Source organism: Lactiplantibacillus sp. B652 (genome assembly GCF_023806745.1).
Classification (GTDB): domain Bacteria; phylum Bacillota; class Bacilli; order Lactobacillales; family Lactobacillaceae; genus Lactiplantibacillus; species Lactiplantibacillus pentosus.
The window spans coordinates 1-115343 of record NZ_JAMSKY010000003.1 but is presented as its reverse complement, the minus strand read 5'-3'; the positions used below and the strand labels follow the sequence as shown (position 1 = coordinate 115343).

Below are 115343 nucleotides of genomic sequence, written 5' to 3'. Positions count from 1 at the left end.
GCCCCGTTAAAATGCATAAACGACGAATAACTGACAAATGGTCGGAAATTTGCTATGATAGGCGGTAATCGAAAGGAATGATTTTATGGGTTTAAAAGTACAACGTCAAGATAACCTTGATAAACTATTTGACAAGTTTGCCATTGGGCCTGACGATAAGGATAAACTCACCACGAAGGCCGTTCAGGATACAATCGACGAACATGCCAAACGAAAACAATCAAAGGCAACTGACAAAAAGGATGCCGACAAATAATGGCACGACAAAAAAGCGATGGACGCCTGTCCATCGCTTTTTTGTTTGCATCATTATCGCTTTAGCAAATTTTAGTACCGATTGTTTGCATCTTTTCACGCCGTTCCGCTTCGGTTTCTGGTGAAACGTCGCGCCAATCAACAACGGCCAAGGCACCGTCTAACATCCCACTGTCGTCTTTCAATGCCAGCGCATTGTGCCAGCGAGAAATATTCAACCCATTACCGAGATAGGCTTCATCGGCTGGCGCAACGTGCATCACGTAACCCGCATTATTTTCGAGCGGTGTGGTGTAATCTGGATCAGCATCCTTAAGAATGACTAATTGAAATTTATTACCAATGGCACAGCTGCCACCTAGACTGGAATATTTATTTGAACCGTCATCAGTTGTTAGAATAACTTGACTCCCTGCTGGGATCTTATCAGCTAAATAGGCTTGAGCATCGTCTTTGATATTGATTTTCATGTTAAGCATCCTTTCCTGAAAAAGCAATTAAGTTGTGCACAACTCTTTTTACAATTATTAATTTACCGCATTTCCACGGCAATTGCAATTAATAGACTCTCAAAATTCAAAAATAGTCGTTGCGGGTAACCTGCATTTGCAGATTATCGACAACGACTATTCTTGCTGTTAGCCTAACATATTAGGTTAACGACACTATTTTGATTGTATTTTACTTATTTAACCGGCTTACCACTAGGATACTTGTCGTTTAATTTTTGAATGTTTTGCTGAGCAACTTCTTCAAATGGAATATCAGCCCATTCAGCAACTTGTGATAAGTACCATAACACGTCGCCCATTTGCTTGGTTAGTTGGTCCTTACTCAAGGATTCACCGTGAAACGTATATTTTTTGACGAGATCCACCACTTGGCCGGTCTCAGAAGCCAAGCCCAATGATAAATTCGTCAAAACCTGTTCATTCCCATACAGCGTCCGGTTTGCCAACGCTTGATAGTCATTAAATTCCAAGTTAGTTGCCTCCTACAGTATGTGCTTCAATCCATTGCCAGACCGCGTCCTTGCCTTCTTTAGTCTTCGCTGAAAAGGCAATAAAATCATCTTCCGGTTGAAAATTGAGCGTTTTTTTAATTAAACTCTCTTGCTTGTTCCACTTGCCACGTGGAATTTTATCGCTTTTGGTGGCAACCACCAATAATGGCATCTCATAGTAACGCATCCACTCATACATGGCCACGTCATCCTTGGTTGGCGCATGCCGAGCATCAACCAAAATAACCACGCCACGAAGCGTATCACGGGTCGTCAAATAGGTCTCAATCATTTGGCCCCATTTTTCACGTTCCTTCTTAGACACCTTTGCATAGCCGTAACCAGGAACATCGACAAAATAGAGCTGATCCTCAACCTTATAAAAATTCAACGTCTGTGTTTTACCAGGTTGACTAGACGTCCGCGCATAGCTATTGCGATTGATCAATACATTAATTAGAGAGGACTTCCCAACATTTGATCGTCCAGCTAGGCCGATTTCGGGGAAACCCGTAGTGGGATATTGACTAGGCGCCACCGCGCTCATGACAAGTTCAACGTTATGCACTTCCATCGAATTAACTCCTTCTGCAACTCGTTATTGCACCCATTTTACCATAAATACGATCATCAGCAGACTACTACGCTCACATCGCCGAAAACAGCACTCAGGACCGCCGATGAAGACTCACCGCGGTCCTGAGCGTTACTTATTAGCGTTGTGGCTCTCAAACACGTCTAGGACGCTTTTTGGTCTGCCAATACTAATTCTGGTTCTGCATGATCAGCAACCGTTTCGCGGGTAATGATCACTTTCTTAACATCTTCACGACTAGGAATATCGTACATAATATCCCGCATCGTATCTTCAATAATCGAACGAAGGCCACGTGCACCCGTATTACGAGCCAGGGCCTCTTGTGCAATTGCTCGGAGCGCATCATCATTGAAGTCCAGTTCAGCACCATCAAGCGCGATCAAGCGTTGGTACTGCTTAACTAGTGCGTTCTTCGGTTCCGTCAAGATACGAACTAAGTCATCTTCCGTCAACCGTTCAAGCGCCGTTAAAATTGGCAACCGGCCGATAAATTCAGGAATCAACCCAAATTGTAATAAGTCTTCAGGGACAACTTGTTGCATCAAGCTCTTAGAATCATCCAAGACGGCATTCTTACCATCAGTGTCAGTACCAAAGCCAATCGTCTTATCGCCTAAACGCCGCTTAACGATATCTTCGATGCCATCAAACGCGCCCCCGACGATAAAGAGAATATTGGTGGTGTCGATTTGAATAAATTCTTGTTGTGGATGCTTACGACCACCCTGCGGCGGCACATTGGCAATCGTGCCTTCCAAAATCTTCAGCAACGCTTGTTGAACCCCTTCACCGGAAACGTCCCGAGTGATGGAAACATTTTCGCTCTTCTTGGCAATCTTATCGATTTCATCGATATAGATAATACCTTTTTCCGCGCGTTCAACGTCGTAGTCAGCATTTTGCAATAGCTTCAGTAAAATGTTTTCGACGTCTTCACCAACATAGCCGGCTTCCGTCAAGGTCGTGGCATCTGCAATTGCAAATGGGACATCCAAGATACGGGCTAAACTTTGGGCTAAGAAGGTCTTCCCAGAACCAGTCGGACCAACCAAACTAATATTACTCTTTTGTAATTCAGGACCATCCTCGGTCTCTTCATCATCACTATCAGCCATGGCTTTCACACGCTTGTAATGATTGTAAACCGCAACGGAAAGTGTCCGCTTCGCTTCATTCTGACCGATCACATATTGGTCCAACTCGTCAACGATTTGTTTTGGCGTTGGAATATCTGTTAATTCATGGGTTTGTTCTTCACTAAACTCTTCATCGATAATTTCTTTACATAAATCGATACATTCATTACAGATATAAACGCCGGGGCCAGCCACGATCTTTTTAACTTGATCTTGTGATTTACCACAAAACGAGCAGTTCACAGGGCCGTTTGTCTCGGTATTTTCAAACATTCATTCTCACCTCATCGATGTATTTACATGGATTAATCATAACAGAAAAGCCAAGCTAAAACCAGCTTAGGCACTGTCTTCTACGTCCACTACTATAACATGGACGAACCTATTCCCGAAATTATTTGTTCAAGATTGCCTTCCCTACTGCCTAACCGTCACACATGGGATCCAGTTACTATCACTTAATTAGGCGCATTGGCATTTAACCACGCTATGTAAAAAGACCCTGGAAGCAAAACCTTCCAAGGCCTTCTGACTGATTGCGTTCAAAGAAAATTAGTCCTTGTCGCTATCGTCTTTCTTGTCATCTTTTTTGTCGTCTGCTTTGGCATTTTGCTTTGCAGAATCAGCAATCAAGTCAACAGCTTGGCGAATGGCGATGTCATGTGACAACATGTCATCAGTTAATGCGCCACGAACTGCGCTTTCTTCCATGTTGTATTGACTAGCTAAGTCCTTAACTTCGGCAGCAATTTCATCTTGAGATGGTTTGATGTTTTCAGCTTCAACGACGGCTTCTAAGACCAAGTTAGTCTTAACCCGACGTTCTGCGTCAGCAGCAAATTGCTTGTGCAAGTCGTCTTCAGTCGTACCAGTCAACTTGTAGTAAGTCTTAGGATCGATACCTTGTTGTTGCATGTTTGCTAAATATTGATCCATTTGACGATGAATGTCGTCTTCCTTCATTGCATCAGGAATGGCTTCGATTTCAGCATTGTCAACAGCTTGGTTCAAAGCTTCGTCTTCAATGGCATCATGAGCAGCAGATTCTTTTTGTTCCTTAAGTTCATCCTTGATCTTAGCCTTTAATTCTTCAAGTGTGTCAACGTCATCGTCAACATCCTTGGCAAATTCATCATCTAATTCAGGGAGTTCCTTAGTCTTAACTTCGTGAACCGTTACTTTGAAGGTTGCTTCTTTGTCTTGCAAGTCTTCAGCTTGGTAATCCTTAGGGAAGGTTACCTTAACTTCAGTTTCGTCGCCGGCCTTAACACCAACTAATTGGTCTTCGAAGCCAGGGATGAATGAGTTAGAACCTAATTCAAGTGAGTAGTTTTCTGACTCGCCACCTTCAAATGGTTCGCCATCAACGAAACCTTTGAAGTCAATAACGACAGTATCACCCTTAGCAGCTGGTTGGTCTTCTTTCAAGACTAATTCAGCTTGCTTTTCGCGACGTGATTCTAATTCAGCGTCAACGTCCTTAGCGTAAACCCGCGTGTTTTGACGCGTTACACTAAGTTCCTTGTATTGACCAAGCTTAACTTCTGGCTTAACCGTAACAACGGCTTTCAGAACCCAAGGCTTGCCCTTTTCCATGCTGTCAACATCGATTTGAGGTTGGTCAACTGGTTCAATTTCAGTATCTTTGATTGCTTCTTCATATGCCTCTGGGAGCACGATATTTAAAGCATCTTGATAAAGTGCTTCTTCACCGTACATTTGGTTGAAGATTTGACGTGGAACCTTACCCTTACGGAAACCAGGAACGTTTAAGTTCTTTTTAGTCCGTTGGAAGGCTTTGTCAATACCTTCTTTAATTTTGTCAGCACCAATTTCGAATGTTAATTCGCCTTGGTTGCCTTCTTTCTTTTCCCACTTTGCAGCCATTGTATTCCCTCCGAAACATTATAATTTCTACAATTCAAGTCAATTGCATACTTGTTAAGTTTAACCTATCGTTGCCGTAAAGTAAACCGAATTGGTTAAAAAAGCGCGTAAGCACGCCCGTTATTATAGATTTCCTTAAAAAAAGCGACTCGGAAGAAGACTTCCAAGTCGCTTAGATCAATCAATGAAAATCAGTTAGAGATTAGTCATCAATTTCTGAAACAACACCGGCACCGACAGTATGACCACCTTCACGAACCGTGAACTTGGTACCCTTTTCGATGGCAGCTGGTTGAATCAATTCAACAGTGAACGTTACGTTGTCACCAGGCATAACCATTTCAACACCGTCTGGCAATTCAATAACACCAGTGATATCAGTGGTGTGGAAGTAGAATTGTGGACGATAGTTTGAGAAGAATGGCGTATGACGGCCACCTTCTTCTTTGCTCAAGATATAAACTTCACCCTTGAACTTCTTGTGGGTTTGGATCGAACCTGGCTTAGCCAAAACTTGGCCACGAACAACTTGTTCACGGTTAACACCACGTAATAACGCACCAACGTTGTCACCGGCTTCACCTAAGTCAAGCGTCTTACGGAACATTTCAAGACCCGTAACAGTTGACTTAAGAACGTCTTCGTGTAAACCAACGATTTCAACTTCATCGCCGACTTTAACAGTCCCACGATCGATACGACCAGAAGCAACAGTCCCACGACCAGTGATTGAGAAGACGTCTTCAACAGGCATCAAGAAAGGCTTTTCAGTATCACGAACTGGAGTTGGGATGTATTCATCAACAACATCCATTAAGTGCATGATAACCTTTTCTTGTTCTGGGTCGCCTTCAAGTGCTTTAAGCGCTGAACCACGGACAACAGGAATATCGTCACCAGGGAAATCGTATTCTGAAAGTAATTCACGTACTTCCATTTCAACCAAGTCAACTAATTCGTCATCGTCAACAAGATCAGTCTTGTTTAAGAAAACAACGATATAGTCAACACCAACTTGGCGAGCCAAGAGGATGTGTTCACGCGTTTGTGGCATAGGACCATCAGTTGCGGCAACAACTAAGATCGCACCGTCCATTTGAGCGGCACCAGTGATCATGTTCTTAACGTAGTCAGCATGTCCTGGGGCATCGATATGGGCGTAGTGACGCTTTTCAGTTTCGTATTCAACGTGGGCGGTGTTGATAGTAATACCACGTTCACGTTCTTCCGGAGCAGCATCGATAGAAGCAAAGTCTTGTTCTTTAGCCAAGCCCTTTTCTGCTAATACCTTAGTGATTGCAGCGGTCAAAGTAGTCTTCCCATGGTCAACGTGGCCAATAGTACCAATGTTTACATGGGGTTTTGTTCTTTCATAATGTTCTTTTGCCATTAATGAAACCTCCTGTGATTTTCGCAAGAATAATGCCAAGACAAAAGAGTCTCAACAATTCTTTAGTTAGTATTATACTACATCCTAGTGAAAAGGCCAAATTACGCACCCATCACTGAGAATCCTTAAATATTATATATAGCCTAATCTGATTTGTAAACAGATATTATTCAAAAAATTGAATTTTTGTTAGTTAATTCTTATTAAGCATGATTATTGTTGTAAATCAAGACTAAATTGCTGAATTTTCTGCTGAATTTTCATCATTTTTTCTTGTTCTTCCGATAAGTTGGTCGTCTCCTGACCAGTTTGCTGTGCAATTAAGACGGCCACCCAGTCCGCTGGATCAGTAATTGCCAATTCTGGACGCGGATATAAGTACATTAACTGCAATTGTAAAAGTTCTCGTAAATTTTCATATAAAAAGACATCCTGGTCAGCAAGCTGAATTTTAAGCAGCTGTTTCGTCGCTAAACTGATTTCATCGGCGCCCACTTCAGTCAACTCGGCCGGGCAAAGTGTCAGTTGACGATCATCCAGTAACCATTGCATCTGCACCGGTGTGTTCACCTGCAGTTCATGTAAGGTATAGAGTACCTCTGAACGTGTCAAAGGATGCAAAAACGGATCCACCAGTAAAAATTTGGCCGCGGTCAAATAACGTTGCATGGTCAGATGACGTGCCGCCTGTAAATCGGCTACCTGTGCCTGAACCGGCTGATCAGACAAGTGATAAAAATGTCGCATCGTGGTTGTCAACGTGGACTGCAAATGTGCCTCAGCGTCATTTTCAGCGGCTGAGAGCGTGGTTAATGCCGCCTGGGTCCAATCACTCTTCCCGCGTGCAACAATCACGATTCGCGCTGAGATAAACTCATGATTAGCAATTAGCGCGCGTAAATACACGGATGCCGCCTCATCGGAAGCCAGATATTGGCCTTCGAATTCACTCGCGTAATTGCGCGCGGTGACATACTGCTGGTCGGCAACCAACGCTCGCACTAGCTGAAAATTATTGGCGGCCGATTGTTCATCTTGATAAATTTGTTCCCATAAATTAGCTGCTTGATTCCAGTCTTTTTCGGCCACTGCTTGTTCAGCAGCTGTTTGACGCTCTGCTGGGGTCATCTGAACATGCTCCTCTCTTAAAAAAATCCGCAAATAAATCAAAATAAAAGTCTAAAGTAAAAAGTCGGAAATTTCTTCCGACTTTTTACGCTGATTAAGCTTCCGGTTGGCGTTCAGCCGGCTTGTTTGATTTTGACTTTTTGCTTCGACGGTGGTGCTGATTGACTTCCATGATAACTGGTAAAATGACCGGGTGACGTTTTGTCTGATCCCACAAGTAGTGGTTCAACTTTTCGCGAACCGCTTGTTTCAAGTGGCCCCAATCAAATTCCTTGTTATCAAGATTTTCTTGGACCGTCGTCCGTACCAATTCGGCGCTTTCCTGCATCAAATCTTTGCTAGTCTTGACGTAGACGAAGCCCCGTGAGGTAATCTTAGGTGTCGAAATAATCTTTTTCTTCTTACGATCAATTGTGACCACTGCCACAAAGATACCATCTTCGGATAAGATTTTCCGATCACGTAACACGATATTACCAATGTCACCGACGCCAATACCATCAATCATGGTGTCTCCAACTTCAATCGAGCCAGCTAAATGCATGGTGTCACCATCATAACGTAATTGGTCACCCTTGGCAGCAATTAAGACGTGGTCATCAGGAATTCCGACTTCACGCGCAAAACTTGCGTGCGCATCTAGCAGCCGATATTCACCCTGAATTGGAATAAAGTATTGTGGCTTCATCATGTTGATCATCAATTGCAAGTCACGCTTAGCAGCATGGCCCGATGAGTTCATTTCATCCGCAATTGCTTTGACGTCTGCGTCAGCGCGATAAATCATATCACGAGTTTTGGCAACGACTGTTTCCATTGAATGGGAAGGTGTCGTCGTAATGAAGACCAGGTCACCCTTTTCAATGTTGACCTTACCCTCTTGCTTGTTCGCCATCCGCTGTAAAGCTTTGATGGGTTCACCCATGCGGCCAGTCTGCAAGATAACGACCTGTTCAGGCTTCAACTTGTCGATGGCCTTTAACGGCACAACGACATCTTCAGGCATGTGCAGCTTGCCTAAGTCAATGGCCGTCTTGACGATGCTTTCAACATCACCAGGCATTAAGGCTACTTTACGGTCGGACTTAGCTGCCGCATCAAGCACTTGTTGAATCCGTAAGATATTTGAAGCGACCGATGCCACAATGATTCGACCAGGATGATATTTGAAGGTTTCCAAGACGTAGGCCGCAATCTCACGCTCACTCACGGGTTGTTCGTAGTTTTCAGCGTTGGCTGAATCACTGAGTAATGCCAAGACACCCTTTGAACCGATTTCGGCTAAGCGCGCAAAGTCGGTTTGGTAGTCACCGGCAGCCGTTGGATCAAACTTAAAGTCACCTGTGTAGACAATTTCACCGGCACTCGTTTGTAGTACGATTCCCATGGAGTCTGGAATTGAATGGGTCGTCCGGAAAAATGAGACGGTGACCGTACCAAAGTCAATTTCCGTCTTCTCATTAACAACGTGAAAATCGTTAAACTTCTTAGCTTGTGGGTCCTTCTGCAACTGAATTTTAGCCAATTCAATGGTTAGTTCTGAACCGAAAACTGGCACGTTAAATTCATTTAAAAAGTATGGTAAAGCACCGATTGCATCCGCATGGCCGTGCGTTAAGAACACACCAACGATTCGATCAGCATTCTCCCGCAAATAACTGAAATCTGGAATAACGATATCGATTCCGAGCAATTCATTTTCCGGGTATTTCAGCCCACAGTCCAAGATATAGATATCACCGTCGACTTCGACAGCATACATGTTTTTGCCGTTTTCACGGACCCCACCAAAGGGGGTAATTTGAATTTTTGAACTCAATTATTTCACCTTGATTCTTCTATATATTTAATGTTTTAAATAACTGAGTTGTTTGCTCAGCACTTAATGGTAAGATTGGTAGCCGCGGATCACCGACTGGCTGGCCTAAATGGTTCAGTGCAGCCTTAACTGGTGACGGCGATGGTGCGCTAAACAACGCACTCATCTTTGGTGTCAAGTCACGTTGATACTTCGCAGCTGTCGCAATATCACCCTGTTCGATGGCAGTAAACATTGCGGTCATTTCGTCACCGTAAATATGACTGGCCACGGAAATCACACCGGCACCACCAATTTCCTTAGCTGCTAGGCTTTGAGAATCTTCACCAGTGTAGACTAGAAAATCAGCTGGTGCGTTTTCAACGATTGCGCCAAATTCTTCCATTGATGCACACTGCTTGATCCCAATGATATTTGGGTTTTGAGCCAACGTTAAAACGGTTGAAACTTCCATCTTAACAATCACGCGGCCAGGAATATTGTAAATAATCACTGGCAAGCCACCCTGTTCAGCGACGGCCGTAAAGTGTGCAATCATTCCAGCTTGGTCAGGTTTATTATAGTAAGGAACCACTACTAATGCGGCATCGATACCGTCAATTTGGCTGACCTTCTTGGTGAAGGCAATCGTCGCAGCAGTACTGTTAGAACCAGTCCCGGCCACGATTGGCACCCGGCCGTCCACGATTTTAGCGGCTTTTTTAAGTAAGGTTAACTTCTCATCTTCAGTCAACGTTGGGGCTTCACCAGTGGTACCGCCTACTAGGATACCCTGCGTCCCATGCGCCAATAAATGTTCAATCAAGCTTGCCAACCGCTTTTCGTCTAGTTGTTGGTGATCATCGAAGGGGGTCACCATTGCGGTCATCAAGTCAACGTTTGCAAAGTTCATGATCTAAAAACTCCTCTATTAAAATTTACAAGTACCCAATGTACCTGTTCCGATTAAGTAACTCTTTTCAGTTTACCACATTTTAAAGTAAAGCAATAGTTAGACCATTCGATTGGGGCTCAGCGCCCTGGTTGTTGATGAAAATATAGCCCCCAAAGCCCCAGTGCAATGACCTGCAAGCTGGCTGTCACGAGAAAAATCGGCTGATATCCCCACTGATTAGCAACTAGCACGGCCAGCCCAGGACCAACCACATTACCACAAGCCTGTGCTGATTGATTGAGACTAAAAACCCGACCAAACGCAACTTGTGGCACCCGTTCGACCGTCATCACTTGCAAGGCAGGTAATAACGCCGCATCCGCAATTCCTAAGATCAAGCGCAGGATAATCAATTGGCCAACTTGCTGTACCAGACTCGTCAGAATTAGATCACTGATAGCGAGCCCGAGAAATATGAGGAGACATCGCCCCGCACCGAGCCGGTCAATCAATCGACCAATTCGGCCGGCCATTAAAATCGTCGCCACCCCGGGTGCAGCCGCGACGAGCCCCGTCAACAGGACAATCGTGTGCGACGACGCTTGTGGCGCTAACTGCATTACAAACAAACTCAAAATGGGCGTTACCGCATTCGTGGTCGCCTGAACAACTAAGAGTGAGGTTAAGAGCGCCATGATAAACACCCCACCAATTTGCTTCAAGATCGGTCGTAGTGGTGCCAAAGCCTGCCGACTAACGGGTGTCACGTCTTCCTGAACGCCCCACAACGTCATGACAAAAACCATCGCCATCAAGCCACTCGTAACGATGAAGGCTCCGCGGTAACCAACCGTATTCGCAAGCACACTCCCGAGAAGCGGACCCATTAGTGTGCCACTAATACTTCCCGTCACTAACTTGCTCAGCCACTGTCCCCGACGCTCCGCTGGTGCTGTTAATGAAATCAGTGCGTTGGCATTATTAATATATCCCGAAAAAGCACCCTGCGCCGCACGCAAGATAAGCAGAATCGTCACGTTGGGGGCTAAACCCACGCCCAGAATCGTCAACGTCATCATGCCAGAAGCGCGCAAACACATTAATTTACGGCCCTTCTGATCAGCCAGTCGACCCCATAACGGTGCCACAAGTGCTTTACAAGCATACGTGACTGCGAAGGCGGCCGCACCAAGTAAATTTAACTGCGTCGTGGAATAATGTCCCAGCGTTTGAATATAAAGCACAATAAAGGGCAAGGTCATCGCGTTACCTAAATCTGTAATCAGACTGCCAAACCATAGAATCCTAAAATTGCGGGTCAATGTTGTCGTCGCTTGCATAAAATCTCCTCAATCATCCGTTTTAATAGTTTTCAGTATAGCGAACGGTTGTTTGAGTTTGATAAAGTTTATGTATCGTTTTTGTAATGGTACAAAAAAAGAACCACCCGAAGGCAGCTCTTCTAAATTCAATATTAACGACGAAGACCAAGACTTTGGATTAAGTCACGGTAACGGTTAACGTCTTCTTTACGAAGGTAAGCTAACAAGTTACGACGATGACCGATTTTCTTCATCAACCCACGTTGTGAATGAAAATCCTTCTTGTGAACACGTAAATGTTCGTTTAATTCGTTGATGTCTTCTGTTAAAACTGCAACTTGGACTTCAACTGAACCAGTATCGCCTTCGTGACGGGCATACTTGTTAATAAGTTCCGTCTTCTTTTCGCGTGAAATTGCCATGTGTTTCAACCACCTTTCCAATAATTGCCCTAAACTGAGTAAATCGTTGGTGGTGCGCGATAAACTAAGTAAAGGGTTGCTTAACACTTGGTATAGTCTAGCAAACTCCCCATTAAAATGCAAGTCTAGTGACAAGCGAAGTTCAACGTCATGTGATCAAATTGGTCGTAACCCTGCAGATCAACAACGTATAAATCAGCATGGTAGCCGAATACACCATCTGAGACCGTCCGGCATTCAATCCGCGGCTACTAGCCTTTTTCATCCTGATTGACCTGCCCTAACTCGCGGTTGAAACGTGTATCAAGATAAATTACTTTACACATAACGGTTGCAATCAAGCCGGGGCTTATGTATAATAGCATTTGTTGAAAAAATGATGGAGGTGAATCTGATGCCAATTATCAAATCCGCTATTGAACGCGTGAAAACAAACAATAAAGCAAACGCCCGTAACACCGCCCAAATGAGTGCGATGCGGACTGCTGTTAAGAAATTTGAAGCTGCTAAGACTGCCGGTGCCGACAATGTCGACGAACTTTACGTCGCAGCTGCTAGCGCTGTTGACAAGGCTGCTTCTAAAGGTCTTATCAAGCGCAACAAAGCTGCCCGTGACAAGTCACGGATGGCCGCACGTTACGCAAAATAAGCTAATTTAACGCCTGAGCCTTGCGATGGCGTTTTTTTATATAAAAAATTAATGAACGATCTAAAAAACATCTGAACCGTGGGCCTCCTTGCCCTGGTTCAGATGTTTTTTAGATTAACCGTAATTTAGATGGTGACGTATTCATTATTGACCCTAATAAGCCCCCGACCGTGCTCGTGTTGCCGTTCGCCGCTCGTTCACGAACTGCACCATGAATAATTCGAACAGCAATTCGGGATCACGTTGCGTCGTTTTCATTTGTTCTTCAGTTTGCAGTAATCCTAAGTAAGCGGCGCGTAAAGCTGCTTGATCAAAATGGCGCACCGTTTGCATCGCTAACTTGACGCGGTACGGGTGGACTTTTAACGTGCTGGCCAAACTGCCCTGGCTGTAACCCGCCTGCGCCATGATCTTAACTTGTAGCAATAATCGAAATTGGCCTAACAGAATCGCATTGATCTTTAAGGGGGCTTCTTGAGCCGCAACCAATTCGTGGTACAGCTCTACTGCTGGCTGCGTGCGATAACGTAAGACGTCATTAACAAGGTCAAACACATTCTGTGTCAGCGATTTAGTCACTAACGCTTGTACTGCCGCCAAATCAATCTGCTGAGACTGAGCGGCGTAAATCATTAACTTCGGTAGTTGACCCATAATCAGTCCTAACTGCCCATCCGTTCGATTGACCAATTCTTGCAACGCATCCGCATCGATACGAATCTTCTTCTCATCCAAAGCTGCCTGGACGTAGCGCTGGGTCTCCGCCTCCGACACCTGATTGATTTCAATCATCGTTGCTTGTTTTTTGAGCGTTTTGACGAGCTTTTTACGCGCATCTAACTTCTCGTAAGGGGCCATTAACACTAGAATCGTGCTTGGCTCCGGTTGTTCAAGATAGTGCTGTAACGAGTCCAAATCGTGATCGACCTTGGTCTTTTTATTTTCACCCGTCAAAAAATACGGATGGTTGATAAAGACCAGCCGGCGCTCACCAAAAAATGACGCTGACATCGCATCATCGAGTGCGACTGCGACCGGTGTGGTCTCCATATCATAGCTGCCGACGTTCATCGTTTGTTCTTCAGTCGGAATTTGCTGCGTCAACGCCTGTTTGAGTTGATCCGCTAAATAGTCGACGGTTCCTAAAATCACATAAATCGGTGCAAGTTCACCGTTGCGAATCGTTTTTAACGCTTGCTGTGCGTTGATAGCGATTACCTTCCTTCAAAAATGTTTGCCACTGTCCCTGCCGATGATTAAAAAATCGATAAGTAATCATGCCTTGCAGGGCCGTGGAATACGTTTCAATGCGTAAATTGGCTAAAGTCGTCAGTGTTTCTTGATTGGGATGACCGTACCGATTATGGCGGCCAACCGAAAGAATCCCTTGTCGCACCCCGAGCTGTTGCAACGCTTCAGGGTCCGACGCCGTTTTACTGCCGTGATGTCCTAATTTTAACACATCCACCCGTAATTGCGGATAGCGGGCAGCGATTGCCCGTTCTCCAGCTCGGTCCAGGTCACCCGTAAACATAAAACGGCGCTGACCAAAGACACCCGTGAGCACCAACGAATCTTCATTTTCGGCCCGGCCTGGTCGAAACGGATGAACGGCTGTCAATCCGTCCGCAAACGTCTGCCCAGCCAGCGCTTCCATCACAATTGGTGGCTGTTTCGCCGGCTGCAATAATTTTTGAAACTTATCTAAATGTGCCATTCCAGCTGGTACCACGACTCGTTTAACTGGCATCAAGCGTAGTAATTCACCCAGATCACCGATATGATCAACGTCTTTATGCGACAAATATACCGTATCCAAATGCGTAATTCCCAGTCGATGCAAATAATTAACGGTAATGGTCTCGACTCGAGCCTTAGGTGTCAAGCCATCATCTTGCCAGTGGGGCTTGGAAAAATGCAGCCGGCCGCCGGTATCAATCAGACTCACTTGTCGGTTAAACGGCTGCCGAATCAGGATTGAATCACCCTGCCCGACGTCGATGAACTGCACGGCGCCATGCAACGGGAATCGCATGCTGAGGATAAAACACCCGTATGCCAACACTAATAATCGCCGGTACCGGCGCGTCGGCGTCCGCAACAACCACAAACTCAGCAAACTGAGTCCCCACGGCCAGATGGCATTCGGCTGGCCCAACACGAGTAATCCTGGCCAGTGACTGACCCAGTCCAGCCACGTTTGAAAGTTGACTAATAGCCATTCACAACTGCTAGTGATTCCCGGAACCTGCGTGCCAAAAATCGCCCCAATCATGGTTACAGGAAATAACAACCAGCTAAAGAGTGGCGCGACGATTAAATTGACCGCTAACGACAACGCATGCCACTGAGCAGTCGCGACTAACAAGACCGGCAAGCTGATCACTTGAATCCACACCGCCAACTTCCAAGATGGCATGCTCGGCATCAAAATCAATAGCAGGGCCAAACCATAACTCAATTGGCCCCCTAATTGACTCAAGACTAATGGATTATGAATCAATCCAATCATCAACGCTAGACTCCAACCGCGCAACGCACCACTCGTTCGGTGCGTCACGAGCTCCCAAACAATTGGCAAGGCTGCGGTAATGACAGCGCGTTGTAGACTATCGGCGCCACCACCCAAGATTAGATAAGCCGGCAATAATCCTAATAGCCAATAGTCCGTCGCTTGCCTGCTTAAATGCAGCCGGATCAGTCCCCATTTTAAGAAGCTAATCAGTAAGATCACGTGCATCCCAGAGAGACTGAAAAGGTGCAGTAAGCCTAATTGTTGGACTGCCCCCATCGTCGATTGAAAATCAGCTGGCCGCAATCCAACCAACAAAGAACTCGCATAACGGGCCAACATCGGTGGTAATTGCTGACAACGTTGTGCAAAAGCCCAACGCCACTGATGTAAGCGGTCAACAATTCCCAACCACCCGGTACGCGGCGCTGCTTGAATCTGAAACACCTGCGTGAGCGTCAGTTGTTGGGCAATCCCCTGACTGCGATAATACATGGGAGCATCAAATTGACCGGGATTGGTCGGTGGATCAATGGGTGCCAGCGTCCCCTGAGCGTGCCATACCATTCGTCTGGTTACCCGTTGTAACCACTGCTTATCATGGGCGGATTTTAACTGGCCTCTGACTAACACGCGTCCAACCGAACCGTTAGCCACCAGTTGGTACTGACCACCCCGAATCGAGATCGCATCTGGTTGGACGGTTAACTCAGCCTGCATTGACTGACTCGGCAGCGCCGCTAAATGTTCAAAACGGTGATTTTGCCAGCTAAACCAACCGGCAAAGCCCACCACACATACCAACGTTACCATCAGTGTATGCCGCTCGCGCAAACACCAGACCCGAAAGAGCCACAGTCCGAGCAACACTGCGGCAATCGGTTGTTGGCTTACTAACCAACTACTAAGTAGACCGCAACTAATTGCGGCGAAAAATAACGGGCGCACTTAGTCACGATTAAGTAAAATCTGGTTAAGATTCAATTTGTCTAAGTCCGATTGGTCGAACTTGACCTGTTGAAGTGCCACGTGTTTCCGTTCAATCAGTGACATGGCATAATCGTCGTTGTGATAATTACGTAAATAATGAATTTTGGTGATACCAGCCTGCAGCAGCATCTTGGTGCATTGCAAGCACGGAAAATCCGTGACGTAGATTTCAGCACCATCCGTTGCAGCGCCAAACTTCGCACATTGCAGAATAGCGTTCATTTCCGCATGAATCGTCCGCACACAGTGACCATCAACTAAATAGCAGCCCTCATCGATACAGTGCACATCGCCCGAAACTGAGCCGTTGTAACCACCCGCGATAATCCGCTTATCCCGGACGATGGTTGCACCGACCGATAGGCGTTCACAGGTACTCCGGCTAGACAGGAGCACCGCTTGCATCATAAAATATTGATCCCATGGAATTCGTTGATCTTTCATCATCTTATGCCTCGCTTTCAATGACAGTAGTATAACAAATTGTCCGCTTCGAAACTAGACGGTCAGTTGGTCTTTGTATTTTGCGACCGTCTTCTCCCCAAAACCACTTACATTTTTCAAATCATCGACAGATTTAAAATTACCATGCTGTTGCCGATAAGCAATAATCTTTTCGGCCTTTTTCTGACCGACCCCACTCAGCTTTTGAAACGCTGCAACATCGGCCGTGTTCAAATTGACCTTCTCACTCGAACCTGCACTAGTACTTGCTGGTGAGCCGCCCCCAGCAGTGGTCGTCGCAGGTGTCGGACTCGGTGTTGCCGTTGCAATTGCGGGCAACTGTTCACCCTTAGCTGGCACGTAGACCACTTGTTGATCCGTCACCTTTGCCGCCAAATTGACCTGTTGTTGGTCCGCTTGGGGTTGCATCCCCTGTGCGAGTTGAATCACGTCGGCCACCCGCATACTGCTGGTGACCTGATAAAGCCCGGGTTTGTTAACCGCACCTTTCACGTCGACAAAGCCGGGCGCTGAGCTGGTCGTCGCGGGATTGACTGCCGCTCCTGATGCGCCTGTCGCTACCGAAGACGCACCAGCGGCTCTCCCGTGACTACTCTGGCTGCCACTCATCATTGTCGGATCAGCCCCACTAGCGCCCGCAGTCGGATCAAACACATTGGTCGCAACGGCGGCCTCTGGTTGACGATGCTGACTCAGCACTAAACCAGTTAGTAGAATCAGAACCGCGGCGCTCACAATCGCAAGAACGCGCCAGTGATTTTTTGCAAATTGAATCCAAGTTGTCATTCACTCTCACCCCTTCAACGAATAATTACGTCAAACGAGGCGTGAATCCACGAAAAAAGTTTGGGTTTCACCCCAAACTTTTCAGTAACTAATTCAATTATTTTGAATGGGTTTGTAAGTAATGTACTGCCTGCTTGAACGACGTGACTGGCACAACTTTCATGTTGGGCGCATACTTTTTCGCGGTGGCTTTCGCCAATTGATAATTGGTCTTGCCCTGCTCTTCAACAGCTAAGAGCGCTTTGGTCGGTTTGACGTACGGTGCAAAGAAAATTGTCGCACCCGCCCGTTTGGCCGCAATCACCTTTTTATCGATGCCGCCGATTTCACCGACCTGACCATTTTGATCGATCGTACCAGTCCCAGCGATTTTTTGACCATGCCGTAAATTCTGATTGGTTAATTGCTGATAAATCTGCAAACTAAACATCAGGCCTGCGGATGGACCACCAATTTGGCCAGGATCGACTTTGACCGGAATCTTGGTGGTGACCTTGACATTATCAGTCAGCGTAATCCCGATTCCGGCCCGGTGCGTACTCAGCTTAACCAAGGGTGCTGTCGCCTGTTTGGTCTTGCCATTGCGGCGATAGCTAATCGTCACACGATGACCAACGCCCTGCTTACTAATATAGCGTTGATAGGCGCTCGCCGTATTGAAATGGTGACCATCGACCTTGGTGATCGTATCACCGACCTTCAACTGGTGCTTAAACTTCGAATTCGACTGAATATCTAACACATAAATGCCTTGATAGGTCGTTCGATAGCTCCGGTGTGCCGCTGAATAGGCTGTGGCAATTGCTTCATTGATTGCACTACGCATGTAGAACTTCTGAACTCGGTTATAAGTCGCATCGTCTTGACCACCCGTCATGTCTTCGGCACTAACGACGTCATAGTGTGGATTCAACTGTGCATACAGCCACAAAGCCGGTGTTGCCGGGGCTTCTGCGACCGACGTCAACATGAATTTACCACGCCGTTTGTCAGGATGGTGCTTGACCGTCACAAATGATTTTAAATTGTCCGCGCTCCCGGGACCCTCGATGTAATATGGCAGTGGCAGTAAGAAAAACACCAGTAGTACCACCACAATTAAAACGAGGCCCCAGTACCGTTTCCATAATCGTTGTACCGTCTTCATTGATCACTCTTCCCTAAACGTTGCTGCAACTTCTGAGCGACCGCCGTTGGGACGTATTTAGAAACATCCGCCCCCATCTTAGCCACTTCCTTGATTAAACTCGAGGAAAAATAAGCGTACGGTGGGCGGGCAATCAAGCAAATCGTTTCAATCGAATCATTCAACGACTTGTTCATCCAGGCGATATCACGTTCATAGCCAAAGTCCTGTTCATTACGTAGTCCTCGAACCAGGACTGTCGCGTGGACGCTGGTCATGAAATCAACCGTTAAACCGGTTGCAGCCTGCACCTCCACGTTCGGCAAATCGCTGACTTCCGCACTGATCATGGCAACCTTTTCGGCCATCGTAAATAAGGGTTGTTTGCTGGTATTGACCATCACCGCAACGATTAAATGATCGACAAACCGACTCGCGCGCTGAATCATATCCAGATGTCCCCGGGTAATGGGATCAAAGCTTCCGGGAAAAACTGCTGTCACCATAACTAGACTTCCTCCGTTACTTTTTGATAAATGGTAATGACTGTAATGCCGTAATCCTGTTGCCGAACCAAGGCAAAGCCAGGCAAATCTGCGGGCAAATTGGCATTCGTATCAGTCTCACACACGATGTGGCAACCCGGATTCAACAAGCCCAGGGCCGCACAGCGTTGAATGTCCTTGACAATTTGTTGCTGAGCGTACGGCGGGTCTAAAAATACCCAGTCAAAACGCTCATTTTGTGCAGCTAGTCGGTCTAGAACCCGCTGAGCATCACCTTTAATGACTTCAAAGCGGTCTGGGGCCTTAGTCACCGCAATATTATCCTTGATCGTTTTAATGGCCTGATACTGGCGGTCAATCAAAACGGCGCGGTCGACACCACGCGAGACTGCCTCGATACTCAGCCCACCACTGCCGGCAAATAAATCTAGTGATTGGCCACCATCGAAGTACGGGCCAATAATATTAAACACCGCTTCTTTGACTTTATCCGTGGTCGGTCGCGTCTGCATTCCAGGAACCGCCTTTAAGCGCCGGCCACCAAAGTCACCTGCTACAATTCGCATCTCTTTTTCACCAACTTAATCTTCTTCATCATCATCGTCGTCAGGTGCACCGGTCGTCGTTGGCTTGAAAAAGCCCTGATCCACCCGTTCACCAAAGTTCATGGCAACGTCCGGCCGGTACGACGGTTCTACCTTGCGGACAAAATTTAATTTTTTAATTTTCGTCGTGGCTGCCGGAATTTGATGTTCATCCATGTACAACACGACGTAATGTTGCTTACGTGATTGATATTGAATCAATCCAAAACGCTTCAGTTGACGCACCTGCTTCATCGAATAAAGATACACGATCAACGAACGACGCGGCTTAACTGTAAAATCCATCGAACCTCACCTCTTCTACATAAATTACTGTTACGCGTTGTGTTAGTTATTATTTAGCACTGAAGATAATCAAAACGTGCCAGTTAGTGGATTCCTGTTCGTCAGCCAGTGATCGTCTTAATCCGACTTCCGGGGCTGGCTGACAATTGCTGGAACGTAAGCCGACATCGATTTGAACTCACGCAGAAAACCACTGCGCAATTTCAAATACGAGTCTTATTCTAAGCCGGAAGCAGCCCACTTCCGACTAAGAATAATTTGGCTACTGAGCATTGTCAGCCAACCCCTACAGTCGGGAAGCCACTCGAATGGCGGATGAACGGCCACCTAACTTGGTGCAATTGCCCCATAGCTATTTAGTTACGGTACCTTCAAGCAAACTTTGAATCAGCATTACACTGATTTGTCGCATCTAAATGTTGGTAAGATGGCAGGAATTCAGTCGATTGCGTTGCCTTTCACTTAGCATAAAGACTTTGTCATCTCAGGCGAGTAGACGAAACCTATACAACCTTTAGTAAAGCTGAAAGTTTGCAGAATCGAAATACAGTAAGATAGCGTAGAAACTTGTCAGTCTCACAGTGGAATGCCAACATGGCGTGTATCAAACATCAACGACCGGTTCATTTAAAGTTGGGGTCCGCAAATGTCCGCCTTTCGAATAGGATCCCGGCTGGAAGGTATTCTGGGCAAGGCCCAGTGGTGAAATTTCACTTAGCAAGCGTCTTGTGCTTGGTTAGTGAAAGACCAGTATTTAAGACGTGATTTGTCGGCTTAAATCTGTGTCCACCACGTTCCGGCCATTGCCCAGAATGCCTGTAAGCCGGAGTAGGACGCAACCATAAAACAGGTTTACGCTAACTTGCCGTGTTTTCAGCGATCCTTAGCTGGCGGTTTTGAACTTCATAAATGGCACGTTTTGATTATGATTCATGACAAATTAACTCGCACAATGCGTAATACTGTTGTTTAAATGTTAGGCTAGATTCTGGATTTCGTCAACTAACTTCTGAATTCCCGGCCTAACCTGTTTCTAACGTCTAAACCTAAAAATCATCAACAGCCATAGCCATTGATGATTTTGAGTCTGTACTGTTTGCACGAAATGGATCAATCGTAATCCACTTGCGCCTAATACCAATTACTGTGGTGCAATTTCCAATAACAAGTCATCCGTCTGAATAACGTCGCCCGCACTGACATAGATGTGTTCGATCAGACCATCTTCAGGCGCTTGAATCGTCGTTTCCATCTTCATCGCTTCAGTAACCAGTAGAGGTTCGCCCTTCTTAACGGACTGGCCCTTCTTGACAAGCAGCTTCAATACGGAGCCGCTCATGGTTGCCCCAACTTCATTTTCATTAGTTGGTTCCGCCTTGCGCGTGCTGGTTGACGATTGATGAACCGAATTATCCTTGATCATAATTTCTTGGTTTTGCCCATTAATGCTAAAGTACAAGGTTCGTACCCCATCCACGTCTGGATCACTGATTTGGTTGAGTTTGACGATCATCGTCTTACCCTTCGCCAATTCAATATTGACCGTTTCACCTAAACGCATGCCTTGGAAGAAGGTCGGCGTGTCTAACAGTGAGACGTGCCCGTAACGTTTGTGGCTCGCATCATAATCCATGAAGACTTTCGGATACAGAATGTAACTCAAGACTTCTTGATGGTTGGCCTCGTGACCGAGCTTAGCTGACAATTCTGTCTTGACTGCCTCAAAATCAGCTGGTTTGGCCAAACTACCTGGGCGAACCGTTAATGCCGGATGCCCCTTCAAGATGATCTGTTGCAATTTCTTTGGAAAACCACCGACTGGTTGGCCGAGATTACCAGCAAAGAAATTAATCACTGATTCAGGGAAGTCGAGCTTGTCACCATGATCGTAGATGTCTTCTGGCGTTAAGTGATTTTCCATCATAAATAGTGCCATATCGCCGACCACTTTAGAACTTGGCGTCACCTTGATGATATCGCCAAACATGTCATTGACCGTCGCATACATCGCCTTGACTTCTTCCCAACGGTCGCCGAGGCCCATTGCCTTAGCTTGTTGTTGCAAGTTAGAATACTGACCACCAGGCATCTGCGTTTGGTAAATGTCGGTTTGTGGCCCAGTCATTCCATTTGAGAAGTCTTGGTAGTATGGCCGTACGCCTTGCCAGTAACGGTTAATTGCTTCAACGTTATTAATATCGATATCTGGTTGCCGGTCATTATGGGCTAACGCATAGTAAAGCGTACTCATCGAAGGTTGACTGGTCGTGCCAGACAAAGCGCTGGCGGCAACATCAACCACGTCGACACCAGCATCCACAGCGCGGGCATAGGTAAAGATACCGTTCCCGGTCGTATCGTGCGTGTGTAAATGCACTGGAATCGTTAGGGCATCCTTCAAGGTTGACACTAACTCATAAGCGGCTTCTGGCTTCAAGACACCCGCCATATCTTTAATGGCAATGATGTCAGCACCCGTCGATTGTAAGTCTAACGCTAATTGCCGGTAGTAAGCCAAGTCATACTTTTGCCGGTTCGGATCCATAATGTCACCAGTATAACAAATGGTGGCTTCTGCAATTTTACCGGTTTCTTTGACCGCCTGAATACTCTTTTCCATCTGTGGAATCCAGTTCAAACTATCAAAAATCCGGAAAACATCGATACCACTCTTGGCCGCTTCCAAAATAAATTCACGAATAACGTTATCCGGATAATTTTGGTAACCAACCGCGTTAGACCCCCGGAACAACATCTGGAACAAGGTCCGTGGCATGGCTTGGCGTAGCTCTTTGAGACGATTCCATGGATTTTCATTTAAGAATCGGTATGCCACGTCAAAGGTTGCACCGCCCCACATTTCATATGAGAACAATTGTGGCATCGCTTTTTGTGACGCCGCAGCAACGGCCAACATGTCCTTGGTCCGCATTCGGGTCGCAAACAGGCTTTGGTGAGCATCGCGCATCGTCGTATCTGTCAGCAAGACCTGTTTCTGATCAAGCAACCAGCTCTGTAAACCACTAACGCCTTTCGAATCTAACACATCTTTAGCCGTCACAATATCGGGTGCAATCGGCTCAAAGTCATCCTGAAATTCGACGTCTGGGTAATACTTCTTGGAATGTTGTGCCACGTCAGCAAAACCGTTGACCGTCACGTTCCCGATGTACTTCAACATCTTATCTTCACGTTGCGTGTCATCTGGGAACTTGAACAGTGACGGTGTTTGATCAATAAACCGGGTCCCCGCTTCGCCCGCTTGGAACGTTGGATCATCAATCACATTGAGCATGAATGGAATGTTAGTCTTCACGCCTCGAATATCAAATTCGACCAGCACCCGCCGCATTTTGTGAACGGCAGCCTTAAAGGTACGCGCTGCCACACAAGCCTTAACCAATAAAGAGTCAAAGTATGGCGTCACGATTGCGCCCGAATAGGTATTACCAGCATCCAAACGAACGCCGTTACCACCTGGTGACCGGTACGTTTCGATTCGGCCGGTATCTGGCATAAAGTCGTTCGCCGGGTCTTCGGTCGTGATACGGCACTGAATGGCGGCGCCTTTATAAGTCAACTCATCTTGGTGTGGTAACCGTAAGTCTTTAAACAAATCGCCACCCATCGCAATTTTCAACTGCGCGTGCACAATGTCGATTTCGGTAATCATTTCAGTCACAGTATGTTCCACTTGAACCCGTGGATTGACTTCCATGAAGTAGAACTGGACGCCTTCCACCAAAAATTCTACGGTGGCGGCGTTTAAATAGTGGACGCTCTTCATCAAGTCGACTGCCGCATTACAAATTTTTTGCCGCAATTCCATTGGCAGCGCAACGGCTGGTGCGAATTCAATCACCTTTTGATTACGCCGTTGCACAGAGCAATCACGTTCGAACAGGTGCATCACATTACCGTGGGCATCCGCTAAAATCTGAACTTCGATGTGCTTGGGATTAGCAATGAATTTTTCCAAATAAATTTCATCATCGCCAAAGGACTGCATTGCTTCAGAACGTGCCCGGTCAAAGGCTTCTTGTAGTTCAGAAGCTTCATGGACGATTCGCATCCCGCGACCGCCACCACCCATGGCAGCTTTGATCATAATTGGATAACCGTATTGTTGCGTGAATTGGAGTGCTTCGTTCAAGCTCGTTACCGGGTGCAAGGTACTAGGAATCGTCTGTACACCCACGTCCCGTGCCACCCGTTTGGCTGTAATCTTATCTCCAAACATCTCTAGGTGTTCCGGCTTAGGCCCAACAAAAATCATGCCTTCTTCGGCAATACGCCGAGCAAAGATGGCATTTTCAGCTAGAAAACCGTAGCCTGGATGAATTGCATCAACGTGATTTTCTTTGGCAATTCGAATAATATCTTCGATGTCTAAATAGGCGGCAATGGGCGCCTTGCCTTCACCAACCAGATAAGCTTCGTCAGCTTTGAAACGGTGAACGGAGAACTCGTCTTCTTTGGCGTAAATTGCGACAGTCTGCAAGCCTAATTCATGACAAGCACGAATGACTCGCGTTGCGATTTCGCCACGGTTAGCAATTAATACTTTCTTCACCAAAATCCCTCATTTCCAAATAATATCCTAATTAATCAGCTTGTCGAACGGTATTAGCCCGTTCAATTTTTTCAAGGGCACTAATATTTAAAACTAATCCTAGTGACAACGTCAGCACCATCATACTGGAACCACCATAACTCATGAACGGGAACGTGACCCCGGTAATCGGAATCAACCCAACGATCCCACCTACGTTAATAAACGCTTGAATCGTCAGGTAGGCAGCCACCCCGTAACAGACCAACGCATTGAAAGCGTGATGCGACCGGACGCCAATATAGATGATTCGCATGACGATCACTAACAGTAAGCCCATCACGATTAAGATCCCAATCAAGCCAAGTTCTTCAGCCGTGATCGACATGATAAAATCGGTGTTCGGTTCAGGTAAATAACCGCGCTTTTGCAAACTATTCCCAATACCGACCCCCGTTAAGCCCCCATTAGAAATCGCATAATAGGAATTTACCAGTTGAGTCCCGGCACCTGAAGCGGTCTTGAACGGATTCAAGAAACCCAGGAATCGCCGTAATTGGTAGGAGTTCGCAAAGGCACTCTGCGGTAAGCGACTGACGATGGGCACGAGGATCCATTCAAAGGCCCCGACAGCACCCAGAAAAGCCCCGACCCCGATCAAGTACGAAATCCCACTCGCAAATAAAATCACCGCTGCAATCGCCAAGTTGATGGTCGCCCCACCTAAATCGGGTTGGACAAAAATCAGCAACAGCATGGCTAACAACATCACCAACTGTGGGCCTAATTCACGAAACCGGGCCACGCCTAAAACGTCTTCACGCTGAGCAATGATGGCGGCTAAGTAAATGATTAAATAAAACTTACAAAATTCAGCCGGTTGAATCGAAACTGGCCCCAAAATAATCCAGCCAGCCGCCCCATTGATCGATTTACCGACCAATCGGAGCCCGACTAACACAACTAACATGGCGAACCCTAGAATCCCAAGCCATTTGGTCTTCTTAAAGTAGTCAATCTTTAAGTTCATACAAAATAAGGTGATGATTAACCCCAAGACGACCCAGATCAGTTGCTTAATTAAATAACCGGTGGGTGTCGAGCCGTTTTGTGCGGCCACGTATGAACTCGATGAATAAACCATGACAACGCCGATCCCGCTAAGAATCAAATACGGGATAAACAGCACATAGTCCATATAGTGTAACTTTTTCCACATGAGCTTAAATCCCACCCTAATTAATCTAACAGTCCGATGATATTCCCCACGATTGCTCGAACTGCTTGCTTGCAACAATTATAGCATAAGTCAGTTTTAACACAGTAATTTCACAGATTAATTTGCTGTTTTTTAACCAAGTTACGCTTAACCGCTTACAAACAGGGCATTCACGAATTACGATTACTTGGCGTACTGTTCGTCTGCCGGTATCCTTCCTATTCCGACTTCCGGGGCCGGCTGACAATTGCTGGAACGTAAGCCGACATCGATTTGAACTCACGCAGAAACCCACTGCGTAATTTCAAATACGAGTCTTATTCTAAGCCGGAAGAAGACCACTTCCAGCTAAGAATAACTTGGCTACTGAGCATTGTCAGCCGGCCCCTCCAGTCGGGAAGCCGCTCGAATGGCCGATGAACAGCCACCTAACTTGGTGCGATTGACTCCTGAATATTAGGAGACAGGTCCTTCGAGCAAACTTTAAATCGATATTGATGATGCTTTATGGCATTTTAACACTGGGAAGATTCTGACTGGTCCAGTAAAGTTACTTGTCCGAGGGTTGAAACATGGGTAAGGAAGTTTAGCGATTGTTAGAAACCAGTCTGACTGTTGAGTATCAAAATTTCTTTGTACCAAGAAACCAACGACTAATTCAACAAAAAGTTGGGGCCGTAAATGTCTACCTTTCGAATACTGCCCCGGCTGGCAGGTATTCTGGACAAGGCCCAGTGGTGAAATTTCACTTAGCAAGCGTCTTGTGCTTGGTTAGTGAAAGACCAGTATTTAAGACGTGGTTTGTCGGCTTAAATCTGCGTCCACAACTGCAGGTCTACGCAAAACTCGCTCCATTTTCCAGCGGTCCTCAGCTGGCCGCTTTTGGCTTTAAGAACCGGCACTTTTCAATCATAATTCAGGATAAATACTGACGGGCACAACGGGTGGTCCAAAACTATTACTGACATCACCTAAAAAACCACCTTCAGCACAGCAGCCAAAAGTGGTTAATAATCAATTCGATTTAAAGCAAACATGGTCAATCATCAGCTGTCGACTTCGCTTCATCTGCCGCGATGGCTTGGGCTAATTTGCGGTGATACCAATCAGCCACTCGCCGCACATTGATGACAGCGCGTTCGAACGAAAAACTGCTTAGTAATAGTAAACAGGGTAAGTATTGGATCAGGTAACGACTCCGACCACCTTCAAAAGCCAGTAGGAAAAGAAATCCACCAATCAGTGATAACCGCAATAATTGCGTTAGCTGCCGGCGCGGCCCAGTTCCAATGGCAATAATGACTAGCAATGTGATCCACCACAACTGGGCGACGTAACGGAAATCCGCGATGTGACGGCCATAGAGATAGATAAAGTTTTTGAGCCAATTACTAAAGCCACGGTTACTTGGTTTTTGATTCTCGCGGAAGAAGTTTCCTTCCTTGAGCCAACCAAACGTTCCATCGGCCGTGTTGTTGCGCTGCTTCTTGATTAGAAAGGACACATATCCCATCGGCCCTAATTGCTTCAGGCGCCGTGTGAGCATCCGAATTGAATAATCTGTTTTCTGTTGCTCAGTGGGTAGAACCGCCATCTGAATCGCTTGTTTTTCACTGTAGCCACCACTGCCGTAGACCCCCATCGCCATGAAATGAATCGCTGGAATGGCACGGGATTTATCGAGTCTGATATACGTCTGGTCTTGAATCGCACGGTTAGTGTAATGATAAGTGAAACCTGCACTTTCGACCATTAGGATCAGCATGGCGACGACGATAAAGACGCGCGGCCCCTTGAGTGGACCATGCCGATGTAATGCACCCAATCCTTCGATAATCACAATGGCAATCACGGGAATAATCGAAGAGGGTTTCATGAAATACGTCAAAGTGACGCTGATTCCGAAACCGACCGCCGCAATCAATCGTGGTAACGGTGACCAGTCAGTCTGCCGCATCACAAAATAGCAGCATAAATAAAATGAAACCAGTGGTAATCCCCATGCATCGGTGTACGGCATGATGATACTTGGAAAGACGGCTAACCAGGCAGCGTGCAAATACAACGCGATGCCTAGCGCTTGTCGCCGAACGACCCACACACTGACCAGATTGAAAATGGCGGATAAATCGACAAACAACAACGTCAAATAATCAAAAAATTGCCACGAAGTCTGCCCTGTCACTTCTGACAGCCAATGCATCAATAACATGATTGGCATGTTATTTTGGTTGAGACTATAATAGGCCGTCACCCCGACTTCTTGGACGTGTTTGGCGCTAGTCGCTGCATAGTGCAACATGCCGGCATCAAAACCACTGACGGGATGAACAAACGTGACGAAGATAATTTGTCCAATCACTACTAACGCGAGTAGTCCACTTGCTGTCCAGAGCTGGCGGGTCACGAAGACCGTCACGAACCAACGGTGGATTCGCGGATAAGTGGCGTTTAAAATAACCACCGCCACGATTGCAATGATCAAACTAGTCGTTAGCATCGTTGTACTGGTCCCAAACGTCGCATTGTCGCCCAGAATGATATTGGGTGACGTCACCGCAAATACTAACGTCAAGCCAAATAAGATCCACCAAATCACGCTGATCGTCGTGTGACTAAACCGATAAAAGTAATTTTTCATGCAACATCACCCCCATTTCAATCTTCGTTAAATGTCGTCCCCGGCCAGTTACGACACGAGACGCCGTTACTTTTCTTTGCGGCGCTGCCGATAATAATCGCGAACCGTTTGCCAATCATCACGTAAAACCGCGATGAGTTGGTGCCACTCTTCAGAAAAACCTCGCATCCGCCAAGTAGCATGGGTCGTCATCGCATTGATAACGCCGACCAAACGGATCCAGCCGGTCAAAAACATGTATATGGGCAGCGTCAAAGTCAACCACCATAGACGTGAGTAAAAACGTCGTTCAGCCGGATACGGCTTCAAAAGAATCCCCACGCTGATAAAGTTAATCACACCTACCAGCACGTATAGCCCATAGATGAGTAGGTAGGACAAGCCCACGACCAGCGTTGAATAACCAAACGCAATCAAGACAAGTGTCGCAAACGTCCAAATCATCCGTGGAAACGTAAACGTATGGTCAATCATGATCCGCCGTACCAGAAAATCCTTGAAAAAGCCTCTGAGACTCGCCGTTTGTGCCATGTAGTTTTGAGCCACTTCCAGTTCACCACGTTGCCGCGCTGACGTTGGGTATAGAGTTCCGCAAAGCCGGAAATTGGTTCCACGTAGAAAATGGCATTCGCACAAATCACGACTTTTTTGCCCAAACGAGTCCGAATCTGAAACGTCATATCGGTGTCCTCACCAATCGTGTCGGTATCATACAGAAAAGTTTCCATCAAAACTTCCCGCCGAAACGCCGAAAACGCCCCGGACATCGTAAATAATTGGTCGCGAAAAGATTCAATCGTCCGGCCAGATAAGAAGGCCTGCGCGTACTCGTAATACTCATTTTTAGCTAGCAGTCGGTGCCACCATCCGGACACTTGCTGCACGAGTTGGCGCTGAGGCAGTACGGCGCCTGTCATTGCCGCGATACTGTTGTCACTCTCAAAACGTAAGACCATATTTTTTACCGCGTTTGGTTCCAGCAGGCCGTCACTATCAATATTAATTACATAACTCCCAATACTCTCATAAATCGCCGCGTTCAGTGCCCGTGCCTTCCCCTTATCCGTATTAACATAGCGTAAAAATAGGTTAGGAAAGGCATCTTGGGCCCGTGCATACGCACCAAAACTATCGTCAGTACTCTGATTATTCGCCAAAATAATCTGCATCGCCTGTTTCGGATACGTCTGCCGATCAATCGAACGAATACAATCAAATAAAGTGTCCTCAGAATTATAAACCGGAACAATAATGGTCACCCAGGGCCATTTTTGCGGTGCTTTAAGTTTCGGCATCCGGCGCTGACGATGCATCAATTTAGCAGTCGAAACGATTGACGGGATGATTTCGACGACGATGGGAATCAATGCCCACGTAATCCAAAATCCCATCCTGGTCAACGCCAAGTTTAGCCAATACATCACCGTAAACGATCCCTCCAATCAGCAACCTGTTGATACAATCCTCGTGCCAGTTGTGAATACGTGAAGACGTTGTAATACAGTACGATCACCAACACGTAAAAAATCAAGCGGCCAATCACCGAATGTGCTAGGAAAAAGGCTTCACCGCCGCCAAAATGGACGATTGTAATCACCACATTTAAACGAAGCACGTTAATCAGGTAAATATAAAGCAGTCCAAATACGCCATAAAAGACCTTTTCACGTCGCTGGTAAGCCGGATAAAAGACCACCAACGAAACGAAAGCACACGTTTCAATGATGCCAGAGCACTCATAATCGATCGACATAATAACTGGATTACCAACGTTATTGATATAAACCAGTCCCATTTTGAACATAATCTGACCCCAATTAGTCAGCTCTGTAAAAAGGGCCACGCCGTGAATTACCGCGTGCGTAAAGAACCAGACCCAGTACGGGCGACTAATCGCCGTTAGAATAAAAAAGAGCCCGGCGCTTCCCACAATAAAGTAGAAAGCTGATAGCCGAGCTCTTTTGAGCACTGACAGTCCATATAACCATATTACTATTCCTAGGAGAATCTTAAGATTCATCGTATATCAGTCCTATTAATTCACTTCTCGACCACGATACAACGCTAATGGTCGGCAGTTTCACTCGTGTCAGTAAACTCATTTGTTATGAACGCCTTATTTTTGAATCTTCGGCGTATCAGTTGGCTTGAGCTGATGCCGTTTACGGAGCTTGAAATAGCCCCAGGCGACGATGACGACGCCAACACCAGAAATCAAGTAAGGGCCAGTTGAACCACCAGCCACCGTTACTTTCTTATCACCAATATTCGGATTATACATCGTAATCGTTTGGCCAGTCATTGTCGATAAGTTAAACTTACTCAAATCAACTTTGAATTCAGCAATGGAATGCGAGCCGTCTTGAGCCACGTAGCCATTGCCAACGGTGCCGTACTGGCTACCTTCGTTCCATTTGCCACCTGTGAAGGAAACGGCCTTGACCGCCCCATCAGATTGCGAACTTGGCATATCACCAGACCAAACGTAGTAATTTTGACCACTAATATCAAAATTATAATCGCCATACCCTGGTACCTGTCCGTATTTCATTTTAACGTACACGTACACGTATTTACCATCGCTGACCATGGCGGTATAGCCATTATAGCCTTCTGTCAAACTGACATTTTTCCAATCATTAAACTTGCCATCGATCGTGATGTTCAAATTATCGTTATCATTATTGGCATCATTGTTAGTCGTGGACGACGCCTTGGACGCTGACTCCGACTTATCACTGACGACACCGTTGGAACTGACCGCTGCCGAACTGCTAGTGGTGCTCGTGCTGCTCGTTGCGGTGCTACTCGAAGTAGAACCGCTTGCCGTACTTGAACTTGAGGCAGCACTCGATGAACTAGCTGATGACGTACTCGTCGAATCAGTGATGGTCCCCGCAGTCGTTGTGGCACTGTCAGAACCAATATTCGGGTTCGCCATGGTAATTTCCTTGCCGCTGGCCGTCGACGTTAGCCCTAACTTGGTCAAATCAACTTGAAACTCGGCATAATTATGGTGACCATCATTCGTGACATAACCAGTACCGACCGTCCCATACTGGGTACCATCGTTCCACTTGCCCCCAGTCAGCGTGAATGATTTGACACTTCCCGAACTAACTGAACTTGGGATATTACTTGACCAAACGTAGTAAGTCTTACCATCGATTTTGAAATTATAGTCCCCATAACCCGGGACTTGACCATTCTTCATCTTGACGTACACATCGACGTACTTACCCTGACTGGCCAACGCGGTATAACCGTTATAGCCTTCTGTCAAATTGGCACTATCCCAATCACTCATCTTTCCATCGATGGTCACGCTGGTACTCGCTTTGGCGTTCACCGACTGATTGACAACGGCACCCCCAGTCACACCAAGTGCCAACATGCCGAGAATTATCAATTTATTAATCTTTTTCATCCGGTCACACCTCCAAAGCACTGATTAGGTTCATCATCAATCCTAGTAATGATGACCTACAAACAGGTTTCATTCTATAAACCAATATTATACTCTCAATAACAAATAATCAATCATTTATTTCCATGTAAACGAACATAATCAAGGGACAGCGGCTTGTTGACGGTCACCCAAAAAACACCTAGACCAATTGATAGCCCCATCCGAATTCTCTAACTGCACTTGACAAGGCGCCTAAATCACCCACGCTAGTCCGAGTAGTCCCGCTTACAGCTGAACCCACATGACATGTTGAGCCGAAAAAAACACGCTCCCCGGTTTGGAGAGCGTGTTAGTTAGCTGAAAATTACTTATTCATTTTCCGCTTCTTGGCTTCTTTTTCACGTGAGTTCGTGTTCAAGATACGTTTCCGTAAACGAACGTGTTCTGGCGTGATTTCGCAGAATTCGTCGCTGTTCAAGAATTCAAGTGATTCTTCCAACGTTAAATGAGTTGGCGTCTTGATTGTCGCCGTCAAGTCCTTGTTAGAAGAACGCACGTTGGTCATGTTCTTACCCTTGGTAATGTTAACCGAAATATCATTTTCACGGCTATTTTGACCAACGATCATCCCTTCATAAACTTCAGTACCTGGGTCAACAAAAATCGTTCCCCGGTCTTCAATCCCCATCGTTGCATACGTCGTCGTCTTACCTTGGTTGATTGAAACTAAGGCACCATTCCGACGACCTGGGTTCCAGTTAGGAATAACTGGCAAGTATTCAGAGAAGGTATGGTTCATGATCCCATATCCACGCGTCAATGAAAGGAATTCAGTGGAGTAACCGATCAAGCCCCGTGAAGGTGCTAAGAAGGTCAACCGAGTCTGGTTGTTACCAGTACTTTCCATGTTCTTCATTTCAGCTTTACGCTTCGATAAGGTATCGATAATTGAACCAGTGTATTCGTCTGGCGTATCGATTTGAACAGATTCAAATGGTTCGCAACGTTTGCCATCGATTTCGCGATAGATAACTTCTGGACGGGAAGCTTGTAATTCATAACCTTCACGCCGTAACGTTTCAATTAAGATTGACAAATGCAATTCACCACGACCTGAAACGACCCATGAACCGGGTTCGTCAGTGTCGTCGACCCGTAACGAAACATCAGTTTCAAGTTCGGCCTTTAACCGCATTTCAAGTTGACGCGCCGTCACAAACTTCCCTTCCTTACCAGCAAATGGTGAGGAGTTGGTTCCGAAAGTCATTTGTAAAGTTGGTTCATCAATCCGCAAGATCGGTAAAGCTTCAGGGTTTGCTGAATCAGCAACCGTTTCACCAACGTTGATGTCTTCCATCCCAGAAACTGCAACTAAGTCACCGGCATGGGCTTCGTCGATTTCCAACCGTTGTAATCCGAAGAACCCGAATAACTTAGTGACCCGGAAGTTCTTCTTACTACCGTCGAGCTTCATAACTGAAACGCTGTCGCCGACTTTGATCGTCCCACGGAAGACCCGACCAATTCCGACACGACCAACATAATCGTTGTAGTCCAATAGGGCCACTTGGAATTGTAATGGTTCGTCAGAGTTATCGATTGGTGATGGAATCGTCTTGATGATGGTATCAAAGATTGGTTTCATCGTGTGTTCCTGCTTAGCAGGATCTGATTCGTAACTAGAAGTCCCGTTCAAGGCTGAAACATAAACTACTGGGAAGTCTAATTGTGATTCGTCCGCGCCAAGTTCGATGAAGAGGTCAAGCACTTCGTCAACCACTTCTTCAGGACGGGCACCAGGACGGTCGATTTTGTTAATCACTACGATTGGTGTTAAGTGTTGTTCCAAAGCTTTCTTCAACACAAACCGAGTTTGGGGCATCGTTCCTTCAAACGCATCAACGACGAGTAACACCCCGTCAACCATGCGCATGATACGTTCAACTTCACCACCGAAGTCGGCATGTCCTGGGGTATCCAGGATGTTGATTTGCTTGTCGCCGTAACGTACGGCCGTGTTTTTCGAAAGGATCGTGATACCGCGTTCCTTTTCAATGGCATTAGTGTCCATCGCCCGATCATCAATCTGGACGTGTTCGTCAAGGGTATCCGATTGTTTAAGCATTTCGTTAACCAACGTCGTTTTACCGTGGTCAACGTGGGCAATAATGGCAATGTTGCGGATATCATCTCTAAATTTCAAAATTGATCTTCCTTTCATCCTTCAAAATTCTCACTATCCTCGATAGCAGAAATCTTACATATATTAATACAATCTGCCGTTACTATCAAGTCATGACTGCAACCTGAATCGGTCGTAACGGCGCTTTCAGTGGTTTTCATCCATTGACATAAAAAAACTGTGACATATGGGTCACAGTCCCACTACTTACTAGACGATTGCCAAAATTGAACGTTGTGCACGTTTTGTCGCTATCAGTACAGCACCCGATGATAACATATCAACCGGACTGCCGTCAAGAGTTGTGACCACCAAGCCCAGCGTTTCCGCTAGTACGCGACCAGCTGCAAAATCCCATGGTCGCAAGTATGAAAGATAGGCAATCAATTCCCCTGCCAGCACTTGACTGATTTGAATACCGGCACTACCCATGATGCGTGGCCCTAAGGAAGCAGCCACGACTGCTTGCATGTTAAACCGGTCTTGAATGAGCAGTGGTGCACTGGCACCAAATAGGCCATCTGCTAGGTCGGCATCAGCTGGCGACTTCATCGGCTCACCGTTCAGTGTCACACCGAGCTGCGGACCGCCAGCATAGAGTTTATTGGCCATCACATCGTAAATATAGCCCAAGGTTGGCTCACCATCAACATAGAACCCAACCATCATCGCAAAATGATTGCGTTGATGGACAAAATTCATCGTGCCATCAATGGGATCCACGATCCAGACGTGCCCGGCCATGCTAGTGACTCGGTCGCCAGTACCCTCTTCGGCCAAAATATGAGCTGTGGGATCTAGTTGACGAATTTGGCTGATCAAAAAATCTTCGTTACTATGATCAACATTGGTCACTAAATCTCGTCGGCTGGTTTTTTCCGCCACCGTTAACTTGTTCCCCATCTTAGCCAAGACCTGCTCACGTGCCGTTCGCATCACCGTCTGCATGGCATCATTCAACTGTTTCACAACATTCGTTTGCACATTGGTCACCTAGTCTCGGTATTGAAATCGTTGCTTATTGGTTGCTCGTGCGGCTTGCATCGTTTGATAGATCCGATAACCTGAAGCGGCTTCATAATCACGTGAAAGTCGCTTTTCTTCAGATTTCGCCGGAACGACCGTCTTGAAATCATCATACGCCGCTAATAACTCCGCCGTTGCAATCGAGCTTTCATTTGCCGCTTCAATTGCCTGGTAGAAAGTCGTCACCTTGATGATATCAGCCGTCGTCCACGTTTCATCAAGCGGATATTGATAATTATCACTGTGCTTTGGCATCTTCATCCAACTCCCCTGCCGTGACCCGGGCTAGCTCTTCACGAACCTGTCCCGCAATCTCAGCATATTCTTTTTGCTCCTCATCAGACAAGACCATATCTGCCATCCGTTTAAGGCCATTGGCACTAATCAGCACGGGTGAGGACAGTCCAACCAGCTGGTCATCATCGCCACTCGCTTGAATATTAGTCACCGTCCCAATGAAGGGCGTCTGCGCATAAAACGCGTTGAGTATCTGTACTAATGCTAACACACTCAGGGTCTGATTAGTAATCATCGTCGCGTCATCGATTTGATCAGTCGCAGCCGTCATCTCATCCATCCCAAAACTAATATCTTGGTTGGCCAAGTAGGTCATCACTGGCGCCGGACCGATATACGAGCGGCTCCAAGAAATCAAGTGGGCAGCTGCAGTTCCAACAACAAACGCCCGGACATCAGCCGGCCCAACACTCAATTGTTGCCGAAGAAGCTGTTCCAACAAGCGACTCTGTGGCAAGGTACCAACACCAATGACTTTGGAGTAGTCAATGCCACTAAACTTGGCAGCGAGTACACTTAATACGGCGTCATTACTACCTGCCAACACAATTTTACCGTTAAAACCGGCACCCATTGCATCGTTAACAAACGACCGGAATAATGGCAAGGTCGCCTTTAAATCACCACTAGCATCACCATCGGCAGCCAGTGGCACTAAATTTCCAATAATTAAACTATCGGCTTGTGAATAGTCTGGTTTGAGCTGTGCATCTAAAGCAAACTGACGACAAGTCAAACTAGCCGTGATGAGCGCCTGATAACGTGGCGCTTCATCCGCTTGCGTCGCGACAACCAACTTAATTGGTAAATCCTTAGCAATCGCAACCAAGATCAATTGTTGTACGAACTCGAATAATCCCCGAATAATAACTGTATTGATCATTTTAATCCCTCCAACCTTCGCTAATAATTGTACCTGAGCTGTCAACGAATTCAAGTAAATGTTAACAAAAAGCTTACCATTTTGTAACATTAACGCTAGCCCAATCCGAGTTCAGGTCACATTCCCCGCTCGCTGCCGACCTACCACAGTGTAGACCATTTACTGATAAAAGTTTGGCCCGGATATCTAATAATTACGCAAAATCTTCCCAATAACGCGTGACTCATTTCACTTAATGACGCATTGTACTTCTTGATTTGTCATGAATAATGATTAAAACGTGCCAATTGTTTGGCTTACTGTTCGTCAGCCGATGCGCGTCTTAGTCCGACTTCCGGGGCCGGCTCGAATGGCAGATGAACGACCACCTACTTTGGTGCAATTGACCACTGAATGATAGGAGACAGATCCTTCGAGCAAACTTTTGATCGATATTCGATGATACTTTATGGCACTTTAATACTGAGAAGGTTACCGAATATGATTCACAAAATCCACGACCGCTAGTCTTGAATTTAGTCGATAAAATTGCTTTCGTTTATAGTTTCTGACTTTGCCATCTCAAACGGCCAAAGAAAATTCTGACAATTTCAGTGAAACTGCTGGTTAGAAGTTCTAAAGCATGGGTCAAAATGGTCAGCTATTGTTTAAAACCAGCCTTACAGTTGACTATCAAAATGACCGTGGGTTAAGAACCAACGACTAATTCAATAAAAAGTTGAGTCCGCAAATGTCCGCCTTTCGAATAGTGTCCCGGCTGGAAGGCATTCGGGGCAAGGCCAAGTGGTGAAATTTCACTTAGCAAGCGTTTTTGGCTTGGTTAGTGAAAGACCAGTATTTAAGACGTGGGTTGTCGGCTTAAATCTGCGTCCACCACGTTCCGGCCATTGCCCCGAATGCCTGGAAGCCGGCGTAGGAAGCATCTACCACAGAGAGTTTACGGTAACTCGCACTGTTTCCAGCGGGTCTCAGCTGGCTGCATTTGAACTCAGAAAATAGCACGTTTTAATCATCATTCACACCAAATTGGCCAACGCAATACGAGCTTAATCGAATTATTCACTGTTCACGCATGGGTCATCCGGTTGATGGATCTCCCATTTTATCACGATTTAGTCTGCAACACCTGCCAGGTTGTTCTGACGATAGTGTTCAACCGCGACTAATGCTATGTAAAACAAAAGTTTGAGGCTTGCACCTCAAACTTTCAGTCATTATTTAGATATGCGTTGGGTAACCCATCGCTTCATCCGCGGCTTCTTGGACAACTTCACCTAAGGTTGGGTGTGGATGAATCGTCAAAGCAAGGTCTTCAACGTTCATACCACCATTGACCGCAACACTCAGTTCAGAAATCAAGTCACTTGCACCAGGACCGGCAATTTGAGCGCCGACGATGGTTCCTTCATCCTTGGTACTTACCAAGCGGAAGAACCCATCCATCGAGTTCAACGAGATGGCCCGACCATTCCCAGCAAATGGGAATTTCGACGTTTTGACTTGTAAGCCAGCTGCTTCAGCATCCGCCTTCGTCATTCCGACCGTTGCCAATTCAGGATCTGTAAAGCAGACCGCTGGAATCGAAACGTAGTCATTGGCTGTCTTCTTGCCGCTAATGGCACCGGCAGCGACTTTTGCTTCTGCAAAGGCCTTGTGTGCTAAGGCAGCACCAGCAACGATGTCACCAATGGCATAAATGTCTTCAGCAGCAGTCCGGCCTTGTTCGTCGACTTCGATCAAGCCCCGTTTTGTGAGCTTAACATCCGTGTATTCTAAGCCCATGTCATCGGTATTTGGCCGCCGACCAACGGTAACCATCACGTAATCAGCGTGAATCTCAGTTTCCTTACCGTCGACAGCGTACGTCACCGTTACACCGCTATCATCTTGTTCAGAGTTCTTAGCCATCGCATTAGTGATGACGTCGACCCCTTTCTTCTTAAAGCTGTTCAAGACAAGCTTAACCATATCCTTTTCGAAGTTTGGCAAGATTTGTGGGGTTCCTTCAAGAATCTTCACATGGGCACCAAGGTTGGCATAGGCACCGGCTAATTCAGAGCCAATGTAACCCCCACCGATAACAACTAATTCTTTTGGTACTTCTGGTAAGTTCAAACCGCCAGTAGAATCGACTACTCGACCACTGAATTTAAGCCCAGGAATTTCAACTGGGCGTGAACCCGTTGCAATAATCAAATGTTTAAACTTGTACGTTTGTCCAGTATGGTCACCATTCATGACCCGCAACGTATGGTTATCGTGCATGTAAGCTTCACCACGGACAACTTCTACTTTGTGCTTTTTAAGCAACATTTCGACCCCACCGGTTAGACGGTCCACCACTTGATGGTCCTTCCAATCCTGAGTGACCTTGAAGTCCAAGATTGGGTCTTGGATGTTCTTGATTCCAAAAATCTTACTATCCTTAGCTTCTTGGAACCGATGTCCAGCGCTGATCAAAGCCTTTGATGGAATACAGCCAACGTTAAGGCAGACACCACCGATATATTCCTTTTCAACCACGGTGACTTTTTGGCCGAGTTCCGCGGCCCGAATCGCAGCGACGTAACCCCCAGGGCCTGCGCCGATGATCATTGTATCGCGTTCTTCAGCAAAATCTCCTACAACCATTCTGACCTCATCCTTCCATCAAAAGTAATTCTGGATCATGTAGCAATTGTTTCAATAAGTTCATGGCCCGTTGTGCAGTCGCCCCATCAATCAAACGGTGGTCAAAACTGAGTGACAACTTTTGCATCTTACCAACCACGATTTCACCGTCGTCATTGACGTATGGTTCTTTACCAATCCGGCCGACCCCGAGGATCGCAACTTCTGGTTGGTTGATAACTGGCGTGAACCAGCCGCCACCAATTGACCCAATATTACTGATCGTAATCGAACCACCGCTCATTTCGTTGGCCTTCAACTTACCGTCGTATGCTTTTTGCGTATTGTCGGTAATTTCCTTGGCAATTGCAAAGAGTCCTTTGCCTTCAGCATGCTTGATATTTGGTACTAACAAGCCACGGTCGGTGTCGGTCGCAATCCCAATGTTGAAGTAGTGCTTGTAAACGATTTCCTTATTAGCATCGTCAATTGATGCATTCAATTCTGGGAATTGTTGCAGCACTGCAACTAAGGCTTTAACGAAGTATGGCAAGAAGGTCAAATGAATATCGCGATCTAACGCAATTTGCTTGTACTTCTTCCGATGAGCCATCAAGGCACTCACTTCGACTTCATCAAATAAGGTAACATGTGGCGCCGTATGCTTACTGTTGACCATCGCTTTAGAAATTGCTTTCCGAATTGGGGTCATCTTTTCGCGAGTTTCTAATTCTGGTGTATCTGAAACGTACGGTTTAACTGGCGTTGGTGCTGGTGCTGCTGATTCTGCGGGTGCAGTTTCGGCAGGAGCCGCTGCTGGCTTAGCACCAGTAGCCGTTGGTGCGCCAGTGTAATTATCAATATCTTGCTTCGTGATTTGACCGTGAGCACCAGTTGGGGTCACTAAGGTAATATCAATATCTTTATCACGCGCATATTGACGAACAGATGGCATTGCCAAGACCCGTTTGTTAGGATCTCCAGCAGCCGGGGTGCCAGTTGGTTGCGCTGGTGCTGCTGATTCAGCAGGGGCCGAACTAGTGTCTGCAGCAGGGGCAGCTTCAGCCGCTGCTGGTTCATCCGCTTTAGCAGCGGGTGCCGCATCGCCAGAACCGTCATCGATTGTTACGATAACGTCACCAATCTTGGCAGTTTCACCTTCTGGAACTAAAATATCGATCACTTTACCACTCACTGGAGAAGGTAATTCCTCCACTGATTTATCATTTTGAATTTCAACTAGAGAATCGTCTTCTTTGACTTCATCACCAGGTTTTACGAGCCATGATGCAATTTCGCCTTCTTCAAGGCCTTCACCAAGCTCTGGTAATTTAAACTCGTAAGCCATTGGATAACTTCCTTTCCTGACAGTCTCAGGTGACTGTTTTTCGATGTCACGTCTTGCTTAGTAGTTCAAGATTTCGCGGGTCTTTGCTTCAATTTCGTCTTCAGCAGGTAGCCAATCGTCTTCAGCTAACCCGAATGGATAAACCGTATCAGGAGCGTAAACACGGCCGACTGGCGCACTCAAGTATAAGGCGCCCTTTTCAGCAATCAGCGAAGCAACGTTGGCTGCGATCCCAGCTTGACGTTGTGCTTCTTGAATAGCAACAGCGCGACCCGTCTTTTGAACGGATTTTAGAATTGTTTCTTCATCTAAAGGAGACAAAGTCCGTAAGTCGACCACTTCAACTGAAATGCCTTCTTTTTCAAGCTTTTCAGCAACCTTGAGTGATTGATTAACTTGAGCACTGTAAGCAATTAAGGAAATGTCCGTTCCTTCACGAACAACATTAGCTTTATCTAACGGTACTGTGTAGGCTTCATCAGGAATATCCGCCTTCATTGACCGGTATAACTTCAAGTTTTCCAAGAAGAAGACGGGGTCATTGTTACGGATCGATGAAATCAATAAGCCCTTGGCATCATATGGATTAGATGGTGTGACCACCCGTAATCCAGGGATTTGAGCCAGGTAGCCTTCCAATGAATCCGCATGCATTTCTGGGGTGTGCGTCCCACCACCATATGGTGAACGGATGGTGATTGGCATGTGCCGAGTGCCGCCAGTCCGGAAACGTTCCCGTGACATCTGGCCGGCAATTGAATCTAAGGTTTCAAAAATGAACCCAAGGAATTGAATTTCAGGAATTGGCCGGAATCCTTCTAAGGCTAGCCCAATTGATAAGCCGCCAATACCAGATTCTGCTAAAGGAGTATCGAAAACCCGATCTTCGCCGAATTCGGCTTGGAGGCCATCGGTTGCCCGGAAAACCCCACCGTTTTTACCAACATCTTCACCAAAAACCAAGGTCTTTTCGTCCGACCCGAGTTCTAATCGAAGTGCATCGGTGATCGCTTGGATATACGTTTTCTTTGACATGTTACTTCGACTCCTTTGCTTGGAATTCCGTAATTTGTTGTTGAATGTTTTGTGGTTGTTCTTCAAAGACATTCCCCAAGAATTCGGTCATTTTTTGCTTTGGTGCTTCATCCGCTTGTTTTACAGCGGCTTTAATATCTTCTTTAACTTGTTCAACGTATTCGTTTTCTTGATCTTCAGACCAAACACCTTGATCAGTCAGATACTTGCGGTAACGAATCAATGGATCATTATCGAACCATGGTTGTTCTTCATCCTTAGTCCGGTAACGCTTAGGATCATCACCCGCGTTAGTATGTGGTCCGAAACGATAAGTCAAGGTTTCGATCATCACTGGGCCATTGCCGGCAGCGGCGTATTCACGTGCTGCTTTGGTGACTTCGTAAACTGCCAAGAAGTCCATCCCATCAACTTGAACACTCGGGATACCCGCAGCAACTGCTTTTTGTGCCAAGGTCTTGGCAGCAGTTTGTTTGCGACGTGGCACTGAAATCGCGTAACCGTTATTTTGAACAATGAACACTGCAGGTGCTTGGAAGGCGCCGGCAAAGTTCATGCCTTCATAGAAGTCCCCTTGCGACGTCCCACCATCACCGGTGTAAGTGTAGGCAACTTTGTCTTCCGTACCATTCTTCTTGATACCAAGCGCAACCCCAGCAGCTTGAACATACTGAGCACCAATGATGATCTGTGGTGGCATCGCATGGAAATCTTCTGGATATTCGTTGCCAAGTACGTGACCCCGTGACCATAAGAAGGCTTTGTATACGGGGAGCCCGTGTTGAATCAACTGTGGGATATCACGATAGGCTGGCATTAACACGTCAGTCTTCTTCATCGCAGAATTGCTACCCATTTCACTGGCTTCTTGACCTTCCGTTGGTGCATAGAAACCCAACCGGCCTTGCCGTGTCAAAGCATTCGAACGTTGGTGTAACGTCCGTTCCCATAACATTAGTTTAAAGAATTCAACAAGTTGCTCGTTTGAATATTTAGAGACAATTTCTGGTTTGATTACTTTAGCTTGACCATCCATCACCTGCACGGGTTCAAAGTCTTTCCCAAGTGCATCCCGGATCGCACCAAAATCAACAATTGGTTTTTCGTTGTCCATAAATGACACATCCCTTTCATGAACGTACGAACGAGCACGATATGCCGCGTTCGTAATCGTTTTCATAATTACAAGTCTAATTTACCATTGCATTTCATCTTTTGCAAGCCCTTCCAAAGAGCGTGGAACCGGCTTTTTTTTGCAAGATGATTGTGAACTATTTAATTTGTTAGTTTTTTTGTTTTCATTTTTTTCATAGGTGACGCTACTTTTTAATTGTCGTGTATGCTAAACTAAATACTAAGTGTAAATTGCGCGATCTTAATTTTGGAGGTAATTGAAATTGATTAAAATGCGCGACATTATCCGCGAAGGTAATCACACGTTACGCGCGGAAGCAAAACCCGTTAAATTCCCATTAAGTGAAGCTGACCAAAAGTTGGCGCGCGACATGATGGAATACTTAGAAAACAGCCAAGACCCTGAATTGGCCAAAAAATATGGTCTACGTGCCGGTGTTGGTTTAGCTGCGCCGCAAGTTGACGTCTCTGAACAAATGGCGGCAGTGCTTGTTCCTAGTGAAAACGAAGATGACGAACCAGTCTTCAAGGACGTCATCATCAACCCTGTCATCATTAGCCATTCAGTTCAACCCGGGGCGTTAACTGAGGGTGAAGGCTGCTTATCCGTTGACCGGGATATCTCCGGCTACGTGATTCGCCACGACCGGATCACACTTCGTTACTATAATATGGCCGGTGAGCAGAAGAAAATTCGCCTGAAGAACTATCCGGCAATCGTCTGCCAGCACGAAATCGACCATTTGCATGGGATTTTATTCTACGACCACATCAATGAAGCAAACCCCTTTGCAGCTGACGATGACTTAGTACTCATTTCTTAATGAGTGTGTTAAAAAAGCAGTCCTGAGTGTGATCAGGACTGCTTTTTTGCTGTACTCGGATCTAATCGGCGTAGATCCTCTAAATATTCTAATGTCGCTTCATTCATTAAATACGCAATGTCCAAGTGCAATTGACCACTGCGCAGCCAGGCATCAGTAACCCGTAACGCTGGCCCAGCATTTTGAAACGCCACCACTTGATTGTTCTTAGCATAAACTTGTAATTGATTGTTAAACAACCGACGAACTTCTGGCAAATCGGCGGCAACCATCCCTGGTGCATCCAGTACGTACTCGAATGCCATCACGCCCCGGCCCCAGACATCTGCGACCGGTGTCGAATGGATTGCACCAGCCACCTCCTGCACAGTCATCGTATTTGCCAGCACCTTAAAAGCCGCTGCCATGGCCTGATCCGCGACGCGTTGACCACCTCGTCTGATTTTCAAAGCTGCACGTTTCAAGACTTGGCGGCGCAAGACTTCATAAACAATCACTGCAATCAGCACGCCACCAATAATTGTTAGCCACGTTTGCATCCCGACACCTCGATTCTTTTTTTGTATATTCGTTCACAATTTTAGGAATTTTCAATCTTTTTGCTTATGTTTAGCATAGCATGTTTCATAAAAAAATTTTCTTTTTGTCACTTCAATTTTGTAGAAAGTTAACATTGTATACACCCATCTGAAATTATGCTAAAATGTAAGATAATTGTTGTGTTTACACAACCTGGTGTACGGATCAAACTTTTATTTTTGCTATCTATTCAGATCACTTCGCATCTGAATAAATCTTGTTTATATTAAGGAGTTTTACGAATGATTTACAAAGTCTACTACCAAGAAACCAAAGAACGGAACCCACAACGGGAAACGACCAAATCTTTGTATCTCGAAGCTGAGACCGAAGTTCAGGCGCGGACCTTAGTGGAAGATAATACGGATCACAATATCGAATTTATCGAACCGTTAGAAGGTAACTTCTTGGATTACGAACAAAAAAATCCAGAGTATCACCTAACGGAGTTCAATAAATGAAACGTTTAAACGTCAAAAATAACGAAACCGCTGTTTTTGCAGTCGGCGGTTTAGGAGAAATTGGGAAAAATACTTATGGTATCCAATTTCAAGACGAGATTATTCTGATCGATGCCGGTATCAAATTCCCAGAAGACGAACTTCTCGGAATTGATTACGTCATTCCAGATTATTCTTATCTAGTTGCAAATCAGCAAAAAATAAAAGCTTTAGTGATTACGCACGGTCATGAAGATCACATTGGTGGGATTCCCTTCCTATTAAAGCAGATCAACGTGCCAATCTATGCCGGCCCCCTAGCCTTGGCCTTAATCAAGGGTAAACTAGAGGAACACGGGTTATTAAAGACAACGGAGCTCCATGAAATCAATGAGGACACGGTGCTTAAATTCCGCAAGACGCGGGTCTCGTTCTTCAGAACCACCCACTCAATTCCGGATACTTTGGGGATTGCAGTTCAAACCCCACCTGGCACGATTGTGGAAACTGGTGACTACAAGTTCGACTTAACACCAATCACCAACCAGCCACCGAACCTTCAAAAGATGGCTCATCTTGGCGAACGCGGTGTTCTGGCGTTAATGTCAGACAGTACCAACGCTGAACGGCCAATCTGGACGAAGTCTGAACGCTGGGTGGCGCAATCTATTCGGCACATTTTTGAACAAGTCGAAGGACGCATTATTTTCGCCACTTTTGCTTCTAACATCTCACGGATTCAGGAAGCAGCCCAAGTTGCCCTAGAACATCACCGTAAGATTGCAGTCTTTGGGCGTAGTATGGAAGCCGCCATCGTCAATGGTCGTGAGCTGGGCTATCTTGATATTCCGGATGACGCGATGGTCGATGCCAACGACTTGCGTTCCCTGCCAGCCAATAAAGTCATGATTTTGTGTACTGGCTCTCAAGGTGAACCGATGGCTGCCCTCTCACGGATTGCTAACGGGACCCACCGGCAGATTTCAATCGAACCTGGTGACACCGTTATCTTCTCCAGTTCGCCAATTCCTGGTAACACGCTCAGCGTTAACCACGTGATCAACGAACTTGAAGAAGCCGGGGCCAATGTTATCCATGGTAAAGTGAATAATATTCACACCTCTGGTCATGGTGGTCAGGAAGAACAAAAACTAATGTTGCGGTTGATGAAACCTAAATTCTTCATGCCAATTCATGGTGAATACCGGATGTTGAAGATTCACACGGAACTAGCCGAACAGTGTGGTGTCCCGCTAGATCACAGTTTCATTCTCGAAAACGGTGACGTGCTCGCCTTCACCAAAGACTCCGCACGGGTTGCGGGTCACTTTGGCGCTGGTGACGTTTATGTGGACGGGTCTGGGATTGGCGATATCGGCAACGTTGTTTTACGTGACCGTCAAGTCCTCTCTGAAGAAGGGCTAGTCGTGGTCGTTGCAACGATTAACTTAAAGAAGAAAGAGATCCAAGCTGGTCCAGATATTCTATCACGCGGGTTCGTTTATATGCGCGAATCTGGTGATTTGATCAACGAAGCTCGGCGGCACGTTTTCCGCACGATTAGACGGAAGATGAAGTCGGATAAAGCGACTGAAGCGACTATCCGGAATGCCATTATTGATGACTTACAAAGTTTCTTATTTGATAAGACTGAACGTCACCCAATGATTCTACCGATGTTGATTATGAACTAACTACTTGCCGGAACGATCCTGTTCCGGCTTTTTATGGTGTAAGACTGATACGAGGTGTAACTTTGATTGCTGAATACTACATTATTATTAATGAACTCGCTGGTTCCGGCCATGGAAAACAAGTTTGGGAAACCATCAAACCCATTCTGGAGCAACGCCAAATTCATTTTGAATACCGGATTTCTGAATATGCTGGCCATACGATCCGACTCGCAGCGGAATACGTCAAAACGATTCAGCGTCGACCGAACATCACCCCGGTCATTTTAGTTGTCGGTGGCGATGGCACCCTCAACGAAGCACTGAATGGTATCATGCAAGTCCCACAACAAGACCCGATTCCAATCGCCTACATTCCAGGTGGCTCTGGAAATGATTTTGCACGGGGCCTGGGCATGGCCACTGATCCTGAAATTGCCTTAGCACAAGTGCTCAATAACATGCGTCCACGGACATTAAATGTCGGCTACTATCATGAAACGCTCAAAAATGAGCATCGCTACTTTGTAAACAATGTTGGTCTGGGCTTCGACGCGCAAATCGTCGACGATACGAACCGTAGTAAGCAGAAAGGCCGTTTGGGACGCTGGTCCTATCTCAGCAATATGTTGACTGCCTACTCCCAACAGGAGGGCTTCCCGCTCACCGTGCACGTCAATCGGAAGCGTGACTATTATCGACACGCTTTTCTCTGCACCGTGTCCAATATCCCCTATTTCGGTGGTGGCGTCAAAATTCTTCCCCAGGCGAATCTACACGACGACCAACTAGAATTAATCGTCGTTGAAGAACCACACTGGTGGACAATTGTTTGGCTATTCCTGCTACTACTCTTAGGAGGCCGCCACTTAAATTCACGCTTTGTTCACCACTACCGCAATGCCGACTTGCACTTAGGCGTAAATTCCGTCGAAATCGGCCAAATGGATGGACAAATCATCGGCAACCGTAACTATGATTTGTATTTCTCGACCCACCCTTATCCGTTCTGGATTGATACGAGTATTCACGATCATCATTAGCTACAACACATTTTTTTAAAGAACAGCCCCCAATTCGACCTTGAATTGGAGGCTGTTCTTTATTTGAACCATGTTTAATACTCATTCCTGTGCATCTATCCACGTTGTACAGGTTTAATTGTCATGACTTATGATTAAAACGTGCCAATCCTTAAAGTCAAAAGCAGCCAGCTAAGACCCGCTGGAAATAGTGCGAGTTAGCGTAAACCTGCTGTTTGAGGGACGTCGTACGCCGGCTTCCAGGCATTCTGGGCAATGGCCGGAACGTGGTGGACACAGATTTAAGCCGACAACCCACGTCTTAAATACTGGTCTTTCACTAACCAAGCACAAAACGCTTGCTAAGTGAAATTTCACCACTTGGCCTTGCCCAGAATACCTTCCAGCCGGGATGGTATTCGAAAGGCAGACATTTGCGGACTTAATTTTCAATGAATTGGTCGTTGATTCTTAGTAAATAGTACTTTGGCACTAAACTGTAAGTCTAGTTTCTGATGAAAGCTGTCATACTCGTATTCGATTGCCGGAGACAACAGCTATACTGAACATTGTCAGTATTTTCGCTAATTGCCTGCGATAACAAAGTCTCAAATCATAAACAGAGATAATTTTATCGACTAATTTAAAGATTCGTTGCCATTGAAATTAGTGAATAACATTCAGGAAATTTTCGCAGTACTCAGATGCCATAAAGCATCATCGATGTCGAATACAAGCTAGCCTGATCGTACAGACACTTAGATATTCAGTGGTCAATTGTACCCAGATAGGTGGCCGTTCATCCGCCATTCGAGCGGCTTCCCGACTGGCCGGCCCGCCGGACAATGCTCAGTAGCCAAATTATTCTTAGTCGGAAGTGTCTTTCTTCCGGCTTAGAATAAGACTCGTATTTGAAATTGCGCAGTGGGTTTCTGCGTGAGTTCAAATCGACGGCTACGCTCCAGCAATTGTCAGCCAGCCCTGGAGGTCGGAATTGGACGCGCATCGGCTGACGAACAGCAATCCAAACAATTGGCACGCTTTAATCATAATTTATGACAATTTGATGCCCACAATAAATGTCAAAATGATACGTTCCCACCCTGTGATATCCGCTGCATTATTGGCGTTGCTCCTTAGACAATGATGTCGCGATATCATTGTCTAAGAACAGAATCGGTTCGCTAAAACCAATCAAAAAGACTGGCTAACGGGACAACCCCATTTAACCAGTCCAAATTTCAGTTTAGTCTTCAGAAGCGTTAATTGCCTCTAGTAGCATATCCAGCTGTTCGCATTTGCGAGATAAGTGACCAACACGTTCCTTTAAATGCGGGTAAATCGTGACAACCCGTGAGCGATCCTGCTGCCGCGCAGCTAACGCCTTTAAATGATCAAGTTCCGTATTAGCTTCTTGATATTCTTCAAGAATTTCAAAACGATTACTCACTGATAACACTTCCTTAGAACAAATTTATCCATCAAATTTTTAATCCTAAAAAAACGACAAGATTAATATACCACAATTGTTAGTAAGTTTAAATCATGAAATCAAAAAAATAATCCGGAGCACTCAGTCAACCAAGTGTCCGGATTATTCGTATTTAATAACTTATTTAACCGTTCCGGCGAAACTTGGCATGAAGTACGAACTGATCGTTTGAACTTGCACGTTTTCACCTTCAGTTGGCGCCGCCACGTATTGGTTGTTACCAATATAGATGGCATCGTGATAAGTGGCACCACGACTTCCCCAGAAGAGGATATCGCCAGGTTGCGCATCGGCTACGGAATGAGTCGTCACGTATGATTCTTGAGCAACCGTACTATGTGGCAACGTAATCCCAGCTGCGTGTTGGTAAACATAGGAAACTAATCCAGAACAATCCATACCTGAGAGACTTGCGCCACCCCAAACATAAGGAATGTTAGCACTAGCCAGCTTCAAGGCTAAACCAGTCACAGAACCAGTTGCTAAATCGCTTGAAGTAGTGGTTGAAGTACTACTGCTGGTGTTGGTCGTGGTTGCCGTGCTACTGCTTGCACTACTCGTGGCAGCTGATGAACTACTCTGACTCGTAGTGCTTGATGAAGTTGCAGCTGATGAGCTTTCACTAGCCGCACTAGTCGTTGAACTTGCAGTTGCTTGACTGGTCGTACTTGAACTAGTGGCAGCGCTAGTGATTGCTGCAGCATTGTATGCTGTTGAGCTAGCAGCACTACTACTACTACTGGTCGAGCTCGTTGCACTTTGGCTACTTGCAGTTGAACTAGCAGCTGATGAAGAACTCTGGCTGGCAGTTGACGAGCTTTGGCTGGCAGCTGAAGTGCTTGAAGACGTGCTCTGACTAGTTGTTGATGAGCTAGTAGCAGCACTTGATGCACTCGCACTGGTTGCAGTGGTCGTGTCAGTGTCAACACTGGCACTCGTCGCAACCGCCTTTAAAGTAGCCGTGGCAGTCGTAGACGTTGATGAGCTTGATGCACTCGTTGCGCTAGTCGAACTAGCATCACTGGCAGTATCCTGACTTACTGTCGTGCTGCTGGCACTGGTAGCTGAACTGGAAGCAGCGCTGGCTGTTGAACTTGAGCTAGCAGCGCTGCTGGCCGTCGTCGTGGACGTCGTTGCAGCAGCCGTCGCAGTTTTAGCGGTCGTCTTGGTCGTTGCTCCTGGTACTTGTAGCTTCTGACCAACCAAAATTAAATTACCAGAGAGGTTATTCAATTGTTGGAGGGCATGGACGGAAGTATTGTACTTGTCAGCTAGCGCCCAGAGACTATCACCTGCTTTAACGGTATATGTACCCTTAGTTGCGGTTTTAGTCGTCGCTGACTTAGTTGTCGCTTTTGACCCACTAATCTGTAAATTCTGACCCACATAGATTAAATCAATGTTGGAATCAGACCGAGTAATCGAATTCAATTTTTCAATACTTTGCACGGAAACGCCGTGCTTTTGAGCGAGGCTCCACACCGTGTCATTGGCCTTGACGGTGACTGAAGCAGCATTGGCAGCTTGGCCTGTAGCAAGCAATAAACCAACGGCACCAACCGTACCGGCTAGGACCTTGCCCGTTGTATGTGCTTGTGACATTTAATTCACTCCTTAGATTTCAAATGTTATCGTAACAAAAACGCCTGACAGCATAAGATTAATAAAATCTTAATTTGCTTTTACAAATCATAATTTTATTGTAGCACAATTTGAGAAAATACAAACTAGAATCACTCACTTTTTTACAAAACAATCCGGTTATTTTGAAAAATAGTTGTCAATGCCAACGTGAGCTTAACAATTGACATCGCCGCGTTTATGTGGATAAACATAAAGTTAGTTTTGATACTCACAAGCAATCATTTGCTTCAGTCAACCGCCCCAGTCAGATCATTAATGACCAATAAAAAAACGTTAACGCATCAAGACGTTAACGTTCGTTGAATTTTAAGATTAAATGCGTGGGTCAAATAATCGATCGACTGGTTGTTGCTCATGAATCAATCTAATTGCATCACCCAATAATGGACCAACAGATAACTGAACCAACTTATCAAACTGCTTCGACTCTGGAATCTGAATTGTATCCGTGACGATGACCTTTTCTAGCTTAGAAGCCTGCAGTTTCTGTACAGCATCTTGTGAGAAGATTGCATGGGTCGCACAGCCATAGACAGTCGCTGCACCGGCCTGCGATAAGGCATCCGCTGAAACGTCGAACCGCGTCCCAGTATCGATCATGTCATCGATCACGATGGCAATGCGGCCTTTGACATCACCGATAATACTATTTGGCACGATTTCATCATCATCTGGATGCCGATTATCAATGATTGCAATTGGCGCACCGAGCAGTTCAGCCATCTTCCGCGCACGGGAAACACCGGCATGGTCCGGAGAAACCACGACCAAATTATCCGTGATCCCCCGATCCTTAAAGTAGCTTGCCAGCAACGGTGCCGCGTATAAATGATCAACTGGAATATCGAAGAAGCCTTGAATTTGTGCAGCGTGTAAGTCGACTGTGATAACCCGACTGGCACGGTCCTTTTCCAACAACGTCGCAATTAACTTCGCAGTAATCGGTTCCCGCGACCGGGCTTTGCGGTCTTGACGCGAATACCCATAGTACGGAATGACGACATTAATTTGACTGGCACTCGCACGACGCAAGGCATCAATCATAATCAACAATTCCAGAATCGTATCATTGACTGGTTCTGAGATTGACTGAACAACGAAGACCTCCGCACCACGGATACTTTCTTCGATATTAATCTGAATTTCACCATCACTAAAGCGCTTAACAGAACTTTTACCGAGTGGAATTCCCACCCGCTGCGCAATTTTTTTAGCCAGCGGTAAATTGGAATTCAGGGCAAACAGTTTTAGTTTGGCATAAGATTCGTCTGTTGACATAGTGACCTCCATAAAAGTTGTTTGATGATTTGCTACTTTGATTATAGCAGTTACCCGCCCGAAAAACTGCTAGGAAAGCATATTTTTGACTGAAACAGCACAACTTTGGGCGACGGACCAGTTCGAAATTATTAAGCAAAGACTTTTTGAAAATAATTCTCTAAATATGCCACAATACCGTCCCTACCGAAATTTGTCTATAACAATCAACCACTAATTAGTTGCTTGTGGCATGAAATCTGTTGGCTTAATGCCAGCCATACCAATCATCGGGTCAATCTGCCGACTTAACACGAGCGTAGGCGTTAATACCGTGGGGCCCTGGGTAGGCTGCGCTGCCGTACTAGCCCCGGATTCACCATCATCTGCCGCCATCTCAACCGATTGGGCTGAAGTCACATCATCATCGTTTTCCGACTTGGCTTGAGTTGGTTCACCTTCTGTGGTGGTCTCAGAATCACCAGCCGCTGCTTCCACATCAGTTGCAGGTTCAGCCGACGCTTCCGGTTCATCCGCTTCGTCACTCGTTTCTATTCCCCAAACTTGACGGAGTCGTTTCGTTAAAGTTGTTTGGCGATTGACTGATTCATTTGTGACGCTACGTTCGAAGGATTGAATATCCCCAAGCAAAATCAGCATCTGTTCCGCACGCGTCACGGCCGTATAGAGTAAATTGCGTTGCAGCATTCTGGAAAATTGTGGCACCATCGGCAGAATCACCATTTTGAACTGACTCCCTTGTGACTTGTGAATCGACATACTATAAGCCAGAGTCAATCTATTCCAGTCGCTTCGTTGATAAGTCACTTCGTTTTGGTCAAACGCAATCGTGATTTGGTCCTTTTTGGACTCATTATGCGGATCACCAGCCAAGTCAATCCCCACGATCCGACCGATATCGCCATTAAAGACGTTATCTTCCGGTGAGTTGACCAGGTGTAAGACCTTATCACCAACTCGGTAGTCTTGGCCATTATAAGTCAGGTGCTTCTGCCGTGCAGATTTGAGCGGGTTAAAAATGTTTTGTACAGTCGTGTTGAGTTGGTCGATACCCGCCGTTCCACGATACATCGGCGCTAGAATCTGAACATCATCTGCACTAAACCCCTTCGCCTTGGCCTTACCGACCACCTGTTCAATAATGTGGTTAACTTGATAAGCGTTACAGCTAATAAACGAACGGTCTGGCTGATTAACGGTGAAATCAGCAGGTAACTGACCATCCTTAATGGCGTGTGCCAACGGAATAATGCTGGAATCATTGCCTTGTCGATAAATGGTCGTTAGCTCGATCTGCGGCAATTCACTAAACTGTAGTAAGTCATGGAAGACTTGCCCGGCCCCAACTGATGGCAATTGATCCTTATCACCAACGAAAATCACTTGCATCTCACTCGGAATCGACGTCAGCAACTGCTGAAAGAGCACCGTATCCACCATCGACATTTCATCAATGATCAGTAAGCCACCCTGAAGTTCCTTGCTAGGTTCTTCTGGGCCATCTTCACGACCAGTCAATCCTAATAGGCGGTGAATCGTACTGGCAGGCAACCCGGTAGTTTCTGCCATCCGTTTGGCAGCTCGACCAGTTGGCGCCGCTAACGAAATCGGAAATGGTTCATCTTTATACTGGTTAACATCGAGCACCACGTCATGCAGTTCAGCGTATAGCGCAACCAAGCCACGAATGATAGTCGTCTTTCCAGTCCCGGGGCCCCCGGTCAGTAAAAAGACGTGCGACGTGATGGCCGCTTTCAACGCTGCTGTTTGGGAGGCATCATAGGTGATGTTGCTAGCACAACTGACGTGCTGGATGGCACTTTCGACAGCTTTGTCTGTCAACGGGTGCTCATCTTCCTCGTCCAGTAACCGTTTCAGTTGTTCGGCGACCCGCCACTCCGCTTCATAGAGCCCTCGCAGATAAATTCGGTTCTCATCGCCAACAATCTTATTCTCCTTGGCTAAAACAACGAGTTGGTCGGCTAACTTATCCGGATCGATCCGCACATGCCGAGCATTCTCCAGCAACTGTAAGGTTTGATTCAAAAGTGGCTTAGCAGTCGTATAAGTATCGCCGTTCGCCACGCACAACTCATCGATTTCAGTGAGCAGCGCTGCTTTTAAGCGTTCATCCGCTTGCGGGTCGATATTGAGTTGAGCGGCAATCTGGTCGGCCTTCTTAAAACCAACCCCCTTGATATCTTCGACCAAGCAGTATGGATTCTCTTGAATTCGCGCGAGCGTGTCGCCTTGATAACGCGCATAAATGGCAGCAGCCAGGCGACTCCCAAAACCATACGCATTGAGGCCAATAATCGTCTGCTCGAGCCCATTATTGACCGTCAACGTATCGACTAAGGTCGCCTGGACGCCGGCGCGTAATCCAATCGGCTTGAGCACCTTGGGATCGGCCAAAATCTTATCGATCGCATCTTCACCCAACGTATCCACGATGCGCTCCGCCGTGCGTTTACCCAAGCCAGGAAAATCATTACCTGACAAATAAGCAATTAAGCCGCTGCGCGTTGTCGGCGTCTCATTTTGATAATTATCGGCCTGGAATTGGACGCCATACTTGGGATGGGTCACAGTCCGGCCAGTAAACCGATAAGTGGTCTCTTCCTGAATATCGGCAAAATTTCCAGTGACCACGATTTCATCTTCCGACCAATCGATGTTTTGCTCGGTCACTTTAACTAACAAAACTTTGTAGAAACTATCAGAACTACTAAAAAAAGTGGCAGCAACCTTGCCGACCACAAAATGGCTGACAGGGTTACGACCGACATCATCGGAAAATAAATTTGCTTGTTCGTCCGTCACGAAAAATCCTCCTTATTCATTAGACTGTTTATGTTCTGACTGACTCGCCAACATTTTTTCAATATCTGAGAGTTGTTGCTGATGGGCTTTAAAGTAAGCGGCATCTAGCTTTTCTGCTTTCTCAAACCACTTGGCATAGGGTTGACCCAGCACCATCGCAGTCAAGCCGATGTTAAACGCGGCTTTTCCAGATTGCGGATCAATTTTAAACGCCTGATGGTAATATTCCGACGCTTGCTGATTATTGCCTAATGCAAGTAAAATATCTGCTACTAACAAGTTGGTATCGGCTTGCTTGGGCTGAGCCTCCTGAGCAGTGATTGCCCAGACCAGGGCGTGTTGATAATCACGTTTGGCCATTAGCGCCTGACCGCTCATCATATACGCATCCGTCTTCAACTTAGGATCCGTGATTTGCTGATAAAATGGCAACGCTTTGTCGTACATCTCAGCTTGATAGTAGACGTTACCCAGCGCGTAGCGGAATAAATCACCAGCTGGTTGTTGCGATTCAAACTTGCCGAGAGCTTTCATTGCCAGTGCTTCGGCCTGCTCGTAATCTTTTCCGGCCGTCAGTAAGACCGTCAAATCATAATACGCGTGATAATCTTCTGGTCGGGCATCGATTTTGCCCACTAATTCATGAACTAACGCCTGTTGGGCCGCCTTATCTGGCCGCGTCTGCTTTGCCATACACACTCACATTCCTTTCATCATCAAATGGTATCCGTCGCATCTGGACGCCGTGATAAGTACGACGTATCATTCCAGTCTAATAATTTATAATGCCGGCCACGATCACGGGTCTCCAAAATAGTCGTCGACGTATTCGACAAGCCACCCCGTTGACGCAACGTTGCTAGGGATGCACCCAGCAATGAGTTCACTAGCGCATTCAATGCCGCCCCATGACTGACGATCAAGACGTTATCTTCACGACGCGGATTAGCCTGAACAATCTGGGTGATGGCAGGCGTCATCCGCTTCAATAACTGTTGAAAGCTCTCCCCTTGAATCGCCGTTGGATCGTATTGATCCGGATGATTGCGAAATGCATCAAACTCGGCTGGATATGTCGCTTCCACCGCAGTAAAAGCCATCCCTTCCATCTTACCCAAGTTGAATTCACGTAAGCGGCTCAGGACCGTTAACGGTAACTCTGGTTGATTCAAGTCATGGCGCAACGTCATCGCCGTGTCTCGCGCCCGTTTCAACGGACTCACGTATAAGTGACTAAAATGAATATCCTGCAATGCTGCGGCTAACTCATGAATTTCTTGATAACTCGCTGGCAACAACGGTGAATCTCCTTGTGACCCTTGGTAGCGGCCTTCAAGATTCCACTCAGTTTTGCCATGGCGAATAAATAATAATTTTGTCAATTGCTTACTTCCTCGTATTGATAACCTATATATTTCGCCGATTGGTCCGCGCGGCAACCGCTAATTATCAGACAACTAGCGACGGTTTACTGGCCCCAAATCGTGTTCTGATCGACTACCAGTACCACAGATGCCTGCTGGACAAACGACGACTACTTTATCCATTATGACAGTTTTCAGCTTGCTTTTCAAAATCTGTTCACCTATTTTGTCAATTTCCAATTAACTTAATAAAAATAAAATTATGTCAACTAGAACTAGTGACTTCCGGTCTGCTAACAAACCACCGATAGCTAATAAAAAAGAGTAGCCTGTCATCAAACAAGCTACCCTAAAATTCATGGTGCTGGAACCACTGCCAACGTCCAGGTAATGGTACTCTGATACTGTCCGGCTGAAGCTAACGGCGTTGCGGGTAAGGTCAAACTGCTTGGCGTTACATCAAAGGTTTGACTTTGACGTCCCGACTGGGTATAGACCGTCTGAGCAGTTCCATCCGCCACTAAACTTTGTGCCAGCTGGCCGTTCGTCGCCTTCAACTCAACTTGCGCGGTTCGAATGGCGGCACCACCAGTCGTCGCAAACGGGCTGAGACTCGCAAGTAACTGCCAATCCCCACCCACGGTTCGGTGATCGACAACGGCCAATTGCTGGTCGTTATTACCATCATATGCCACATTGGTTGCAACGGACTGCTTGGCCAAAGCTAAGGTCGTCTCACGCGCAAGCGTATTCAGTGTGACCGTTCCAAAATTCAAATTAGGCACCGCCATCAGCGCTAACTGCCCACCAGACTTGACCGTTAAGCGGGCCGCATTAGTGGTGACCGTCTGCGGTTTGCCATTGACTGGATAACTCAAGCTCGCATAGTACGCCGTGCCATCATCATCTGCGTTCGTTGGCGTTTTAACCGTGTAACTCGTATCCGTCACATTCAAGGCAGTGGCTTTGCCGTTTTTGACACGATACCAATTGGCAACCGTCACGCCCTCTGGTAACGCTGGCAAAGTAAACGTCGCTGGCGTGCCTTCAGTAACGGTCACGTCTTGTAGCGCGCCAACTTGAATCTGAACACTGTCGCTTAAGCCATTAGAGGTACCCGTAATCGTGACTAAGCCATGATCATCGGCCAGCCCTGAGTTATCTTTGGCAACATCTGCAGCGGTGACATTGCCGTAGTCATCCACAGAAGCTAAGGTTGGATCACTACTCTTCCACGTGACGGGGTCCGTCGCAGTTTCTGGTGTCAGCGCGGCGTGAACCATTGTCTCGTCTGAATTATTCAGCCACTGCTCATCGCTACTGACCTTGATACCAGTCGTTGCCACTCGTGACGGGGTTACCGTCACCTTTGCAATTTTCGACCAATAATCCGGAAAGGCCCCAACACCTGAGAAATCGTATTGGACTTGAAAATAAACTGGCGTCGTTGCCGTCACTTCGGGCGCGTTGTACGTATAGGTTCGACTGTTCGCGCCGACTTTTTGATAGGTCTGACCACCGTCAGTCGATTGCCACCAAACGTATTTCCGACCACTGAGTAGACTAGTTGCGGCTTCTAACGCACTACGTTGTGCGCGAACAGACAGTGTCACTGACTGACCACCAATGACATTACTATCGATGGGTTGTTGCGTAAAACCACCGGAAAGGTTCAAACCAACAATTGAAGTTGGCCGCGAAGTAGGTGGTTGCGGTGCCGTTTTGGCCGCTTCAACGACAGGAGTAAAATACCAGCAGACGAGTATGACGCTAAGTGTGAACCATACCCACCTAACCCATTTTTTCATCACGCCTCACTCCTTACGTGAACGCCGTTGACCGAACCAGTATGCCGCCATCAGCAAGGCTAACAGTCCGACTAGCGCTAAACTCCCCCATAACCACCAGTTCACTTTGTGCGGACCGACCAGTCGATGATTATGCTGACTGGCTCGTTGCGCAGTCAGGGTGAAGTTATGACTGAAGTTCCATACTCGCGTCCCGCTGGTTAAGTGCAGCTTCAATTGATAGTTACCAGCTGCTAACCGGTCAGATCCGAGCGCCACGTGGTAGTTAAACCAGCTATTTGGCGCCATTGAACCTGATTTCAGTCGTTGGGTTGCGACTGTCTTACGAGTTGCTCGGTCAATCACACGTGCTTGAATCGTCAACTGACCAAAAAGCGTTGGCGCCAGATTGCGCAGTTTGGCAAATAGAACTGGTTGACCATTGTCCGTTGTGACTTTAACTTGATCAAGCACCAGTTGGACGGGAATCGTTTCCTGTGGCTGACACCAGAGTGCAACCGCCGTCACTTCTGCGTAACGATTTTTCAAGACAAACCCTTGATCATTCGTTGGTTTAGTGGCACTGGCAGTTGGGTTGGTAACAAATAAGCCACCTAACACTTCACCTTTAAACCCATTTTTCGGAATCGTTACGGTGAAACCGACTGTCTTGGCCTGATGCGCAGCGAGCTGCACGGTGGCCCCAGCTGAAGTCATGTCCTTAAACGTGGTGGTTGCCGATGGATCTTGCCGATTTGACGGCACATACGCAACACTACCAGCATCCGAAGTCGTGGCATTCACCGGCGTCACTTCAAGGGTAATTGCCGATTTACTGGGATTGCTAACGGATACTTTCAGCTCCCGCGTACTTCCCGGCGTTACTTTTAAATTAAAATACCCGGCTTGTTTATCGAGCTGGTCTTTGGGCAGTAGAGGTGTCAACACAAAACCTGACGCGGGAGTGCTCGTCGCTGCATGGATTGGTTGCATTCCCAAGAGACCACCAAGCATTAACGCCAGCACTAACACCCACCACTGACTGATTTTTTTAAACCACATATCAACACCTCCCACGACTCATTGACTCATGTGACCTGTTAAGAAAGCACTAACTGACTACGAAGCGGCTTTTGGTGCAGCGGCAGCGGCTGGCGCATTTTGTAACGTCCAGTAAAGTGTTGCGGAATACGTCCCGGCCGAAACGTTGCTTTGCTTTGCAACTTGTAAGTTACTACTGGTGGCTGTTGTGGCGGTGTTGTCACCTTCACCAGTAGCAGCACTGGCGCTCCATAACGTTGCTGGGCTTGCGACCCAACCATTCGTGACCGTCGATTGACTCAAACTCAGTGCGGACGGTGCTGACGTATCCGTATTGTCGACCGTCCCCTTTGTCATATTCAAATTCAGAGTCGCCGTATCAATGGTTGCGGCGCCGGCACTGAATGGTCCCATTCCGACCGTCAAACTCCAACCAGCATGGTTACCACGATAATCGCTGATATTCAGATTGCCACGCCCATTACCATCGTACCCGGCACCACCTGAAGTGTTACCACTGGTTGCGTTCAAGGTCGTCGGACCCGAGGCAATGTTCTTGACGTTAGTTGAACCGAGTGCGATATTTGGCACGGCATTCAACGTTAATTCACCAGGCATTACTGTAAATTGGGCGTTAGATAACGCTTCAGCATTGCCAGTACTATCCGCAACGTAACCGGTGGAAACGGTCGTTAAGTTGCCATCCGCCGTTCCAGGTCCAGCAGCAAAGGCCGCCAGTGGCATTAACGCCAGTGATAGTAGGGTGACCCCACTACTAAGACCGGTCATCACTTTAAAAGTTCGCATGTTACTTCCTCCATTTCTCTCTTGACCAAATTGAATTGTTGTATCATTTTACTAATGACTTTATGATTACGCTTTCACCGTCCTCTTCCCCTGACGCCATCATCAGTTTAGCATGTACAAGCAACGAAAGAGTTGGTGAAATCTTGATTCATTAAGTTTCCGTATCAACAACTTTTCCGTCCTACCGCATGCTCGCGCAAGTTCTAAACGGGTTCCACGACAAAAAAGTCCGTCAAGGCAGAATTGTCTCGACGAACTTAACTTGATTAATTCAATTATTTTTTTAACGCGTCATCCAGCGCATTAACGCTCTTGATGGAACCGACAACGGTAATCACGTCATGCAACGCCATCATGTCCGTTGGCTTCGGCGAAACGTTGATTTCCTTACCATGCTTGATGGCAATCACGGTCAAACCGAATCGTTGCCGAATATTCAGGTCGATCAAATTTTGATTAACAAAGTTTGGATCAGTAATTTCAATTGCCGCCAGCGTGTACTCATCACTTAAATCAATGAAATTGAGAATGTGATTCGACAACAGTTTACGGACCACACTCTGGCCCATGTCACGCTCTGGGAAGATGACCTGATCGGCACCGACCCGTTCGAGCACCCGGCCTTGGTCGCTAGTCTCGGCCTTGGCAATCACTTTTTTGGCCCCCTGCTCCTTACTTAGCATCGTCGTTAGGATACTGGCTTCCATATTATTACCGATTCCGATAATGACGTAATCAAACGATTCCACGTTCAAGTCGCGCAATACTTCTTCATCACGGGTATCCGCAATCATGGTCTGTGTCGCAACATCCATCAATTCGTTGACCGGCTCTTCCTTAATATCCACGGCTAACACATCCTGATGTTCAGCCACCAGTGTCCGGACAACTGCTTCACCAAAGCGTCCGAGTCCAAACACCGCAAAACTTTTTCTCATGTCGTCCTCCTTATCATTTCACCATTCACGTTACCCAATTAAGATGTTTTCAGCCGGGTAACGAATCACGTTGACTCTGGCCTGACGTTTCGAAAGGGCGTACAACGACGTGAAAATTCCGACCCGCCCAATAAACATCAGCATCATAATGATAATTTTACCAATCACACTCAGGTTCGGCGTTAGTCCTAAGCTCAATCCAACCGTCCCAAAGGCGGACAAGGCTTCAAAGAGCACGTACTCGAGCCCAAAGCCCTTCGGAATACATTCCGTCTGCGTTAGAATCAAGGTTGCGACCGTTAGTACGACACTGGCCAGAAAAATCAACATCAGTGCCCGGCTAATATTCTCCTGACTAAAGCGGCGATGACTAAATTCCACATCTTCACGCCCCCGTAGCTGGGCAATACTTTGAAACATCAACACGCCAAATGTCGTCGTTTTGATTCCGCCAGCCGTTGAACCGGGTGTTCCACCGACAAACATCAAGATCATGATGACAAATAAACTCCCTGCCTGCAGTCCCTGCGTCGGCATCGTAATCAGTCCCGCCGTTCGCGGTGTCACACTCAAAAACAGGGTATTGATCGTGCGGTTAAACCACGACGTCCCCGCTGGCAGCAGTTTTAAATCCCGTTCCGTCACGAGTAGCACCGCAAACCCAATCACGAACAAACTAATGGTCGTTAGCAACGTCAACTTTGAATTCAACGTCAACCGTTTACGGACGTGGAATAACAACAAGTCACGCCAGACTAAGAAGCCCAGTCCACCGGCAATAATCAAAATCATCGTCACAATCAGCACGTAAGGGTCGTTGCGAAAACTTTGTAGGCTGTTCCCAAAGACATCGAAACCGGCGTTACAAAATGACATCACGGCATGATACATCGCCGTATATAAGCCATGCCGCCAGCCAAATCGGGGCACGAAATCTATGGCCAGAAGTCCGAGCCCACCGAGTTGAAACAGCAGCGACAAACCGACGACATATTTCATCACACTCTTGGTATCACTGAGACTTTCCAAGTTAAGTGACGCTTTGACCATCAGTTGAGTGGACAACCCAATTTGACGGCGCATGATATTAAAAAGCAATACAGCAAACGTCATATAACCGAGGGCGCCGATTTCTGATAGGGCTAAAATCACTAATTGACCAAAAGTGCTCCAATGTGCGGCAGTATTGACGACCGTCAACCCGGTAATACAGGTCGCGGAAGCTGCCGTGAACACCACATCGATCAATGACGTGTGCACACCAGCTGGCGTCGCCCATGGCAAACTTAATAACCCCGTTCCAATCATAATTAAAATGATGAATCCCGCCACCATCTTCTTAGAAAGGGTATCAAAAAGTCTTAGATGTGCTAATTTCTTCATACTAACTAACTTCTCCTTCACGATTCCAGCAGCAACACTGAAACCTCACTCCATTTAGCTTAATCAACCCCAGTCAGAATTGCAACCCGCAGTTTTTAATTCGTGAACACCTAATAGACCACTCGTTATGTTAGTTGATTTGTGTCATGAATCATGATTAAATCATGACAATTCTTAAGTTCAAAAGCAGCCAGCTGAGACCCGCTGGAAACAAAGCGAGTTACCGTAAACTTGCAGCGAATCTACGTCCTATGCCGGCTTACAGGTATTTCTGACAACGCTGGAACGCGATGGACACAGATTTAAGCCGACAACCCGCGTCTTAAATACTGGTCCTCCACGTTCTATGCAACATTGCCGAAATGTGCTCGGGTCAGACTGGGACTTCCGGTTAGCTACGCCAGAACGCCAAGCGGGAATGCGCCGCTTAACGCTCTAGCTAGGCTAATCCTCAGTCCCAACCCGTCTGAACCTCACACTCTAGAAGCCGCTGAGCATTGTCAGAAACACCTTCCAGCCTGGATTCCATTCGAAAGGCGGACATTTGCGGACTCAACTTTAGAACGACTGGTCATTGATTCGTAATAAACGGTACGTCTGTGATCTAACTGTCAGATTTGTTTTGATTTAAATTACTTCATGCCTCATTTATCTATCGTTTGGCTCGTCTCTATGGAAGTGGCCAAATTGCTAGCTCTTACAAGTGGAGTTTCCGAGTCAGATTGATATGAATCACCACCTCAATGTCTAGGAATCGTTGGTCCTGACTCACAGTTTGCCTGAAGGACCAGGCATCTAATGTTAAGTGGTCAATTGTACCAAGATAGGTGACCGTTCATCCGCCATTCGAGCGGGTTCCCGACTGTAGGGGCTGGCTGACAATGCTCAGTAGCCAAATTATTCTCAGCTTGAAGTGGGCTTCTTCCGGCTTAGAATAAGACTCGTATTTGAAATTGCGCAGTGGTCTTCTGCGTGAGTTCAAATCGATGTCGGCTTACGTTCCAGCAATTGTCAGCCGGCCCCGGAAGTCGGACTAGGGTGCGCATCGGCTGACGGACAGAACACCCATCTACACTTTTTAATCATCTTCTATGCTAAGGAATAACCAGCACAACGCGTAAAAAAGCCCATTAGTAAGCACTGGGCTAACTAATGGGCTTCAACTGAACAGATGATTGCTGTTAGACGTACTGTAAGACGCGCTCTTCATTATAAGCAGCGTCAATCATACCAGAGCCAAGGCACTCTTCGCCGTTATAGAAGACGACTGCCTGACCAGGGGTAATTGCGCGTACGGGTTCGTCAAACGTTACCGTAACTTCCGTGTGGTCGTCATTGAAATGCACCGTCACACCGGAGTCTTTTTGACGGTAACGGAACTTGGCCGTCACGTGGAAGTCGTTGCCGAGGTCTTCGTCAGTGACGAAGTGCAAGTCGGACGCCTTCAAGTGAGTCGCATATAGGTGTGGATTGTGGTAACCCTTGCCGACGTAGAGAATGTTCTGCTTGAGGTCCTTACCAATCACGAACCATGGCTCGTTATCCTCACCATCGCCACCAATACCGAGTCCCCGACGCTGACCGATCGTATAGTACATCAAACCGGCATGCTCGCCTTTGACTTGACCATCAAACGTCATCATCTTACCGGGAGTCGCTGGTAAGTAATGGCCCAAGAATTCCTTGAAGTTCTTCTCACCGATGAAGCAGATACCAACGGAATCCTTCTTCTTAGCTGTTGCCAAACCAGCGTTTAGCGCTAGCTTCCGTACATCCGGCTTAATCATCTCGCCAAGTGGGAACATGACCTTTTGTAAGGTCTTGGAATCCAACTGGCTCAAGAAATAAGTTTGGTCCTTATTGCTATCAACGCCCCGTAATAAGTGCATCGTGCCATCTTCGTCATGCTGCAAACGCGCGTAGTGGCCGGTTGCGATGTAGTCCGCACCTAAATCCATGGCGTAATCTAGAAACGCCTTAAACTTAATTTCCTTGTTGCAAATGACATCAGGGTTAGGCGTGCGGCCCTTTTTGTATTCATCTAAGAAATACGTGAAGACCCGGTCCCAATATTCCTTCTCAAAGTTGATTGAGTAGTAAGGAATTCCAATTTTGTCAGCAACTTTTGCCACATCTTTATAGTCCTCGGTCGCGGTACAGACACCATTTTCATCCGTATCGTCCCAATTCTTCATAAAGACGCCCACCACGTCATAGCCTTGCTGCTTTAAGAGCAGTGCCACAACGGATGAATCAACACCACCACTCATGCCGACAACGACACGCGTGTTACTGTGATCAGTCATACTTTTCACCATCATTTCCAAAAGATTCTGGAGAATCCACGATTTGAAGGTCGTACAAGTCCAGTAAGTACCATTATAACAAAGAAAACGCCGGCTGCAAGCCAGGCGTTTCATTAATTAGCCCTCAGTGAGGACGTCCCGCTCAATAAAGTTGGCGAGAATATAGCGTAATTGTTCAACGGCTTCCGGATGCGCGTCATTTTTAAAAATATTGACGCGTTGAACGCCGTTACCGGTGACCGTTGTCATTTTAAAACCGGTTAAATCGGCATTGACCGTCACCTTTAATTTAAAGGCTGCTTGGTATGGCGATGTCGGATCCAATGACCGTCCAAAACTGAACGCACCTGACCGTCCCTTCACGAAGCCCAGGTCTAGCAACGTGTATTTCTTAACCGTTGCACTTAAGGTATAGGATGTCGTATCACCATCTAATTGAACCGTTTTTGTATAAGCCATTTGATGGGCCCCCTATTTCTTTAATAATCGTTGGGTCGTCTTCGTCAATACATCGATAAACTGGTCTAAGTCAGCCTTCGTCGTATAGCGCCCAAAACTAAGGCGAATTGATTCCGTGACCCGTGGAGAATCTTCACCAAACATTGCAATCAAGACGTGGGAAGGTTCCAGACTACCCGCGGTACATGCGGACCCACCGGATACGGCCACACCACCCAAATCTAAGTTCGTTTGCATCGTATACGTTGAAATCCCTTTGATCCAGAGATTCAACACGTGCTGCAAATTGTTCTCTCCGAGTGAACCGTTGACTTCAAAATCAACCCCGTTGGCCGTCAATTGGTCCACAACATACTGCTTGAAGTCCCGATATTTAGCTTGTCGGTGTGCTTTTTCTTCAGTCGTCAATTCTTGAACCGCCGTCGCAAAACCAGCGATTGCTGGCACGTTTTCGGTCCCAGCACGACGCTTATCTTCCTGCTCGCCACCTTTGACGAAGCTTGGAAAGTTAACGCCATTACGTTTATATAAGAAGCCGAGAAACTTAGGGCCGTTGATCTTATGCGCTGACGTCGATAGCATGTCGATATGGTCACGCTCAACGTCAATATCTAACAATCCATAAGCTTGGACGGCATCCGTATGGAACCACGCTTGATGATCCTTCAGCAACATCCCGATTTCGTGAATCGGCATCTGTGAACCGACCTCGTTGTTCCCCGTCATGATTGAGACCAAGATCGTATCTGGTCGCAACGCCGCCTTCAAGTCGTCCAAACTGATTTGGCCTTGCTCATTGACGGGCAAATAAGTAATTTCAAAGCCATGTTCTGCCAGAAAAGCCGTCGACTTTAAAATTGCCTGGTGTTCAATCGCCGTCGTGATAATATGCTTACCTAAATGTTGCCGGGTCCAGGCCGTCTGCATGATCGCCGTATTATCACTCTCAGTCCCACCACTGGTGAAAATAATATCATCGTCGGGGGCATTGATACTTTGGGCAATGACGTGCCGGCTATCATCCAATACTTGCCGTGCAGCCCGTCCAAAAGCATGGGTGCTAGAGGCGTTCCCGAACGTTTGCGTCATTTGCTCAGTCATCGTCTGAACCACCGAAGCAGCCATCGGCGTGGTGGCCGCATTGTCTAGGTACACTTGCTTCATGTCGTCATACTTCCTTCTAAAAAATCTTCATTTACTTCCTATCGTAACCAGTCCACAGTTAATTGCCATTCAGCTGTCGTCCTACCACTGTCACCGTACGGAAGTGTCGTCACGCGTCTATCGCGTGCCGCCGTGTTGGACAAGGTTACTCTCGTATTAATCTGTGGCTTGGTCTTGTGCCGCAAAGAGGGCCAATAACATGGCTGCTGATTGTTTACCCGCTTCTAGAATAAATTCGTCAAAACTGACACCGGCGTTTTCATCACCAACATCTGACATTGCCCGAATCACCACGTAAGGTGTCTTGAATTGATGGCAGGCTTGACCAATCGCAGCGCCTTCCATTTCACTGGACAGTGCGTCTGGAAAATGTGCCAAGATCTTATCCGTCGCCGCTTTTCCAGCAATGAATTGGTCTCCGGAAACAATCAAACCAGTCTTGGCATTCAAACCAGTAGCGGTTGCTGCTGCCATGATTTGTTTGACCCAGTTGGCATCCGTTTCGTAATATAGTGGTTGTTGTGGTAACTGGCCGTACTCGTAATCAAAGGCCGTCGCATCGACATCATGGTAAGCCGTGGCACTGGCCACAACGACGTCTCCGACATGCAAACCAGCACCGATTCCGCCAGCTGAACCTGAGTTGATAACGACATCCACGTCAAAGTTCGTAATCATCAACGCTGTCGTCATTCCGGCTTGAACCTTACCGATACCTGACTGCACTAAGACAACTTCTTGGTGGTCGATCGTCCCATCATAAAACGTGATGTCTTTGATTGGCACGACCCGTTCGTCTTGCAGTGCCTCCCGCAAAGTTTTGAGTTCCTCTTCCATGGCACAAATAATTCCAAATTTCATGTTGCGCTAACCCCTACTTTCTATGGTGTTAAAAATAAAATTAAAAAGACAATGATAATGCCTAGTATTAGTCCAGCAATCACCCAATTGAGCTTCCGTGCCAAGCGTTTGGTCTTTACTTCTTCCAGTGCACGATTATTTTCGGCCGCATAAGCCTGACGCGACGAACTGCTCGTCTCTGGCTCTGAGGGTTGTGTTGGTTCATCGTCTTCAACTGGTTGCCGGCGTTGTTGCCGATATTGCTGTCGGGTGACACGTTCGTCATCAGCCACTATGCTTCAACTCCTAACTCGGGGTGACTTTGCCAGTACCAAATCGCCATTACTGTTTTCGCATCCTGGATTTGTCCGGTCTGCACTTGTTCGACGGCGGTAGCCAAATCCAGCTTAATTAGCCCAATTTGTTCATCAGGGTCTTGTGGTAGCTCTGTCGCAACGGCTGTTAAACCGGTCGCCACGTACAATTTCATAAATTCATCGGTAAAACCAGGTGAGGTATAAAATTGGGCGACCGCTTCTAATCGGCTGGCGGTCAGTCGGGTCTCTTCATTGAGCTCCCGTGCGGCTGCTTGGTCCATCGTTTCTCCGGCTTCGACCTTGCCAGCCGGGATTTCAAGCGTTAAGCCACCCGTTGCCGCTCGCCACTGCCGTTCAACGATCATTTGGCGTTCTGCCGTAATCATTAGCATCGCGACCGCTGGCTGGTGCCGCACGATTTCGCGAGTCGCCGTCGTTTGGTCTGGCAACGTGACTTCTTGACGTTCAACTTGCACGAGTCCACCTTGATAGACCATTTTGCGACTTTGAACGCGTTCTTCAAATGTCATCACTCAAGCACCCCTTTCAGTGTCTGCTCTCTCAATAAGGATACCGATTTTTAGGACCGAATGCAATTTTCAGTCGACCGATTACGATAATTTTAACGAACCGCATAAAAAATGACCCAACGAGCGGTCGTGACTGCTGGTCAGGTCATGGTTCCAGTTCATCAATTCGCGGTCGTGATGACCCCTTACACTTGTGCTAAATTCGACACAAAGTCTTCGTACGCAGCTTGTTCGCCGGTTTCGGTCGCAGTCGCCGTACTGTAATCTCCACGTAAGGCTTCCTCAAGTGGCAAGGTGACGATGCGAACAAAGGTGGCATTGCCAATCAGTTCCATCCAGTATTCTTCATCGGCACCTTGATGAACGACTGTCTTGACCATCCCACCAGGATTAGTAACTTGAATTTCTTGGTTGAAATCAGTACTTTCTTGATGCAATAAGACGTACATTAATGAAGATGCAGACATCGCAGTCCCACAAGCATTCGTAAAGCCAACGCCGCGTTCAAAGGTCCGCACAAAAATTGAGTTAGCGCCTAAGACTTCGACAAAGCTGACGTTCACGCCATCAGGAAAGATGCTGTTCTTGCCATCATTCATCCAGGCACCGATTCGTCCTAATTCAGGACCAACTAAAGTCTCGTGGTCGACAAATGCAATCAAATGTGGATTAGGTACAGCAACCGCTGAAAACTTCAAATCTTCAGATAGTGCTGGAATCTTCTCGTTGATAATCGTCGCCGCGTCATGGTTGGCGTGCATACCTAAAGTTTGCGCGTCAAATGAGACGGGTGAGATTTCAACACTGTATGCAGGCACATGAGCGGCAAAGTCAGCAACGGCCTGTACTTTTAAGTCCGCATACATGGTCTGGACCCGAAAATCTTCGACACTATTTTGGGTTCCCAAGTAGCGTGCCACCGTCCGTAGACCATTGCCACACATGCTAGCCTCGGTGCCGTCTGCGTTAATGACCCGCATGCGACCAAGGACTTGCGAATGTTCAGATTTATCGACGACTAACACGCCATCGGCACCATCATACAAACCGGCGCCGTCCCGCTTACAAACGTTAATTGCCAATTGCTTCAAATCCGCATCAGATAACGGTGCTTGAAATTGCGTTTGATCTAATAAATAAAAATCGTTCCCAGAACCGTGTACCTTGATCATTTTCACAGCCATCAACATCCTATCTATATAATCTTAATCCTAAATTAAACTACTTCATTATCATACTGACTTTTTCATGAAAATTCAATTCCAAAGGACCAATTCTCATGAAACCTGGTGATTAACCCTGCTAGTCTTGGTGTTGGTTCAAATTTTTTTGTCGTTCAACCAAGGCCTGATTGATTTTAGTGACTTCTAAAAACTGATAAAACCGGACGATTCCCCACAAAATCAGATAGCAGCCTAAAAACAGGCCCCAGAAGCTAGGAATGTGCCAGTGATTAAACCAAATCGTACCGATGGTTAACCCAAATGTACCTAGCAAATGCAGTCCTACTGCCACTAAATATGATAGCCGGTCCAGTTCAAACAAGTCTGTTAGCAGTCCAATCAACGCACTCATGATTAAGACACTCACAACATTCCTCATTGTAGGATGCGTGGGCTGAATGTTGAGTGCAATAATGACCAAATAGGCAACTGCGCCGTAACCACACCCAATCATCATTCGTTGTAAGCTTACTTTCATGGCGGCCCCCTATATTCCTAGGCTTTTCATCAGCGTCTTCACATATTTACGGCTGACCTCAGTCTTGATTTGATTCGTGAGGACCGCAGTCATATTACCAGAAAAACTATCACTCAGGCTCAATAAATGGTTCAAATTCAAAAATGCGTGTTTCGAGACCTGCACAAAATCCAGATTGGCCAGTCGTTGCCGCAAATGGCTAAGCGGTTCTTTGGACTGAATGAGATGTGCGGTCGTATAGACCAGAAGTTGCCCTTGTTGAACATCCGCCATAATAATATCGGCAGTCTTCACCATCATCAGTCGCTCGCTGGTCTTCAACGGGATAATAGTTGGATGTGCAGTTTGGAACTGGTCAATATACAGCATCAAAGCTTGTACTGGTTCACCTAGTTGAGACGCTTTGACCAGTACTTCTATCTGAGATGGCGCCAGTTGTTCATCTCGTTCAAATTGACTGTGAACCACATTGACCACCCTCCCATTGATAAAGCGTTACCGTCGCCATTGTAATTGTTGTCGCCAAACCGGAATCAGCACCAGTAACAAGCAACTGACCAAGATATAGCATATTATCTGATAGGTCTGTGAGGCTGTCAACAAACCCGACCAGTTGATACGGACACCCATCAATCGCTCAAAATCGTTTTGGGCAATGCTGCTATGAGCAAAAACAGTATTTAAGGTGTCATTCATTAGTACCTGACGATACAGCGATGCCGCGTAACTTCCAGGCGTTAATTTGACTAAGGTCTGAGCTGCAGTTGGAAGCGAACCAACCGGTAGATACAGCCCAACCAGAAAGCCCGTCGCGGTGCCAATAATGGTCGCAAGTTTGCCAAAATTATCGATGGTATGAATACGGGCGATAATCAGTGCATTCACGACCGTCGCCAAACCCGCACTTATCATCATTAGGCCAACAACATCCAGCAACTGTGCCCCGCTAAACCTAAGACCATCAGTAAAACTAAAATAGCCCCACATGCCAGCGAACATGGCTAGTTGCATGACAATACCGACAATGGTTGCACTCACCAAATAACTTAATTCCAATCTGACTGGTCCCACATCCGTGAGCAATAAATCCCGGTCAACCTGGCGCTCACGGTCTGAGACGAGCTGGCCCAAACCAGCTAATGTCGTTGAGATGCCAGTCAAGACCAGAATACCGGCAATCAACCAACTATCCAATAACTGATCCGTTTGTGGGAGCTGTGACCATTCTCGGTGCATTCCGGCTTTAAGAAACACTAAATACAGAACAAACGCAATTCCCGCGCTTAACAGTGACAACAGAACGCCACTGTGATTTCGAAAATAGAGCCGACAGTTGCGTTTAATCAAAGCAAGCATTTAAGTCAACTCCTTTCCGGTCAAGGCCATAAAAGCATCGTTCAACGAGCTAGGGCGATACTCGAAATCAAGTAAATTTGGCTGGCAGATTGTCAAAATCTGTATTGCAGATGCCATATCGGTCGGTAGACAAATCACTTGATTGCCAGTAACGTGAAACTCGGTCTGTACCAAAGTTGCCAGCACAGTAGGTTGTGCGTTGGGTGCCACCGTCAAGACCAATTGTGGTCGGCCATAACGTTGCTTGATTTCAGCAGCTGACCCATGTGAACAAACACGGCCATTTGTCATAATATAAACATTATCAGCGGTGTCGGCTTCATCCAAGTAATGTGTCGTCAGGACAATTGTCAATCCCTCTCGTTGTTGCAAATCATGCAATAATTGCCAAATTACCGTTCTTGTTTGAATATCCAGCCCAGTAGTCGGTTCATCCAAGAACAGAATTTCAGGATGATTGAGTAAGGCCCGTGCAATATCGACTCGCCGTTTCTGACCTCCGGAAAGTGTGCCGTATCGCTGGTGAAAAAAGCTGGTCAAACCAAGTTGTACCCGTAGTTCTGCGACTCGTTGCTTGGGAACATCACGGTATTGTTGGGCACGTAATCGTAAATTTTCTTCAACTGTCAGGGCATCATCCAGCACACTGCCTTGAAAGACAACGCCTGGCTGACGAGTGCGATTCATCTCAACGGTTCCAGCAGTCGGTGTTAACTGACCAATCAGCAACTTGATCAACGTACTTTTGCCCGCACCATTCGGCCCTAGAATGGCAGTCATACGACCCGCTTTAATTTTCAGGTTAATATCATTGACCGCAACGTGTTGCTTGTATACCTTTGTTAAATGCATCGTCGCAAGTAATACCACAATGACCACCTCCCATTTAAATACCGTCAGCTTACACACTAAATACAGATTTGTCTCGTCTTTTTAGCTAAGTCGTCAACTATACCGGCTAAGTGGTCAAATTTCAGTCATAACCGTCAGCACCATCTAGTCGCCTAACGATTGGATTAGCATACTGCCCCATAACGCAACGGCACGATTGAACTAACCCAGGTGCCGGCAGAAAGCAGTCAGTTTCACCCCACGTCCCACAAAAAAAGCCCCCAAGCAGTCCAACATGACCACTCAGAGGCAATTTTTACATCAAAAAATATTTAGATTAAGCTTCCAAACCAGTTGCGACTGATTCAGGGTAATTCTCACGAACGATGGCGGCACACCGCGCACAGAGCGTTGGGTAAGCATCGTCACTGCCGACATCCGTCTTGACCATCCGGCAACGGGCACAAACCTCGCCGTCAGCATGGCTAACTTTGATGGCAACCGTATCGCCAAAGGCTTCGGCATCAGCGGGTGCATCGCTTAATGCGTGCATATCAAGCGCTGAAACCATCAACATTTGCCGGACATTAGTGTTCAAACCGTCCAAGAAGGCTTGGGTATCCGCATCCACGTACAAGTCTAAGTGCGCTTCTAGGGACTTCCCAATCAGCTTGGCATCGCGAGCTTCTTCGAGGGCCTTCAAAACGTCACTCCGAAGATCCATGAACCGTGACCACTGAGCCGTTAATTCAGCACTATTGGCATAGTTTTGAACCGTTGGCATGTCGGTCAACTGCGCAAATTCTTCTGGTTCCTTCAAGAATGGCCAAATTTCTTCGGTCGTATGTGGCAACATTGGCGTAAAGAGCTTCGTCAAAGCAACCAGCACGTCGTAGAAGACCGTCTGCATCGAACGCCGTGAATGACTGTCTTCCGCATCAATATACATAATATCCTTCGCAATATCCAGGTAGAAGTTGGATAAATCAACCGTTAAGAAGTTGATCAACTTCTTGTAAATATCGAGGAAGTCATAGTGATCGTAATGATCTTTGATTTCAGCGACAAAGTCATTCAACCGGACAGCCATGTATTGGTCAACACTAGCTAAGTCTTCAAATGCGACCCGGTCCTTCTTCGGATCGAAGTCAGTCGTGTTGCCTAACATGAAGCGCACCGTATTCCGGAACTTCTTGTAAGCATCCGCGACTTGTTTGAAGCTTTCCATTGAGACCCGCACGTCTGAACTAGTATCAACGGAAGCGACCCACATCCGAACGATTTCAGCACCCATTTGCTTGATGACATCTGCAGGGGCAATCGTATTCCCCAGTGACTTACTCATCTTGCGACCCTTGTCATCCAAGGTAAAACCTTGTGATAAGACTTGCTTGTAAGGTGCATGACCAGAAACCGCCACACTAGTGATCAAACTTGAGTTGAACCAACCACGATATTGGTCGGAGCCTTCCAAATACAGGTCAGCAGGATATTTGAGGTATGGCCGTTCCGCTAAGACACCTTGGTGTGACGAACCGGAGTCGAACCAAACATCCATAATATCAGTTTCCTTCGTAAAGGTCCCCTTTGGTGAATGTTCATTCGTGTAGCCTTCTGGTAATAAGTCCTTGGCTTCACGTTCAAACCAAATGTTCGACCCGTACTTGCCGAATAAATCAGCCACGTGATTGATGGTTTCTTCGTCCATGATGGCCGTCCCATCTTCGGCATAGAAGATTGGGAGTGGCACACCCCAGACCCGTTGCCGTGAGATGACCCAGTCACCACGGTCACGAATCATGTTGTATAGCCGCTTCTTACCCCATTCTGGGAAGAATTGAACATCGTCCATCGACTTCAGAATTTCGTCACGCATGTCACCGACCGAAGCAAACCATTGTGGCGTTGCGCGGAAGATGATTGGCTTCTTAGTCCGCCAGTCGAAAGGATAACTATGTTCGTATGGCATGTACTTGAGCAACAAGCCGGCGTCCTTCAATTTGCCTAGCGCAATTTCGTTGGCATCGTCATAGAAGACACCCGCAAAGTCAGCACCAGCCTCTTCAGTCAGTACCCCTTTGTTGTCGACTGGGGCAAAGATTGGCAAACCGTATTTTTGACCGATCCGGTAGTCATCTTCCCCATAGCCAGGTGCGGTATGCACAAGACCAGTACCAGAATCCAAGGTAACGAAATCACCAAGCATCGTCAATAAGTTGCGGCTGTGGTCAAATGGATGTTCACACAAGACGTTTTCGAGTTCAGCACCCTTGACCGTCTTGAACACTTGAACATCTTCCCAGCCAAACCGTTCTGCGTTTTCATCCAATAATTCGGCTGCCAACACGAACTTCCGGCTTTCACCAGCTGGTTGAACGACCACGTAATCAAAACTAGCGTCAACGGTGATCCCTTCAGAGGCTGGAATCGTCCATGGCGTCGTCGTCCAAACCACGAGGTAAGTATCGTCATCTAAGACACCCTTGCCGTCGATGACCCGTTCACCGTAGAAGGCAGATGGTGACGTTACGTCATGATATTCAACTTCGGCTTCTGCCAAGGCTGATTCAGAGGACCATGACCAGAAGACTGGCTTTTTGCCCCGATAAATCAGGTGGCGCTTAGCGAAGGCCCCGAAGACCCGCACTTGTGCGGCTTCAAATTCAGGCTTCAACGTTAAGTATGGGTTGTCCCATTCGCCGCTGACCCCTAACCGTTTGAATTCTTCACGTTGGTGGTCAACTTGTTCTAAGGCATACTTGCGACAAAGTTCACGGAATTCATTATCCGACATCTTCTTACGGTCGTAGCCAGCTTGTTTCAACTTTTGTTCGATTGGTAGGCCGTGGGTATCCCAACCAGGAACGTACGGTGCCCGGAAGCCATTCATCGATTTATAACGAACAATAAAATCCTTCGTAATCTTATTTAAGGCGTGCCCCATGTGGATATCGCCGTTTGCGTATGGCGGGCCATCATGTAAGATAAAGCTTGGCTTACCTTCATTCAATTTTTGCCGTTGTTCATAGACTTTGTTTTCAGCCCAGAGGTTTTGCCGTTCAACTTCCTTGACCGGTAAGTTCCCACGCATTTTAAACTTGGTCTTACCGAGGTTTAATGTTTCTTTAACGCGCATACTCTCACTCCTTAAATTTTTTATCAAACAATCATTGGTTTGGAGACACAAAAAAACTCCGCCCAGCCAGGGACGAAGTTATCGTGGTACCACCCAATTTTAGAATTGTTTAGATTCTCTCTTAGCATGGATAACGTTCATGAGACGGTCACCCTTACTCGCTTCAGGGTGACGTTCGGAGATGATGGACAACTGATGAAGGGACGACCGCCTTTCCATTATCGGCAGCTCTCTGGGCGTATTCATCAGTGTTGACTGTTCTCCTCGACACATTCATGTGCTTTAATTGTCTGCAATGATCAGCACTTAGTTAGCCGCGTTGTCATCGTCAGGGAAAATAACCACCGTTTGTTGTGGGGCTTGATCCCCACCATCGGCAACTGGGGTTTCGCCACTCGTTGCTTCCGTAATTTCAACGGTTGCTTCTGAGTTTACGCTCGCATCCCCCGAGTTGTCAAGACTATCTTCCTTCAAAACGTGTTGAATTTCAGTATAGTCTGCGGTATTGGTCTCGCTAAGTAGTTGGTCCCAATCCTTGCTCTTAACCACTTCCAATTGTGATTCTAACATCACTTGGAGGCGTTGACGGAAGACCCGTGTTTGTTTCTTCAAATCGTCCGTTTCAACAGATAAGCGCTTGGCCTTTTGTGAAGCGTCGTCAATCATTTGGTTCGACTTGTCAGTGGCTTCACTGACAATGTCAGAAGCTTGCTTTTGGGCTTCCCGGGTAATGATGTCGGCTTCCTTCTTCGAGTTGGTCTTAACCTTGTCAGCAGCTTCTTGGGCCACTAAAATCGACTGGTTCAAAGAATCTTTTAATTCGTTGAAATACTTCAACTTGCCTTCACTCGCGTCTAAACGTTCTTGGAGGTCCTTATTTTGTTTTAAGGTAATTTGATAGTCTTTGATAATCTGTTCCAGAAAATCATTGACCTCATCAATATTGTAACCACGTAGTTTCGTTGAAAACTCTTTGTTATGAATGTCATCCGGACTTAACACCATTAGAATTCCTCCAATATTTATTTACTATGAATAATATTTAACGTTATTCGCAGTCGCGCCTTCTTGGTCTCGCCGCTGATTTCGGCGAGTCGCACGCGGCCATAGTGGTTCACACTAAGCATATCGAGTAGCGCCAATTCATAATCGGCTTTAGGCAACTCTGCCCAGTTCAAGCGGACCTTGCCACCCTCGATCAATTCCTTAGCGTGATGCCGCGACAAGTTGAATGCGGCTTTGATGATACTATCCGCGCGTAGTGAGCTGACCGTCGTTGTGACAGGTTCCCAGTCATCTTCACGAGCAATTACTTCGGATCCTGCAACCGCCGTTAGATGCACTTTCGTCTTACCAAACCGATCAATCTGATCATTAAAGTAATCCGCCATCTCAGACTCACACACAAACTGCCAGTGCTCACCATCAGTGATAATATCACCAAAGACATCCCGCTCTACGCCGGCATTTGCCAACGTTCCCAGTATTTGACCATGTTTGAGCGTCGCAAACTTGACTGGGTAGACAATGTTGAATAATGTGATTTGAAAATCTGCGGCCTCGGGTTCGTAATATGGCGGATAAAATAAGATCCGCTGCAATTCTGCACCCTCAAAACCGCCATACGCGCGCATCCGTACATCATCCAGCTGGTTAGCCAGTGTCTGGGCAATGTACACTTGACGTGGGTTCAAAAACGCCGTTAAGATTGGTCGGTACTGGTCCGCAACTTGGCGGAGCCACCCCGTGACCTGTTCAATAAATGGGGCTTCACTATCGCGAAAATGTTGTTTTAGATTATCATTCACGATACTATCCTCGTTATCTTAATTTAATACGTCAAAAAGCTTAATAGGTAAAACAAGCCACTTTCAGCAAATTGGAGCACTAACAGCGCAATGATTGGTGAAAAATCCAACCCGGCAATTGCGGGAATGAAGCGCCGAAAAATACTGAGAAATGGTTCACAGATCTGTCCTAAAAATTGCCCGATGCGCGTATTATAGGCACCTGGGAACCAAGACATCAGAATGTAAACCACAATGGCTAATTGGTACAGTTGAAATAACCGACTAATAATCGTCACTAACAGAGGCCACTCACTCCTTATAATTTGCTGGAATCAAACTGACTAGTTGTGCTTCCTGACACTTCGTAGTTTTCTGGAATGCAAAGGAAAATCTCGTCGCCGATGCGTTCGATCTCGCCATTGATGGCAAAGACCGTCCCAGTCAGAAAATCAACGATTCGGCGTGCCATCTCATCATCCACGTGATCAAAATTAACGATCACGGCTTGATTTTTAAGCAATTGGGTCGCAATTTCCTTAACATCCGAATAAATTTTCGGTTCGAATAAGGCGATTTTACTATTCACTGATTTACCACCTTGCATGGGAACAACTTTCGGTGTCGAACGCGTGTTGGTCGCTGGTTCAGTGGGGGCCGCCGCTTGTGAAGCTTGGGTCGGTTCCTCATACTGATCATCAGAATCTCCAACACCAAAAAAGTTACTAATGAATCCGGCCATATGCTTGCGCTCCCTTCACTGTCTTACTTACGCCGACGCTTGAAGAATGGTGGCGTATCTAGTGAATCACCACTGTTGTCATCCTTGCTGTCGTCAGCTTGTGAATTATCATTAAAAACATCAAAATCTGTCTCTTCAACGTTGTTAAATTCTTGACCATTGTTGACTGGCCGTGAATTGTTTGGTTCGCGCCGGATATCCCAGTTACCGAATGGATCGTCAGCTTGAGATTCACTTGGTTGAGCCGCTTCGCTAGTTGCGGGTTGGTCTGTTGAGTTGTTGCTAAACATCCCACCACGTTGTTGGCTAGCAGCAGTCCGAGTTGATTGGTTACCCAATTTGAGTTCCCGTTGCTTCTGGTCGATACCAGTCGCAATGACCGTCACCCGAACTTCATCGCCTAAGCTTTCATCAATCGACGTCCCAAAGATAATATTAACTTCGGTCGTTGCAGCTTGGCTCACGATGTCTGAAGCAGCTTGTGCTTCATATAAGGACATGTCGGGACCACCCGTGATGTTCAATAAGACTTGTTCGGCACCATCGATTGAAACTTCCAATAATGGTGATGAAATGGCTTGTTTCGTCGCATCGGCAGTCCGATTTTCGCCAGTGGCAGAACCGATTCCCATCAATGCGGAACCTTGGTTTTGCATGACCGTCTTGACATCCGCAAAGTCCAAGTTGACGTAGCCTGGTGAAGTAATCAAATCAGAGATCCCTTGAACCCCTTGACGTAAGACGTTATCGGCTTCTTGGAAGGCTTCCATCATTGGGGTCTTCTTATCAACGATTTCAAGCAAGCGGTTATTGGCAATGACGATCAACGTATCGACGTTGTCCTTCATTTGGGCAATCCCTTCCGCCGCATTGCGTGCCCGCTTCGGGCCTTCAAACGTAAATGGACGTGTAACCACACCAACTGTTAAAGCGCCTGAATCCTTGGCGATTTTAGCCACTACGGGTGCAGCACCGTTACCAGTACCACCGCCCATTCCGGCAGTGACGAAGACCATGTCAGCGCCCTGTAAGGCTTCCGTCAAGGCTTCTTCACTTTCTTGTGCTGCTTTGGAACCAACATCAGGATTGGAACCAGCGCCAAGTCCTCGTGTTAATTTCGGTCCAAGCTGAATCTTAGTCTCAGCATTGGATGTTTGTAATGCTTGTACATCGGTGTTTGCAACGATAAATTCGACGCCCTTGACGTCTTCTGCAATCATCCGGTTAACGGCGTTTCCACCACCGCCACCGACACCAATGACTTTAATATTAGCCCCTGAGTTCTGGGTTGAATCTAAAGAAAATTCCATGTTTTTTCCTCCGTCATTTCTATCCGATTATTAATCAAAGAAGTGGTTGAAGAAGCCCTTGACCCGTTCAACGGTCCCCTTATGATTTGGATCAGCCTGTTTCGGTTGCTCCTGTTTAACTGGCTGTTTTTTAGTTGTTTGTTTCGGTTGTGGCGCGGTTGGTTCTGGTGCTGGTGTTACTTCTGAGAATTCTCGAGCAACACTCGCACGAGTATCTCCCGTCAAGGCACTCTTCACGAGCAACGTGACATCACTTAAAGCCGCTTGGTATTTGATAACAGCTAACGCTTCATCAAATGACGGATGCCTTAAGCCCATCTGGTTAGGTGTGAAGACCCGGACCCGCGTGCCAAAGCGCTGTGAAGCAAGGTCCGTAATGCCAGGGATCGCGGCAACACCACCTGTTAACACGATGCCACCTGGCAATTCCAGAGCCCGAATCTCATCCAAATGTTGTTTGACCTTGTCGAAAATCTGATCAAGCCGTGCTTCGATGATTTCTGCTAAGTATTGCTCACTGATTTGTTCGGGGGTACTCTGCCCAACAACATCGACTGGAAATAGCTCATCATCCGAGGCCTGCTGAGCATCGGCATAGCCATAGTCTCGTTTGAGTTTTTCGGCATTTTCAATCGACGTATTCAAAACGACTGAGATATCCTTCGTAATATACTGGCCGCCTTCTTGATCAACATAAGTATATTTGAGTTGGTGATCATGGATGACCGCAGCGGTCGTTTGACCACCACCCATATCAACGATGATCGAACCAAAATCCTGTTCACCATCATTCAACACGAGTGAGCTCAACGCTAAGGGGGCAATCACGATTTGTTCAATCTGAAGGCCGGCCTTTTCGAGTGCCTTACGGGTGTTGTGAATGATCGTTTTCGGACCAGTAAACAGTGTCCCGTGCATTTCAAGCCGGACACCGACCATTCCGCGTGGATCCTTGATGCCATCAAAGCCATCAACGACGAATTCTTCTGGAATGACATCTAAGACTTCCCGTTCTGGTGGCAAGCTTTGAACTAATGCGGCCGCCGCAACGTTTTGGACATCTTCATTATTAATTTCTTTGGATTCATCCGCGACAGCAATCATGCCACGGCAACGTTCAATTTTGACCAGGTTAGCGGGAACTCCCGCAATCACCTTTTTTATTTCGATACTTGCTTTTTCTTCAGCTTGGCGTACTGCTGATCGAATCGTTTCGGCCGCCTTGTCAATATCGACAATGACCCCACGACTTAAACCATTAGAACGTGCGCTTCCCACACCAATAACGTTCATTTGCCCTTTAACACGTTCAGCAACAATGACTTTTATTGAGGTGGTCCCTATATCAAGTCCGACATAAATTCCTGAATTATCCATAATAGAGGAACCTCCTAGTAATTTACATAAATATTCAAGGATTCGCTGACATATCCAGTTAATCCCTAGTTTACCATATCCTAAGCGCTTTTAAAAAGGTCACACTTAGCATTCTATCAATTATTCTGATTCTTGAACGAATAGGAGTAAGCTCCCACCTCAAGATTGATGACACCCTTGGACTTCATCTTGGCTGAAATCCCCGGATAATAGGCCATCTTGCTAGCAAAAGTACTGATGGTCGCATACACTTCATTGCCATCATTCATATACAAGTGGACCCGTTCCGGATTCGATTTGTTCGGTGCAAACTTGATTTCAGAGATATTATGTTTGACCGCGGATGATAACTTCGCGTATTGGGCAATCATTTTCTCAAGCCGCTGACCACTCTTGAAATTGGCATAGATCGGCGAACCACCACCGGGCTGCGAATAAGTGCCCTTTAAAATCAACCCGTTCTCCAAGATGCGCCGGTAGTGTTGACCGGTTGATAGATAACCAGCGATGCGAATCTCTTTGACCGTCACTCGTACCCGATTATAACCAACTAACTGCGTGGTTACCTTGCCAATCTGAGGTTGCGCGTGGCGGGCGCGTTTGGTCGTCTGTTGATCATGACCAATCACGGACCAAAGTGCGACGCCAGTATCGATCTTAGTGGCCGTTTTGACCTGAGCTGTCGTTAGCTGGTTGGTCCCACGAACTGTGACCGCTTGAACATGGCTTAGTGGTGCGATAAAGTAGCCGGCAACCGCCGCACCAACTAAAAAGATACTCATCAGAATCGCGACCCGCTTGAACAGTAGCCGCCGCCGCTGCGTTTTCAGCTTGGGCAACTTATCACCGATTCGGAGTCGTTTACCCGACCACCGATGATGGCGCTTCTGTTCGGCACGTTGGTTCTCGGCCGCTTCACGCTGAAACCGTTCCCATGGGGTGAGCTGCTCCGGGTGCTCGCGTTCTTTCGGCTTTTTACGGAAAATGGCCATCACACCCACCCTTTCACTCTAATCTCAGTGCGACTTAACGACTGATTCTAAAACATGTAATAATTGGTCCGCTGCATCTGGCATCCCAAGCTTCTTGGCATTTGCTGCCATGGCTTCACGGTGCGTGCTGCTCTGCAATAATCGATCCAAAGCTGCGACCAGTGTTGCCCCGGTCAAGTCCGATTCTTTAATCAGTTCAGCAGCACCCGCATTAACAAGGCTCTGAGCATTCTTAGTTTGATGGTCGTTCGTCACGTATGGGCTTGGCACCAAAATCGATGGAATGCCCAACGCCGTAATTTCCGCAATACTGGTTGCGCCGGCCCGGCCAAGAATCACGGCTACCTCAGGCAAAATCGCAGGCATATTTTTGATATACGGTACGATTTTAACATTCGGTGCCAAGGCTGTCGCGGACAAGCCATCCTTAATCTTGTCATAATGAACCTGACCCGTTACGAAGAGCGTCTGATAATCGCGCTTGTCCAGCTCAGGTAAGGCTTCAACGGCCGCAGCATTGATCCGTGCGGCCCCCCGACTACCTCCAAAAATCAAAGCAGTCGGAATTTCAGGATCTAACTCAAACTGGGCCAACGCACCAGTCTTCTTGATATTCGCGACTTGTTGGGCGCGGGGATTACCCGTCATGACAACTTTTTGCTCTGGAAATTGTGACCGGGCACTCTCAAACGAAATCGCAATTTTGTCGACGAAGCGACTCAAAAACTTGTTCGTCACCCCGACCACGGAGTTTTGTTCGTGAATGACCGTTGGAATATGCATTTGGCTGGCCGCAAATACGACAGCCCCACTGACATAACCCCCAGTACCAACCACGACATCCGGTTTAAACGTCTTGATATATTTGCGAGCCGTGACCACACTCTTTAAGAACAGGTAGACCGTCTTCACATTTTGTAAGGATAACGACCGTTTGAAGCCTTGAATCTTGATCGTTTTAAAATCAATCCCGCGTTCGGGCACGATTCGGCTTTCCAGTCCGCGATGAGTTCCAACGAACTGTACTTGAGCTTCTGGATCGTGTGCTTTAAGCGCGTCGATCAGCGCCAAGGCGGGGTAGATGTGACCACCAGTTCCACCGCCAGAAATCATTAGTCGCATTAGTTTTCTTCCGCCTTTCCGGTTAATTGTTCGATGGCCTTGATAAAACGGTCACCGCGAACTTCAAAGTTAGGATACTGATCCCAGCTCGCACAAGCTGGTGAGAGCATGATAATGTCGTTGGCTTGACTGTGTTCCCAAGCAATCGGTACGGCAGTTTCACAATTATCGGTAAAGACAATGTCGTCGATACCGGCTAATTTACCAGCGTCCGCCACTTTTTGAGCAGTTTCACCAAAGACGATTAACGTCTTAACGTGTTCTTTCAAAGCTGGTGCTAGTTTTTCAAACGTATTGCCCCGGTCCAACCCACCGGCCAGTAGAATCACTGGTTGGTCAAACCCTTTGAGGGCCATTTCAGTCGAAACTAAGTTAGTTGCTTTGGAATCATTGTAGAATTGCCGATTTTGATACGTTTCCACGTATTGGGTCCGATGCCGAACACCTGAGAAAGTCTTCAATACTTGCACGATACCGGCCGTTGGCACCGCTTGGAGCTTGGCAACCGTAATTGCAGCCAATGCGTTCTCAACGTTGTGGTCGCCCGGAATCCGAATATCGGCTGCATCCATGATATATTCATCCTTAAAATACAGCTTACCATTTTCTTCGTAGGCACCAGCTTTCGTGTTCGCTTGCCGTGAGAATGGGACCACCTGTGCAGCTGACTGCTTGCTGAGTTCACGCCATTCTTCACTATCCCAGTTGATGACGAAATAGTCATCTGGCGTTTGGTTCATCGTAATCCGCATTTTGGCCTTAACGTAGTTCTCACGTGAACCGTGATAATCCAAATGGGTCGAATAAATATTCGTAATGACCGCAATGTGCGGGTGTAAGGTACGTATCCCGCAAAGCATAAAGCTCGACAGCTCCGTGACCATCGTGTCGGCCGCCGTCGCTTTTTGGGCGATTGCCGAAGCTGGCACCCCAATATTACCTGCCACGTAGGCCTTACCAGCATCCGCGCGCTGGTTTAACATCATGGTGATCATGGTTGTGGTGGTCGTCTTACCATTGGTTCCCGTCACACCGATCAATTCACCTTCCAAAATTTGGGAAGCAAGTTCCACCTCAGTAATGACCGGAATCCCCTTGGCCAAAGCACCACTGACGATTGGGTTAGAATACGGAATACCTGGATTTTTGACAACGACCTTAAAATCCTCATCCAGTAATGACAGTGGATGGCCTCCCGTAATCACTTTGATACCGTCGCTCAATAGTTCCTGGGCGTCCGGATTATCATCAAATTCCTTTTTATCGTTAACGGTCACAAACGCGCCTAATTTGTGAAGCAATCGTGCGGCGTTCACCCCACTCTTTGCTAACCCTAGAACCAAAACTTTTTGGTTACGATACTGCTCAACCGACTTCATAAACCAAGATCTCCCTGTATTGTTTATAGATACTACTTACGCATTGTGCTAGTTAATTTGTCACGAATCATGATTAAATCATGCCATTTCTAGGTTCAAAGGTCGCCAGCTGAGACCCGCTGAAAACAGTGCGAGTTAGCGTAAACTTGCTGTGGCTGACCATCCTAGGCCGACTTCCAGGTATTCTGAGCAATGGCCGGAACGTGGTGGACGCAGATTTAAGCCGACAAACCACGTCTTAAATACTGGTCTTTCACTAACCAAGCAAAGAACGCTTGCTAAGTGAAATTTCACCACTGGGCCTTGCCCAGAACACCTTCCAGCCGGTATGGTATTCGAAAGGCAGATAGGTGCGGACCAAATTTTTTATTGGATTGGTCGTTGGTTCTTAGTATACGGTCATTTTGACATTCAACTGTTAGACTAGTTGCCATTGGAATTAGTCAGTAATATTCAGGTGACCTCTTGATACTCAAATGCCATAAAGCATCAACGGTACCGATTAAGAGTCTGCCAGAAGGACCAGCCATTGAATATTCAGTGGTCAATTGTACCCGTATAGGTGGTTGTTCATCCGCCATTCGAGCGGCTTCCCGACTGGAGGGGCTGGCTGACAATGCTCAGTAGCCAAATTATTCTTAGTCGGAAGTGGTTTGCTTCCGGCTTAGAATAAGACTCGTATTTGAAATTGCGCAGTGATTTTCTGCGTAAGTTCAAATCGACGTCGGCTACGTTCCAGCAATTGTCAGCCGGCCCCGGAAGTCGGACTAGGACGAACACCGGCTGACGGACAGTAGGCCAAACAATTGGCGTGATTTAATCATCTTTAATGCTACAGAATAACTAGCACAACGCGTACTACTTAATTAACTTATTTATGTTACCACTCGACCAAGCGTTGGTCAGTAGTTGTTTGCCCAACAGACTGTCAGCCACTAGTCCCGTCACATAATTTGCGGCCAACTTTGCGCCATCACTTGATGCAGATGACGATTCAACGGGAACTAGCTGTATTCACTTTAACGAAGATATGTGCTGACGACCACTGGATAAACTGGGTAAAATTGGCCCGCAAAATACAATTATGTACGGTTGACTAGGAGTTATTTCCTAATCAACCCATTAAACGGCTTTGAATTAAACGATGCTTGCAACACTAATGATCGCTGCAACTAAACCGACTGACCAAAAAACAATGTCAATCTTCCATTCGCTCCAGCCCTTCATTTCGAAGTGGTGGTGAATCGGACTCATTAAGAAGATCCGCTTACCAGTCAACTTGAACGAAGCGACTTGTAAGATAACTGAAGCTGTCTCAATCACGAAGATAATCCCAATCAGTAACAAGGATAATTCATGGTGCAACAGAATTGAAACCGCGGCTAATGCACCACCGAGGGCCAAGGACCCCATGTCACCCATGAAAATTTTGGCTGGTTTGTGATTATAAACGAAGAAGCCCAGTAACGAACCGACAACGGCTAAACAGAAGAGCATCACGTTGTACTGGTGTTGGGCATGCGCAATGATGGCATACGCCCCAAAGGCAATCGTCGCCTGACCAGCAACTAATCCATCCAAGCCATCGGTCAGATTGACGGCGTTGGAGAAACCGACTAACCAGATGATGACAAAAATCATGTACCAGATGCCCAGTGACCAGTCACCAAGACCCGGAATACGTAGGGCCATTGGCAAGTGTTCGTGTTGATAAACGACCGTCAAAATTACAGCACCGACAATTTGGCCTAATAACTTTTGCCAAGCTTTCAAGCCTTCATTTTGTTTCCGCCATAACTTGATACTGTCATCCCAGAACCCTAAGGCCCCGTAGAGCACGAGAATGAATAACAGAATCCAAGTCGTCGGTTGCAGCTGGTGTTGCCATAACCCGACCCAGAAGGTGGTGATCAGAATCGCCACGATGAATAGCAAGCCACCCATCGTTGGTGTTCCTGATTTCTTTTCATGCCACTTAGGACCGACTTCGCGAATCATCTGGCCCTCTTTACGAGCGCGGAAATACCGAATCAATGACGGCATCAACGCGAATACAATTATAAAACCGCTGACTAGGGTTGCACCCCACACTAATAAACTCACAACAATTCTCCATTCTAAGACTTGATTACCTACTTCAATGTCACACTAATCGCTTGTTTGGCTTCAATCGGGTTGCCGGCCGTCACACTCTGCGTCTTGACATAACCGGTCCCACTTGTCGTGAGTTTGATCCCCGTTAAGGTTGCAAAATCAGCCACTTCACTGGCAGACCAACCAGATAAGTTCGGCATATACATCTGACCGTTCGTCACTAAGATGACCCGTTGACCACTTGAGACGACCGTGCCTGATGAAATCGACTGCTTGACCACACGGCTCCCTTTACCGACGACCACCACGTCTAAGCCCTGTTTCTTGGCAGCTTTTTCGGCTGCACTAGTCGACTGACTGGTCAAATCTTTCATCTTGACCGTTGCGGCCGTGGTTTCGCTAGCTTTTTGTTCTTCCAACGCACGTTTCATGACCGTGTCAAAAATCTCAGCCATGTCTTCTTCTGCGGAACTACCGTTAAGTGTCGGCTGTTTCATCGTAATGTACATAATGTACTTCGGATTCTTTGCCGGCGCCATACCAACAACGGAATACAAGTAAGTATTATCACCTTGCTCGTAGGTACTCCCGTTGCTGACTTGGGCCGTACCAGTCTTGGCAGCAATCCGATAACCCTTGATTTTGTAGGCCGTCCCGGTCCCATATGACTTGTAGACCACGTCTTGCATATGGTCAAGGACCTTGCTGGCCGTCTTCGAACTGATTGGTTGGCTGACGACCTTCTTTTTGCCCTTATAAACTGTTTTGCCAGTATTCGGATTAGTGATCTTTGAAATAAAGTATGGCTGTAACATCTTACCATGATTAGCGATGGCTGTGAATCCACGTAGCATTTGCATCGCCGTGACCTGAATCCCTTGTCCAAACGCTGTATCTGCTTGTTCGATTGGATACGTGAACTGAATCGACCCACTCTGTTCGTTGGCGAGGCCACTATTCGTACTCTCCCGCAGGCCAAAACGCTTGATATATTTCAACCAGGTCTTAGCACCCATCGTCTGTTCGAGTTGGGCCATCGCGGTGTTACTGGAAAGGGCAAATCCCTTGGCATAGGTGATGTTCCCCCAACCATTGGTATTCCAGTCCGGCACCGTGCTCTTACCAATCTTATATTCACCCGTTGGCACCGTCACGTTGGCGTTATACTTGCCACTATCAATGGCCGCCGCCATGGTGAAGACCTTCATCGTGGACCCTGGTTCGTAAGTATCTTCAACGAGCAAGTTTCGCCACATTTTAGATAAGCCGGACTTAGTTTGCGCATTGAAAGTTGGCCGTTGGGTCGTGGCTAGAATTGCTCCCGTCTTGGCATTCATCAGCGTTGCGGTCATTGACTTTGGCGATACCTTGGAATTAATCTCTGAAACCTTGGTCTCGAGCAACGTTTGCAGCTTGGAATCGATCGTCGTATAGACGTTATCGCCATCCTTCGCCTTTTTACCCGTCTCGGTCGTGCCTTGATAGCCACTCTTGGTGACCGTCTTACGGCCGTCCGTGCCGGATAACTGCTTGTTGAACGCTAACTCAATCCCCATCGAACCCGTCAGGCGGGTCTTATCCGTCCCTTTTTGTGACTTCGACGTGGTCAAGCCAATCAGTTGCGAAGCAAAGGTGCCGTTTGGATAGAGCCGCGCTTCTGATTCAATAAAGTGCAATCCGGGGACGTTCTGCGCGTCAATTTTTTCTTTGGTGGTTAGCGAGATATTCTTACCCGCAGTCCCAAACTCGATTTGGAACTTACCGGCACCCTTTTGTAGCGTCGCGAGCGCCTTCTTGTAACTGATTGGTAAATATTTGGAGAGCACCTTGGCAGCCTTGACCTTATTTTTGACGTACAACGCCTTACCACTCGCACTCCGTTGGTTTTTGGCCATGATCGCATAAATCGTATAGGTACTCGTATCCTCGGCGATTGGATCGCCATTCGCCGTATAAATCGTGCCGCGTTTGGCCGTGATGGTTTGATCCTCGGTATATAACTTCTTGGTTGCCTCAACCAAATTAACACCGTTCACGTGGCGCACGATCGCAATATATGAAAAACGAATGACCAAAACGCCAAAGACGGCAATCGCACCGAAAAATAGCCATTGGCCAAAGATTCTACGATTTTGTTTTGGTGTCCGTTTCGAAGTCATTCGTTGTTTGTTCTTATTCATTTGTAAACATTCCTTATGCTACCGTTGTTGAGCGATAACCCGTACTGCTTAGCAATTTTATTTAAACGGCTTCGACTGGAAAGTTCACTGATTTCTTGGGCGGCCGACGTATTCTTCGCCTGCACCTTCGACACTTTCTCCTGCACCGTCTGTAATTCACTTTCAGCGTTAGTCGCCGTAATGTTGGTCGACACTAACATAATGGCTAAACTGAACACCACCAAACTCAAACCAACACATAATACTTTTTCGAACATTGAGAATGCAACGCGCTGCGTCTTGATCGACGGGTTGGGGGTTGCAACAGTTGTCGTCTTATGTACCGGGGTGGTTGCGCCAGGAGTCTGTTGCGGCAGCTCCCGCGCTAATCCATTTTGGGCCATGTTAATCACTCCTTTAATCAATCCTTAATATTAGTTATTCGTCATCTTAATCCGTTCGATGGCACGTAGCTTGGCGCTGTGCGCGCGTCGATTGGCCGCAATCTCGTCAGCACTAGGTAAAATCGGCTTGCGACTGACGAGTTGGTAATCTGGTTGCATCTCAGCGGGAATCACTGGCAAACCAGGTGGTAGTTCCGGTAACGCACTGTGTTCTTTGAAAATCGTCTTGACTAACCGATCCTCCAACGACTGGAACGTAATCACGCTGACCCGTCCGTGGACGTTAATCAAATCAACCGCCTGTTCCAAAGAGGTCTCGAGGACGCCAAGTTCATTATTGACCGCAATGCGAATCGCTTGAAAGACTCGTTTGGCCGGATGTCCACCGGTTCGGCGCGCACGTGCTGGAATCGCATTTTTAATTATTTCAACTAACTGGCCAGTCGTCTCGATCGGTTGCACGGCGCGTTCACGCTCAATCATCCGTGCGACTTGCTTGGAGAATTTCTCCTCACCATAGCGGTAGAAAATCCGTACCAAGTCGGCATATGGCCAGGTGTTGACCACCGTTTTGGCCGTCAATGCCTGGCTCTGATCCATCCGCATATCTAAGGGTGCATCATAACGGTAAGAGAACCCGCGGGAGGCGTCATCAAATTGTGGTGACGAGACCCCTAAGTCATAAACAATGCCGTCCACGTGGTCCACGCCTTGTTCGGCAAGCGCCGACTTTAAATTAGCGAAGTTATTCTTGATAAACGTGACCTGACCACGTTCTAAATACTCTGCTAAGTTCGACTGATTGTAGTCGATCGCCGTCTGATCCTGGTCAAAACTGTAGAGATGTCCGTCCGGTCCGAGCTGTTGCAAAATCTCTCGAGAATGGCCACCCCCACCTAACGTGCAGTCGACGTAGATCCCATCTGGTCGGACATTCAGTGCCGCAATTGCTTCGTGTAAAAGTACCGTTGTATGTTCAAATGTCGCCACGCGTACGCCTCCTTTCAATCTATTCTAAAAGTCAATCAAATTCTCTGCCAAATCATCGAAGTTCGCTTCCGTCTCAGTCTCAAACTGTTGCCACTGTTCAGCACCCCAGATTTCAAACCGATCAGAAACCCCCACGATGACACACTGTTTCTCTAATTTGGCATACTGTCGCAACGTGGTTGGAATCATCACCCGCCCCTGCTTGTCTAATTCACACTCAGCTGCTGCTGCGTAGAAAAAACGGACAAACGCCCGGGCGTCCTTGCGTGTTAACGGTAAATCATCCAACTGTGCTTGCAGTGTTGCCCACCGTGCGGCTGGATAACCGAAAATACAGCCATCCATCCCACGGGTAATTACAAATGAATCTCCAAGTAACTCGCGAAACTTGGCGGGAATGATTAGCCGACCCTTAGCATCCAAGGCGTGCTCAAATTCTCCGAAAAACATCTTAGACGCCACGGCCAATCAACCCCTTTCATTAATCATAATTTAAGTCTACCACACCCCCCCACTTCCTACCACATCGTTTTGTTACTTTTCCAAATTGTTAACAAAATGTCAAAAAAAGCCCCACCTAACGTTGCTTTCGTTAGGTGGGGCTTAGTGGGGGAACTTTTTTCATTGTAAAAAGAAATGGCTGCCCAGTGCGAGCAAATAGACGACTAGCGTTAACAATTCCGTCCCGCGCCAAAACAGCTTGAAGAAGCGCCAGTATAGGATTTCTCCGCGTTCAACTGCCTCGATGATCGTCAAACCAATACCCAAAATCATCAGCGATAGGACTTCATAGGGCGCTAGCGAACTATCCGTTGCTTGTAAGGTTAGATAATGGGTGAACACCATTAAAAATGGGGGCCAAAAATCCATTAATCTTAATCCGTGCGGCCAAAAACGGTGCAATACTCGTTTCAGCACTAAAATCACGGCTGAAACGGCCGCTAATAAAATCAATTGTCCGTACCAGGTGGTCCATAAATCACGCATGTCCGTTCTTGCCTCCCCCATCAATGTCAGAATTGATTATAGCCATTATTGTTTAACTTTTCAATCATTCTAAACAGCCCTATAATAAGCTTAAACGTTTCATAGGAGGGATGACCGTTGCTACAATACTTCGCGACCGGCAAAAATGGCCTACTGACTACCCCTGACCATCAGCAAGATACGTCATATTGGATCAACGTTGAACGGCCAACGATTGATGAAATCGACCAACTCGTTGACCAATTCGACTTACCACGCGACTACTTAACGGCTGTCTTAGACGACGCCGAAGTTTCGCGCACCGAACAACTGAGCGCGACTGACGATGACCAACCAGTACTGATCGTGATGCAGTACCCCAAGTTAACGACGAGCGATTTAGGCTACTTAGAATTTCAAGTCTATCCATTTGCATTGATTTTAGTCGACCAAGTCGTGCTCACCGTCAGTAATTATTCAGCCAGCTTCATTCAAGATTTCGTGATGGACCCTGAATCATCGAAACTCAGCCTGGATAATCATGAAGATTTCGTACTTGCCATTATGTGGTACATCGAGCACAGCTTCGTGACGGCCCTCAACTTGATCAATAAACGGACCACGACCCTTGAATCTCATTTAAACCAAGCGACTCACAACGCAGAGCTCTTCCGGATCATGTCTTACCAAAAATCACTGATTCGCTTCAAGGCCGCCCTGCAACAAAACGGCCCAACCCTCGATGCCATTGAATCTTCAGTGGGCTACTTCACGGCCGCTCATCATCAGTCATTGACGGCTGATATTAAAATTGAGACCCAGCAAGCGCGTGATATGACCGACACGACCAATCAAATTCTGCAGCAATATAGCCAGCTCGTTGGCTCAGTGATTTCCAATAACCTGAACGATGTTATGAAATTTTTAACCTCTTTGACCATGGTCCTCACAATTCCAACGATTATCGGTGGCATCTACGGGATGAACGTCAAGCTGCCCGGTGCGAGCCTCGTCCACGCCTTTACCTGGATCATGGCAGGCACCATCGTCCTGTGTATCATTAGTATTGAATATTTACGAAATCATGACTATTTTTAATTTCAATTGAAAAAAAGTTGATTCCACGTTAAACTATGAAAGAATTACTCGAAAAGTGTGGTGCATACAAACAACATGAAGAAGAAATCAACCTTCCAAAAGATTACCATGGTCGTTATCTGGTTAATGATTATTTCAACAATTGGATCATTAGTTCTCACCGCCCTTTCTGGGTTGGGCTTACTGACCTTTTAATCAAGTCCAATTAACGGCTGCTATTCTCACAATCCTGTCAGTCCCACCGGTTGCCACGCGCATCCTGGGGCTGATTTTTTTGTGCGGATTTCTTTATGACAGATGGAAATTCAAAGTCAAGAGCGGCCAGCTGAAAACCGCTGGAAACAGGACCATCAACTAGATTGCTGTTCGTCTGCCAGGGACGCGCCTTATTCCGCCTTCCGGGGCCGACTGACAATTGCTGGAGCGCAGCCGATTTGAACTCACGCAGAAGACCACTGCGCAATTTCAAATTCGAGTCTTATTCTAAGCCGGAAGCAACCCACTTCCGACTAAGAATAATTTGGCTACTGAGCATTGCCAGCCAGCCCCTCCAGTCGGGAATCCGCTCGAATGGCGGATGAACGGCCACCCATCTGGGTACAATCGACCGCTGAATATTAGATGACTGGTCCTTCAGGCAAAGTTTAATCGGTATCGATGATGATTGATGACATTTAAATGCAGAAAAGATTGCCTGAATATTATTGATTAATTTCAATGGCACTAGTTTCAACGGACACTATTCACTATTCTTGAATTTAGTCGATAAAATTACCTTCATTTATAATTCGAGACTCGGCTACCTTTGGCAACTAGGGAAAATACAGACAAGTTCCGTGAAGCCGCTGAATTGAAAAGTTAAAACATGGGTAAGGGAGTTTTGCTATCTTTAGTAACCAGTCTGACAATTGACTATCAAAATGACCGTATGCTAAGAGCCAACGATTAATCCAACAAAAAGTTGAGTCCGCACATGAAAAATCAACTACATAATGTGTGTCTAGCATTAAATTCGTGTCCACTTCAACTCTGATGCCGATTATTTTAGCAACTTACCGCTGTCTCATCGCAAACTTAAGACTACAAAAAAATCAGATGAACAGCCCCTAACAGGATTGCTCATCTGATTTAGTTTTAACGCTTATTGCTAAATTTAGACATTAGCCAACTGACTATGGTGTTTCACTAGTTGGTGCCTCGTCCGCCGTTTTTTGACGGTAGACCTTACGTGGTTTACTGCCCTCGGACGGTCCAACCACACCACGCTCTTCCATCTCATCGACGATCCGAGCAGCGCGGTTATAACCGATTCGGAAGCGGCGCTGTAACATTGACACGCTCGCTGACTGCTGCTCGGTGACTAATTCGACCGCGTCCGCATAATATTCATCTTCACCATCACGCGGATCACCAGAACCACCAGCATCCGCCTCATCATCTTTGACTAACATACTGTCGTCATAATCAGCGGTCTGTTGCGACTTGATAAAGTTGACGATGGCTTCAACGTCACTATCTGAAATATAAGCGCCCTGTACCCGCAATGGTTTGTTCATCCCCATTGGCTGGTAGAGCATATCCCCACGGCCCAGCAACTTTTCAGCCCCATTGGTATCAATAATGGTTCGGGAATCGGTCCCACTCGAAACGGCAAACGCCATTCGGGATGGCACGTTGGCTTTGATCAAACCGGTAATGACATCCACTGAAGGCCGTTGCGTGGCCAAAATCATGTGAATTCCGGCGGCCCGAGCCATCTGACCCAAGCGAATGATGGCATCTTCAACTTCACTCGAAGTCACCATCATCAAATCTGCTAATTCATCGACGACGACAACGATATACGGCAAGACTGGCCGATTTTGGCCATCCGCTGCATTTTGTTGCCGGATATACTGGTTATACCCTTGCATATTGCGTTGTTTAGAATCCGCAAACAGTTCGTAACGCCGCTCCATTTCAGCAACCACTTTATGCAAGGCCCGAGCCGCTTTTTTGGGCTCAGTTACGACTGGTGTCAACAGATGTGGAATCCCGTTGTACACCCCTAATTCCACCTTTTTCGGGTCAATCAGCATGAACTTAACTTGACTGGGCTTCGTATTCATCAATAATCCCGTAATCATCACGTTAATCGCAACTGATTTCCCACTACCGGTTGAACCGGCGATCAACAGATGTGGCATCTTGGATAAGTCCGCAACGACCAGATTACCCGAAACATCGCGTCCTAATGGCACTGCCAGTGGTTTTGTTGGGTGAGCAGGCTGGGCCTCCACAATGTCACGGAATGACACCGTAGAAATTTGCTTGTTGGGCACTTCAATTCCAATCAGCGATTTACCTGGAATCGGCGCTTCGATTCGTAAATCTTTCGCCGCTAAGGCCAACGCCAGATCATCAGCCAAGTTAACGACCTTGCTAACTTTGACCCCGACTGCTGGGTGTAACTCATATTTCGTAACGGACGGCCCCAAACTGACATTTTTCACTTCCACTTGTACGCCAAAACTCGCCAGCGTTGTCGTGAGTTTCTGTGAGTTACTTTCAATCGTTGCATACTCATCACTTTGATCCGTTTTGGGAATCTTGGTCAGTAATGTTGGCGCCGGTAATTGATAATCCGCGTCATCCATGACCTCGGTCCCTTGCAAGGCTTGATCTGCTTCCGAGTCAGCGTTCGACTCTGTCGTTGACGCCGCATTGGATACTGGCGTTGCTTCACGGTCACTAGCAACGGTAATATTCAGATCCGCCTGTGACTTAGCTGCCGCAGAAGTCGCAGAACTTGGTGCTGCGGTTGCGCTAGTCGGTGCCGTTGATTTGGGCGCTTCTGAAGTCACCTCTGGCGCGGGTTTGGACTGAGCCGCATCCGCCTGATTGGCACGAACTTGTTGATGGACTCGCCACCGTGCAATCTGAATGCGAACCCAGTGTGCCAGTTGCTCGTAGCCAGACTGCAACTGATGCCCTAACTGAATCAGGGCTGCGCGTAACGCCTGCATCGTTTTATGGAACGGCAGATCAAACGTTACATACACGCTGGTAATCATTAAAATCAGGGCAATTAAAACGGTGCCGACATTGGCTAACAATGGATACGTCACACTGTACCCCGCAGCGCCAACTAGGCCACCACCGAGATTGCTAGCCATCCCCCCTTTGGCAAAGTCGTTTTTGATCAAATTCAAAGTCACACGCCAAAAATCGGTGTGGCGATTGAGGGCATTAAACATCGGAATTTCTAATAATAACAAATAGCTAAAGAAGAATAGATTACCACCGACCCACCAGCGCCAAGTTAACCGAGGCCAGCGCCCAAAAATCATTAAGTACACCATTACCAACAACGTGAGGCCTGCAAATATCTGATAGGCATTCCCGGCAATTGCCCGGAAAAATTCGGCGAATACCATCCCCACTAAGCCGACTTTTAGCAATGCCAGCACGGTAATCAGGAGACCAATCAACCCAATCACATTTCCGGTCATCTGCCGCTTGGCCGCCCCCGTTGGCTTCTTTTTACGCGTCGAGGTTCGGCGCTTTTTCGTTGTCGCTTGTCTACGCGCCACGCTTCGTTCATCCTTTCTCAATCAATACTGCTTCCATTATAACAAACTCAAGTTCCCCCGTCCTCATCAAAAAATGGCGAAATCAGCTAACGACTTGTTCACTTGCAACACTGGTTAAGCACGAGTTGTCGGACGATTTTAGTGATACAAACACGGTACCAACTCGATCGTGGCATTTAAACGGCTCGCTCAGTTTAGATTCTGGCGCGACGTCTGCATCTGGCTATTGACAATTTCACCTGACGAAGCCGGCCGCAATAACGCGAAAAAACGCACCCTAACGATTACCGCTAGCGCACGTTGGTGGTTACTTTAATTTGTCGTTTTCATAATGGTGCGACCGTTCCAGATTAGGAAAGTTTTGTTGCCGCAACGCTTCATAAATCACAATGGCTGCTGAATTCGAAAGGTTCAGCGCGCGAATATGTGAATCATCTTGTGGAATTCGAATCGCCTTTTCAGGATATTTCCGCATGAATGGTTCCGGTAATCCAGTCGTTTCCTTCCCAAATAGGAAGTAATGATCCTTACTCGTGTCGTGATAGTCGACATCGGTATAGTCATGTTCCGCGAATTTAGACACCAGGTAGAGTTGTGCCAGATCCGGAATGCTGGCTAAGAAGTCCTGCAAATCCGCATGATAAGTAATATCAACACTGTCCCAATAATCTAAGCCAGCCCGCTTTAAATGCTTGTCATCGATTTTAAAGCCTAAGGGTTCAATCAAGTGTAAAGCCGTATCCGTTCCCGCACACGTCCGCGCAATATTGCCCGTATTAGCAGGCATCAAAGGTTCAAATAATGCAATATGGTTTGTCAAAATAATCTTCCTCGTTCAAATTTAGTCTCTGTGCGAGGTTGGCGTCTCGCAATCTCATTAATCATACCATGTCTCAGCGCTGACCGCGAATTTTGCGGTTAGTACTCATTGTTCGCCTTCTTAACTAATCTTCGCTATACTAATCGGCGTACCATGTTAAAAGGAGGAATTTAAAATAATGAAAATTATGATTATCGGTGCCACTGGGATGGCTGGTTCTGCGATTACCAAGTTGGCACTTGAACGCGGCCATGATGTGATTGCCATCGGTCGTTCTGAAGAAAAGTTGGCGAACTTACCCGCTAATGCGCACTTAGAGACTCGCGCAAAGGACGCCTTCAGTTTGACCCTCCCAGAACTGCAAACAGTCGACGTTGTGGTTGACGCCATGGCAACTAGCCCTGACAAAGCCTATTTACACGTAGACCTTGCCACCAAATTAGTGAGTCAGCTGCGTGAACGTCAACAACCGCGGCTGGTCTTCATTCTCGGGGCGGGTAGTTTGACGACCGGTGACGACGCTCACCTCTTCGTTCATGATATCGAAAGTGACCCGGCCAACGCCTCATTCGTCGCCATTCCTCAAAATCAGTTAGCAGAATTGAATTTCTTGCGGACCGTTACCAACGTGGACTGGGTCGGCATCTCACCCGCCGCTAACTTTACTCCTGGACCCGCTACGGCCATCCAATATGGTCACGATACCTTGCTAACGGATGCCAATGGAGATTCAACCACCAACAGTGGCACGATGGCAGTCGCCGTGCTCGATGAGATTGAGCAACCACAACACCATCAAGAACGTTTCACGGTCGCCAATCAGTAAGCTTGATTTGGCGCTATTCTGAAATGGACCGCTTATTACAGCAAAATTAAATCAGATATAACTGGTAGTCGTTACAGCTGCACATCAATTTGCGCGGGTTGTAACGACTATTTTCGTCTCTGTCGGGTACCCCCCGTCCCTCACTGGTCTTTAATTAATTTTTCAGCAAAGCATGCTAAACTATTGCCATGCTAATTTGAAAGTGGGGATTTCATGCAGAACCGTTTATCAGGGCGCAATTTAGGCTTCATCGGAACCATGCTATTCGGCTTGTTCTTTGGTGCCGGCAATCTAATCTTTCCCATTTATCTGGGACAACAAGCGGGTCATCACGTTGGGTTAGCCATCATTGGTCTGTTGATTACTGGAATTGGATTACCACTCCTCGGGGTCATTGGTATGGGGCTGACACGCAGTCAAGGGGTGTTCGACCTTGCGTCCAACGTCAGCCGACCGTATGCTTATGGGTTTACCGTGCTACTCTATTTCACATTAGGACCCCTATTTGCGATGCCCCGGCTTGCCACGACGGCCTTCCAAATCGGACTGGCGCCGTTTTTGTCAACTAATGTACAGCCAATCGTGTTGCTGGGCTTCTCACTAGCCTTTTTCATCGTGACATGGTTGCTGGCTCGCAATCCTGGCAAAATCATGACCTATGTTGGCAAATGGCTGACACCAGCCTTTTTGATTCTGCTAGGACTACTAATGGTCGTGGCAATCGTCAAGCCGTTGGGGTCATTAAACGTCGCCGCTAGTGGCGCTTACGCCAACCACCCATTATTGACGGGCTTTACTGAAGGGTACAACACGATGGACGCCCTCGCGTCACTTGCCTTTGGGATCGTTGTGATTGATGCGATTCGTGATTTAGGCGTGACTGAACCGGGCCAAATCGCCACGGACACAATCAAAGCCGGCTTAATCAGCATGAGCCTGATGGCCGTCATTTACGGTCTGCTCGCAATCATGGGCACAATGAGCCTCGGACGTTTCAGCCACGCGGCCAATGGTGGCATCACGCTCGCGCAGATTGCCAACGCCTATTTTGGGTCGTTTGGTAACCTATTACTGGCACTAATCGTGATCATTGCCTGTTTAAAGACCTCGATTGGCTTAACAACAGCTTTTGGCGACACATTACACGGGATGTTTCCGAAAATTTCTTATCACTGGCTGATTACGATTGCTTGCCTGATTCCAGCAATTCTAGCAAACGTCGGTCTTACAGAAATGATTCGCTACTCGACACCCATCTTAATGTTATTGTACCCATTAGCAATCGTCTTGATTTTACTAGCCGTCCTGGCACCCTGGCTAGGCCAATCCAAGTGGTTATACGCAATGACGACTGCTTGGACAATGATTCCAGCAATCTTAGCCGGTATTAACGCGATGCCCGCTGCCTGGTTACACGCCGCTTGGCTACAGGCATTAATCAAACTAAATAGCTGGCTACCACTCGCCAACCTCGGCTTAGGCTGGAGCGTACCAGCACTAATCGGGTTTATCCTTGGCTTGCTACTGAGCCATCGCACGACCGTTCGCTCCTGAGCGACCTTAATACATTGAAACAACAAATAAGCAGACCAATGTCGCAATCGTGAAATTGATTGCGACATTGGTCTGCTTTCTTATCGTTACTCACGCAATATGATCGTTCTTATCTAGCATTGCTGATGATTAAATCATGCCCATTTTCAAGCTCAAAAGCAGCCAGCTGAGACCCGCTGGAAACAGTGCGAGTTGCAGTAAACTTGCAGCACATGTTCGTCCTAGCCGGCCTACAGGCATTTCTGACAACGCTGGAACGTGGTGGACACAGATTTAAGCCGACAACCCACGTCTTAAATACTGGCCTTCCACTAACCAAGCAAAAAACGCTTGCTAAGTGGAATTTCACCACTGAGCATTATCAGAAACGCCTTCCAGCCAGGGATCACATTCGAAAGGCGGATATGTGCGGACCCAACCTTTGAGGAGCTAGTCGTTGACTCATAGTAAACAGCTATTTGACATCCAACTGTAAGACTAGTTTCTAATGATAGCAAAGTCTCAAATTATAAACGAAGGTAATTTTATCGACTAAATTCAAGACTAATGTCCGTTGAATTTTGCGAATAAAATTTAACTGATTTTTTCAGTAATTAAGTGTGATAAAGCATTATTGAGGCCAATTAAAAGTTTGCTTGAAGGACCAGTCACTTAATATTCAGTGGTCAATTGTACCCAGATAGGTGGCCGTTCATCCGCCATTCGAGCGGGTTCCCGACTGGAGGGGCTGGCGGACAATGCTCAAGGGCGAAATTCTTCTTGTCCGGGTGGGGTTCCCGGGCTAGAAGAAGACTCGTATTTGAAATTGCGCAGTGGTTCTCTGCGTGAGTTCAAATCGATGTCCGCCCTGTTCCAGCGTTGTCAGCCGGCCCCGGAAGTCGGACTAAGGCGCGCCTCGGCTGACGAACAGGAATCTAAACTGGCATGATTTAATCATAAATACATCCTCATCGATAATACCTAAAAATGGACACAAAAAAACGTAGTATTTCGGTGTGGGCACGGCGAAACGCTACGTTAATGAAGTACAACTCGGTAGTCACCAACGACATGTCGATGTTAACTACCAAACGATTTCTCAAAGGTTATCTTAACACCGGTGTACCAATCATGCAAGCGCACGTGCTAACCTTTTTGCATCGTCAGTAAACTGACATCGACGGTGATACTGGTTAAACCCTGCTGTTTCGCGGTTGCGAGCTGTTCAGCATCCGCGCCCCAGTGTAACGGCGTCATGACCAATAAGTCATTGAAGTCGATGTCATCTAAGGTCACTTGGTAGCGAATCTGTTGCCGTGTCGCGGTTGGGTAGTGTTGTGCAAACAAGTCCAATACTCGTTGATTATCATATTGATACTGCCGATCAGTCGGTTTGAATAATAAGTGACGTAACTCGACTAAGTATTCTGGATTTGGAACAATTTTTAGTAGTTGCCCACCCGGTGCTAAGACCCGCTCGAACTCTTGATACGCAGATGGTGAGAACACGTCCATGATGGCGGTAAAGGCCGCATCCGTAAATGGCAATTGCGCCAGATCCGCCACGCAGTAATAGGCCGGCGTGGTTAATTGCGTCGCCAAATTCACGCCATCCTTACTGATATCAAAGCCAATTCCGACGTCTTGTGGATTGGCATGTAAGTTTAATAGGTCAGCTAAAGGTGTCCCTTCACCGCTCCCAATATCTAATATTCGCTGGGGCGTCTCAGGCAACGCCGCATTGATTGCTTGAACGATTGGTCCAAAGAATCCAGCTTGTAAGACACGCCGCCGCGCTGCCAACATTGACGCATCGTATTCACTAGCGACTTGGTGCGTTAAAAAGTACAACGTGCCCTTCTTCGAGAAATCCACTTGATGCCCATTCGGACAACGTAAACTGTGGCCTTCAATCGTCTCATAGGCTTGGTTACAAACCAAGCACCGAAAACGGCTGATATTTTGTTGTACAAACTGAATACCACGGTCAATTTTTTTCACAGGTCTCACCTTACCTTGGTTATTTTTATTACTCGTGTCGTCTGACGATGTCTGTGATCACAGCGGTAATTCACCGACTGAAGATGGACATCCGACCATCGATTTTACTTTCTCAATCTGCGGCGTGAATCCCACCACAACGGATATTGCACGCTTCCTCTGAAAGTCCGTGCGTCCATCATACCATATTGTGACGGACAAAATAGTAGTCCTTACGATTTAGATGTGGTATCTTAATGACTGTTCTAAAGGCTGATTGAACTTGGCTAAATGAATTTGCGACTGCATGACATACATTTATGACATAAAGGAGACTTATTCAGATGGCAAAGAAATCCAAAATTGCAAAAGAAAAGAAGATCGAAGCAACGGTGGCAAAATACGCCGAACGTCGACAAGCATTGAAAGCTGAAGGTAATTACGCTGAGTTAGCTAAGTTACCGCGCAATGCATCCCCCGTTCGGATCCATCGGCGTGACATGCTCGATGGTCGGCCCCACGCCTACCTTCGTAAATTTGGCATGTCGCGGTTAAACTTCCGCCGTTTGGCCCACGCCGGCCAGATTCCTGGCGTTAAAAAAGCAAGCTGGTAAAGTGCAAGACCGTGCCATTATGACGGTCGACTGAACGGCTTTGTCACAGACTAAATAAAAGGTTCCGGAGAAATGACGACACTTCTCTGGAACCTTTATTTTATCCATTTAAGACCACTGGCCAATCAATCACAGCCACAACCTATTTTTCAGTCTTATCCGCTGAAGCTGATGGCTCTGGCTCATATAGGCCGGACGAGCGCCGATACCAGCCGAATAAGTGGGTCCATAAAACTTTCAGGATTGCGTATCCCGGAATCCCAAAGATAACGCCCATCAAGCCAAAGATTTTTCCAGCGGCCAGCAGAACCACCAAAATCGTGATGGGATGGATATCCAAACTGCTACCTAAGACTAATGGTGAAATGAAGCGGCCTTCAATCGTTTGTTCAATCACAAAAACGATCAAGACTTGTACGAGCATCCAGGGCGAGGTCACTAGCGCAATCACGACGGATGGCACCATGGCGAGGAATGACCCCAAATACGGAATCAAGTTCAAAACACCGGCAGCGATTCCCAGTGTCAACGCAAATTTGAGCCCGATAATGCTATAACCGACCGCAAACATCACAGCGACAAAGAAGGCAACCGTCAACTGGCCACGAATATAGTTACTAACTTGTGAGTTGATTTCGGTCAAGACATCTAAAAAGCCTTGACGAGCCTTCGTTGGTACGAACTTTGCCATGTACTTTGGCAATTGATGCCCATCGCGGAGTAGATAGAACAAAATAAACGGCATCGTAATCAGGCCGATAATCACCGTTGTGACGGTGCTAAAGACCCCCGTCAACGAGGTGACCGTACCCGTGAGATATTTAGAGAAACGGCCACTGACCAACTTACTTAAATCAGTATTCCAACTTTCGAGTTGCTCGCGAACCCCACTCAGTTGTGGGTCATTGATCCAGCGATTGACCTCGGTGCTGGCGTTTTTCCAATAGGTCGGCCAGTCATTAATAATCGACACCGTTTGGTCACGAATCGTCGGGATGATTGCGATGATTCCCAACACGATCAGCGCAGTAACCACGACAAACAATCCAATAATCGTCCAAGTCCGGCGTACATGATGCCGTTTTTCCAACCGATCGACTAGCGGATTCAATAAATAGTAGAGCACCCCCGCCAGAATAATCGGTAACCCGACGATACTGAAGAATTGACGCACCGGCGTTAACAACCAATCCACTTGTTTGCCCATAAAGAAAATCAGAAGCACGAGTAGGATAATCACCAAAATTTGAATCGTTCGACGCGGCGACCACCGCCGCTTTTGTGGGTCAGGTTTCAATTAATCCCCTCCCTACGATTGATATGTGATGACACTACCAACTTTAATCTTCGGTAATTGGTGTGGTGTCAAATAGAGGCCGTTATCCATCGGCTTTTCTGGTACCGACTTGAAGTAGAGCGTCGCATGACCAATCGAAGTTAAATTGGCTTCGACTAACCCACCCGCGTATTCAACAGTATAAGTCTGTTGATCGATGGTAATGGTGCTACCGACAACCAGTGAGAGCTGCGTTACGGGCTCTTCGAATTGTTGGACGACCGCAATTTGTTGCAACGGCGCCGTCGCCGTTTCGTCAAAAAGCACTAAAATTGGTTCTTTCGGATCGATGGCATTGTCGCCAATCGATTGAACTGTTGCAGTTACTGTCATATCAAGACCCCCATCGTTTTTAATGATTGCTTTAATTGTAGCATAGTCCCAATCGCTGACGCCAATTTGTCATCGCTTACACCTTGATTATCTATGCTATACTAAAACTATCTATTGAGGAGGTCTGTTGCACAATGCAAGAACAAATTTTATTTGGAACTTATACGAAAAAGGCAAGCCAGGGCATCTATCAAGGCACCCTCGACACAACTGCCAAGACGCTAACGAATGACGGTCTGTTAGCTTCGGCTTCGAATCCGACCTATTTGGCACTCTCAGCCAAACAACGCCTTTACAGTGTTGACAAGGAAGATGACGAAGGTGGTGTCGCAGCCTGGCAATTAGATGGTCAAACGGCTCACAAACTAAATACGGTCGTGGCGCCCGGAACGCCACCTGCATACGTTGCGGTTGATGAAGCACGCCAACTCGTCTACAGTGCCAACTACCATAAAGGAACTGCGGAAGTGATGAAGATTGCCGCTGACGGCGCCCTCACCTTGACCGACACCGTTCAACACAGTGGTAGCGGTCCGCGTCCTGAACAGGATGGCTCACACATTCACTACACTGATTTAACGCCAGACAATCGCCTCGCCGTCATTGATCTGGGTAGTGACAAGGTTTACGTTTACAACGTCAGCGATGCCGGTACATTGACTGAACAATCGGTCTTGACGATGCCCGCAGGCTTTGGTCCGCGGCACTTAGTCTTCAGCCCAGACGGTCAATACGCCTTTTTAGCCGGTGAACTCTCTAGCCAAGTGGCCACTTTGTCCTACGACGCAAAAACGGGGGCCTTCACTCAACTCGGCATCGTCAAAACGATTCCAGCCGACTATACCGCTCACAATGGTGCCGCTGCCATTCGGATGAGTCACGATGGGCATTTCCTATACGTTTCCAACCGGGGATACAACACGCTGGCCGTCTTCGCGGTTGCGGCGGATGGTAGTCTCAGCCTTATCCAACAGATCAGTACGGAAGGCGATTTCCCACGCGATTTTGATCTAGACCCAACTGAAGCCTTCGTCGTTGTCGTTAACCAAAATACCGACAATGCCACTTTATATGCACGTGACCTCACCAGTGGTAAACTGAGTCTATTACAAAAGGATGTTAGCGTCCCAGAAGGCGTTTGCGTGCTATTTAAGTAAAGGATGAATCCCATGTTATTAAAAGAAGTCTGTGTTGAAAACTATACCAACATTCCGGCTGCCATCGCCGCGGGTGCCAATCGCATCGAACTCAACGACAATTTAGCCGTTGGCGGGACGACCGTTAGTCGTGGTGTCATGGCTGAAGCCACTAAATATACCAGCGAGCATCACGTCCCATTAGTTGCGATGATTCGGCCGCGTGGTGGCAACTTTGTCTACAATGACACTGAACTTAAAATAATGGAGGCCGACCTGCTACAAGCGCAATCATTGGGCGTGGACGGCGTGGCATTCGGTGCATTGACCGCTGATAATCAACTAGATGTCGAAGCCTTGGAACTCTTGATTGGCGCAGCCGGTGGTATGTCCATCACCTTCCACATGGCGTTTGATGAAATTCCAGTTGCTCAGCAAGCCGCAGCGATTGACTGGTTAGTTGATCACGATGTTGATCGCATTCTCACGCACGGTGGCCCGTTGACCCAATCGATTGAGGACTGTCTGCCACAGCTCCAAGTGACGGTGACTCAGGCGGCTGGTCGTATTCAGATTCTCCCCGGTGGCGGGATCACAGCCGACAACGTTGACCACATCACGTCGACACTCGGCGTTAACCAGGCCCACGGCACTAAAATCATTAAGTATTAGCATTTAACACACACTAAAGGCGCTACTCATCTTCTGATGAGTGGCGCCTTTTTTGGTTATATTCAGTTAAATACGTCTTGTGGCAGTTAATTTGTCATGAATCATAATTAAAACGTGCTATTTTCTGAGTTCAAATGCAGCCAGCTAAAGACCGCTGGAAACAGTGCAAGTTACCGTAAACTTGCTGTGGTGGATGCTTCCTAGTCCGGCTTCCAGGCATTCCGAGCAATGGCCGGAACGTGGTGGACAACACAGATTTAAGCCGACAACCCACGTCTTAAATACTGGTCTTTCACGTTGCCCGCGATATTGCCGAAACATGTTCAAGCCAGACTGGGACTTCCGGTTAGCTACGCCAGAACGCCAAGCGGAAATACACCGCTTAACACTCTAGCTAGGCTAATCCTCAGTCCCAACCCGTCTGGACCTCACAGGCTGAAATCACTGATCCTTGCCCAGAATACCTTCCAGCCTGGACAATAATTGGAAGGCAGACATGTGTGGCCCAACTTTTCATTGAATTAGTCGGTGATTCCTTAGTACGCGGGAATCTTGATCTTCAACTGTCAGACTGGGTTCTAACAATCGCTAAACTTCCTTACTCATTTCGAATCAGCAACTTCACAGAATTTCTCAGAAATTTCTCTAGTTTTCTGAATTAGCAAAGTCTTGAATTCTAAGCGAGGATAATTGTATCGACTAAATTCAAGGTTAGCGTTCGTTGAATTTAGTGAATCATATTCAATAATCTCCCCGTAATTAAATGTCATAAAGCAGCATCAACATCGCCTAAAAGTTTACCTGAAAGACCATTCACCTAAAATTCAGTGGTCAATTGCGCCCAGATAGGTGGCCGTTCATCCGCCATTCGAGCGGCTTCCCGACTGGAAGGGCTGGCTGACAATGCTCAAGGGCGAAATTCTTCTTGTCCGGGTGAATTTCCCGGGCTAGAAGAAGACTCGTATTTGAAATTGCGCAGTGTTTTTCTGCGTGAGTTCAAATCGATGTCCGCCCTGTTCCAGCGTTGTCAGCCAGCCCTGGAAGTCGGAATCGGACGATCATCACTGACGAACAGTAAGCCAAACAATTGGCACGTTTTAATCATCTTTCATGCTAAATAATAACTCGCACAACGCACCATATTAAGCATCAATACGACCCGCAACACTCAGGAATTTGCGCGCTGATTATTCGCAATTAGTTGCACAATGTCGGCCGGTAGCGGTGCAAACGTGGTCAGTGACTGTTCAATAAATGGATCATCAAACGTCAATTGCATGCAGTGTAGGGCCTGCCGGTTGAGCCAGGGATCACGTGGACCGCCATAGAGCGCATCTCCCACCAACGGATGACCGCTAGCGGCAAAGTGAACGCGAATCTGATGGGTACGCCCAGTGTGTAAACGCACCCGGACGACAGTCATGTTACGTAGTCGTTTGACGACCCAGTACTCGGTTAAAGACGGCTTGCCATCGGGGCGCGTGGTTCGTTTGATAAACGAATCCGGCGCCCGTCCAATTGGCGCGTCTAACCAGCCATGCTCATCCGGCAAATCACCACTGACCACGGCTAAATACATCTTGCGCATCGCATGCGCCTTTAACTGATGATCGATGATTGAGTGGGCAAAATGGTGCTTAGCGAATAGCACGATGCCACTGGTGTCGCGGTCCAAGCGAGTCGTAATGTGAACGACCTCGTTATCATAACCAGCCGCGCGATAGTACCCTTTTACACGGTTGGCAAGCGTATTATCTGGCAACGCGTGGGCTGGCACTGAAGCCACGCCAGCGGGCTTGTTGACGATTAAATAGTCGCGATCTTCATACAAAATATCAATTGGCAAATTGGAGACGCCGAGGTGGTCGTTACCGACTTCTGCCGGGGTAACCATCGTGACGGTCTCACCACCAGTCAACATATGAATCGCAAGTACCGGTTGATCATCGACAAGAATCGCACCACCGTGAAACTTCACTTTTTTCAGCAAACTCCGCGTGACCCCGTGTTGGGAGAGCAGCGTCTTGACCTTCATCGGCTCAGGCGCGTGATTGATCCAAGTAAACCTCATTGTTCGTCCAACCCAATGAAGGACGTCCCGACCCGTTTCCAGAAGCGATTGTGCCGGTGCTGCGCAAAAGCGATGCGCCGATTCGCAATCGAATAGCGAATTTCTTCGATCGGACGTGGTTGGGTATCCAACTGGTCGGCCGTAAAGACAAAATGTGATTTTTGTTGCGGCCGAATCGTAATCGTTTCATACGGTGCCACGATGACTGGTGAGCCCAGTGTCCGGAACACGCGGTTGTTGATCGACGCGATTTCCGCCATCTGGAGCGCGTCCAATCGTGGATGAATGACCGCACCACCGACCGATTTGTTATAGGCCGTGGAGCCCGTTGGTGTCGAGACACAGAGGCCATCGCCCCTGAAACGTTCAAACAATTCATCCTGAATGTAGACATCCGCCACCATCGTACTCCCCAGCTTTTTGAGTGTGGATTCGTTCAACGCTAAGTAATGATCAGCCATCTGGTTGTCCGCATAAGTAATGTCCACTGCTAGCAACGGATAAGTGACACTCTGGCCATTATCCTCTAGTAGTCCAGTAATCAGTTGGTCAATCTCATAGTCGCGCCAGTCAGTGTAAAAGCCCAGGTGTCCAGTATGCACACCGACGAACCTGACTTGGTCAACCATGTGGCTGTAGTGATGGAACGCTGATAAGAGGGTCCCATCACCCCCAACCGAGAGTACGATATCAGGATGGGCATCGTCAATTTCAAACCCGGCAGCGAGTAATTTCGTATGCAGTTCACTGGCGACTGCCGTGGACTTCTCGCTCTCATTTGCAAAAATAGTTACTTTCATGAATTTTGATCTTCCTTTGTACTGTCAGGTTCATCATTACCTGGCCCTTTGCCGTATGAAAACAAGCTCTGAGCTTCCTGGATTTCCTCGCGAATTTCTGACATTTCTTTATCAAGACTGAAGGCCGCTTCGGCAGCGCGTTGCAATCGTTGACTCAAATTTTCGGGAAAGTCCCCTTGATATTTATAGTTAAGTGAATGTTCGATGGTCGCCCAAAAATTCATGGCTAACGTCCGGACTTGGATTTCAGCGAGGATTTTTTTCTCACCACCGACCATTTGAACCGGATATTCGATGACGATGTGGTATGAGCGGTAACCAGACGGCTTTTCATTGCTGATATAGTCCCGTTCTTCCAGAATCGTCATGTCGGTCCGTTTACGCAATAAATCGACGACTTGGTAAATATCTTCTACGAACTGGCACATGATTCTTAAGCCAGCAATATCCTGCATATCTTGTTCCAGCCGGTCTTCTTGAACCTTACGCCGGGTCATTTTTTCTTTGATACTATCGACGGGCTTGACTCGCCCCGTTACAAATTCAATCGGTTCGTGCTGATTTAAATCGCGAAATTGTTTCCGCATTCCCCGTAATTTAACTTTCAACTCATCAACGGCTTGTTGATAAGGCAGTAAAAAATGATTCCAATCTTCCATCGGGGCACCTCCGTTTCAATCCATACCCTAAAATTTTACCATAATTTGGCGGAATAGAAAGTTAACGTTCTCGAGAATGAACACTAAGCTTACGATTCTCGCCAAACTGCCATTGAGGAAACAAAATACTTTACGAATTTATCAAATCGGTGCATGATAACTGGTGAAGGTTTAATCTAAATAACGAGTTGAACTTAACATTAAAAAATTCATGAAATTAAAAACTTGCAAATACCACGTTTGATTGGTATTCTGCACTATGACGCGAATAGAGAAAGTGGAGGAATTATGACGTGTTAGAAGTGTATTTATTTGTAAATCCGTTGGCAAACCAATGCGTACGCGACGAACAGAACGTGTTACGGTTGGCAAATGACTCAGACAAACAAATCCAATTTCAATTCGTACCGTTACTTAATATCAGTGTGATTCAACGGGCTTTGAAGTCCCAAGGCATTAAGACGACTGACTGGCATGCCCAGAATCAACAATCACAGACTTTGTATCGGGTTATTTTGGACTACAAAGCGGCCCTGTTCCAAGGCAAAAAACGTGGGCGTAACTTTTTAATTGCGCTCCAATCTGCAATGCTCAAAGCCGGGCAACATTATTCGGAGGAGCTTGTCAAAACCGTCGCAACTGACTGTCGAATTGATTTGGACATGTTTATGGAAGATCGGAATAGTGAACTGGCTAAGCAGGCCTTCCACGCCGATCAACGACTCGCATCCGAAATGAACATTACCGAAGCCTCATCCGCGGTCGTTTTCGACTGCGATCAATATGATTATGGGGTCTTACTCGAGCATTTTAATTACGAGACACTCTTTGACCTCGTCAACGGCAATCTGGATCCATTCCAAGAAGCCAACCGGACCACAAATACAAGTTGTGCCAACCTTTCCAGTGCACAACTACACGTTTTATAATTTCAGTAATTGCAATTATTCAACTGGACAACCAGTCAAAAAGCACCTGACGATCATTTTCGCCAGGTGCTTTTTGACGTTGTCACCACTAATTCCTATTGGGCAGCAGTCACCAATTGTTCAAATTCATCCAAGCGTTCAGCAAACACTTTGAATGCAGCATCCAAGTAATCCGGCTTAGTCATATCGACACCCGCACGATGCATCACATCGATTGGGAACGCCGAAGACCCCGCCTTCAGATACCCCAGATAATCCGTAACTGCGTCTGGTTGCTTACTACTGATCCGTTCAGCCAATGTCGAAGCCGCCGCGAAACCAGTCGCATACTGGTAGACGTAATAGTTGTAGTAGAAATGCGGAATTCGGGACCATTCATCCGCAATCTGCGGATCACTGACCACCGCGTCACCGTAGTAGCGTTGATTGAGTTGCAAGTAGTATTTCGATAGCCGGTCAGCGGTCAAAGCTTGCCCTGCTTGGTCTTGTTCATGAATCCATTGTTCGAATTCAGCAAATTGCGTTTGACGGAAGACCGTCCCCTTGAAGCCGTCGAGATAGTAATTCAAAACATACGCCCGCATCTTAGGGTCCTTTTCAGTCTCCAAGAAATAATTAGTCAGCAAGTTTTCGTTGGTCGTCGATGCAATTTCAGCCACAAAGATCGAATAGTCACCATACTGATAAGGCTGATTATGGGTCGTGAAGTATGAGTGCATGCTATGTCCCATCTCGTGGACGAGCGTGTACAAGTTATCGATATTGTCTTGCCAATTTAAGAGCATATATGGCGCCGTATCATACATGCCTGATGAATATGCCCCACTCCGCTTACCTTGATTTTCAACCACATCGATCCACCGTGAACCAAAGGCCGTCTTGACGTGTTTGATGTAATCTGGGCCTAAAATCTTTAACGCCTGTAATGCCGTGGTCTGGGCTTGCTGATAAGTATATTTGATGGCAGGCTTCTCAGCCAATGGTGTATACATATCATACATATGCAATTGGTCTACCCCCAGCAGCCGTTTACGGAGGGCCACGTAACGATGTAATAAGTCCAGATGGTCATCAACCGATGTCACTAGCGCGTCATAAACTGACGTTGGAATCTGGTTGGCTGCTAACGCCGCTGCCCGCGCATCCGGATAGTGATGCGCCTGAGCGACAAAGTTATGCACCTTTACTTGACTCGCTAGGGTTGAAGCAAGGGTCCGCCGAAACTGGCTATAAACCCGGTATAACGCTTCAAACGCTTCGCGACGAACGGCTGGATGCACTGATTCTAACAACACGCCATATAACCCCTGCGAAAGGGTCACTGGGTTACCGTCATCATCCTTGACTGTTGGAAACTTGAAGTCAGCATTGTTCAAGACGCCAAAGGTCTTCGCTGACGCGCCAAAAATATCACTGGCACCAGCAAGTAATGACTCTTCGTTTTCTGATAAAACGTGCCCCTTCTGGAGCCGGACAGTATCGAGTAAGTGCCGGTAATCACGTAATGCGACGTTTTGATCCAAATAAGTATCAAGTTCATCCGGTGTTAATTGCAAAATTGCCGGTTCAAACCAGGCAGTGGCGGCGGATACCTTGGCCGTTAAACTGCTAGCCTGATCGTCAAGTGCGGCGTTGGTGCTGTTGCCGGTGTCCTGGTCACTCTTCAAACTTGCGTACACGGCGACCTTTTCAAGCCGTCGATAAACATCCAGGACGGCCTGAATCCCTGCTAATACGGTATCAGCGGAGTCCGTAAAATGTTCTTTCAATGCCGTCACAGCTGTCAGTGCGGCTTTAACCTGCGCGACATCCGCTTCATACGCAGCCTGAGTGGCGTAGATTGGGGTCAGATCCCAAGTCAGTTCTTCAGGAACGGCTGAACGGGTCGGCAATTGTTTGGTTGCTACCATGCGAAAACCTCCAATTAATTCAATATAGCACTAGATTACCACAGTTTGGACCGGTCGCCGCAGATTGTGTTCTAAAATTTAGGCCGTTCCCACTTAAGTGCTGCCTGATTCAAGGTCCAATCGCGCCTACGTCGCTGAATCACGTGCTGTTGATCCAGACGAGTCGTGACGGCTAAAAGCAACTGCCGATGCAAAGTACCTTGATCACGCAAACAGGCTTGCCGCGCCAGTAATGGCAGTAATTCCGTCCATAATAACGCCTGAAGTCGTTCATGAGTGATAACGGTCGGCTCCTGCCGTAATTGACCAAAAACATGACCGTACCACACCAAATACGGTACCGTCAGCAATGGTAGTTCCGGCACCCTGGGAATCGTCCAGTCTGGCAGTTGCGCAATTGTTCCGCCGCGTTGATAGCAATACCGCTGCAAGTCATCAAAAGCATGCTGATGCCGTAATCTGGCCAGTAGTAACTGCCGATGATAATGCTCGAGATGTTCTTCCGGTGGTGTTGGATTACTGACAATCGGTTGGAACTGCTGAAATGCTGCCACCGGTTGACGGGCTGATTTCAGTGACCAGCGCTGATATGTCAAGGGTTCAGCATCCAGCGTAAGAATATGGTGAATCAATTGTAAACTGGCGGTTTCCACTTGCCAGAATAAGAGATGAACGCCCCAGTGCGGGTGATATTGCAGAAATTTCAAAGCTTTGCTGGTCGACCGTAACTTGCGCTGATAGGGTTGGCCGAGAATCCAGAGCACTTGATAGCCATGTCGCCAATAGCCCTGCGTACGGGCTGCCAACCGCGTCACGGATAAGGGTGAGCACTGAAATTCAATAGCCAGCGGTGGTGTTACATCCGTCTGCACCAACAAATCTGGTCGCTGATGCAACGCCGTTAAACCCGCTTCAAGTTGGACTGAATAGCCGCTAGCAGCGAACCAGGCAGCTAATTGCTGCTTGCCAGTCACGTGCTCGTGCGTTTCGCCCTCAGAGAACACCTGACAGTCGCTGCCTTGAAAATGGGCAAAGTGCGCCGTCATCACGCTTCCCCGTTTGAGCCGAACGGGGCCTTGGCACCCTGGGCAAATATATGGAATCTGCCGACCAGCTTGACTCGCATTGACCAACTGATGATGCGGGTCTTGTGCAATTAGCATTGTCAGCCGCCCCCCTTTCAAGAAATAAATACGCAAAGAACTTGAAGTTCCGTGAAATTTTTGAAATCTGCCACCAATGGCACCAGCACGCGATTACCCATCCTTTTCGGGAAGCCCTGAATAACTAGCACCATATCGGAAACGACGTCGTCTCGATTCAACATGTTCAAAAAGTTACCCCCTTATCGGCTTCAATTGACTGCAGTGACGCACGTCAATGAAAATGCGTATTCCAATTGTCACACCAGGGAATACTCAGTTGTTGTCGTCGATTCAACGGCACAAAAAAAGCCCCAATCTGGCAATCACTTGTCAAATCAAGACTGTTTAAGCTTAATGAAAATAGTGGCGAATCGTTTCAAGTGCGGCGTTTGACATGATTTTTTCACCATGTTCAAGCAACACGTCAGCTGAGATATTCGCTAAGTGGGCATATTCTAAGGCAACTGCAACATCATCTTTGATGGTTGCAGTTGAAGATTGGTCCACGAAGAAAACCAATTCTAGATAGTATTGATCACGATACTTAAACAAGTTGGAAGCCAAACCTTCTGGCCGGAATAACTGTGCCAACGAGACCAAATCTTCAAACTGGTCAAATTTCAACACGTATTCTTTAGTTGGCGTATCAGGATCATCGATATATGGATCTAAATCGTTGGTATCCTTAGTCGGATTATGACTAACACCTTGTCCATCTTCCACTCGATTTGTATCGGTCTGCATTAGTTTGCGTTTCAAGTAATCCGAGACGTCATCTTGTGAATCACCATCATCCGACTGATTAGGCGACTGGGTCGCTTTGGCAATCGTATCTTGTAAATTATCACTATTTTTACTAATAAATAATTCTAGGCCATTGCGGTTCGGTAGTACTTGAAAAGTCACCGCATCGTTGTCTTGAAATTGATGATCAACATCAACTTCCTCCAAGATGCTATAAAAGAAACTTTCAATTTGCTTATGATTCCCTAGTAAATCCAACACGCGTATCCCGCGCTCATTGAGATCATCATTTCCAATAACGACGCGAATCGTATCTTCGTTGATGCGTTCCATCTCCATTACAGATCCACCCCTTTCTAAGTGTCAAGGGACATAATCACTATCACAATTCTAACTTATTTTCCTTTATTGTAAAGTAATCTATCTGAAAATACAAAAATTGGCCAATTAGTTAAGCTAACTAGCCAATTATCGTCACATATTTGCTAACTGTTGTGCTCGCAATAGTTCTAAAGTGCGAATTTTCCGTGGTAAGAAGCGTCGAATTTCATCTTCATTATAGCCCACTTGCAACCGTTTCTCGTCCAACATAATTGGCCGGCGGAGCAAGCTTGGATCATGAGTAATCATATCAAATAATTCATTAAGCGATAAATCATTAATATCCATGTTCAGCTGTTGAAAGGCCTTCGAACGCGTTGAAATGATTTCCTCAGTCCCCGACTCTGTCAATTGTAAGATACGTTTGATATTCTCAATTGAAATTGGTTCAGTAAATAAATTGTGTTCTTGAAAATCAATGTCGTGTGTCTGTAACCAGGCCTTGGCTTTGCGACATGAGGTACAACTTGGTGCGGTATATAAAATAACCATACTGGGTCCTCCTTGGCATCGTTAATCAATTTATATAACATAATTCATTATACGCTACCGATATTTAATTGTGAATAGACTTAACAAAATTCGTTCATTTAAAATCAATATTTTAATATACACAATACGTTGATATGTCAATTATAACTAAAATAAATCGCTTTTATTATAAATTTTGTTATTAACAATATCGTACACAATTCACTTTCACCTTATAATTTCGATAATCAGTTTACAGAAAACTGAACTTGCCAGCTTATGATTCATTTAAGTGAACTGAATACTTCCAGCAGCCGCCATTATGATTAAGACACTGCGTCTTTCTCCACAGATTCAATTCTTAAAGTCCGATAGTCTTCAAGTCTCCTACAAACTAGTACAGCTTATTAGACGACAACAATTAGCCGAAACAAAAAGATGTACAGCGCTATCTCGCCGTACATCTTCTAAAAATATTTGCTTGAAACACTTAATTAAGTCCTACTCCCGACGTCATATCCAACATCACGCGAGATCCAGCTGCAGAAACTTCTGAGCAACCACAACTTTAACGGCACTACCTGCTGCGGCCTGAGCTTCCTGACGTAACTGTTCAAACGGCACATCTTGCGGCAAGTGCGTCAATAATAATCGATTGACCTGGGCCTGTTTGGCAATTTCACCCGACTGTGCGGAGGTCATGTGCCAGATTTTACCCGTTTTTTGTGCGTCAAAGTTCGTATCAGTCATTAATAACTGTGCACCCTGCGCAAAGCTGGCTAAATCAGGTAAATAGGCGGTATCCGCAGAAAAGACTAGCGTTTGACCCGTCGCGCGTTCGACTAACTTAACGGCATAAGCTGGGACCGGATGCTTCGTCGGCAGGAAACTAACGTCAAATGGCCCAATCTCATTAACCGTCGATGGATCATAAGCACGGCCTTCCGTCGCCCCAGCCCAAGTTAAAGCGCCAAAGTTTAACGGATCGGCAGTATGCCCATAGATTGGTAACACTGGGACGTGGCGTTTTCCCTGACGAAGCTGCCAGTAATATTGTAATACCCCAACATCAGCAGTATGGTCATGGTGATAATGACTCAAAAGCACACTATCCAGTTGTATGGGGTCTAAAACTTCCTCTAAGGCGTTCAGCGCACCCGAGCCACAATCAAGCAGCAAATGGTAGTCTCCCGCTGTGATCAAGTAAGAACTCGTCCCAACCCCATCATATGGATACCCACCATAGTAACCAAGCACAGTTAGTTTCATCTTCACTCTTCCCTTCAATTTTATCTTTCCACCCTATTCTAAACTAGGCTGACGAAAAAATGAAACTAACAACTTAACATATTTTCAATTATTTTGAAAAAAACGTATAATAATAAGTGTAATAACTAAGGAGTGATATTGATGAGTGGAAAGATTTCAGCAACATTTGGGACGCGTAAAATTCTTACCATGATCCAACAACAAAACGCCGATCGCGACTTGCTACTGATGCAAGCTAATGCAACTGAAGACCGGTACATGTTACTCGATTTGACTGGTGAAGAAACGGTCTTCTCCAGTCCAGTCACATATGATGTCTTGCTTTCAAAAGGAACTGCAGATTGGCACGGAATGACCAGCTTTATTTTCATCGACCTACCCGTTGAGGAACAAAAGGTCTTCAATTCAAAATTCAGCAGTTTCCGGCATGATTACAACAAACCCGATGGCCTCAAGCACTTTTGGATTCTTCGTAAATCCAAGAACGACGCAGCTTTTGTGATCGTCACAAACTGGCACAGTGATTCTGAGTATGCCGTTTGGTTACGGAGTGAATCCTTCAAACCTTTCGCCAAATATATGAACTCAGATTATGGTTACCATGAAAGCCGGTATTCATTCGTCCGTTCATTAAAATCATAGTTCAATTATGGCTAAAAGTCGTTGCTAGCGTGCAGCGGCTTTTTTTGACTAATTATTTAAATCGCCAATTATGTGCGATCACTTGCATAGCGAATTTTTAACACTAATACATGATAATTATTGACCAGAATGCACTAACATGATTATGCTTCGACTCAGAATCATACGTTATTAGCCTATCAGGGGGCTCACAGATTGTTTTAAAATCAAGTTTAACCGATTTAGCCTGCTGCTGTGCAACTGCATTATACGATATTTATTCGGCCATATGGACGTTTCATTTTACGGTTATTACCATTGTAATGGGTTCAAGCCAAAATCTAGGTCAAGATGAGGTCCTGGCTGTTATAACGTGTGCTGCAAATCACTGATTCCATGCTTTATTCTTGACAGCTTACGCTCAATAAAAAACGTATTCTAAACTTCTCGGCTTTTGAGATATTTAGAATACGCCTCTCCTCCAAACGCTATTGTAGAACCTTTGTATTTTATTAAAACTGATTTATTACGACTCAAAAAACTGACCTTTTTAATACTTTCCATTCATCATAAGTCCAATCAATAGGATCAAAAATCCGTTGCTTTTGTAAAAAATCCTTTGCTTTCAATACTAACGGCGACGAATTTTCAATTGTAAGTTTCTCTAAAGGTATTCTGACCGCACCCAAAGAGTCCTGACCAATAAATTGGGAGACAGAATAGTTTAAATCACCTGTACTACTAACAACTTCATAGAAGACACAGATATGTTGATTATAACGCCAACGTTCATAAGACCACGGATATTTGAAACTTGTAACTCCTAACTGTGTCAATTTATCTGGCTCTAATCCTGTCTCTTCCTTGATTTCTCTCACAATGGCGGACTGCAACCCTTCCCCATCTTCTAGACTACCACCTGGCAAGTCAAATCTATTGATATAAGGCCCGCCGTTTTTCTTAATTACCACCAAACCTTCATCATTTCCGATAATGCCATACACACCAAAAGCGCGATGAAATTTCTTAGTCATTGTTTTCTACCTCATATTTAACCAAATGTCTCTAAACTTCCTCAAAAGCCGAGAAGCTTAGTACACTCTTTTTGTATTGGAAATAAGCTCTAAAGCATAAATCAATATGGTCAGTTATTTAGGGTCTATGATATTTAGTGTTGATAGATAATATCCATCAACACTATTTTTATGTACAACAAAAGGACATATCGTCCTGTGCTACAATTAAGTCGACCAAAACCAATTGAAAGCGAGT

101 protein-coding genes and 1 pseudogene are annotated in these 115343 nt (G+C 46.7%); 16 read left to right on the top strand and 86 right to left on the bottom strand.

Annotated features, from left to right (window positions below; genetic code table 11):
- Nucleotides 1–85 precede the first annotated feature (85 nt).
- A complete protein-coding gene (locus MZO40_RS05345) occupies nucleotides 86–256 on the top strand; it encodes an SPJ_0845 family protein (RefSeq protein ID WP_082230224.1) in 171 nt (56 codons plus the stop codon).
- Between the two features lie 61 nt (nucleotides 257–317).
- Here the strand turns inward: MZO40_RS05345 and MZO40_RS05340 are convergent, their stop codons facing one another.
- The 11 genes from MZO40_RS05340 to rpsO form a co-directional block, all read right to left on the bottom strand.
- Nucleotides 318–725, bottom strand: coding sequence for an iron-sulfur cluster biosynthesis family protein (locus MZO40_RS05340; RefSeq protein WP_050338448.1), 408 nt, complete (start codon nucleotides 723–725; stop codon nucleotides 318–320).
- Nucleotides 726–940: 215 nt separating this feature from the next.
- The gene (locus MZO40_RS05335) at nucleotides 941–1237 is read right to left on the bottom strand and encodes a nucleoside triphosphate pyrophosphohydrolase family protein (protein WP_003639013.1); all 297 of its coding nucleotides are present in this window, start codon (nucleotides 1235–1237) and stop codon (nucleotides 941–943) included.
- A 1-nt stretch (nucleotide 1238) separates the two neighbouring features.
- Nucleotides 1239–1832 carry a ribosome biogenesis GTP-binding protein YihA/YsxC gene (gene yihA, locus MZO40_RS05330; RefSeq protein ID WP_050338447.1) on the bottom strand — a complete coding sequence of 198 codons (594 nt, stop codon included), beginning with the start codon at nucleotides 1830–1832 and terminating at the stop codon, nucleotides 1239–1241.
- 164 nt (nucleotides 1833–1996) lie between these two features.
- On the bottom strand, nucleotides 1997–3265 hold the full coding sequence (gene clpX, locus MZO40_RS05325) for an ATP-dependent Clp protease ATP-binding subunit ClpX (protein WP_050338446.1): 1269 nt from the start codon (nucleotides 3263–3265) through the stop codon (nucleotides 1997–1999).
- Nucleotides 3266–3544: 279 nt separating this feature from the next.
- Nucleotides 3545–4879 carry a trigger factor gene (gene tig, locus MZO40_RS05320; RefSeq protein ID WP_003639016.1) on the bottom strand — a complete coding sequence of 445 codons (1335 nt, stop codon included), beginning with the start codon at nucleotides 4877–4879 and terminating at the stop codon, nucleotides 3545–3547.
- 202 nt (nucleotides 4880–5081) lie between these two features.
- Nucleotides 5082–6269: an elongation factor Tu gene (gene tuf, locus MZO40_RS05315; protein WP_050338445.1), complete on the bottom strand. Its 1188-nt coding sequence runs from the start codon at nucleotides 6267–6269 to the stop codon at nucleotides 5082–5084.
- 213 nt (nucleotides 6270–6482) lie between these two features.
- On the bottom strand, nucleotides 6483–7397 hold the full coding sequence (locus MZO40_RS05310; RefSeq protein ID WP_105961245.1) for a hypothetical protein: 915 nt from the start codon (nucleotides 7395–7397) through the stop codon (nucleotides 6483–6485).
- A gap of 94 nt (nucleotides 7398–7491) precedes the next feature.
- A complete protein-coding gene (locus MZO40_RS05305) occupies nucleotides 7492–9216 on the bottom strand; it encodes a ribonuclease J (protein WP_050338443.1) in 1725 nt (574 codons plus the stop codon).
- A gap of 19 nt (nucleotides 9217–9235) precedes the next feature.
- The gene (dapA, locus tag MZO40_RS05300) at nucleotides 9236–10108 is read right to left on the bottom strand and encodes a 4-hydroxy-tetrahydrodipicolinate synthase (protein ID WP_003639020.1); all 873 of its coding nucleotides are present in this window, start codon (nucleotides 10106–10108) and stop codon (nucleotides 9236–9238) included.
- Nucleotides 10109–10227: 119 nt separating this feature from the next.
- A complete protein-coding gene (locus MZO40_RS05295) occupies nucleotides 10228–11430 on the bottom strand; it encodes an MFS transporter (RefSeq protein ID WP_050338442.1) in 1203 nt (400 codons plus the stop codon).
- 134 nt (nucleotides 11431–11564) lie between these two features.
- Nucleotides 11565–11834, bottom strand: coding sequence for a 30S ribosomal protein S15 (rpsO, locus tag MZO40_RS05290; protein ID WP_003639022.1), 270 nt, complete (start codon nucleotides 11832–11834; stop codon nucleotides 11565–11567).
- 394 nt (nucleotides 11835–12228) lie between these two features.
- On the opposite strand from rpsO, the gene rpsT reads away from it, so the two are divergent.
- A complete protein-coding gene (gene rpsT, locus MZO40_RS05285; protein WP_003639023.1) occupies nucleotides 12229–12483 on the top strand; it encodes a 30S ribosomal protein S20 in 255 nt (84 codons plus the stop codon).
- A gap of 153 nt (nucleotides 12484–12636) precedes the next feature.
- Here rpsT and holA read toward each other — a convergent pair whose 3' ends face one another.
- From holA to MZO40_RS05235, 10 genes are all read right to left on the bottom strand, one after another.
- Nucleotides 12637–13692, bottom strand: coding sequence for a DNA polymerase III subunit delta (holA, locus tag MZO40_RS05280; protein WP_252133175.1), 1056 nt, complete (start codon nucleotides 13690–13692; stop codon nucleotides 12637–12639).
- Nucleotides 13652–15943 (bottom strand): DNA internalization-related competence protein ComEC/Rec2, encoded by a 2292-nt coding sequence (locus MZO40_RS05275; protein WP_105961246.1) that lies wholly within the window; start codon nucleotides 15941–15943, stop codon nucleotides 13652–13654. Before MZO40_RS05275 ends, holA begins: the two co-directional genes overlap by 41 nt.
- On the bottom strand, nucleotides 15944–16432 hold the full coding sequence (locus MZO40_RS05270; protein ID WP_050338439.1) for a ComE operon protein 2: 489 nt from the start codon (nucleotides 16430–16432) through the stop codon (nucleotides 15944–15946).
- 51 nt (nucleotides 16433–16483) lie between these two features.
- Nucleotides 16484–17236 (bottom strand): helix-hairpin-helix domain-containing protein, encoded by a 753-nt coding sequence (locus MZO40_RS05265; RefSeq protein WP_088771114.1) that lies wholly within the window; start codon nucleotides 17234–17236, stop codon nucleotides 16484–16486.
- Nucleotides 17237–17333: 97 nt separating this feature from the next.
- Nucleotides 17334–18383 carry a SepM family pheromone-processing serine protease gene (locus tag MZO40_RS05260; RefSeq protein ID WP_105920344.1) on the bottom strand — a complete coding sequence of 350 codons (1050 nt, stop codon included), beginning with the start codon at nucleotides 18381–18383 and terminating at the stop codon, nucleotides 17334–17336.
- Entirely contained in the window at nucleotides 18380–18868 is a 489-nt protein-coding gene (gene coaD / locus MZO40_RS05255; protein WP_101873309.1) for a pantetheine-phosphate adenylyltransferase, read from the bottom strand. The genes MZO40_RS05260 and coaD overlap by 4 nt, the downstream gene beginning before the upstream one ends.
- A 2-nt stretch (nucleotides 18869–18870) precedes the next feature.
- Nucleotides 18871–19434 (bottom strand): 16S rRNA (guanine(966)-N(2))-methyltransferase RsmD, encoded by a 564-nt coding sequence (gene rsmD / locus MZO40_RS05250; protein WP_101873308.1) that lies wholly within the window; start codon nucleotides 19432–19434, stop codon nucleotides 18871–18873.
- Nucleotides 19435–19449: 15 nt separating this feature from the next.
- Nucleotides 19450–19758: a YlbG family protein gene (locus MZO40_RS05245; RefSeq protein WP_050338434.1), complete on the bottom strand. Its 309-nt coding sequence runs from the start codon at nucleotides 19756–19758 to the stop codon at nucleotides 19450–19452.
- A gap of 1141 nt (nucleotides 19759–20899) precedes the next feature.
- Entirely contained in the window at nucleotides 20900–24331 is a 3432-nt protein-coding gene (locus tag MZO40_RS05240) for a pyruvate carboxylase (RefSeq protein ID WP_252133144.1), read from the bottom strand.
- 31 nt (nucleotides 24332–24362) lie between these two features.
- A complete protein-coding gene (locus MZO40_RS05235; RefSeq protein ID WP_105961501.1) occupies nucleotides 24363–25529 on the bottom strand; it encodes an FtsW/RodA/SpoVE family cell cycle protein in 1167 nt (388 codons plus the stop codon).
- A gap of 593 nt (nucleotides 25530–26122) precedes the next feature.
- Here MZO40_RS05235 and MZO40_RS05230 point away from each other — a divergent pair.
- Nucleotides 26123–26461, top strand: coding sequence for a hypothetical protein (locus MZO40_RS05230; RefSeq protein WP_181186575.1), 339 nt, complete (start codon nucleotides 26123–26125; stop codon nucleotides 26459–26461).
- Nucleotides 26462–26568: 107 nt separating this feature from the next.
- Here the strand turns inward: MZO40_RS05230 and MZO40_RS05225 are convergent, their stop codons facing one another.
- From MZO40_RS05225 to pdhA, 12 genes and pseudogenes are all read right to left on the bottom strand, one after another.
- Nucleotides 26569–28170: a TIGR03766 family XrtG-associated glycosyltransferase gene (locus MZO40_RS05225; protein WP_050338431.1), complete on the bottom strand. Its 1602-nt coding sequence runs from the start codon at nucleotides 28168–28170 to the stop codon at nucleotides 26569–26571.
- A 66-nt stretch (nucleotides 28171–28236) separates the two neighbouring features.
- A pseudogene (locus MZO40_RS05220) lies at nucleotides 28237–29591 on the bottom strand (TIGR03111 family XrtG-associated glycosyltransferase).
- The gene (gene xrtG, locus MZO40_RS05215; RefSeq protein WP_105961499.1) at nucleotides 29591–30190 is read right to left on the bottom strand and encodes an exosortase family protein XrtG; all 600 of its coding nucleotides are present in this window, start codon (nucleotides 30188–30190) and stop codon (nucleotides 29591–29593) included. Before xrtG ends, MZO40_RS05220 begins: the two are co-directional and overlap by 1 nt.
- A gap of 96 nt (nucleotides 30191–30286) precedes the next feature.
- Nucleotides 30287–31597, bottom strand: coding sequence for a Firmicu-CTERM sorting domain-containing protein (locus MZO40_RS05210; protein ID WP_252133143.1), 1311 nt, complete (start codon nucleotides 31595–31597; stop codon nucleotides 30287–30289).
- Nucleotides 31598–31943: 346 nt separating this feature from the next.
- The gene (gene typA, locus MZO40_RS05205; RefSeq protein WP_082230221.1) at nucleotides 31944–33782 is read right to left on the bottom strand and encodes a translational GTPase TypA; all 1839 of its coding nucleotides are present in this window, start codon (nucleotides 33780–33782) and stop codon (nucleotides 31944–31946) included.
- A gap of 189 nt (nucleotides 33783–33971) precedes the next feature.
- Nucleotides 33972–34745, bottom strand: coding sequence for an inositol monophosphatase family protein (locus tag MZO40_RS05200; RefSeq protein ID WP_088771105.1), 774 nt, complete (start codon nucleotides 34743–34745; stop codon nucleotides 33972–33974).
- Nucleotides 34746–34754: 9 nt separating this feature from the next.
- Complete coding sequence (locus tag MZO40_RS05195) at nucleotides 34755–35042, bottom strand: UPF0223 family protein (RefSeq protein ID WP_152705686.1); 288 nt, start codon at nucleotides 35040–35042, stop codon at nucleotides 34755–34757.
- Complete coding sequence (locus MZO40_RS05190; RefSeq protein WP_105961415.1) at nucleotides 35026–35967, bottom strand: lactate dehydrogenase; 942 nt, start codon at nucleotides 35965–35967, stop codon at nucleotides 35026–35028. Before MZO40_RS05190 ends, MZO40_RS05195 begins: the two co-directional genes overlap by 17 nt.
- 1218 nt (nucleotides 35968–37185) lie before the next feature.
- Nucleotides 37186–38598, bottom strand: a complete 1413-nt coding sequence (lpdA, locus tag MZO40_RS05185) for a dihydrolipoyl dehydrogenase (protein WP_252133142.1) — start codon at nucleotides 38596–38598, stop codon at nucleotides 37186–37188.
- Between the two features lie 7 nt (nucleotides 38599–38605).
- On the bottom strand, nucleotides 38606–39925 hold the full coding sequence (locus MZO40_RS05180; RefSeq protein WP_088771104.1) for a 2-oxo acid dehydrogenase subunit E2: 1320 nt from the start codon (nucleotides 39923–39925) through the stop codon (nucleotides 38606–38608).
- Nucleotides 39926–39982: 57 nt separating this feature from the next.
- Nucleotides 39983–40960, bottom strand: a complete 978-nt coding sequence (locus tag MZO40_RS05175; RefSeq protein WP_003639044.1) for an alpha-ketoacid dehydrogenase subunit beta — start codon at nucleotides 40958–40960, stop codon at nucleotides 39983–39985.
- Nucleotide 40961: 1 nt separating this feature from the next.
- On the bottom strand, nucleotides 40962–42074 hold the full coding sequence (gene pdhA / locus MZO40_RS05170; protein ID WP_050338421.1) for a pyruvate dehydrogenase (acetyl-transferring) E1 component subunit alpha: 1113 nt from the start codon (nucleotides 42072–42074) through the stop codon (nucleotides 40962–40964).
- Nucleotides 42075–42357: 283 nt separating this feature from the next.
- Between pdhA and def the strand changes: the two genes are divergently transcribed.
- Nucleotides 42358–42918, top strand: coding sequence for a peptide deformylase (def, locus tag MZO40_RS05165; protein WP_003639046.1), 561 nt, complete (start codon nucleotides 42358–42360; stop codon nucleotides 42916–42918).
- Nucleotides 42919–42950: 32 nt separating this feature from the next.
- Here the strand turns inward: def and MZO40_RS05160 are convergent, their stop codons facing one another.
- Complete coding sequence (locus tag MZO40_RS05160; RefSeq protein ID WP_088771102.1) at nucleotides 42951–43457, bottom strand: hypothetical protein; 507 nt, start codon at nucleotides 43455–43457, stop codon at nucleotides 42951–42953.
- Nucleotides 43458–43739: 282 nt separating this feature from the next.
- On the opposite strand from MZO40_RS05160, the gene MZO40_RS05155 reads away from it, so the two are divergent.
- The 3 genes from MZO40_RS05155 (at nucleotide 43740) to MZO40_RS05145 (ending at nucleotide 46653) form a co-directional block, all read left to right on the top strand.
- Complete coding sequence (locus tag MZO40_RS05155; protein ID WP_003639048.1) at nucleotides 43740–43958, top strand: DNA-directed RNA polymerase subunit epsilon; 219 nt, start codon at nucleotides 43740–43742, stop codon at nucleotides 43956–43958.
- Nucleotides 43955–45631, top strand: a complete 1677-nt coding sequence (gene rnjA, locus MZO40_RS05150) for a ribonuclease J1 (RefSeq protein ID WP_021337999.1) — start codon at nucleotides 43955–43957, stop codon at nucleotides 45629–45631. The genes MZO40_RS05155 and rnjA overlap by 4 nt, the downstream gene beginning before the upstream one ends.
- 62 nt (nucleotides 45632–45693) lie before the next feature.
- The gene (locus MZO40_RS05145) at nucleotides 45694–46653 is read left to right on the top strand and encodes a diacylglycerol kinase family protein (RefSeq protein WP_050338419.1); all 960 of its coding nucleotides are present in this window, start codon (nucleotides 45694–45696) and stop codon (nucleotides 46651–46653) included.
- 1225 nt (nucleotides 46654–47878) lie between these two features.
- On the opposite strand, the gene MZO40_RS05140 is transcribed toward MZO40_RS05145, so the two are convergent.
- The 38 genes from MZO40_RS05140 to MZO40_RS04955 all read right to left on the bottom strand — a co-directional run bounded on the left by MZO40_RS05140 (nucleotide 47879) and on the right by MZO40_RS04955 (nucleotide 89172).
- On the bottom strand, nucleotides 47879–48082 hold the full coding sequence (locus MZO40_RS05140; protein WP_003639051.1) for a hypothetical protein: 204 nt from the start codon (nucleotides 48080–48082) through the stop codon (nucleotides 47879–47881).
- 162 nt (nucleotides 48083–48244) lie between these two features.
- On the bottom strand, nucleotides 48245–49726 hold the full coding sequence (locus MZO40_RS05135; RefSeq protein WP_105961410.1) for a C40 family peptidase: 1482 nt from the start codon (nucleotides 49724–49726) through the stop codon (nucleotides 48245–48247).
- 354 nt (nucleotides 49727–50080) lie between these two features.
- Nucleotides 50081–51046 carry a ribose-phosphate diphosphokinase gene (locus MZO40_RS05130; RefSeq protein ID WP_088771100.1) on the bottom strand — a complete coding sequence of 322 codons (966 nt, stop codon included), beginning with the start codon at nucleotides 51044–51046 and terminating at the stop codon, nucleotides 50081–50083.
- A gap of 213 nt (nucleotides 51047–51259) precedes the next feature.
- A complete protein-coding gene (locus MZO40_RS05125; protein ID WP_105961409.1) occupies nucleotides 51260–53869 on the bottom strand; it encodes an ATP-dependent RecD-like DNA helicase in 2610 nt (869 codons plus the stop codon).
- A 12-nt stretch (nucleotides 53870–53881) separates the two neighbouring features.
- Entirely contained in the window at nucleotides 53882–54562 is a 681-nt protein-coding gene (locus MZO40_RS05120) for a lipopolysaccharide assembly protein LapB (protein WP_050338415.1), read from the bottom strand.
- A gap of 23 nt (nucleotides 54563–54585) precedes the next feature.
- On the bottom strand, nucleotides 54586–55251 hold the full coding sequence (locus tag MZO40_RS05115; RefSeq protein ID WP_003639056.1) for a histidine phosphatase family protein: 666 nt from the start codon (nucleotides 55249–55251) through the stop codon (nucleotides 54586–54588).
- A 338-nt stretch (nucleotides 55252–55589) separates the two neighbouring features.
- Nucleotides 55590–57041: a WxL domain-containing protein gene (locus MZO40_RS05110; RefSeq protein WP_105961408.1), complete on the bottom strand. Its 1452-nt coding sequence runs from the start codon at nucleotides 57039–57041 to the stop codon at nucleotides 55590–55592.
- 6 nt (nucleotides 57042–57047) lie between these two features.
- Nucleotides 57048–58082 (bottom strand): DUF916 and DUF3324 domain-containing protein, encoded by a 1035-nt coding sequence (locus MZO40_RS05105; RefSeq protein ID WP_252133141.1) that lies wholly within the window; start codon nucleotides 58080–58082, stop codon nucleotides 57048–57050.
- 57 nt (nucleotides 58083–58139) lie between these two features.
- Complete coding sequence (locus MZO40_RS05100; protein ID WP_101873293.1) at nucleotides 58140–58868, bottom strand: WxL domain-containing protein; 729 nt, start codon at nucleotides 58866–58868, stop codon at nucleotides 58140–58142.
- Between the two features lie 275 nt (nucleotides 58869–59143).
- Nucleotides 59144–59806, bottom strand: coding sequence for a TrkA family potassium uptake protein (locus MZO40_RS05095; RefSeq protein ID WP_050338411.1), 663 nt, complete (start codon nucleotides 59804–59806; stop codon nucleotides 59144–59146).
- A 30-nt stretch (nucleotides 59807–59836) separates the two neighbouring features.
- The gene (locus tag MZO40_RS05090; RefSeq protein ID WP_105961406.1) at nucleotides 59837–61189 is read right to left on the bottom strand and encodes a TrkH family potassium uptake protein; all 1353 of its coding nucleotides are present in this window, start codon (nucleotides 61187–61189) and stop codon (nucleotides 59837–59839) included.
- Between the two features lie 1181 nt (nucleotides 61190–62370).
- Complete coding sequence (gene mnmA, locus MZO40_RS05085; protein ID WP_303635066.1) at nucleotides 62371–63609, bottom strand: tRNA 2-thiouridine(34) synthase MnmA; 1239 nt, start codon at nucleotides 63607–63609, stop codon at nucleotides 62371–62373.
- 3 nt (nucleotides 63610–63612) lie between these two features.
- Entirely contained in the window at nucleotides 63613–63954 is a 342-nt protein-coding gene (locus MZO40_RS05080) for a DUF1831 domain-containing protein (RefSeq protein ID WP_252133139.1), read from the bottom strand.
- Nucleotides 63955–63966: 12 nt separating this feature from the next.
- A complete protein-coding gene (locus MZO40_RS05075; RefSeq protein WP_050338408.1) occupies nucleotides 63967–65118 on the bottom strand; it encodes a cysteine desulfurase family protein in 1152 nt (383 codons plus the stop codon).
- 156 nt (nucleotides 65119–65274) lie between these two features.
- Nucleotides 65275–65979: a 5'-methylthioadenosine/adenosylhomocysteine nucleosidase gene (locus MZO40_RS05070; protein WP_050338407.1), complete on the bottom strand. Its 705-nt coding sequence runs from the start codon at nucleotides 65977–65979 to the stop codon at nucleotides 65275–65277.
- A gap of 20 nt (nucleotides 65980–65999) precedes the next feature.
- Entirely contained in the window at nucleotides 66000–66251 is a 252-nt protein-coding gene (locus MZO40_RS05065) for a hypothetical protein (protein ID WP_050338406.1), read from the bottom strand.
- On the bottom strand, nucleotides 66251–66805 hold the full coding sequence (locus tag MZO40_RS05060) for an NUDIX hydrolase (RefSeq protein ID WP_105961405.1): 555 nt from the start codon (nucleotides 66803–66805) through the stop codon (nucleotides 66251–66253). The genes MZO40_RS05065 and MZO40_RS05060 overlap by 1 nt, the downstream gene beginning before the upstream one ends.
- Before the next feature lie 185 nt (nucleotides 66806–66990).
- The gene (gene dapF, locus MZO40_RS05055; protein ID WP_088771094.1) at nucleotides 66991–67989 is read right to left on the bottom strand and encodes a diaminopimelate epimerase; all 999 of its coding nucleotides are present in this window, start codon (nucleotides 67987–67989) and stop codon (nucleotides 66991–66993) included.
- Nucleotides 67990–68107: 118 nt separating this feature from the next.
- A complete protein-coding gene (locus tag MZO40_RS05050) occupies nucleotides 68108–68506 on the bottom strand; it encodes a DUF3021 domain-containing protein (RefSeq protein WP_088771093.1) in 399 nt (132 codons plus the stop codon).
- A 9-nt stretch (nucleotides 68507–68515) separates the two neighbouring features.
- Complete coding sequence (locus MZO40_RS05045; RefSeq protein ID WP_088771092.1) at nucleotides 68516–68974, bottom strand: LytTR family DNA-binding domain-containing protein; 459 nt, start codon at nucleotides 68972–68974, stop codon at nucleotides 68516–68518.
- A 27-nt stretch (nucleotides 68975–69001) separates the two neighbouring features.
- Nucleotides 69002–69862 (bottom strand): ABC transporter permease, encoded by an 861-nt coding sequence (locus MZO40_RS05040; RefSeq protein WP_088771091.1) that lies wholly within the window; start codon nucleotides 69860–69862, stop codon nucleotides 69002–69004.
- Nucleotides 69863–70714 carry an ABC transporter ATP-binding protein gene (locus MZO40_RS05035; RefSeq protein ID WP_088771293.1) on the bottom strand — a complete coding sequence of 284 codons (852 nt, stop codon included), beginning with the start codon at nucleotides 70712–70714 and terminating at the stop codon, nucleotides 69863–69865.
- 316 nt (nucleotides 70715–71030) lie between these two features.
- The gene (gene ileS / locus MZO40_RS05030; RefSeq protein WP_252133138.1) at nucleotides 71031–73829 is read right to left on the bottom strand and encodes an isoleucine--tRNA ligase; all 2799 of its coding nucleotides are present in this window, start codon (nucleotides 73827–73829) and stop codon (nucleotides 71031–71033) included.
- Between the two features lie 306 nt (nucleotides 73830–74135).
- Complete coding sequence (locus MZO40_RS05025) at nucleotides 74136–74834, bottom strand: DivIVA domain-containing protein (RefSeq protein WP_050338399.1); 699 nt, start codon at nucleotides 74832–74834, stop codon at nucleotides 74136–74138.
- Between the two features lie 17 nt (nucleotides 74835–74851).
- On the bottom strand, nucleotides 74852–75637 hold the full coding sequence (locus MZO40_RS05020; protein ID WP_056952344.1) for an RNA-binding protein: 786 nt from the start codon (nucleotides 75635–75637) through the stop codon (nucleotides 74852–74854).
- A gap of 23 nt (nucleotides 75638–75660) precedes the next feature.
- Nucleotides 75661–75921, bottom strand: a complete 261-nt coding sequence (locus tag MZO40_RS05015) for a YggT family protein (RefSeq protein WP_082230218.1) — start codon at nucleotides 75919–75921, stop codon at nucleotides 75661–75663.
- Between the two features lie 14 nt (nucleotides 75922–75935).
- Nucleotides 75936–76358, bottom strand: a complete 423-nt coding sequence (locus MZO40_RS05010) for a cell division protein SepF (protein WP_050338396.1) — start codon at nucleotides 76356–76358, stop codon at nucleotides 75936–75938.
- Between the two features lie 23 nt (nucleotides 76359–76381).
- On the bottom strand, nucleotides 76382–77668 hold the full coding sequence (ftsZ, locus tag MZO40_RS05005; protein ID WP_252133137.1) for a cell division protein FtsZ: 1287 nt from the start codon (nucleotides 77666–77668) through the stop codon (nucleotides 76382–76384).
- A gap of 30 nt (nucleotides 77669–77698) precedes the next feature.
- A complete protein-coding gene (gene ftsA, locus MZO40_RS05000) occupies nucleotides 77699–79045 on the bottom strand; it encodes a cell division protein FtsA (RefSeq protein WP_050338395.1) in 1347 nt (448 codons plus the stop codon).
- Nucleotides 79046–79161: 116 nt separating this feature from the next.
- Nucleotides 79162–80037: a cell division protein FtsQ/DivIB gene (locus MZO40_RS04995; RefSeq protein WP_105961403.1), complete on the bottom strand. Its 876-nt coding sequence runs from the start codon at nucleotides 80035–80037 to the stop codon at nucleotides 79162–79164.
- A gap of 24 nt (nucleotides 80038–80061) precedes the next feature.
- The gene (gene murG / locus MZO40_RS04990) at nucleotides 80062–81159 is read right to left on the bottom strand and encodes an undecaprenyldiphospho-muramoylpentapeptide beta-N-acetylglucosaminyltransferase (RefSeq protein WP_105961402.1); all 1098 of its coding nucleotides are present in this window, start codon (nucleotides 81157–81159) and stop codon (nucleotides 80062–80064) included.
- Nucleotides 81159–82538: a UDP-N-acetylmuramoyl-L-alanine--D-glutamate ligase gene (gene murD / locus MZO40_RS04985; RefSeq protein ID WP_056952347.1), complete on the bottom strand. Its 1380-nt coding sequence runs from the start codon at nucleotides 82536–82538 to the stop codon at nucleotides 81159–81161. Before murD ends, murG begins: the two co-directional genes overlap by 1 nt.
- Before the next feature lie 1137 nt (nucleotides 82539–83675).
- Nucleotides 83676–84641, bottom strand: coding sequence for a phospho-N-acetylmuramoyl-pentapeptide-transferase (mraY, locus tag MZO40_RS04980; RefSeq protein ID WP_122217801.1), 966 nt, complete (start codon nucleotides 84639–84641; stop codon nucleotides 83676–83678).
- Nucleotides 84642–84670: 29 nt separating this feature from the next.
- Nucleotides 84671–86812, bottom strand: coding sequence for a penicillin-binding transpeptidase domain-containing protein (locus MZO40_RS04975; RefSeq protein WP_105961400.1), 2142 nt, complete (start codon nucleotides 86810–86812; stop codon nucleotides 84671–84673).
- The gene (gene ftsL / locus MZO40_RS04970; protein WP_050338390.1) at nucleotides 86809–87195 is read right to left on the bottom strand and encodes a cell division protein FtsL; all 387 of its coding nucleotides are present in this window, start codon (nucleotides 87193–87195) and stop codon (nucleotides 86809–86811) included. The genes MZO40_RS04975 and ftsL overlap by 4 nt, the downstream gene beginning before the upstream one ends.
- A gap of 30 nt (nucleotides 87196–87225) precedes the next feature.
- Entirely contained in the window at nucleotides 87226–88185 is a 960-nt protein-coding gene (gene rsmH / locus MZO40_RS04965) for a 16S rRNA (cytosine(1402)-N(4))-methyltransferase RsmH (protein WP_050338389.1), read from the bottom strand.
- A 24-nt stretch (nucleotides 88186–88209) separates the two neighbouring features.
- On the bottom strand, nucleotides 88210–88635 hold the full coding sequence (gene mraZ / locus MZO40_RS04960; RefSeq protein ID WP_031267795.1) for a division/cell wall cluster transcriptional repressor MraZ: 426 nt from the start codon (nucleotides 88633–88635) through the stop codon (nucleotides 88210–88212).
- A 171-nt stretch (nucleotides 88636–88806) separates the two neighbouring features.
- The gene (locus tag MZO40_RS04955; protein ID WP_050338388.1) at nucleotides 88807–89172 is read right to left on the bottom strand and encodes a DUF3397 domain-containing protein; all 366 of its coding nucleotides are present in this window, start codon (nucleotides 89170–89172) and stop codon (nucleotides 88807–88809) included.
- 117 nt (nucleotides 89173–89289) lie between these two features.
- Here MZO40_RS04955 and MZO40_RS04950 point away from each other — a divergent pair, with 117 nt between their 5' ends.
- Both MZO40_RS04950 and MZO40_RS04945 read left to right on the top strand, forming a co-directional pair.
- Nucleotides 89290–90249 (top strand): magnesium transporter CorA family protein, encoded by a 960-nt coding sequence (locus tag MZO40_RS04950; RefSeq protein ID WP_088771085.1) that lies wholly within the window; start codon nucleotides 89290–89292, stop codon nucleotides 90247–90249.
- Between the two features lie 75 nt (nucleotides 90250–90324).
- Nucleotides 90325–90444, top strand: coding sequence for a DUF4044 domain-containing protein (locus MZO40_RS04945; protein WP_003645940.1), 120 nt, complete (start codon nucleotides 90325–90327; stop codon nucleotides 90442–90444).
- 977 nt (nucleotides 90445–91421) lie between these two features.
- Here MZO40_RS04945 and MZO40_RS04940 read toward each other — a convergent pair.
- Both MZO40_RS04940 and MZO40_RS04935 read right to left on the bottom strand, forming a co-directional pair.
- Nucleotides 91422–93821 (bottom strand): DNA translocase FtsK, encoded by a 2400-nt coding sequence (locus MZO40_RS04940; RefSeq protein ID WP_105961398.1) that lies wholly within the window; start codon nucleotides 93819–93821, stop codon nucleotides 91422–91424.
- Nucleotides 93822–94128: 307 nt separating this feature from the next.
- Complete coding sequence (locus MZO40_RS04935; RefSeq protein WP_050338386.1) at nucleotides 94129–94641, bottom strand: tRNA (cytidine(34)-2'-O)-methyltransferase; 513 nt, start codon at nucleotides 94639–94641, stop codon at nucleotides 94129–94131.
- Between the two features lie 178 nt (nucleotides 94642–94819).
- Between MZO40_RS04935 and MZO40_RS04930 the strand changes: the two genes are divergently transcribed.
- Together MZO40_RS04930 and brnQ are read left to right on the top strand one after the other, a co-directional pair.
- Nucleotides 94820–95467: an NAD(P)-dependent oxidoreductase gene (locus MZO40_RS04930; RefSeq protein ID WP_105961397.1), complete on the top strand. Its 648-nt coding sequence runs from the start codon at nucleotides 94820–94822 to the stop codon at nucleotides 95465–95467.
- Between the two features lie 213 nt (nucleotides 95468–95680).
- Nucleotides 95681–97021, top strand: coding sequence for a branched-chain amino acid transport system II carrier protein (gene brnQ, locus MZO40_RS04925; RefSeq protein ID WP_088771082.1), 1341 nt, complete (start codon nucleotides 95681–95683; stop codon nucleotides 97019–97021).
- Nucleotides 97022–98146: 1125 nt separating this feature from the next.
- On the opposite strand, the gene MZO40_RS04920 is transcribed toward brnQ, so the two are convergent.
- Entirely contained in the window at nucleotides 98147–99001 is an 855-nt protein-coding gene (locus MZO40_RS04920) for a methyltransferase domain-containing protein (protein ID WP_105961396.1), read from the bottom strand.
- Between the two features lie 323 nt (nucleotides 99002–99324).
- On the opposite strand from MZO40_RS04920, the gene rpsN reads away from it, so the two are divergent.
- Nucleotides 99325–99594: a 30S ribosomal protein S14 gene (gene rpsN / locus MZO40_RS04915; protein WP_050338382.1), complete on the top strand. Its 270-nt coding sequence runs from the start codon at nucleotides 99325–99327 to the stop codon at nucleotides 99592–99594.
- A 142-nt stretch (nucleotides 99595–99736) separates the two neighbouring features.
- Here rpsN and MZO40_RS04910 read toward each other — a convergent pair whose 3' ends face one another.
- On the bottom strand, nucleotides 99737–100891 hold the full coding sequence (locus MZO40_RS04910; RefSeq protein ID WP_105961395.1) for an AI-2E family transporter: 1155 nt from the start codon (nucleotides 100889–100891) through the stop codon (nucleotides 99737–99739).
- 12 nt (nucleotides 100892–100903) lie between these two features.
- Entirely contained in the window at nucleotides 100904–101263 is a 360-nt protein-coding gene (locus MZO40_RS04905; RefSeq protein ID WP_252133136.1) for a PTS glucitol/sorbitol transporter subunit IIA, read from the bottom strand.
- Between the two features lie 134 nt (nucleotides 101264–101397).
- Between MZO40_RS04905 and MZO40_RS04900 the strand changes: the two genes are divergently transcribed.
- Nucleotides 101398–102420 (top strand): lactonase family protein, encoded by a 1023-nt coding sequence (locus tag MZO40_RS04900; RefSeq protein ID WP_105961394.1) that lies wholly within the window; start codon nucleotides 101398–101400, stop codon nucleotides 102418–102420.
- Between the two features lie 12 nt (nucleotides 102421–102432).
- Complete coding sequence (locus MZO40_RS04895) at nucleotides 102433–103071, top strand: copper homeostasis protein CutC (RefSeq protein ID WP_050338378.1); 639 nt, start codon at nucleotides 102433–102435, stop codon at nucleotides 103069–103071.
- A 1168-nt stretch (nucleotides 103072–104239) separates the two neighbouring features.
- Here MZO40_RS04895 and MZO40_RS04890 read toward each other — a convergent pair.
- The 3 genes from MZO40_RS04890 to MZO40_RS04880 are packed head-to-tail and all read right to left on the bottom strand — an operon-like array spanning nucleotide 104240 to nucleotide 106601.
- Complete coding sequence (locus tag MZO40_RS04890) at nucleotides 104240–105142, bottom strand: RluA family pseudouridine synthase (protein WP_105920325.1); 903 nt, start codon at nucleotides 105140–105142, stop codon at nucleotides 104240–104242.
- Complete coding sequence (locus MZO40_RS04885) at nucleotides 105139–105942, bottom strand: NAD kinase (RefSeq protein ID WP_105920324.1); 804 nt, start codon at nucleotides 105940–105942, stop codon at nucleotides 105139–105141. Before MZO40_RS04885 ends, MZO40_RS04890 begins: the two co-directional genes overlap by 4 nt.
- On the bottom strand, nucleotides 105939–106601 hold the full coding sequence (locus MZO40_RS04880) for a GTP pyrophosphokinase family protein (RefSeq protein WP_050338376.1): 663 nt from the start codon (nucleotides 106599–106601) through the stop codon (nucleotides 105939–105941). The genes MZO40_RS04885 and MZO40_RS04880 overlap by 4 nt, the downstream gene beginning before the upstream one ends.
- Nucleotides 106602–106894: 293 nt before the next feature.
- Between MZO40_RS04880 and MZO40_RS04875 the strand changes: the two genes are divergently transcribed.
- The gene (locus MZO40_RS04875) at nucleotides 106895–107530 is read left to right on the top strand and encodes a DsbA family protein (protein ID WP_101873274.1); all 636 of its coding nucleotides are present in this window, start codon (nucleotides 106895–106897) and stop codon (nucleotides 107528–107530) included.
- A 95-nt stretch (nucleotides 107531–107625) separates the two neighbouring features.
- On the opposite strand, the gene pepF is transcribed toward MZO40_RS04875, so the two are convergent.
- From pepF to MZO40_RS04850, 5 genes are all read right to left on the bottom strand, one after another.
- Entirely contained in the window at nucleotides 107626–109440 is a 1815-nt protein-coding gene (gene pepF, locus MZO40_RS04870) for an oligoendopeptidase F (protein ID WP_105920323.1), read from the bottom strand.
- A gap of 71 nt (nucleotides 109441–109511) precedes the next feature.
- Entirely contained in the window at nucleotides 109512–110603 is a 1092-nt protein-coding gene (locus MZO40_RS04865) for a competence protein CoiA (RefSeq protein WP_122217805.1), read from the bottom strand.
- 333 nt (nucleotides 110604–110936) lie between these two features.
- Nucleotides 110937–111668 (bottom strand): adaptor protein MecA, encoded by a 732-nt coding sequence (locus MZO40_RS04860; protein ID WP_003639103.1) that lies wholly within the window; start codon nucleotides 111666–111668, stop codon nucleotides 110937–110939.
- Between the two features lie 135 nt (nucleotides 111669–111803).
- Nucleotides 111804–112202 carry a transcriptional regulator SpxA gene (gene spxA, locus MZO40_RS04855; protein WP_050338372.1) on the bottom strand — a complete coding sequence of 133 codons (399 nt, stop codon included), beginning with the start codon at nucleotides 112200–112202 and terminating at the stop codon, nucleotides 111804–111806.
- Between the two features lie 504 nt (nucleotides 112203–112706).
- Nucleotides 112707–113450 carry an MBL fold metallo-hydrolase gene (locus MZO40_RS04850; protein WP_101873269.1) on the bottom strand — a complete coding sequence of 248 codons (744 nt, stop codon included), beginning with the start codon at nucleotides 113448–113450 and terminating at the stop codon, nucleotides 112707–112709.
- A gap of 141 nt (nucleotides 113451–113591) precedes the next feature.
- On the opposite strand from MZO40_RS04850, the gene MZO40_RS04845 reads away from it, so the two are divergent.
- Nucleotides 113592–114092 (top strand): hypothetical protein, encoded by a 501-nt coding sequence (locus MZO40_RS04845; protein ID WP_050338370.1) that lies wholly within the window; start codon nucleotides 113592–113594, stop codon nucleotides 114090–114092.
- Between the two features lie 512 nt (nucleotides 114093–114604).
- On the opposite strand, the gene MZO40_RS04840 is transcribed toward MZO40_RS04845, so the two are convergent.
- Nucleotides 114605–115105 (bottom strand): NUDIX hydrolase, encoded by a 501-nt coding sequence (locus tag MZO40_RS04840; protein ID WP_105962065.1) that lies wholly within the window; start codon nucleotides 115103–115105, stop codon nucleotides 114605–114607.
- Between the last annotated feature and the right edge of the window lie 238 nt (nucleotides 115106–115343).

What these genes read in the sequence shown, in the direction of transcription:
- MZO40_RS04975 (WP_105961400.1), bottom strand. Translation starts at nt 86,812, where the DNA reads ATGAATAAGAACAAACAACGAATGACTTCGAAACGGACACCAAAACAA.
- tig (WP_003639016.1), bottom strand. Translation starts at nt 4,879, where the DNA reads ATGGCTGCAAAGTGGGAAAAGAAAGAAGGCAACCAAGGCGAATTAACA.
- MZO40_RS04955 (WP_050338388.1), bottom strand. Translation starts at nt 89,172, where the DNA reads ATGCGTGATTTATGGACCACCTGGTACGGACAATTGATTTTATTAGCG.
- MZO40_RS05225 (WP_050338431.1), bottom strand. Translation starts at nt 28,170, where the DNA reads ATGAAAAATTACTTTTATCGGTTTAGTCACACGACGATCAGCGTGATT.
- MZO40_RS05010 (WP_050338396.1), bottom strand. Translation starts at nt 76,358, where the DNA reads ATGGCCGGATTCATTAGTAACTTTTTTGGTGTTGGAGATTCTGATGAT.
- MZO40_RS05035 (WP_088771293.1), bottom strand. Translation starts at nt 70,714, where the DNA reads ATGCATTTAACAAAGGTATACAAGCAACACGTTGCGGTCAATGATATT.
- MZO40_RS04885 (WP_105920324.1), bottom strand. Translation starts at nt 105,942, where the DNA reads ATGAAAGTAACTATTTTTGCAAATGAGAGCGAGAAGTCCACGGCAGTC.
- MZO40_RS05310 (WP_105961245.1), bottom strand. Translation starts at nt 7,397, where the DNA reads ATGACCCCAGCAGAGCGTCAAACAGCTGCTGAACAAGCAGTGGCCGAA.
- clpX (WP_050338446.1), bottom strand. Translation starts at nt 3,265, where the DNA reads ATGTTTGAAAATACCGAGACAAACGGCCCTGTGAACTGCTCGTTTTGT.
- brnQ (WP_088771082.1), top strand. Translation starts at nt 95,681, where the DNA reads ATGCAGAACCGTTTATCAGGGCGCAATTTAGGCTTCATCGGAACCATG.
- MZO40_RS05210 (WP_252133143.1), bottom strand. Translation starts at nt 31,597, where the DNA reads ATGAAAAAGATTAATAAATTGATAATTCTCGGCATGTTGGCACTTGGT.
- MZO40_RS05260 (WP_105920344.1), bottom strand. Translation starts at nt 18,383, where the DNA reads ATGAAGACGGTACAACGATTATGGAAACGGTACTGGGGCCTCGTTTTA.
- MZO40_RS05345 (WP_082230224.1), top strand. Translation starts at nt 86, where the DNA reads ATGGGTTTAAAAGTACAACGTCAAGATAACCTTGATAAACTATTTGAC.
- xrtG (WP_105961499.1), bottom strand. Translation starts at nt 30,190, where the DNA reads ATGAATCTTAAGATTCTCCTAGGAATAGTAATATGGTTATATGGACTG.
- MZO40_RS04895 (WP_050338378.1), top strand. Translation starts at nt 102,433, where the DNA reads ATGTTATTAAAAGAAGTCTGTGTTGAAAACTATACCAACATTCCGGCT.
- MZO40_RS05190 (WP_105961415.1), bottom strand. Translation starts at nt 35,967, where the DNA reads ATGATCAATACAGTTATTATTCGGGGATTATTCGAGTTCGTACAACAA.
- murD (WP_056952347.1), bottom strand. Translation starts at nt 82,538, where the DNA reads ATGAAGTCGGTTGAGCAGTATCGTAACCAAAAAGTTTTGGTTCTAGGG.
- mnmA (WP_303635066.1), bottom strand. Translation starts at nt 63,609, where the DNA reads ATGAAACGCCTGGCTTGCAGCCGGCGTTTTCTTTGTTATAATGGTACT.
- rsmD (WP_101873308.1), bottom strand. Translation starts at nt 19,434, where the DNA reads ATGCGAATTGTAGCAGGTGACTTTGGTGGCCGGCGCTTAAAGGCGGTT.
- MZO40_RS04880 (WP_050338376.1), bottom strand. Translation starts at nt 106,601, where the DNA reads ATGGAAGATTGGAATCATTTTTTACTGCCTTATCAACAAGCCGTTGAT.
- MZO40_RS04860 (WP_003639103.1), bottom strand. Translation starts at nt 111,668, where the DNA reads ATGGAGATGGAACGCATCAACGAAGATACGATTCGCGTCGTTATTGGA.
- MZO40_RS05080 (WP_252133139.1), bottom strand. Translation starts at nt 63,954, where the DNA reads ATGGCTTATACAAAAACGGTTCAATTAGATGGTGATACGACATCCTAT.
- MZO40_RS05175 (WP_003639044.1), bottom strand. Translation starts at nt 40,960, where the DNA reads ATGTCAAAGAAAACGTATATCCAAGCGATCACCGATGCACTTCGATTA.
- MZO40_RS05095 (WP_050338411.1), bottom strand. Translation starts at nt 59,806, where the DNA reads ATGAGAAAAAGTTTTGCGGTGTTTGGACTCGGACGCTTTGGTGAAGCA.
- murG (WP_105961402.1), bottom strand. Translation starts at nt 81,159, where the DNA reads ATGCGACTAATGATTTCTGGCGGTGGAACTGGTGGTCACATCTACCCC.
- MZO40_RS05105 (WP_252133141.1), bottom strand. Translation starts at nt 58,082, where the DNA reads ATGTGGTTTAAAAAAATCAGTCAGTGGTGGGTGTTAGTGCTGGCGTTA.
- MZO40_RS05060 (WP_105961405.1), bottom strand. Translation starts at nt 66,805, where the DNA reads ATGACATTTGAAGAACGCGTTCAAAGTCGCAAAATGGTCTATCAAGGT.
- MZO40_RS05040 (WP_088771091.1), bottom strand. Translation starts at nt 69,862, where the DNA reads ATGCTTGCTTTGATTAAACGCAACTGTCGGCTCTATTTTCGAAATCAC.
- ftsL (WP_050338390.1), bottom strand. Translation starts at nt 87,195, where the DNA reads ATGGCCCAAAATGGATTAGCGCGGGAGCTGCCGCAACAGACTCCTGGC.
- MZO40_RS05180 (WP_088771104.1), bottom strand. Translation starts at nt 39,925, where the DNA reads ATGGCTTACGAGTTTAAATTACCAGAGCTTGGTGAAGGCCTTGAAGAA.
- MZO40_RS05090 (WP_105961406.1), bottom strand. Translation starts at nt 61,189, where the DNA reads ATGAAGAAATTAGCACATCTAAGACTTTTTGATACCCTTTCTAAGAAG.
- MZO40_RS05195 (WP_152705686.1), bottom strand. Translation starts at nt 35,042, where the DNA reads ATGCCAAAGCACAGTGATAATTATCAATATCCGCTTGATGAAACGTGG.
- MZO40_RS05025 (WP_050338399.1), bottom strand. Translation starts at nt 74,834, where the DNA reads ATGGTGTTAAGTCCGGATGACATTCATAACAAAGAGTTTTCAACGAAA.
- MZO40_RS05130 (WP_088771100.1), bottom strand. Translation starts at nt 51,046, where the DNA reads ATGTCAACAGACGAATCTTATGCCAAACTAAAACTGTTTGCCCTGAAT.
- mraZ (WP_031267795.1), bottom strand. Translation starts at nt 88,635, where the DNA reads ATGTTTTTCGGAGAATTTGAGCACGCCTTGGATGCTAAGGGTCGGCTA.
- MZO40_RS05270 (WP_050338439.1), bottom strand. Translation starts at nt 16,432, where the DNA reads ATGATGAAAGATCAACGAATTCCATGGGATCAATATTTTATGATGCAA.
- MZO40_RS05120 (WP_050338415.1), bottom strand. Translation starts at nt 54,562, where the DNA reads ATGGCAAAGCAGACGCGGCCAGATAAGGCGGCCCAACAGGCGTTAGTT.
- MZO40_RS04890 (WP_105920325.1), bottom strand. Translation starts at nt 105,142, where the DNA reads ATGAGGTTTACTTGGATCAATCACGCGCCTGAGCCGATGAAGGTCAAG.
- MZO40_RS04995 (WP_105961403.1), bottom strand. Translation starts at nt 80,037, where the DNA reads ATGGCCATTTTCCGTAAAAAGCCGAAAGAACGCGAGCACCCGGAGCAG.
- MZO40_RS05075 (WP_050338408.1), bottom strand. Translation starts at nt 65,118, where the DNA reads ATGAAGCAAGTGTACCTAGACAATGCGGCCACCACGCCGATGGCTGCT.
- MZO40_RS05245 (WP_050338434.1), bottom strand. Translation starts at nt 19,758, where the DNA reads ATGGATTTTACAGTTAAGCCGCGTCGTTCGTTGATCGTGTATCTTTAT.
- yihA (WP_050338447.1), bottom strand. Translation starts at nt 1,832, where the DNA reads ATGGAAGTGCATAACGTTGAACTTGTCATGAGCGCGGTGGCGCCTAGT.
- rpsO (WP_003639022.1), bottom strand. Translation starts at nt 11,834, where the DNA reads ATGGCAATTTCACGCGAAAAGAAGACGGAACTTATTAACAAGTATGCC.
- pdhA (WP_050338421.1), bottom strand. Translation starts at nt 42,074, where the DNA reads ATGGACAACGAAAAACCAATTGTTGATTTTGGTGCGATCCGGGATGCA.
- MZO40_RS05155 (WP_003639048.1), top strand. Translation starts at nt 43,740, where the DNA reads ATGATTTACAAAGTCTACTACCAAGAAACCAAAGAACGGAACCCACAA.
- dapA (WP_003639020.1), bottom strand. Translation starts at nt 10,108, where the DNA reads ATGAACTTTGCAAACGTTGACTTGATGACCGCAATGGTGACCCCCTTC.
- MZO40_RS05070 (WP_050338407.1), bottom strand. Translation starts at nt 65,979, where the DNA reads ATGAAATTTGGAATTATTTGTGCCATGGAAGAGGAACTCAAAACTTTG.
- tuf (WP_050338445.1), bottom strand. Translation starts at nt 6,269, where the DNA reads ATGGCAAAAGAACATTATGAAAGAACAAAACCCCATGTAAACATTGGT.
- spxA (WP_050338372.1), bottom strand. Translation starts at nt 112,202, where the DNA reads ATGGTTATTTTATATACCGCACCAAGTTGTACCTCATGTCGCAAAGCC.
- MZO40_RS05265 (WP_088771114.1), bottom strand. Translation starts at nt 17,236, where the DNA reads ATGACAACTTGGATTCAATTTGCAAAAAATCACTGGCGCGTTCTTGCG.
- ileS (WP_252133138.1), bottom strand. Translation starts at nt 73,829, where the DNA reads ATGCGCGTTAAAGAAACATTAAACCTCGGTAAGACCAAGTTTAAAATG.
- MZO40_RS04905 (WP_252133136.1), bottom strand. Translation starts at nt 101,263, where the DNA reads ATGACAGTAACTGCAACAGTTCAATCGATTGGCGACAATGCCATCGAT.
- MZO40_RS04945 (WP_003645940.1), top strand. Translation starts at nt 90,325, where the DNA reads ATGAAGAAGAAATCAACCTTCCAAAAGATTACCATGGTCGTTATCTGG.
- MZO40_RS04930 (WP_105961397.1), top strand. Translation starts at nt 94,820, where the DNA reads ATGAAAATTATGATTATCGGTGCCACTGGGATGGCTGGTTCTGCGATT.
- MZO40_RS05110 (WP_105961408.1), bottom strand. Translation starts at nt 57,041, where the DNA reads ATGAAAAAATGGGTTAGGTGGGTATGGTTCACACTTAGCGTCATACTC.
- MZO40_RS05340 (WP_050338448.1), bottom strand. Translation starts at nt 725, where the DNA reads ATGAAAATCAATATCAAAGACGATGCTCAAGCCTATTTAGCTGATAAG.
- dapF (WP_088771094.1), bottom strand. Translation starts at nt 67,989, where the DNA reads ATGGCTGTGAAAATGATCAAGGTACACGGTTCTGGGAACGATTTTTAT.
- pepF (WP_105920323.1), bottom strand. Translation starts at nt 109,440, where the DNA reads ATGGTAGCAACCAAACAATTGCCGACCCGTTCAGCCGTTCCTGAAGAA.
- ftsA (WP_050338395.1), bottom strand. Translation starts at nt 79,045, where the DNA reads ATGGATAATTCAGGAATTTATGTCGGACTTGATATAGGGACCACCTCA.
- rpsT (WP_003639023.1), top strand. Translation starts at nt 12,229, where the DNA reads ATGCCAATTATCAAATCCGCTATTGAACGCGTGAAAACAAACAATAAA.
- MZO40_RS05100 (WP_101873293.1), bottom strand. Translation starts at nt 58,868, where the DNA reads ATGCGAACTTTTAAAGTGATGACCGGTCTTAGTAGTGGGGTCACCCTA.
- MZO40_RS05160 (WP_088771102.1), bottom strand. Translation starts at nt 43,457, where the DNA reads ATGCAAACGTGGCTAACAATTATTGGTGGCGTGCTGATTGCAGTGATT.
- MZO40_RS05050 (WP_088771093.1), bottom strand. Translation starts at nt 68,506, where the DNA reads ATGAAAGTAAGCTTACAACGAATGATGATTGGGTGTGGTTACGGCGCA.
- MZO40_RS05135 (WP_105961410.1), bottom strand. Translation starts at nt 49,726, where the DNA reads ATGTCACAAGCACATACAACGGGCAAGGTCCTAGCCGGTACGGTTGGT.
- rnjA (WP_021337999.1), top strand. Translation starts at nt 43,955, where the DNA reads ATGAAACGTTTAAACGTCAAAAATAACGAAACCGCTGTTTTTGCAGTC.
- MZO40_RS05235 (WP_105961501.1), bottom strand. Translation starts at nt 25,529, where the DNA reads ATGTGGAAAAAGTTACACTATATGGACTATGTGCTGTTTATCCCGTAT.
- lpdA (WP_252133142.1), bottom strand. Translation starts at nt 38,598, where the DNA reads ATGGTTGTAGGAGATTTTGCTGAAGAACGCGATACAATGATCATCGGC.
- MZO40_RS04840 (WP_105962065.1), bottom strand. Translation starts at nt 115,105, where the DNA reads ATGACTAAGAAATTTCATCGCGCTTTTGGTGTGTATGGCATTATCGGA.
- rpsN (WP_050338382.1), top strand. Translation starts at nt 99,325, where the DNA reads ATGGCAAAGAAATCCAAAATTGCAAAAGAAAAGAAGATCGAAGCAACG.
- coaD (WP_101873309.1), bottom strand. Translation starts at nt 18,868, where the DNA reads ATGGTGACAGCAGTTTTTCCCGGAAGCTTTGATCCCATTACCCGGGGA.
- MZO40_RS05295 (WP_050338442.1), bottom strand. Translation starts at nt 11,430, where the DNA reads ATGCAAGCGACGACAACATTGACCCGCAATTTTAGGATTCTATGGTTT.
- MZO40_RS04845 (WP_050338370.1), top strand. Translation starts at nt 113,592, where the DNA reads ATGAGTGGAAAGATTTCAGCAACATTTGGGACGCGTAAAATTCTTACC.
- MZO40_RS04900 (WP_105961394.1), top strand. Translation starts at nt 101,398, where the DNA reads ATGCAAGAACAAATTTTATTTGGAACTTATACGAAAAAGGCAAGCCAG.
- MZO40_RS04865 (WP_122217805.1), bottom strand. Translation starts at nt 110,603, where the DNA reads ATGCTAATTGCACAAGACCCGCATCATCAGTTGGTCAATGCGAGTCAA.
- MZO40_RS04850 (WP_101873269.1), bottom strand. Translation starts at nt 113,450, where the DNA reads ATGAAACTAACTGTGCTTGGTTACTATGGTGGGTATCCATATGATGGG.
- ftsZ (WP_252133137.1), bottom strand. Translation starts at nt 77,668, where the DNA reads ATGGAATTTTCTTTAGATTCAACCCAGAACTCAGGGGCTAATATTAAA.